The following is a 112,978-nucleotide window of genomic DNA, read 5'->3' as shown; positions in this document are numbered from 1 at the left end:
CGACCTTGCTGGTCGGTGATTTCATTCTGGTGAACAAGTACACCTACGGGATCCGCCTGCCGGTTGCCAACGTGAAGATCATCGAGCTGAACACACCACAGCGCGGCGACGTAATGGTCTTTCGCTATCCGGTGGATCCCTCGCTCGATTACATCAAGCGGGTGGTTGGCGTGCCGGGCGACCGGGTCGCCTACCAGAACAAGCGGTTGACGATCAATGGCCAGCCGGTTGAGGCGCGCAAGGTCGAAGATTACCTGCATCCCGAACGCCTGTATTATTCGAAGCAGTTTGTCGAGAAGCTCGGCCGCGTCGAACACCAGATCCTCAACGACGACGAGGCGCCGCCGTTCATTCCCGGGCCCGAGCAGTTTCGCCAGCGGGAAAATTGCTCCTACAATGGCGCCGGGGTGATTTGCACGGTGCCCGCGGGGCAGTACTTCGTGATGGGCGACAATCGCGACAACAGCCGCGACAGCCGCTTCTGGGGTTTCGTCCCGGAAGAGAACATCGTCGGCAAGGCATTCTTCATCTGGCTGAATTTCAGTGATTTCGGACGGATTGGCTCGTTCAACTGAGGAGCGTTCATGAATCGACAGCGAGGGATCGCGCTTTCGGGCGTCATCGTCTGGGGTATCGTCATCGCCATCGTGGCTATTCTTGCCATTCGCGTTCTCCCTGAAGTAATGGACTACTACAAGATCCGGCAGGCGGTCAAGGCAGTCGCTGCCGAAGGATCGGGCAAGACGGTGAGCGACCTCCGCCAGGCGTTTTCGCGCTATGCCGAGGTCGAGCACATTCAGACGCTGTCCGCGGCCGATTTGGACATCTTCAAGGAGGACAACAAGGTAGTTATTGCGTTTTCTTACGAGAAACGCATCCCGCTGGTGGCCAACGTCAGCCTGCTGATCGATTTCCGCGGTTCTTCGACGGGGAGTGGCTCCGCGCAATGAGCGCGCACCCGATCGAGCGTGCACTTGCCTACACGTTTCGCGATCAGACACTGCTGCAAACGGCTTTGACCCATCGCAGTTGCTCTGCGCAGCATAATGAGCGCCTCGAATTTCTCGGCGATGCGATTCTGAATGCGATCATCGCGCACTGTCTGTTCGAGCGTTTTCCGGCGCTTCCCGAAGGCGACCTGTCGCGGCTGCGCGCACATCTGGTGCGCCAGGACCGACTGCACCAGCACGCCTTGGCGCTTTCACTAGGCGATTTCCTTCGCCTCGGCGAAGGCGAGCAAAGGAGCGGTGGGCATCGTCGGCCGTCGATTCTGGCGGACGCGGTCGAGGCCCTGTTTGGCGCCCTGTGGCTGGATGCCGGCTTTGACGCTGCCGGGGCGATCATCGCTCGCCTGTATGGGGCCATGCTCGCCGAGCTGAACGCCGAGCAGGAGATCAAGGATGCCAAGACGCGCTTGCAGGAGTATCTGCAGGGCAGACATCTGCCCCTGCCGCGCTATACGATGTTGCGTAGCGAGGGTGAGGCGCATGCCCAGCAATTCACCGTGCGCTGCGAGCTTGCCGCAGCCGGCCTGTCGAGCGAGGGAAGCGGCAGCAGCCGGCGCGCCGCCGAGCAGGTTGCAGCCGAGCGCGCCCTGCTGTTGTTGAGCAGCTCGTGAGCGCCATGCGCGCTGGACGGATCGCCATCGTTGGCCGTCCGAATGTCGGCAAATCGACCCTGCTCAACGCGTTGGTGGGCGAGAAACTGAGCATCGTCTCGCGCCGCGCGCAGACGACACGTTACAACATTCTCGGGATCCTCACGCAGAGCGACGCGCAGTATGTTTTCGTCGATACCCCGGGCTTTCAGACGGCGCACGGTGGCCCACTGAATCAGCGGATGAACCGTGGCATCAAACAGGCTGTCGGCGAGGTCGATCTGGCGTTGCTGGTCGTCGAAGCGGGCCGCTACGATCAGCGCGACCACGTTGTGCGGCAGCTTGTGCCGGCCACTTGCCCACTGATTGTCGCGGTCAACAAGATCGATCAGATGGCCGACAAGAACGACCTGCTGCCGTTTCTTGCCCGCCTCGCGGGCCAAGGCGAGTTCGCGGCGATCGTCCCGGTCAGCGCTACGCGCCGGACGCAACTGGACTTTCTCCGGGGCGAGTTGCGCCAGCGCTTGCCCGAAGCCGACCTGCTGTTTGCTGAGGATGAGTTGACCGACAGAAGCGAGCGTTTTCTGGCTGCCGAGTACATCCGGGAGAAGGTCTTCCGATTGATTGGCGACGAACTCCCCTATGCCGTGGCAGTCGAGATCGAGCGCTTCGTCGTTGATGGGGGTTTGCGCCGAATCGCTGCCGCGATCATCGTCGACCGTCCACGCCAGAAGCCGATTCTCATTGGCCGAGCGGGTGAGACGATGAAGAGAATTGCGTCGGAAGCACGCCAGGACATGCAGACAATGTTTGGCGGACCGGTCTTTCTCGAGGTATTCGTCAAGGTCAGGTCGGGCTGGGCGGACGATGAACAGGTGCTGAGCAAGCTTGGCTACGGGTAGCAGGTCGTGCAGCGCGTGAGTTTGGCCGGTCAAAGAGTCGAAAGGTGAATCAGCGGAACAGGGTGGACGGCCAGCCGGCGTTTGTACTGCACGCTTACCCGTACAGTGAAACGAGTCTGATCGCCGACGTTTTTTCGCGCGACTACGGCCGCTTGCCCCTGCTTGCGCGCGGCGCACGGCGACCGCGGTCGGTCCTGCGTGGATTGTTGCTTGCCTTTCAGCCGCTCGAACTGGCCTGGGCCGGCAGCGGCGAGGTGAAGACCTTGATCAAGGCGGAGTGGCAGGGTGGGCAGCCGCTGCTCGCCGGCCGGTCGCTGTTTTGCGCCTACTATCTTAATGAGCTGCTGATGCAGTTGCTGCCGCGCGAGGATGCGCATGTCCGTCTGTTCGCCGTGTACGCCGAAACCCTGCAGCGCTTTGCGATCAGCGCTCAGGAAGGCGACCTGCGGCGCTTCGAGCGCGTGCTTCTGCAGGAACTGGGTTACGGGCCGATGCTGGAGATCGATGTCGAAGGTCTGGCGGTGGACACCGATGCCGATTACGTTTACGAAGTCGAGCGTGGGCCGGTGAGAGTTTCGCCGGCAGACGAACGCGCGCGTTCGCTGCGTGGCCAGACCTTGATCGACCTGGCGCGCGAGGATTTCTCCAATCCGCGTTCGCTGGTTGAAGCGAAGCAACTGATGCGCACGCTGATTGGTCACTACACGGGTGGCCGGAAGCTGGTCAGCCGCGCGATTTACCGGGAGCTACACGAACTATGATCGAACTGGGCGTCAACATTGATCACGTGGCGACGATCCGCCAGGCGCGCGGCACTTACGAGCCGGACCCGGTCTGGGCTGCGGTAGAGGCGCACCTGGGCGGCGCAGATGGAATCACCATACATTTGCGCGAAGACCGCCGTCACATCCAGGACGCCGACGTCGAGAAGCTGCGCGAGCTGGCGCAGATCAAGCTCAATCTGGAGATGGCGGCGACCGACGAAATGCTCGCCATCGCATGTCGACTCAAGCCGCAGATGGCCATGCTGGTGCCGGAGGGGCGGCACGAAGTGACCACCGAAGGCGGCCTGGACATTGTCGCGCAAGAAGGCAAGCTGGCGCAGGCGGTAGCCCGTCTGCGTGAGGCGGGCATCGTGACCAGCGTCTTCATCGACGCCGAGCTGGCACAGGTCGAAGCGGCGGCGCGTATCGGCGCGCGCGTCTGCGAGATCCATACCGGACCCTATGCACACGCGTTCTATACGCAAGGACGGGATTCGGAGAGCCCGGCCGCGCTCGCCGAATTGACCCGAATTCGCCTGGCGGGCGAGCTGGTCAGCCGGCTCGGCATGCGCTTCAATGCCGGTCATGCGCTCAATTACTTCAATGTTCAACCGGTGGCCCAGTTGGTCGGGATTCGCGAGCTGCACATCGGTCACGCGATCGTCAGCCGGGCGGTCTTCGTCGGCCTGCAGGAAGCGGTGCGGGAGATGAAGCGCCTGTTGCGCGAAGCCCAGGCGGTTGCACCCGGAGGCAGCAGATGATCCTCGGTGTGGGGACTGACATCGTTGCCGTCGGGCGGCTTGCCAGGTTCTACGAGCAGCACGGGCAAGGCGCGCTCGACCGCTTGCTGTCGGTGCGCGAGCGTCGCGAGTTTGACCCTGGTGGGCAGGTGGGGCGATTTCTGGCCAAGCGCTTCGCGGCCAAGGAAGCCTTTGGCAAGGCCATGGGTACCGGCCTGCGTGCACCGGCCACGCTGCTTGCGATCAGCGTTGTGCACGACGGGCTCGGCCGGCCGCTTTTCGAATATGCGCCGGAACTGGCCGGGCATTTGGCCGAGCTTGGTCTGCGCGCACACCTTTCGATCAGCGACGAGAAGGAATACGCTATCGCCTTCGTCGTGATGGAGCAACAATGAGCAGCACACCCCTCGGTCCGTTGATGATCGACATTGCGGGAACAGCCTTGAGCGACCTCGATCGAGCGCGCCTTTGCCATCCGCTGGTCGGTGGCATGATCCTCTTCTCGCGTAACTTCGAGTCGCCCGAGCAGCTTGCTCGCCTGACTGGCCAGGTGCATGCGCTGCACCGCCCGCCGTTGCTGATTGCCGTCGATCATGAGGGCGGGCGCGTGCAGCGTTGTCGGGATGGGTTCACCCGTTTGCCACCGATGCGCCGCCTCGGTCAGGAGTGGGACAGCGACCCGACGCAGGCGGTGACAGCGGCGCGCGACCTGGGCTACCTTCTGGCCGCTGAACTGCGTGCCTGCGGGGTAGACCTGTCCTTCACGCCGGTGCTTGACCTCGATTGGGGGCATAGCCGTGTGATCGGCGACCGCGCCTTTCATCGCAGCCCGGCGGCGGTCGTGGACCTGGCCAAGGGGCTGATCGACGGGCTGCATAGTGCCGGCATGGCCGCGTGCGGCAAACACTTTCCGGGGCACGGTTGGGTCGAACCCGATTCGCACGTCGATCTGCCGGTAGACGAACGTCGACTCGAGGACATGGCGCTCGATCTCGAACCGTATCGGCGCGTGCGGCTCGATGCGGTGATGCCGGCGCACGTGATCTATCGCCAGGTGGACGAGCGCCCGGCTGGCTTCTCGCCGCTCTGGTTGCGTTTGCTCCGCGAGGAACTGCGCTTTGCCGGGGCGATCTTCAGTGACGACCTGTCGATGGCCGGGGCGGGTTTTGCCGGTGGCCCGGTCGAACGCTGTGCGGCCGCCTGGCAGGCGGGTTGCGACATGTTGCTGTTGTGCAATTCGCCAACGGCGGTCGACGAGGTGCTGCACCACTGGCAAGCCGAAAGCGATGTGCTGCGCGCGCAACGAATCGAATCGCTCGTGCCGCGCCGCGAGTCGCCCGACTGGTCCAGCCTGCGGCGGGAGCCGGCCTATCTCGCCGGCGTCGCCGCCGCCGAGCGCCTGGCGGTCTGACGGCAGACAGCAGAGGCGCCAGCGGCGAAGCGGCGTATCCGGATGAGCGAATCGTTGGACACGAAGTCCTTGCTGGCAGGGATGAGCGAGCTTCCCGGCGTCTACCGCATGCTCGACTCGCTGGGCCGGGTGCTCTACGTCGGGAAAGCAAAGAACCTGCGCAAGCGGCTCGCCTCGTATTTCCGCGCGACGCAATCGAGTCCGCGCATCGCGCTGATGGTCAGCCAGGTGGCGTCTGTCGAGACTACCGTGACGCGATCGGAAGCCGAGGCGCTGCTGCTTGAGAACAATCTGATCAAGAGCTTGTCGCCGCGCTATAATATCCTGTTCCGGGATGACAAATCTTATCCCTACATCATGCTTACGCATGACCGCTTTGCGCGCCTGGGGTTTTTTCGCGGGGTGACCGACCGCCGGGCAGACTATTTCGGGCCTTTTCCCTCGGCGGTGGCGGTACGCGAAAGCATCAAGCTTCTGCAAAGGATGTTTCGCCTGCGCACCTGTGAGAATGGCGTTTTCAACAACCGCTCCCGGCCTTGTCTGCTCTACCAGATCAAACGTTGCTCAGGACCGTGCGTCGGAGAGATCGAGCAGGCGGCTTACGCGCTGGATGTGCAGATGGCCGCGATGTTCCTTCAGGGGCGGCAGCAGGAGGTGATTCGCGGGCTCAGCGCAGCGATGGATCAAGCGGCTGCCGGGCTGGCCTTCGAGCAGGCGGCGATCTACCGCGACCAGATTCAGTCCTTGCGTCAGGTGCAGGACAGGCAATACGTCGAAACGGCACGCGGTGCGGAGATCGATGTTATCGTCGCGGTCGAGGAGGGCGGTGTGCTCTGCGTCAACCTGGCGATGATACGCGGTGGGCGGCACCTCGGCGATCGACCACAGTTTCCCGCCAATTCGGCCGACTCTCTGCCGTGCGAAGCCTTGCTTGCCTTTCTTTACCAGCATTATTCGGTGCATCCGGTTCCCGCGCGCATACTGGTCAACCTGCCGTTGCCCGATCACGAGGTGAACGACTGGCTGAATGCGATGGCAACGCGCACAACGCGAGTGCTCGAAGCAAGGCTTACCGAGCAGCGCGTCTGGGTGGCGATGGCCGAACAGAATGCCCGTCTGGCAATCGCGGCTCGGCGCAGCGTCTCTGGTCGGCAGGTGGCGCGCCTGCAGGCGCTGGCGGAAGTCTTGCAGATCGATCTGGTCGACCGTAAAGACGCGCGAATCGATTGTTTCGACATCAGTCACACGCAAGGGACGGCAACCGTCGCCGCGTGCGTCGTGTACCGGGAGGGTGAAATGCGCCGCTCGGAGTACCGCCGCTTCAATATCCGTGATATCTCGCCGGGCGACGATTACGCAGCCATGCGGCAGGTTGTTCATCGACGCTATGAGAGGGTCGCCGCGGGAGAAGCCGTCGAGCCGGTGTTGGTGATCATCGACGGTGGCGCCGGCCAGGTTGCGGCAGCGGCAAATGCGCTTGCCGAGCTCGGCCTGTCGCACCTGTTCGTGCTTGGCGTGGCCAAAGGTGAGGCGCGAAAACCAGGCCTGGAGACGCTTGTTTTCACTGACGGCCGACCACCGTTGAGCTTGCCACCGGAGAATCCGGCTTTGCACCTGATCCAGGAGATTCGCGATGAAGCGCATCGTTTTGCCGTCTCCGGACATCGCGCGACGCGCAGCCGGACGGCTCGCAGTTCTCGCCTCGACGAGATTGCCGGGATAGGCCCGGGAAGGCGGAAAGCCCTGATATCGCGCTTCGGTGGTTTGCCGGGCGTTTGTGCCGCCGGGGTCGACCAATTGGCCGCTGTTCCCGGAATCAGCCGGCAACTGGCCGAGAAGATCTACGCCGCGCTGCACTGATGCCGCTGAACATACCGATTCTCCTGACCTGGCTGCGGATCATCCTGATTCCGCTGATGATTGCCCTGTATTACGTGCCCGAGGCCTGGGTGCGCGGATTCGGTCGCGACCTGGCGGCGACGCTGATCTTCGTCGTCGCCGCGGCGACCGATTGGCTTGACGGCTATCTGGCGCGCCGGTGGCAGCAGACATCCGCTTTTGGTGCATTTCTCGATCCGGTGGCCGACAAGCTGATGGTCGCTGCGGCGCTCATCGTGCTCGTCTGGCTGGGTCGACTCGACGCCGTTCTCGCGGTCATCATCATCGGCCGCGAAATCACGATTTCGGCCTTGCGCGAATGGATGGCGCGGATTGGCGCGCATCGCAGTGTTGCCGTATCGATGGTCGGCAAGATCAAGACGACGGCCCAGATGGTCGCCATTCCGCTTCTCCTGTATTACCAGCCGCTTGCCGGGCTGGATGTCTTCCGTCTTGGTACCTGGTTGATCTACGTCGCCGCCGTTCTCACACTTTGGTCGATGGGCTACTACATGCGCATGGCGTGGCCGCACCTGATCGAACAGGACCGCCAGCGCTAGCCCGTCACCTGGGCGGTCACGGCGAGCGACTGAGCGGGGCGCCGGCGAAGACTTCGTCGGCGACGAACTTCAGGTCGGCCTTGGCGGCTCACGGCTCGCTGCGCCGCCGGTTCTTCCAGAAGTGGACAGACAGGTAGAGCAGAAAGATGACAAAGGAAACGAAGCCGGCCGCCTGAAGATACAGCGCGTAGTTGGTCCGATAGCGACCGGTGACCGGATCGTAGATCGAGCAAATGATCCGGACGCGTTCAATGATTTCGTCCAGGGCGTTGCTCTCCTGCGGAAGCGGTGCCCCGGCGATCAGGCGCTTGAGCGGTTCGATCAGGTCTTCGGCGCCGAACTTCTCGCCATAGACCTGGCGTACGATCGTTCCCTGCGCGTCGACCATGGTGACCTGATTGAGGTGGTCGAAACCAGCCGCAGTGGCAACGAAGCTGAAGCCGAAATTACGCGTCAGGTCGCCGACAATGGCCGATGATGGACTGAGAAACTCCCAGTTCGGCAGATGGATGCCGTATTGCCGGGCGAAATCACGTAACGCGCCAGGCGAGTCGAACGGTTGGTTGAAACCGATGCTGATCACGTTGAAGCGGTCGGCGCCAACGACGCTGACCGTGTTCTGGATTGCTTTCTGCAGGTTGCGTGTGGTCGTCGGGCAGACCTGAAAACACGCCGTATAGATGAAGTTGACCAACAAGGGTTTGCCCCGGTAGCGCGTCAGTGCGACTGGCCGTTCCTGCCGATCAAGCAGCGTAAAGTTGCCAACCGACTGACCAATCGCCGCTTGCGAGAGGGCGAAAGCCGCTTTCTCGTCGAGCGTGGTCAGGGCCAAGCCGCCGGTGGCGCCTTGCGGGCGTGCGGTCAGCTTCACCTTTTCCGGGGGGGCCTCGCCCGCTGCTGCGGGCATCGCGCTCAGGACGGCGAGTGAGACAGCGAGCGCCCGGGCGTAGCTGGGGAACATTTTGATGGATCGCCTCGGCCTAGAAGGCAAGTTGCGCGTCGGCGATGGCGGCGAGCAGCACAAGCGTCAGTTGCAGCAAGGACGCATGGAAACAGCTCATCGCGCTCTGCCGGTCAGGCCTGCGCGTCAGTTGCCAGGCTTTCTGAATGAAGACCAGGCCGCCGAGCGCGGCACCGATCAGATAGATCACGCCCAGGCCGAAGGCGAGGGGCAGCATCGACGCGGCAACCAGACACAAGGTGCCGAGGAAGATGGCCTGGGCCGCTTTCTCGTCGCCAACGACGACGGGCAGCATCGGCACACCGGCGTTCGCATAGTCGGCACGGAAGGCGATGGCCAAGCTCCAGAAATGCGGTGGGGTCCAGAGAAAGAGGACGAGCGCCAAAGACAGCGGGACAGCGCCGAGCTGTGGGTCGCTGGCGCTGGCTCCGGCAAGTACGGCCCAACTTCCAGCAAGCCCGCCAAGGACGATGTTCATCCACGTGCGTCGCTTCAACCAAACGGTGTACACAACGGCATAAAAAAAAGCGCCGAGAAACACGAAGAGTGCCGACCAAGCGTTCAGCGCCAGCCACGCGGCGGCGACCGACAGGATCAGCAAGGCGACGATGATCAGCAACCAGACTGGGCCGTGCTGAATCTCGCCGGTGGCAAACGGGCGTTTGCTGGTGCGCGACATCAGGCGGTCGCTGGCGTATTCGTAGTACTGGTTGAAAGCGCCTGCGCTGGCTGAGGAAACGAGGACCGAAAGGGTCAGGACAAGCAACTGCAGCGGGCCCAGTCCGGGGCCGGGGCTGACCGCCAGACCGGTAAGCGCGGTCAGCGTGATGACGACGCCGATGCGCAGTTTGAAAACGCCGAGGATTGCACGTAGGGGGAAGCCGGATGTGCCGGTCGACGTGGGGATGGAGGGCATGGGCTGTACGGGCAAAGCGATCAAGTGAGCAGGATTGATGCCTGTTTTCCGACCTGTCGCCATCCGGTCGGCGTGCGCCCGGATGGCGACAGGTCCCTGCGCCGCAGCGCAGGAACCTTGTCTGGTCAGCTAAGCAGCCAGACTTCCGAGAGGTACTTCCAGTTCACGAAATAATACAGGACGAAGGAAACGAACAACAGCAGCGCGAGGACGACGGTGCCGGGAACCGCGACATGCTCGCTCCCGTGCGCGGCGGCCGAGGCTGCCTGCGTATTCACTGGAATAGGCGTCGGGCGATCGGACACCTTGCCGCCGTCGAGCTTCTTGCCGAAGAGCAGCGAACCGACGACGAGCAGGATCCACAAGCCACCGCCGATCACGGCTATGACGCCGAAGATGCCGGTCAGACCCATCATCAGATAAGCCGCGCCCGGCCATTCGTACTGGAACGGAGCACCCGAGAAAGCCATGTCCCAATGCCGGCGGGAGACGCCGAGCGTTCCGGCACCCATCATCACCAGGCCGAGCACCGACATGCTGATGCCGAACAGGTAGGGCTGGATCTGGCAAAGTTTGGGCAGGATCATTTCGCGCCGGAAGAGCACCGGAACGAGAAGATAGGTGACCGCCATGAACGCCAGCGTCGTACCGGTGACGACCGTCGTGTGGAAGTGGCCGGGAACGTAGAAGGTGTTATGCATCAGCATGTTGATCTGCTCGGTGCCGAGGACGACACCGGAAATCCCACCCAGGAAGCCGAAGCTTACGAGCGAGATGAACATGCCCGAAAACACCGGATTGCCCCACGGCGCCTTGCGCAGCCATTCGAACAGACCGTTTGTGTAGCCCTTGCGGCGCTGCGCTGCCTCGATCGCACCGGGTACGGTGAAGCCGTGGATCATCGACGCCATGACGGCAAAATACATGAAGTACGATGTGTTGAGCACCTTCCATTCGGCGCTCATGCCCGGGTCGGAGAGCAGATGGTGCGCGCTGGCGAGCTGCAGGAAGAGGATGTAGAGCAGGAAGGCGAAACGCGACACCTTCTCCGAAAGCGGCTTGGCGCCAAAGACGACGGCAGCGATCAGGTACCAGACGGCGACGTGCGCGGAGACGTTGATCTGCTGCGACGAGTGGCCCAGGCCCCACCAGACCATACGGTACAACTGGGCGTCGATTTCCTTCAGGATGCCGAGCGACCAGAGCAGCGTGGGCAGCAGGATGCCGGCGCCGGCGAGGATGGTGAAGGTGGCAATGATCGCTGCGGTCAAGGCGCCGAAGGTGACCAGCGGCAGCGAGCCCTGGTAGGTCTTTTCGCGCTTGGCGACGACCAGCGTGCCGAAGAAGACGGCGACGCCGAGCAGCGCTCCGACGGCGACGAGAATGATCCCCAGGTAGAAGTGCCACGCTGCCTGCATCGGGACGTAGGAGGTGAACATGACACTTGATTCACCCTGGAAGACTGCGATGTTGGTCACGATGCCACCAATCGCCATCAACCAGAAGGCGAGCCAGGCCACCTTGGGCGCTGCCAGGCGGCACCTGAGCAGTGTCGACGAGGCAAAGTAGAGGACGGCCATCTCGAAGAAAAGAATCCACAGGATCAACATATCGATCCCATGCGCAGTCAGAATCAGATAGAACTGATCCGCCGGCAGCAGCTTGATCGCTGGCCAGCGCGTGAGAATCACGAGCAGGGCAGTAATCCCGCCGACCAGCAGCCAGAGGACGCCAGCGACGGCGTTCCAGCGCATCAGCTTCTCGGCCTGGTCCTCGAACTGAAGTCCGGAGACGGGACACGTACGGTAGGTGGTTGCCATCTAGTTCTTCTCCCCCTTATTTGACGTAGATACGGCCAAGCATCGAATGGTGGCCAATGCCGCAGTATTCGTTGCAGACGATGGCGTACGTACCTTCCTTGGTCGGCGTCATCTTGACGACATGTTCATAACCGGGGATGACCTGGATGTTGATGTTGACCGGCTGCAACGAGAAACCATGGTTGTAATCCATCGATGACAGATGGATTTTGTAGGTCTTGCCCTTTTCCAGTTCGAGAATCGGATACCATGCCCAGAGGCGGGCGATCAGATAGCCTTCGCCGTTCGCCGGCACCTTGACGACCGGGATCTGCTGCTCGGTCTCGGTGCGTATCGTGTTTTCAGCGATGAATTTCTCGGCTTTCGCGGCGAACATCTCGGGGGTCGTCTTGTACGCCTCGTTGGACAGGTTCTGTTTGCCGTAGATGTGCCAGTAAATCATCATCACGAACATCACCATGCCCCAGACGAAGGCGATCGCGATCCACGCCCATTCGACCTTGTCGATCGGTTGTTTCCACCAGAGCCGTTCGGACGGCGGCAGAATTGCACTCATTTTTGCTTCTCCCTGAAGTTGTCTGGACGCTTACCTGGCGAGAGGGGTGTTCATGATGTCGATGATGCCCCACAGGATGTAGAGCAGCCCCGGTGACGCCACGCCAAGGAAGAGCAGCAGGAAATGGTTGTCCAGAAGTCTCTGCATGAACGGTATGTCGTCATCGTTGTGGTCTGCCATGGGTAGGTCCTCCGTCGCTGAGTAGCGCGCTGCACGCGCCTGATGAATTTGCCGGTCGATCAAGTCGAATTTATTGGCCACTGCGGGCACAATCGACCGAAGGATACCCGCTGCCGGGAGCCGATTGATTTGATTCAGGTCAAGAATCGGGGAAGAGTGTCAGCGCACGCAAACCCAGGCGCCAGCAGCCTTTCCGGCTGCTCCCCGCGACCGCTTGCCGCAGGCTGGGGAGCGTGCGGCGGATCAGCCGGAAGGCATATAATCGCGTCTCGTAACGTTTCCCCACCTCCCCCTTTGAGCGTGACATTGACAATGGATAGAGCAGCGAGGCGCCCGATTGCCATCTGGTTGATGGTCTGCAGCGCCATGATCCTGGCCATTCTGGTCGTCGGCGGCGTCACCCGGTTGACCCATTCCGGTCTGTCGATCGTCGAGTGGCAGCCAATCGTCGGAGTGATACCGCCGCTCGATCAGGCGCAGTGGGAGGAGACGTTCGACAAGTACAGGAGAACGCCGGAGTTCGAGAAAGTGAATCACCAGATGACCTTGGAGGAATTCAAGGGAATCTTCTACTGGGAGTACTGGCACCGCGTCCTCGGCCGCTTGATCGGCCTTGTCTTCCTGCTTCCGTTTCTCTTCTTTTGGTTGCGTCGCAGGATCGAACCCGGGTTGGTTCCGAAGCTGGCCGGGATTTTCGTTCTCGGCGGGCTGCAGGGAGCGATGGGCTGGTACATGGTGCAAAGCGGCCTCGTAGACGACCCGCGAGTCAGCCACTACCGCCTGACCGCGCACCTGTCGTTGGCGTTCCTGCTTTTCTTCGCGATGTTCTGGCTGGCGCTCGGCCTCTTTGCCCGGCGGGCTGACCAGGCGCCCAGCGCAACGCTGCGGGGATTGCAGCGTTTCGGCTTCTGGCTGACGATCCTGGTTGCCTTCATGGTCGTTACCGGGGGCTTCGTGGCCGGAATCCGCGCCGGCAAGGCGTATAACACCTTCCCCCTGATGCAGGGGCACTTCATGCCTCCGGAGAGTTTCCTGCTCGACCCGTGGTACCTCAACTTCTTCAACAACATGGCGCTGGTCCAGTTCAATCACCGGCTGGGCGCATGGCTGCTGGCGTTCCTCGTCCCGTGGTTTTGCTGGAAGCTCAGGTCAGCTTCGGTTTCCCGGGCGGCGGGCGTGGCCGCGGCGCTTCTCTTGCTCGCTGTTGCTGTGCAGATCGGGCTCGGTATCGCGACCCTGTTGCTCAGTGTTCCGGTGGCGCTCGGCGCTGCGCATCAGGGTTGGGCGATGGTGGTCTTCGGACTCTTGCTCTGGGTCAATCACGAACTCCGGGTCGACCGAGCAGCCGGGTACGCCGCCTGACCCGAGAACGACTGGGGTGCTGCGAGGGCGCTGCCTGCCGGCGCGCGTGCGCATCGCCAGCAGCGCTTGCTGGTGAGACTTCTTAGTGAGACTTGTGTTCGCCCGCCGTGCCCGCCGCCAAGTCGCGCACTTCGGCCTTGATTTCAAGGCTTTCCGTGGTGTTTCCCGGGCGTTCGAGATGCAGCGTGAGGGGAATCGAGTCGCCTTTGCGCAGGGGCTGGCGGAGCTTGATGAGCATTACATGATAGCCACTTGGCCCGAGTTCAAGCGTTTTTCCGGCAGCCAGCGGCAACCGCGTGAGGGCGCGCATTTTCATGACGCCGCCATCCATCCTCATTTCATGAATTTCGGTCACTGCCGCCACCGGGCTGCTGGCACCGACAATCGCCGTATCGGTCTGGCTGGTAATGCGCATGAACGCTCCGGTCGCCTGCTGACCAGGCACAGTTCCGCGAACCCAGGCGTCCTTGACTTCCACGCTCGCCGCTTGGGCTGCGCTGGCCGCGAGGCCGACCAGGATGGCTGTGGCCAGTCGGATTGATCTTGTTTTCAAGCCCTGCTCCTTCATGTTCGACGAAATGCGCATGATAGACGCAAACTCTACTACGCTCGTGCGACACGCCGTCGCAGTTTGGCGGCGCGCTTACGGCTTGCGCGACCAGTTGCCCTGCGCGTCCTCAACCCACCAGCCCGAGCGGAACTGCTCGTGCCAGCGGCGGATTTGCGCTTGGCGCGCTGCCGGCTCGGTGGACTGCCCGCCGTGCGCTTCGGCGAGCGCATAGATCAGCGAGTTGCGATCGGGGTTTTCGTTGTCGATCAGCTTTTCAGCGATTTGCCGTTGCGCCAGATTGAGGCGACTGGCATCGCGCAGTTTGATCATTCCATCGTGGCCAAGGCCGATCACGCCGGCGTCGTAGAAGCGGACGAGCCTGGACGTGCGCTGTGCGAGGCTGTGCTTGACGACGATCACCGGCGGTGTGCCGATGTCGAGATTGATCGCTTCGCTTCCCGGCGCAGCCCGCGCCGGCCACGAAAACAAGGAGAGCAAGGCGAGCAGGAGCAAGTGTAGAGGGCGAATTTGCATGGAGATGACTCCGGGGTGAGTGTTTACTTGCCGGCAAGCAGCAGTTTGAGGTCGGCAACGACGTTGTCGATCGTTTCACCGTGGCGGATCAGCAGGCGCAAGCGGCCCTGCCGGTCGAAGGCGTAACTGCCGGTCGAGTGGTCGATGCTGTAGCTGCCCGGTAGCGTGCCCGGATGTTTGGCGTAGAACACCTTGAAGTCCCTGGCGGTGGCTGCGGTTGTCGTGTCGTTACCGTACAGGCCGATGAAACCCGGATGGAAGGCGCTGACGTATTCGGCGAGCAGTGCCGGCGTATCACGTGCCGGATCAAGCGTGGCGAAGACGACCTGCACCTGGTCGGCCTCCTTGCCGAGTTGCAGTAGTACCTCGCGCAAGGCGCTCAGCGTTGTCGGGCAAACATCAGGACACTGTGTATAGCCAAAAAAGAGAACGACGACCTTGCCTTTGAAATCACTGAGCCGGCGTGCCTGACCGAGATGGTCGGTGAGCGCAAAGTCCTTCCCCCAGTCGACACCGGTGATATCGGTGGACTTGAAGGCGGGTGCGTCGCTGCAGCTGGAAAGCAGCAGGCTGAGGCAAAACAACAACACAGTGCGCAGTGTCATGGTGCGGCTCGTCGGTAGGCTCGGTGCATTCTCGGGTTGGTCGCCGGGAGCTGCCTTGATCTACGCTAATCCTTGACCGCAGCGGGTCGCGCGGGCATCGCGTGGCCTGCTCGCGGAGGACTGGACGCCGGCATTACGGCAGACGATGTGCTTGCTGCTGGCCTGGCTCTCTTGGCCGAGACGATGGCCAGGACTTCGTTTGCCAGCAAGGCGCCAAGGACGAGTGCACCGCCGATCAGCGTGCTCGCCGATGGCCGCTCGCCAGCTCCGATCCACGCCCAAGTGACGCCGAAAACGACTTCAAGCAGATTGAGCAGCGAGATCTCGGCGGCCGCCAGAACCCTCGACAGACGAACGACCAGCAGGCACGGAATGGCGAGCTGGAAGACACCAAGGATCGCCAGCAGCAGCAGATCGTGTGACGATGCCGACGACGGCAAGGCGAGCGGCAAAGTACCGACCGATGACAGAACTGCGCCGATCAGGACCGCGGGCAGCATGTCTTGTGGCGCGCTGTCGCCGGTCCTCGCGCCACGCTGGGCAACGAACTGAAGCATCGTGAAGTTCAGCGCGCCCGCCAGCGGGACAGCCAGTGCGACGATGGTTCCGGTCCAGGACATCGCGCTGCTCGCTTCTTGGCCAAACATCCAGCCTATGCCCAGACCGCCGACCGCGATGGCGACCCAGGTGCGCAGTGCCAGGCGGTGGCCGAGAAAGGCGCGCGCGAAGAGCGCGGTGAGCAGCGGACCGACGGCCATCGTGACCAGGACGTTGGCCACGGTGGTCAAGGTGAGGGCGAGCATGAACGCGGTAAACATGACCGCCCAGCAAAATCCCGAGAACCAGACTGGCCAGGGCGAATGCCGGACGCTCTGCCACAGCCCTGGTCCGCGCAGGAGACGCAGGCCGATCGCCAGGGCGGCGGCATTGAAAGCACTGCGCCAGAAGGTCACTTCAAAACTCCCGGTGCCGTCCAGATGCCGGGTGACGACGCCAGCGATGCTCCAGAGGAAGGTGACGAGCACCATCAGCGCGACGGCACGGCTATGTGACATTCGGCGAAGGTCCGTTGCGCATGCGGTGGGGGCTCAGGAAAAAGCGCTATTGTGCGCTGGATTGGGGAGGAAATGAAAGGGACGCCGGATCTCAGGTGCCGGCAAGTACAGTTCGCGGCCTCGGCCGGCGAATGCTTTGGCTGCGGCCAGGCAGCACCTCGGCCGGGCAAGATTTAATGTCAAATAGACTGTTTCACTGTCGCATCCGCGCCTTTATTTGGCTATGATTATTTCTGTCCAATTCTGTGAAACCCGGAACAAATCCATGCGTAAGAACCTGCCGGTGACTGACCTCGAGACGATTCTCCCCGACAACGAATTCATCTATTCCCGCACCGACCTCAAAGGCGTGATTGTCGAGGCGAACGAGGCCTTCGCCAGGGTAAGCGGCTTTCGGCCGGACGAGATGATCGGTCAGCCACACAATATAGTGCGCCATCCCGACATGCCGGAGGATGCTTTCGCCGACCTCTGGCGCGACCTCAAGGCGGGCAGTCCGTGGCGCGGAATCGTCAAGAACCGACGCAAGGATGGCGGCTACTATTGGGTCGTCGCCAACGTCGCACCGGTACGCGAGCACGGCAGGGTGGTTGGCTACCAATCGGTTCGCAGTCGCCCGAGCCGGGAAGAAATTGCCCAGGCGGACGCTGCGTATCGGCGAATGCGCGAGGGAGGCAGCGCGCTCGGCGTCGAACATGGTCGGGTAGTCACGCGGCGTGCGCGACGGCTCGCCGGTCTTTTCTCGTTGCGCGTGCAACTGACCGCCATTGCCCTGGCCGAACTTGCCGCAACGGCGCTCTACTTCTTTGCCAGTCAGCCGGGGGAACGAGCGCTGGTGGCCGATATCCTGGCCGGACTCCTGGCTTTGTACGGGCTGTTCTTCCTGTTCTACTACCAGCCTCGGTTGCACCACAACCTGGCTGAGTTCGCCGCCTGGCTTGACCGTATCCTGACCACCGGCAATCTCAGGCAGCGATGTGAATCGACACGCATGGACCTGCTTGGGTCGGTTATTCATCAGACCGACAAGTTTGTCTGTTCGGTTCAGGCGACGGTTCAGGGAATGGCCGACCTGGCCGCGCACGTGCGCGCGGCGACGAGCGAAGTAAGCCAGAGTGTCGATCAGGTACACGGGGCTGCGCGCAAGCAGAGCGAGGCGACGACGGCCGCTGCGGCGGCGGTCGAAGAGGTGACAGCGTCGATCGGCGAGGTCGCTGAACATGCACGTTCGACGCGCGACGTGGCGCACCAGACGAGTGAGGTGTCGCACGAGGGCGCAGCGCGTTCGGAAGAGGCTTGCGCGGCGATCACTTCTCTTTCGGAAACCGTGAAGGTGTCAGCCGGGCAGGTCGAAACGCTCGGTCAGCGTTCTGCTCAGATCAGCCAGATTGCTGCGGTGATCAAGGAGATTGCCGATCAGACCAACCTGCTTGCCCTGAACGCGGCGATTGAAGCCGCTCGCGCCGGTGAGCAGGGCCGCGGATTCGCGGTGGTTGCCGACGAGGTGCGCAAGTTGGCCGAACGTACCGGCAAGGCGACGCAGGAGATCAGCAGCATGATTACGATCATTCAGAACGAAACACAGCTTGCGGTCGACAGCATGCGCGCGGGCGCCTCGCAGGTGGGCGAAGGCGTCAACCTGGTTCACTCGGCGCAGGCGATCCTGCAGCGGATTCAGGACGAGATGGTCGATACGATGCGGCGCGTCGACGAGATCTCGCACGCTTCGTCCGAACAGCAGGCGGCGATGAATCAGTTGGCGCGGAACGTCGAACAGGTGGCGATGATGACCGAACAGAACGTCTCGGTCGTCTCGCAAAGTGGTCTTCTGGTGCAGAAGCTGAGTGCGATCGTCGACCGGATGGAAAAGGCGGTGAACCAGTTCGCGGTTTGAACAATCGGTGCCGACTTGGCGGGCGTTGCCGGGTGGTTGCTTGCCCCTCGAGTAGACGATCAGCCGAAGGGGACGATCAACTTGTCCCAACCTGAGCCATGTGCATTGCCCTGTTCTCCCTCGTGGCTGAGTGCCGCCGCAATGCGTTGTTCCAGGTCGGACAAGGAGGCACCGAGTCCTTTGAACTTCCTGCGGTCAGGCCCACTACGGCGCTCGTTGCCGCTGCGCCGGTCGGTTTCCCGGCGCCGATCAGCGCCAGCCCGGCGGTCGCCCAGGTCCGGTGACGGAGCTTTCGCAGCCTGGCTCAACTGCAGCAACTCGTCCTTGTCGGTCATCGGTTTCTCCTTGCCTGTCTGCGCACAGGCGGTTTGTTGCGTCACGCCAGTAGGGCAGTCGGTGCGCTCAACCCGACCGGTGGCGACGGTCGTCAGCGCCGCGCAGGGGGTGCCGACGTTGAAACAGGCCGAGCTTTCTCCGCCAGGCTTGCGACAATGTGCATGGCCGGCCTCCCTGCGGCGAGTATCGGCGAATGCACCGTGGCGGGTGGTGGCGTTGCAAGCGCTCGGCCAAGCGCCGCAGCGGCCGAAAAACGAGCCCATTGAGCCGCCGATTCCACCAGCGGACCAAAGATTCGAGACAGTTGACCAAGCGCAGCGCCCAGCGGACAACAACCATCATCGAGGCCCTTCTTAGCAAATACCGGAGTCGACCAGGGGAAGGCACCGGCGTCCCTGGTGTTTGCGGACCGACGCCGCCGAGAAGAACCTGCACGCAGTATCACGCGTTGTCCCCGGCATGCCTCGTGTGCGCAACTCGGTCGGTCAAGAAACAGGATCACTTCAGCCTTGGTTCAATCGCTGTCGACCAGCGCGATCCGCTGCGGCGGCACGCGCGTGGCGCTTGCTGCCGACCGACCCGCCGCCAGCAGGCATCGGATATCATAGGAAGTGTGGCGGTGGCGCTTAAGAACTGTGAACGTGCTTTTACAAGTCGGCTGCCAGCGAATGGTGCCTGACTGCGTGTAAGCACGTTTGGACGCAAGGACGCAAGGACGCAAGGACGCAAGGTCGCCGGGATCGGCCGAAAAAAAATCCCGGCGGGTTGATCAGACCACTGCCGGGACAAGGGGAGGATTCACTAACCAGGGACTACACCTTGCGAGACGACTTCGGGCAACAGGCAGGTCGCTGTCGTTGCCGGTTGGGGCTAAACCCGTTGTCGACAACTTTGTTCAGAAACCATGCCGGAAAACATCGCCTTCACTTCATGAATCGGCGGCCCAGAGAAAAAGTTTAGGGCTGCAGCAGAAAATTTTTCTCCGGGAAAAGGGGCGGCGCATACCCGCGAACGCGGAAGAAAGCGCTGACCGGGGCGCTGCGTAAGGGATCGCGCAGGCACCCCCCCGGCGGATGATTCGCACGTGCTCAGATCCTGAACTGTCCGGCTGCCGTACGCATTGTGCTGGCGAGATCTTCCAGCGATCTGGCTGATCTTGCGGTTTGCTCGGCCGCCCGACTATTCTCTTCGCAGGTGTTGACCATCGTCTCGACGTGTGTGCCGATACCGTGGCTGGCTTCGGTTTGCCGGGCCAGGGCAGAGGAAATCTCGGTCACTACGCCGATCACGCGGTCAGCACCGCCCTTGATCTCGTTGATCGCGCTACCCGCCTGTTGGGCTAGACCGACACTGGTGTCGACGCTGATGACGGTCTCGTTCATCGCTCCGACGGCGAGACGGGCGCTGCCCTGGATGGCGCTGATCATTTGCGTGATCTCTTCGGTAGCCTTGGTCGTCCGTTCAGCCAACTTGCGCACCTCATCCGCGACCACGGCGAAGCCGCGCCCCTGCTCACCTGCGCGTGCGGCCTCGATCGCGGCGTTGAGCGCCAGGAGGTTGGTCTGCTCGGCAACCTCCCTGATCACTTGCACAACGCTTGAAATGCGATCCGAGTGTTTCCCTAGCTCGGTAATGGTATCGGCGGCACTACGCACAGTCTGGGCCATCTTGCTCATCGTCACCGCAGCATCGTGAATGATCTGCCCGCCCTGGCTGGAGATCTGGCCCGACTGGCGCGAGATCTCGTTCGCCTCGCGTCCTTGTTCGGAGATTCGGCTGATGCTCGAGATCACTTCCTCAACCGCCACGGCGATCGCTCCGGCGGCCTCGGCCTGTCTCGCCGAGATCCCGGCAAACTGCTGCGAAGATTGGGTCAGTGCATGCGAGGCACTGGACAACTCGCCAACGTTGTCGAGAATGACGTGCAGTGCGCTCTGCATCGTCTGCATGAGGGCGTTGAACGAGGCGGCGGTTGAGCCGACTTCGTCTGCGCCATCGACCGGAACGCGCCGCGTAAAATCGGATTGCTGCTCGATCTCGCCGATAAGCATCTGCATTTGGCGCAGTGGCCGGGTGATCGAGCCGATGATGAACCAGGCGGCGACCGTGCTCAGCACCAGCCCGGCAGACAACAGGCTGACGACGATAATGGTCGTCGTGCGGCCGGCCGCAGCGTGCTGTTCGAATTCCTGACTCGCTTGCGCCTGCTCAAGCTTCATCAGCTTCGACAAGGACTGTCGCGTCGCGGAAAAGGAGCGTGCGCTGTCGCCTTTGAGCATCGTCATCGCCGCCTCATAGTCGCCTTTCCGTGCCAGCTCAATGGTTGTCTTGCTGTCAGCCAGGTACCTGGTCCAGGCCGCCAGGAACTCATCGGATAGCGCTTTTTCTTCGGCTCCTGCCGCCGCCAGGACCAGTTTCCAGGCCCTCTCAACCTGTTCGCTGGCCTTCTCAGCTTCCTTGAACGGCGCTTCGGCCGCGCTGGAACTTTCGGCGTTCATGCCAACGACGACCTGATGGTGTCGCTGATAGAGCCCGTCGAGTGTCTCGGCGAGATTGATCAGCGTGAGCGTGTTGCTCTCATAGACCGTCTGCAGCCCCTGTGTCGTTCCGGAAATGCCACGTAGACCGATAAAGCCGGTCAGCCCGGAAATGGCCAATACGATGGCGACGAGCAGTGCAAGTCGGGAACGGATGTTGATCTTTCCAAGCATGGTGGGCCTCTGATCGGTTTTGACCGCGCGCCTATTTCTTCCGGTAGAAGTCCACGACCTTCTTCGCAACGCCGGTCGGTTGTCCGATGGTGACCAGACCCATCGGGCGAAGCATCAGCGGCGCCTTGACGACCTTGCTGTCGCCGGGCGAAGCTTGCATGAAGACGTCCGCAGCGGCGCCAAAGCCGCCCGGGTTGCGCGACACCCAGGTGATCACTTCCTTCGGCGAGCGCACTTCGGTGGCGCCTTGCACATACTCAGCGCCATCCATCATCGCCTTCTTGAAGAACTGACCCGGGGCCAGCGACGGCTCGGTAACCACCACCTTGATCGGCAGATCGGGGCCACCAACCTCGCTCCAGTTGGCGATCTTGCCGGTTGCAATTCCCTTGAGTTGCGCCTTGCTGAGCGAGGCGACAGGGTTGCTCTTGTGGACGATGACGACGAGCTCGTCCGAACCGATTTCAGTGAACACGAGATTGGCGGGTACCTTGATTTCGCGTCCCTCCGCTTTCGCTGCCTTCTGCGCCGCGCCAACGGAATCGGCCAGCGTGTCGCCAACGGCAGCGACCGGCACCTTGCCGTCAATCAGGGCGAGGAGGCCGCGACCGGTGCCTACTCCGGAGAACTTGATGTCCACTCCGGTGGCGGCCTTCAACTCCGCTGCTTTCGGTTCGATGACTTCCTTTTGCGGCGTCGTCCCGCCGACCATTTCCAGAGTTTCCGCTTGGGCGACCGGGGCAGAGAACGACGCGGCGATGAGGGCGAGGGCAGCGATGGATAGAGTCGGGCGCATGACCAATCTCCTGAGGCGTTAGAGGTTGAAGGTGAGGGAAACCGAGGTGCATTGACCAATGACGGCAGATCCGAGACCCGACTTTAGTGGTCTGGCCAGTCTGTGGAAAAATCGGCGGCGCGCCGGGATGCCGGGCTGTGGCGCTGACCAGCGCGTGTCGTACGGCGGCTTGTCGGGCGATCCCCGCGCGCTCGCCAAACGGCTTTCACCAAGCGCGAGTTCTGACGGTAGAATGAAGCACTTGGCCAAGGAGCGAGAGCATGCGTTTCAGTGGAACAGAAACTTACGTGACGACGCGCGATCTGACGCTCGCGGTCAACGCGGCAATCACCTTGCAGCGACCGCTGTTGATCAAAGGTGAACCGGGAACCGGCAAGACGATGCTCGCCGAGGAAGTCGCTGCCGCTCTCGGCCTGCCGCTTTTTCAGTGGCATATCAAGTCGACGACCAAGGCGCAACAGGGACTGTACGAATATGACGCGGTTTCGCGCCTGCGTGACTCGCAGCTTGGCGACGCGAAGGTGGCCGACATCGCCAGTTATATCCTCAAAGGTGTGCTGTGGCAGGCCTTCGAGTGCGAAACGCCGGCAGTCGTGCTGATCGACGAAATCGACAAGGCCGACATCGAATTCCCCAACGATCTGCTGCGCGAACTCGATCGCATGGAGTTCTTCGTTTACGAGACACGTCAGAACGTGCGTGCGCGCCACCGGCCGGTCGTTTTCATCACCTCGAACAACGAAAAGGAACTGCCGGACGCCTTCCTGCGCCGCTGCTTCTTCCACTACATCAAGTTTCCGGACAGGGAAACGATGGCACGCATCGTCGAGGTGCATTTTCCCGGCCTGAAGCCGGCGCTGCTGCGTGAGGCACTCGAAGTGTTTTTCGAACTGCGTGAGATTCCCGGTCTGAAGAAGAAGCCGTCAACTTCCGAGCTTCTCGACTGGCTCAAACTGTTGCTGGCCGAAGACATTCCGCCCGAGGTCTTGCGCAGCAAGGATCAGAAGGCGGCGATTCCGCCCCTGCACGGTGCGCTGCTGAAGAACGAACAGGACGTCCATCTGTTTGAGCGCCTGATTTTCATGGCGCGACATAACCGCTGAACCGGGCGGGCGTGCGCAGGCCAGCGGCAGTGCACAGACGAGGACCTGGCAGGCGGTTTCCGGGGATGGCACGCGGCTGGAGCCGGCAATGCTGATCGACTTTTTCCTGCATCTCAAGAGCAGTCGCCTGCCGGTGTCGATCAACGAGTTCCTGGCCCTGCTGCGCGCGCTGCAGGAACACGTCATCGGTCCGAGCATCGACGATTTTTACATCCTGGCGCGGGCGCTGTTGGTCAAGGACGAAACCAACTTCGACAAATTCGATCGCGCGTTTGGTGAGTACTTCAAAGGTGTCGAAGCACTCCCCGGGATGGATGCCCTGATTCCGGAGGACTGGCTGCGCCAGGCGGCGAAGAAGCATCTGACCGACGCCGAAAGGGCCAAGCTCGAGAAACTGGGTTGGGACAAGCTGATGGAGACCTTCCGCCAACGCTTGGCCGAGCAGCGCGGGCGCCATGCCGGTGGCAGCAAGTGGATCGGTACCGGCGGTACGTCGCCCTTCGGGCACGGTGGAACCCATCCGGAAGGAATTCGTCTTGGCGGACGGAGCGAAAATCGCTCGGCGGTGAAGGTCTGGGAGAAGCGCGAGTATCGCAACCTTGACGACAGCGTCGAACTCGGTACGCGCAACATCAAGCTTGCCTTGCGCCGCTTGCGGCGCTTTGCGCGCGAAGGTGCGGCGGAAGAACTCGACCTGGAAGCGACCATCGCTGGAACTGCGCGCAACGCGGGCTGGCTCGACCTCAGATTGCGGCCGGAACGGCATAATGCAGTCAAGGTCTTGCTCCTGCTCGATATCGGTGGCTCCATGGACGATTACGTGCGCGTCTGTGAGGAACTCTTCTCCGCCTGTCGCAGTGAGTTCAAGCACCTCGAGCACTACTACTTCCATAACTGCGTCTATGATTATCTGTGGCGCGACAATCGCCGGCGGCACAGCGAACGTACGTCGACGGTCGAGGTGATGCACACCTACGGCAACGACTACAAGCTGATTCTGGTCGGCGACGCAGCGATGAGCCCGTACGAGCTCGTCCAGCCGAATGGCAGCCTGGAGTTCAACAACGCAGAACCGGGCGCCTTGTGGTTACGTCGGCTGACCGACGCCTGGCCACACGCGATCTGGCTCAACCCGGAGCCTGAGCATTCCTGGCAGTACCGGCAATCGACCTCGTTGATCCACAATCTGCTCGGCGGGCGAATGTTCCCGCTGACGCTGGACGGACTGGAGCGGGGAATGCGCTTGCTCAGCAAAGCCTGAACTCGACGATGTCAAGGAGAACAGATGTCCGCCGATCTTCCTGAACTGACGACGATTGCGCTCAGCCTGCAGGATGGCGTGGCCGAGGTTTGCCTCAATCGGCCCGAACGCTCGAACGCGATGAACGCGCCCATGTGGCAGGAGTTGCGCAGCGCGTTTGCCTGGGCAGACGCAACGCCGCGTGTGCGTGTCGCTATCCTGAGCGGTGCCGGAAGGAACTTTTGTGGCGGTATCGATCTGGCCCTGTTGAGCAGCGTTGGTGAGCTCGTTGCGCACGAGGACGCGGCACGCGGTCGCGAGGCATTGCGCCGACTGATCCTCGACCTGCAGGATTGCCTGTCGGCCATCGAGCGCTGTCGCAAGCCGGTCCTGGCGGCGATTCAGGGGGCCTGCATTGGTGGCGCAATCGATCTCGTGACCTGCTGCGATATGCGCTATGCGGCGGCCGACGCCAGCTTCTCGGTACGTGAGATTGATGTCGGGATGACCGCCGATGTCGGCACACTGCAGCGGCTGCCCAGACTCATTTCCGACGGGCTGGCGCGCGAACTGGCGTACACCGGCCGCGCGGTGGGCGCCCGGGAAGCCCGGCGCAGCGGCCTGGTGAATCGCGTTTACCCGAGCACGGACGCATTGCTTTCCGGCGTCCGCATGATCGCCCTGACGATTGCCGGCAAGTCGCCGCTGGCGATTCGCGGGACCAAGGAGATGCTCAACTATGGACGTGACCACTCGATTGCTGACGGCCTGAACTACGTGGCAACCTGGAATGCCGCCATGTTGCAGTCAGCCGACGTCGAGGAAACGATGCGCGCGAAGCACGAGCAGCGTCCGCCACGCTATCGTGATTGAAGCGACTTCGGTCGAGAATCCTAACGCGACCCTCGAAGCTCCAGGCCAAGCACCCGTCTGCAGGCAAACTGCAGGAGAAGCGGAAACACCAGGAAAGTCAGCGCGGTGGCGATGCCGGCGCCCGTCATGCCGGCGACCGGTACCGCGACGGCATTCAGGAGGATGTTGCATGCGAGCAGACTGAGCATCAGCAAGGAATGCATCCCCGGGCGACCAGCGAGCAGCAGCACATTCCAGAAAGGCGCAAAGCCAGCGCCGACGGTCACGCCCAATAAGAGGACAAGCAACACCCAGCGACCCTGATGCAAGCTTGGGTCGAGCTTCAGGAGGTCAATCGCAAAGGGCGTGGCGAGCGCCGCAGCGAGTCCTGCGGCGGCAGTGAGCAGCCAGCTCGCGCGGCTGGTGCTGCGCCAAAGCTGACCGAGCGCCGCGCCGTTGCGCTCGACGACTGCGCTGACCAGCCGATTATTGATGATTGTTCGCAGCAGAACGCCGATCTGAAAGGCGCCTTCGGCGATCAAGGCAGCGAAGCTGTAAATCCCGACCACCTGATCGTCGGCAAACACGCCAAGGATCAGGACGTCCACGCGAGTGTTCAGTTCGGTCATCGCGTTGCTGGGAAAAGCGCGTACCCCGAAACGCACCAGGCGCGTCGCCCACGGCTGGAGCCGGCCGTCAACCGGCGTCCAAAACGCGGCAGCAATGCGAGTTAACGCAAAGACGAGGACACCCAGCTCGCCGAAGACAAACATCGTCCCCAAACCCGTCTGCGATACGCCGCTCGAGGTGAGCAGGAGCCAGGCGGTCAGCAACCAGATGAGCGGACGGACGGCCTGCGCCAGCGACAGCCAGATCAGGTGGCCAAAAACGTTGAGCAGATTCAGCAACAGCTTGTTCACAGCAAACAAGCCGGTGGCCAAGGCTACCCATCTGACCCCACCCGCCAGCCCCGGGCTGTCGAGCAGTCGTTCAAACAGTGGTGCACCTAGCCAGACGCACGCTCCAGTCAGTGTCGCCGCGGGCAGCATGGCGAGTAAGGCCGCGAGGGCGGCTCGACGCCGCTCGTGAATGTCAGTCAGCGGCAGAAAGTGGAGGACGGCGAGATGAATCCCGACTGCAGCAAGCTGCGAGGCCACGATATAGACCGCAGCGAGTTGATTGAACTGCCCCACTGCGGAGGCGCCGGCTCCATTGGCCAGGATGACGGAAACGAGCAGCGTGGCGGCTGCCGAAATGGCCAATCCACCCAGGTTGACAACGGTCGCAAGCAAGTCCCCTTTGTTGCCGAAGCCGGTCATCTCGGCCTAACCCCGGCCGCGATCGCGAGTTCAGCGTGGTGGCCGCTCGCCAGGATTGCACGTGCCGGTACTTGTCGAGTCTGGTCCGCGGCTGGGCGCGCCGCGGCGGCAGCGCCATACGTCGTTGCAGTCCGCTGCCGTGCTGGGTCGAGCATCTTTCGCGTCAGCGTTGGTCAGCCGGCCCATAGCGTGTCGGCATCTTGTTTATCGTCTTCAGCGCTTCCAGCGCGTCAAGACCAATGGTATCAAAATACCATGCAATCGACTGATCGCGCGGCACATTGTCGACATATATCCGGCTCATCGCAGCCTCGCGCGAAATCAGGCCTTGGCGAATCTGATTGCTGCGGAACGTATCGTTCTCAGAGAATCCGGCAACGCGCAGATAGATGTAATTATAGAAGGCGGCGGTACCATCTCCGATCCGCCAGGTCGACTGTGTATCGGGGGAGGTCTCCCAGTCATATTGCCGCAACAGGACTTCCTCGACTTCCTGCTCATGCCAGGGCAGATAGTCATACATGGAGGTAAAGTCTTTTGGAATGAGGTAATACGAGAAATAGGCAAATGCCGAGTCAAGCAAGGATGAATTGAAGAACGCGAAATTCCGCAGGAACTCCTTCCCGTAGAATGCGCCCAGGCGCAGCTTGTTCACGAACTTCGGGTCATAGTGCCGTTCCTTGTGGTACGACTCATCGATCCCGCAAAATCCCACCTTGAAGTCTGTCCTCTCCAACGGATTCATGCTGAACAAGGTTCTCGCCAGGCCCATCTCTTGTTTGAGCATGTTGGCGTAGTAAAAGAATTGCTTGTCGCCGGCCATGAAGAGAGGAACCGTGCCCAAATGCGGTTTGCGCAGCCATGCCGCGACGTTCTTCCTGATGAACTCGCGCTTCTGTCGGATGTCGGCTGAAATCAGGATGTGTTCTATCCCCAGCGCGCCGCACATACGCGATATGTTCCGGCGCGCCAGGTCAGTCACCATTCCCCAGTCGTAGGTGAATGCGACCGGTTTCGCGCCCATCTCGCGTACGACCACGTGTAGGCCGTAGCAGCTATCGCGTCCTCCGCTGATCGGGAACAGCACATCGGGGGCTCCGTTTCCCCTCTTCGCGTCGGCCAGTTCGCGCTCCAACTGATCTCGCCCCTTGTACGGATAAGGCTTGTGGCCACGGCAGAAATTGCACACGCCGGAGGAGTCAAAGCGGATGAAGGGAAAGGTTTCCGGCAGCACACAGCGTGTGCACCGCTTGAGCGCACGGATCGCGTCCCAGTCGATGTTCAAGGTGCGTGCGATTTCTCCGCACCTGGACGTGTTGATCGACATTGGCGTTGGTCGAGCGGGACAGCTTACTACCGGGTGATCGACCAGCGCTCGCGCGGTTGGTCGGGGTACGCCGGTCGGCAGGGCAGCGTCTGTCCACTTGCCACGAAACGGCTCGTGGCCAGCGAGCCGCAACTCAACAATTTCTCCAGGGTTGACCTGATCGAGCGACTTCCACGTCGCCGAGAAGAAGGGGAGCAAAGCACTGCGAACAACTTCTTCGAGGATAGCCTTTTCGGAGGCAAAGGCGACCAGGTCGCCATCACCACTTTGCCAGATGAACATCGATCCATTCGCCGTAGATAGGACGATGCTGTCGTGTCGGGCCGACATCAGGGCGATTGAGTTCGCTCCATCGAGGTCTCCCATCGATTGCGCAGCGGCGTTCAACAGGTCGCCTGCCTCAAGTCGGCTCGCGACCAGAGCGAGAAAGGCTTCGGTATCCACCTCAAGGCGACGTTCGGTGTTGGGCAAGCTGGCCCAGATCCTGGCTTCGTTGACGATGATTCCATTGTGAACGGCCACCAGTCCGTCGCGCATGACCGGCTGGTTATTGCCAGCCACATGGTCTCCGCCGTTGGTCACCATTCTCGTGTGGCCGATCAAAGCAAACGGAACGTTGCTGCATAGCGCACCGGTGATGCCGTCAACGATGACCGCCGCCTCCGCCAGACCGAGGAAATCACGGCCACGCACGGGTGCTTTCACCACATCAATTCGATCGCCGACCAATAGCGCAGCACCTGAGGCTTCCTTGCCGCGCGATTCCGACAAGGAATAGAACGCCTGAATGAGCTTCCTAGCTCTATCTGGCGAGCAGGAGACTCCGCGTCGTGAGACCAGCCCGAAAATTCCGCACATAGGTTGCTATCGTCCTTGTTTTAACTGCTGCTCGAGCCAACTGTGGCAGGGGCGGTCGCCTTGCGTATGACGACATAGAGAATGTCCCCGGTCGGCACATAGATGGAAATCTTCTTCAGTGGCCACATCTGGAAGGGTCGCAGCAATGCGGTGGGAAACCATTTGGGTGCGATGCGGCCCATCTTGTAAGCGATGAAGGCCAGGTTTGCCCACTTGCCGCGACGGGAGTAGGAAACGACCTGGCAGTTTCCGGCGGCTCTCGCTGCCGCCTTGAACGCATCGAGCGAAAAGAAGCTCAAATGCTCGGGTGGCGTCATGAAAGGCCAATAGACGCCTAGCGCGCGCGCCATCATCGAGTCGGCGGCAGGTGTTGAGAGCAGGATGGCGCCTCCCGGTCTGACATGAGCAAGCAAATCCTGCAGCGCCTGGACCGGATCCCAGATGTGCTCGATGACATCCCAGAGACATATTGCGTCGAACTGCCGATCAGACCACACACTATCCTCAAGGCGCCCGGCCATCAGCCGGTCGGCCAACTCCGGGTTGCGTTCCTGTGCCAACTGGATAGCAAACTCGGAGTAATCGTTACCGTACATCTGAAACGAGTCTTTGGCGTAGGCTACGAAGTCGCCAGTTGAACATCCGGCATCAAGCACCTCGGCGTGCGCGTCCGCGCATTCGGACAGCATCTTCAGACGGCGGCTGTTCTCGCGCGAAAGAGCGACGGGATCGTCCTTGTATTTTGAACTGGTGAAGTAGCTCTGCGAATAGATGGCGTCCAGGGTCTCCGGTGATGGTTCTTCCGCCACCTGGAGAAAACCGCAAGCGCGGCAGCGCCACAACTCCTCGTTGCGCGCTGCGAACTGGAAAACAACCGACGATCCGCAAATGCGGCACTCGGCAGAGCGGTGAGTTTGACTGTCAGCCATCAGAAGTCCAGAACGGTTGCGCGAGAATCGTCGAGTGCGTCTGTTCCAGTGTGCCGACCGAATCCGGTCGCGGGGCTCGGGCAGCGGTGACCACGACCGCCACGCTGGAGATTGCCTCTTTCAAAGAGTCGCTTTCCTGGCGCACGAGGGCGTCGACCTGTGCTGCATTCCGCGCGGGCGGCAGAGGTAAGCGGCAGGACGCTCAGCCAGACTTGGTGCAGCAACGCGCGCGAATCTGCCGCGGCGCTGGCAGTCGCGCCTTCCGCACGATACGCCGGGGCGATCATTGGGAACTCTGAGTGCATCAATTAACCTCGGATGTGTCGACCAGACTAGAGCTTACAGGCAACGATCGGAAGTGTTGGGCTTGCGCGACTCGCGGAAGGCATCTGCCTGCTTGCGGCAGGGCCAGCCAAAGCAGACTAGCGAGGCGCTGTGGTCGGCTGGCAACAGGCAGCCGTTCTCGAGCAGGGCCCAAGTGTAACCCTTACAACCGTTGACCGCCAAGCATTCTAGCGGCTTCCCCGGCGGCCCAGCGAGAACTGTTTAACAGGTAGTACTCGCTTGCCGCTCACCGTCGCTGGGTAATGTGAGGAGCGATCAATCGTCGGCGGACGGTCGGGAAAGCCCGGCGAGCAGGGCGGCGGCGGCCAGCAATGACGGCACACGCGCTGCGCACGCCGGCGTCGGGTGGCTTGCAGCGCGGGCCAGCGTCCCGACCTGGACGGGTGCGCAGGGCCATGTGAAGAGGGCTGCAAGCCCGCTGCGGGTTGCGCCTGACCGGCGGCCGTCCCTGTCTGGATGACTTTTGACTGAGCGCCTAATATAATGCGACGCCAGCGTCATCGTCGCGAGCGATCACTGCATCCAGGTAAGGCGTGTCGGCCGTTTGCGTCGGCCAGCCAGCGGTCTGGCGATCCTGGGTCTGACGCGGACTTTGATCCCCCGGAGGCAAGGCGGCCATGCACTTGGAGTTTTCCGTTGTAATCCCGGCCTTTCGCGAGGAAGGTGCGATCGGCGATGTCGTGCGTGGCCTTGCCGAAGTGCTGCCCAGAACCAGTACGAGTTTCGAGATCCTCGTCATCGACGACGGGTCGGATGACCGCACCGCGGAGCGCGCGCGCGCGGCTGGCGCACGCGTCATCACTCATCCCTACAACAAGGGCTATGGTGCGTCGCTGAAGACCGGGATTCGTGCGGCGAAAGGCCATACCGTCGTCTTCATGGATGCCGACGGCCAGCATCGCTCGGAGGACTTGGCGCGGCTCCTGAGCAATCGGGAGCGCTACGACATGGTCGTTGGCCAGCGCAAGGGGACGGCCGGCTCGCCCCTGTGGCGCAAGCCGGGCAAGCGTGTTCTCACCTGGGTGGTCAATCGGCTTGCTGGCCGCCGCATCCCGGATTTCAACAGTGGTCTGCGGGCGATCGATCGTCGCCTGGCGCTGAGAATTCTGCCGCTGATGCCGGATGGTTTTTCATTCTCGACAACGAGCACGATCGCCTGCATCCGGGGTGGATTTACCGTCGGGTATGTGCCGATCGAGATCCAGCCGCGCGCCAGCGGGGTGAGTTCGGTGACCGTCAGCGACGGCTTCCGGACGCTTCTGCTGATCATTCGGCTGGTCACCATCTTTGCCCCGCTGCGCGTGTTTCTCCCGGTCAGCGGTGCCACGCTGGCGATCGGCCTGTTCTATATTGTGCACGCCTACTCAACCGTCGGCGAGGCAAGCCTGAAAGGCATCCTGATGATTCTCGCCGCACTGCACTTCTTCCTGTTCGGGATTCTCGTCGATCAGGTGAGTGCTTTGCGGCGCGGCGAGGCCATCTCCGATGTTGAGGAGATTGGTGGCGCGGATGGCTAGCGCACATCCAGTGGTCACGAGACCCGGTCATCCGGCTGTCTCGTTCTGGCGAGTTGCACAGACGATCCTCCCGTGGCGATAGCGGAAGCGACATGTTGACGGAAAAGAACCCCAGCTCACGGCTCTGGCGCGTAGTCCTTCTGCTCGTGCTCTGCGTCGCTGGCGCAGCAGGGCTGCAGACGGCAGCTTGGGTCGGTTTTATCGGCAGTGACGACATGGAGTACTACCTTGCCGGGCGCGCGCTGAGCCACTCGTTCTGGAACGTGCCTGATGGTTTTGGCGGCATGCGTACAGCGGTCTCGATGCCGATCGCGCTGTCGCTCAGGATCCTTGGCGATCACGAGTGGGCGCTGATCTTGCCCAGCTGTCTTTACGCGCTGGCGACGGTCACCGTCACTTTTCTCTCTTTGGCTCGCTTCGTTGCACTGCCAGCGGCCGTCATTCCGACGATGCTCTTTGCCTCGCTGCCGGTCATGGCGACTACCTCGACGATGGCAGCCGCGGATATCGCCGAGCTGTTCTGGGGCGTATGCGGATTCTGGCTCGCCGTCGAGTCCTTGCTGTGCGGCGACAGCCGGCGGCAGAGCGGCCTCATGCTGGGCAGTGGCGCGTGCATTGCGTTCGCTTTCGCGTCACGCGAAACGTCGGCGGCGATGATCATCTGGCTGGGAGCGGGCTTCCTGCTGGGTTACGGCCTGCCGCGGACCAAGTACCTGTGGTCCGCGGTAGGATTTCTCGGCGTCGTGCTTCTCGAATGTATGTACTTTGCGGCAAGCGCCGGGGATCCTTTCGCCCGCTTTCGGGCATTGCTCGCGACGCGCTCGCACGTCTCCCGGATGGCGGTTCCCCCCTTCACCTTCGACGATACCGGCAACCTGCGCGTCTACGATCTTATCGATCCCTTCATCATGTTGGTCAGCAAGCACGCGTTCGGCGCGTTTTACTGGCTGTTGCTCGCTTTGCTCGTGCTCGCCTGGTGTTGGCGCAAACGCGATAGCCAGTTGCCTGTGGCGCGAAGGCAGGCTGACCAGTTGATTGTACCGGCGCTTGCCCTCGGCCTGATCTGGGCCGTCTTTGCGGCGTTTGCCTTGGCCAGCATGCGGATACACGCACGCTACTACCTGGCTCCCACGTATTTCTTCCTGGTGGCCACCTCGTTCTGGCTGTATGGCCGTCTGGGCCTGCAACATTGGCGGCGGTTTTCTTTGGCGGCGATCACCATACTGGTGTTCACCAGTCTTCTGGGTACCTGGGTCGACAACCGAAACCCACGGTTTGCGGAGCGCGCGCTGGCCGATGCGGCCATGCGCTACCGCGAGACGATTCACACCGACAAGGCGACCGCCTATGTCGCCGCTGCCTTCTTGCACTGGCGGGGCGGACAGCCCGAGCAGATCGTCTCCACGCCACCGGCCGCCGGCGCCTTGAGTTTCCATGTCCGATCAGGTCTTGGCCGTCCGGCCGCGCTGCGCCGAGAGGGCGCTGATGATCAACGCAGCAATCAGGTGGTGCTGGAGCGCTTCTCGACGCCGCCGCTCCTGGGTGGTGGCCTGGGGGCAGCGATGAGCGGATCGTCGGTCGTTCCACGGGCAGTCAGCAGCAAGCTCACTTCCAGCCGAGGTTCGGCCGAACTGATTCGCGTTGGCCCGAGCGGTGATGGGGCGGCAACGGCGCCGAACTGACGCGTTGAACCGAGCGGGGGAAACTGGCGGGGGGCAGAGCGTGTGTGGCGCGACGATAGCCGCTTTGTCGGCTGGCCGGTCTGAGGAGCGAACTGGAGATTCTGCGCATGAACCTGGAGAAGGTGGTTTTCGGATTTTTCATCGTCTTGGCCGCAACCTTGAACTTCGGCTTTTTCATCGGCGAGATCGACAATCCGATGCATCACCACATTTACGAGCTGTTTGCGGCGATCGTCGTCAACCTTATCGCAACGATTCTGAAATTCGGTGACCGCACACAGATTGGCGCCGTCCATCTCTCGACGAGTCTGGTTGCCGACTTGCAACTCGTTGCCGCAGCCTGCGTCTGGGCAATCGCCGTGCACGTCAGCGGCGACGGGATGACCGCCGAGGTGACGACTAGCGTCGTCTCGCTGAGCGGCGGTGCGCTGTTTGCCAACGTCGTGTCGGTCATCCTGCTGATTGTCGAAACGGTGATGCTGCGCCGCTGAGTGGCGTTGCCATGAACACCAGCGTCTTCTTCCTCGCGCTGCGCCGCATGCGCGCGCCACTGATCGTCCTCGTCGTCATCTATGCGGTGTCGACCTGCGGCCTGACCTTGATCCCCGGAGTCGACGCGCAGGGCAAGCCGGCGCCGCCGATGAGCTTCTTTCATGCGTTTTACTTCGTCAGCTATACGGCAAGCACGATCGGCTTTGGCGAGTTGCCCAACGCATTTTCCGAAGCACAGCGCATGTGGGTCACGGTCTGCATCTTTCTTTCGGTGATCGGTTGGTCGTACTCGATCATTAGCTTGTTGGCCCTGGTGCAGGACAAGGGATTCCAACAGGTGCTGCTGAATGGTCGTTTTGCCCGCCGCGTGCGCCAGCTCGGCGAGCCTTTCTACATCATCTGCGGCTGCGGCGAAACGGGGCTGCTGATTGCGCGCGCGCTCGATCGCGACGGCGTTCGTGTGGTGGCAATCGAACAGAACGAGATGCGCATTCAGGAACTCGAGCTGGAAGAATTCGCTGCCGACTTGCTGGTCCTCTGCGCCGACGCGGCGCAGCCGCAACAGCTCCTGCTGGCAGGGCTGCAGCATCGTAGTTGTCGCGGCGTGCTGGCGGTTACCGACGACGATTCAGCCAACCTCGCCGTGGCGATTGCCAGTCGCCTGATCAATCCGCGTCTGACGATCATCGCGCGCGTGGCCAGTCCGGCGGTCGAAGCCAACATGATGTCGTTCGGAACGCATTACGTGGTCAATCACTTCGAGAAGTTCGCCGACTATCTGGCGCAGGCCATTCACTCGCCGAACTGGTATCGCCTGGTCGACCTGTTGACCGGCTTGCCCGGCCAGGAGATTCCAGAACGGCATGATCCGCCGGTCGGCGAGTGGGTGATCTGCGGCTATGGCCGTTTTGGCCAGGCAGTCGTGCGTAATCTGGTACGCCAGGGGGTCAGCCTGACCGTGATCGATCCCGAGCCAGAGGTGCTCGCCGGCGTTCGTCATGTCGTCGGTCACGGTACCGAGGCTGAACCTTTGCGCCGGGCGGGAATCGACAAGGCCGTGGGGATTGTTGCCGGCAGCAACAACGACACCAAGAATCTGTCGATTGCGATGACCGCAAAGGAAATCAATCGCGATCTCTTCGTCGTTCTGCGCCAGAACAGAGTTGCCAACCAAGTGCTTTTCGACGCCTATGATGCCGATTTTACGATGGTTCCCTCGCGCATCATTGCGCGCGAGTGCCTGGCCCTGATTGTCTCACCGCTGTTGCCTCGCTTTCTGCGCCTGATTCGCGCCTGGCCAGAGGGGCGGGCCGAAGCGCTGGGCAGGGAGATCGAAGCGCTCTGCGGCAACCGTATGCCGCTCGTCTGGAGCATACGTTTGAATGCTGCCGATTCGCCAGCGGTGCACAGGTTCCTGATGATTGAACAGGGAGAGATGCAACTTGATCTCTTGTGCCGTGACCCGGCGAAGCGCGATGATCCGCTGCCGCTGTTACCGCTACTGCTGCTGCGCGAGGGCGCCGATCACGAGCTCCCGGGTCGAGAATGCATGTTGCAGCCAGGCGACCAGTTACTCTTCGCTGGAACGCGCGAGGCGCGTACGGCGCAGAATCTGACCCTGGACAATCGGAACGTACTCGACTACGTGCTCACCGGAAAGGATGCGGAAGGCTGGGTTTGGCGCTGGCTGTGCCGAGCGGCCGCATCCTAGTCTGTTTGCCAGCGCGACTTGTCCCGCTGGCCGCAGGCTGAGGGCTCTTTCGATCTTTCGATTGCACCCTTGCTCACCAGCCCGGTAGGCGGCTATACTCCCACGTTTTTTCCACTTGCTCCACCGTTCGCATGGCGGGGGGCTTCAGCCATAAGGAGTGTGCATGCGTCATTACGAAATCGTTCTGATCGTCCATCCGGACCAGAGTGAACAAGTGCCTGCGATGGTCGACCGCTACAAGACACTGATTGCGGCGCGCGGTGGTCAGATTCACCGCCTTGAGGACTGGGGGCGTCGCCAGCTTGCTTATCCGATTCAGAAGTTGCACAAGGCGCATTACGTGCTGATGAACCTCGAATGCGACGGTGCAACGCTAGGAGAACTCGAACATGGCTTCAAGTTCAACGACGCGATTCTCCGCCATCTGACGATTCGCACGAAGCGTGCAGTCAGCGCGCCGTCGCCAATGATGAAGGACGAGAAGTCAAAGTCGCTGCTTGAGGTGCGTCCAGCGTCCGAGGCAGACAGCGCCGCGCCGCCAACTGCCTGATCATCTAGGCTTTGCTGAACCGCATCGAAGTGGCTGGCGTGCTTGTCGAGCGACAGGCGCCACGCTTTACGCCGGCGGGCGTGCCGGTTGTCGAGGGTGTGCTCAGGCACCAGTCCGAGCAGCTCGAGGCAGGTAGCCCGCGCCGTGTCGATTGTGAGGTTCGGCTGATCGCGTTGGCGGCTGCCGCGCAGTTGCTGCAGGCGGCAAAGCCGGGGGTCGAACTCGTGCTGGGCGGTTTCCTGGCTGCCCGCAGTCGGCACGGCCGGCAGTTGCAGATGCATGTAACCAAGATTGAATTTGTTGAAGGAAAGCAAGATGGCAAGGTTCTTCAAGAAGAAGGATGAAAAGAACGTCAAGAAGCGGGGCAGTGGCCTGTTCAAGCGGCGGCGCTTCTGCCGCTTTACCGCCGAGAAGATGGAGGAGATCGACTACAAGGATGTCGATCTGTTCAAGGAGTACATTGCTGAAAACGCCAAGATCATGCCGGCACGTCTGACCGGCACGAAGGCAGGCTATCAGCGGATGCTGTCGATCGCGATCAAACGGGCGCGTTTTCTGGCGCTCCTGCCGTACACCGACAATCATCAGTAAGCGAGGAGTGGATCGATGCAAATCATTCTGATGGAAAAGGTCGCGCATCTCGGCAACCTCGGTGATCTGGTCAAGGTCAGGGATGGCTACGCGCGCAATTTTCTGATTCCGACTGGCCGGGCAAAGCGGGCGACGCCGGCCGCGCTGCAGGAGTTCGAAACCAAGCGTGCCGAACTCGAGAACGCCGCCGCTGCCAAGCTGGCGGCGGCCCAGGAGCAGGCTGCGCAAATGGCTGACGTGGTGGTGCGGATCGCTCGCAAGGCGGGCGTCGATGGCCGGCTTTTTGGTTCGGTGAGCAACTTCGATATCGCCGATGGTCTGCGCGGGCTGGGTTTCGAGATCGAGAAGTCGGCCGTGCGTATGCCCAAGGGGCCGTTGAAGAACGTCGGTGAGAATCGGATCGAGGTTGCCCTGCATGGCGATGTTCTGGCGACGATCACGGTTGCGGTCGTTGCCGAGCAACCCAAGCTGTAAGCCCGACATCATCATGCTGGAGCGCCCACTCGGCGCACTGCAGACGAAGCCTTGTCCGTTGTCCGGGCAAGGCTTTTTTTCTGCTCAGGGCGGACGCGCAAGGCGAGCGCCGACGTCCGCATCCCGTCGTTCGCTGCATTACTCTTGCCAACTGACTTGAGCGCTTCTTCGGATTCATCCCATTCCGGCAAGCCACCGCTATCGTCGGCGCGTGGTCGGCGTGAACGGAATGCGCCGCCCGATTCTGCCTTGGCCCAGTTGCGCGTACCGCCACATTCAATCGAAGCCGAACAGTCGGTCCTCGGCGGGTTGCTGCTGGAGAACGCTGCTTTCGACAAGATCGCGGACCTGATTGCCGAAAGCGATTTCTACCGCGACGAGCACCGACGGATTTACCGACAGATCCGCAAGCTCCTCGAACGGGCCAAGCCAGCCGATGTCGTGACGGTTGCCGAAAGCCTCGATCTGGCGGGCGAGGGCAGCGATACCGGTGGTCTTGCCTACCTTGGCGAACTGGCAGCCAACACGCCGTCGGCGGCAAACATCCGGCGCTACGCCGAGATTGTGCGCGAGCGGGCGATCCTGCGCCAGTTGGTGACGGCTGGCGATGAGATTGCCGGCAGTGCGCTGAATCCGCTTGGGCGCGATCCAAAGACCTTGCTTGACGAAGCCGAGGCCAAGGTTTTTGCCATTGCCGAAGGCGGTTTGCGCCATCAGAGCGGCTTCGTTCACATCAATCCCTTGCTCACTCAGGTTGTCGAACGCATTCAGGAACTGCATGACCGCGACAATCCTTCCGACATCACCGGTTTGCCGAGCGGTTACCACGATCTTGACGCGAAGACGGCAGGTCTGCAGGCGGGTGACCTGTTGATCGTTGCCGGCCGTCCATCGATGGGCAAGACTTCCTTTGCGCTCAATATCGCCGAACATGTGGCGCTCGAGGTTGGCCTGCCGGTGGCTGTTTTCTCGATGGAAATGGGTGGCACGCAACTCGCGATGCGCATGCTCTCGTCGGTTGGACGGCTCGACGCACACCGCGTGCGCACCGGTCGCCTGAACGATGACGAGTGGTCGCGTCTGTCGTTTGCGCTGGGCAAGATGCACGAAGCGCCGCTGTATATCGATGAGACGCCGGCGCTCAACCCGATCGACCTGCGCGCCCGGACGCGCCGCCTGCACCGTCAGTGCGGCAAGCTCGGGCTGGTCGTCATCGATTATCTGCAGTTGATGTCGGCCACCTCGCAGGGCGAGAACCGGGCCACGGAAATCTCCGAAATTTCACGTTCGCTCAAGGGTTTGGCGAAGGAACTCAATGTTCCGGTGATGGCCCTGTCGCAGCTTAACCGATCGCTCGAACAGCGGCCGAACAAGCGTCCGGTAATGTCTGATCTGCGCGAATCCGGTGCCATCGAGCAGGATGCCGACGTGATCATGTTCATCTACCGGGACGAGGTCTACAACCCGGATACGCCCGACAAGGGGCTTGCCGAGATCATTATTGGCAAGCAGCGCAACGGGCCGATCGGCACCGTGCGGCTGACTTTCCTGGGCGAATACACGCGTTTCGAGAACTTCGCCAGCCGCGCCGCGTACTGACCTGGGTCGAGTGCGGCGGCGTTTTCAGCCGTCGATGCGCGTGGCGTTCACCACGTAGCTCAGGCGGCTGCTGTCGGAGATGTCGAAACGATGGCCGGCAGCTTCAGCCTGCGGTGCGACAAGGAAGGGCAACGCGCGCCCGCTGGTTCCCTGCAATCGCACATCCAGCGCCGCATTGAAACTGATCCAGTTCATTTCCCAGAAGCCAAATAGCAGCTTGCGCAGGACGACGAGCTTCGGGTCGGCGTGCAGCAGACGTTCGTCGTGTATCGCCTTGCGCACATCGGCGGGATCGACCGGAATCCAGCCGTAGCCCGGCGTGTAGAACTCGGCCCGGCAATGTTGTCGGAAGCACAGGTTGCCGCTGGCGCCGAGACCGGCGAACAGGCGCGAGTTATCGATGCGCAGGCCGAAGACCGGTCGCGCCGGAATTCCGATCGATCGGCACAGACCGACGAAGAGGAGCGCGATGTCGGCGCTCTTGCCGCTGAACTGGCCACTGTCGAGCATTGCCTCGACATCGCCGCGGCCGATCCCGCTCGCCGACGGATCGTACACGGTATTGTCGAGAACCCAGTCGTAGATTGCCTTGCCTTGGGCCACGGGATCCTTGATCCGGCCGATGGCGCGCTCGGCCGTCAGGCGAACGAGCCCGTCGGTTGGCACGCGCTGGGTCGATTGCAGACAATGGCGGAGCACCTCGCCGCGCTCAGCGAGGCTGCCACGACGAGTGATGTCGAAATGGCGATCCTGTTTGGCGATCTGGCTGACGATCTGCAGTTGTGGGGCGCCACTGCCCTCTTTCCAGTCGGCGTAGAAGACTTCCATTTCGCTGAGCGGGTCGCGGTAGACGGCGGCACGCTCGAAATTTCCGTGCCAGCTATGGCCAAGCGAACGCTGCCATGGGTTGTCCTTGTACTGTGGCAAAGGTAGCCAGACGCGCAGCTTGCCCTTGACGTTATTCACCGCGATGGTCGAACTCACCTCGTAGGTGCGCCATTGCGGCAGCGGTTCGTCAGGCAGACTGATCGCGTTGCGCTCGATCGGCGGCGGGGTGCTTACCGCGGCTGGCGGCGGACTTGTGCGCTCGACGAGCGGGCGGTAGCTTCGCCGGCTCTCTCTTCTCGCCGCTCCCTTGGCGCTGGCTTTGGTAGAACTCCGGCCGGCCTTGGCGCTTGCTCGGCCGGCCGATCGGCCGGCGTTGCCGCTTGGCTTGGCCGTGCTCGTCGGCTTTCCTGAGGTGGTTGCGCCGGCGCCTTTCTTCTTGTTGGCGGCGAGCAGCGAAGACGGCGCGAACAGGGAAAGAAGCGCCGAAGCGGCAAGAAAAGCTCGTCGTTTCAATCGACTCTCTCCGGTAAGCGTCGGATCCGCGGCGAACGGAACGGGGGCACGGATCTGGGGCCAAAAAAAACGACCAGGCCGTGTGACAAGACACGGCCCGCTATTGGTGCGATTATAGCACCTCGGCTGCGTGGTCGGCGAGGCGGGAGCGCTCGCCGCGTTGCAGGGTGATATGGCCGGCGTGCTTCCACCCCTTGAAGCGGTCGACAACGTAAGTGAGACCCGAACTTCCTTCAGTCAGGTAGGGCGTATCGATCTGGGCGATGTTGCCCAGACAGATGACCTTGGTGCCTGGCCCGGCGCGCGTGATCAGCGTCTTCATCTGCTTGGGCGTCAGGTTTTGCGCTTCGTCGATGATCAGGAATCGGTTGAGAAAAGTGCGCCCGCGCATGAAGTTGAGCGACTTGATCTTGATCCGATGGCGCAGCAGGTCGTGCGTCGCCGCGCGCCCCCAGTCGCCGGCGTCCTGGTCGTTCTTGTTGAGTACTTCGAGGTTATCCTCGAGCGCGCCCATCCATGGGCCCATCTTTTCCTCTTCGGTTCCGGGCAAGAAACCGATGTCTTCGCCTACCGGTACGGTCACCCGAGTCATGATGATTTCGCTGTAGCGCCTGGTTTCAAGCACCTGCGTCAGGCCAGCGGCGAGCGTAAGGAGCGTCTTGCCGGTGCCCGCCTGACCCAGTAGGGTGACGAAGTCGATGTCGGGGTCCATCAACAGGTTGAGGGCGAAGTTCTGTTCGCGGTTGCGTGCAGTGATTCCCCAGACGCTGTTTTTGGTATGCGTATGGTCGATCAGTGTTTCGATCTCGGCGGTCGCCTCGGATGCTGCACGAACGATCGCCTGCAACGGCTTCTCCCCTTCCTGGTAAAGGAACATGTTGACCAGCAGTTGGGCACACAAGGATCCGGTAAAGCGGTAAGACGTTCGGCCATCCTTTTTCCACGACTCGACTTCCTGGGCGGAGCGTTGCCAGAAATCCGCTGCCAGTTCGTGCATGCCGGTGTACAGGAGGTCGGTGTCGGCGAGGACCTTGTCGTTGAAGTAGTCCTGCGCCTGCAGCCCGAGCGCGCGCGCCTTGATGCGCATGTTGATGTCCTTCGAGACGAGGATCACCGGGCGCCGGGGATGTCGGTGCTGCAGATGGATGACGACAGCGAGAATCTGATTGTCTGCCTTGGCGGTCGGCAAACAGGCCGGGAGGCCGTCGCCGATCGCTTCGGTCTGCAGGAAGAGGTGGCCGCTGGCCAGCTTGCGCGAAGGTTCGGCAAGACTGATGCCCTGATCGATGGCGTGGCTCACGCTGGTGACGATTTCCTCCAGCGTGCGTGTCACCTGGCGCGCATTGCGCGCGATTTCGGACAGGCCCTTCTTGTGATTGTCGAGTTCCTCCAGCGTCATGATCGGCAGGAATACGTCGTGCTCGGCGAAGCGGTAGACGCTGGTCGGATCGTGCATCAGGACATTGGTATCGAGCACGAAAAGCTTGACCAGCGGCTTGACTGGCGCGTCGGTCGTCTGGTCTGCAGTGCCGATGACGGGTGGTGGGCGGGGCATGCGGGGCTTTCCAGGCAGGGGTAACGACGGGGAGTCAGAGCCCGAGGACGAAAGACAGTACTTCCTGGGCGTGTCCGGCGACTTTCACGCCGCGCCACTCGCGGCGCAATACGCCGTTGCGGTCAATGACGAAAGTGCTGCGCTCGATCCCACGAACCTGCTTGCCATACATCGATTTCATCCTGATCACCGAAAACTGCTGGCACAGCGACTCTTCGGTATCGGCGAGCAGGGCGAAGGGTAACTCCTGCTTGGCGCGGAAGTTTTCGTGCGACTTCAGGCTGTCGCGCGAGGCGCCGACGATGATCGCTCCGGCGTCGAGGAACTGGGCGTGAAGATCGCGAAACTGCTGCGCTTCGGTTGTACACCCGGGGGTGCTGTCTTTCGGGTAGAAGTAGAGAACAACGATGCTGCCGCGACAGGCAGACAGCGTAAAGGTCTGGCCACCGGTGGCAGGCAGGCTGAAATCAGCGACGATCTGGTCGAGCATGGCGTACTTTCGATAATGAGAGGATGGAATTGTGGTGAGAAACTCGCGCGCAGGTCAAGCCGGTCGATCGACTGGCGGCATGGCTTGATTTTTTTTGATGACTGTACGAAAATACACAAACCAATTACAGGAGTCACGATCATGGCCAGAAGCAGTTCGCTTACCGTAAGACAACAGGAGGTGCTCGACTTCATTCGCAACACCATGGAAGTTCTCGGTGCGCCGCCGACGCGCGCCGAAATCGCCAACGCTTTCGGTTTTGCCTCGCACAATGGGGCAGAGGAGCACCTGCGGGCGCTCGCCAGAAAGGGCGTCATTCTGCTCGAACCGGGTTCTGCGCGCGGCATCCGTCTGGTCGAACAACTCGGCTTGCCACTGATCGGCAGTGTTGCCGCCGGTAGCCCGCTGCTTGCTGTCGAGAACATTCAGCGTCGTTATACGGTCGAGGCCAGCCTGTTCAACCCGCGGGCCGACTTCCTGTTGCGCGTGCGCGGCCTGTCGATGATCAATGCCGGCATTCTCGACGGTGACCTGCTCGCCGTGCACCGCACCAGTGAGGCGCGCAACGGCCAGATTGTCGTTGCCAGGCTCGACGACGAGGTGACGGTGAAGCGTTTTCGCCAGCAAGGAAACGTGCTCGAACTGCTGCCCGAGAACCCCGATTTTGCGCCTATCGTGGTCGATACGAAGGCCAATGCATTAAGCATCGAGGGCATTGTTGTCGGTCTGATCCGGCGCGGCGAGGTAGTCTGAGCGTTTGCCGTGAGCGTTGAACGGGTTTTGTCTACCGTATGTCTGCCTTGCCAAAGCTTGCGCAAATCCTCGATCGTCCCGACGTCTGGCGCGCCAGCAGTCTGGCCAGAGCACCTCTGCCTGGTGTCCCGACGGGTTTTGCCGAGCTCGATGGTGAATTGCCCGGGGGAGGCTGGCCGCGTGCTTGCCTGACCGAACTGCTGCCTGATCGATACGGCGTCGGAGAAATGAGTCTCTTATTGCCGGCCCTGGCGCAACTGTCGAGTAGCGAACTGGCTTGGCTCGTCTGCATCGCTCCACCGCATTCGCTGTATGCGCCGGCGCTCAGCCAGTCCGGCATCGATTTGACGCGTCTATTGGTGGCCAGCAGCTCCGGGCAGGATGCTGCCTGGGCGTGTGAGCGCTCGCTTGCCACCGAGGGCGTCGGTGCGGTCGTCGCCTGGCTGCCCGAAGCGCAGACCGCATCATTGCGCCGCCTGCAGCTTGCTGCCGAGGCCAGTCGCACATTGCTTTTTGTTTTTCGCCCACGCTCTTGCGCTCAGCAGCCTTCGCCAGCACCGCTGCGTCTGATTCTCGAAGGAGAGGGCGAGCAACTGAGCGTTCGCCTGCTCAAGCGCCGCGGTGGCGCGCAGTCAGTCCCTTTGACCCTCGCCATTCGACGTCCGCTGTCTACTGCTCATGCTCTGGCTTGTTCTTTACCTGCCGCGCCTGGCGCGCGAAGTGTTTCCCAGCCTGTGCGCACCGAGTGCCATCGTCAGTCATGAGCGGATCGTTGCGGTTGACGAGGCTGCGGCATCGGCCGGGGTGACTTCCGGTTTACGACTTGCCGAAGCGTGGGCCTTGCTGCCCGGTCTGGTCGTACAGCAACGCGCTGTCGAGCGCGAGCAGGCAGCCTTGCACCGGCTTGCCTGCTGGGCAGGCAGTTTCACTTCGGAAGTCAGCCTCGCGCCACCACAGACCCTGCTGCTCGAAATCGCCGGATCGTTGCGTCTTTTCGGTGGAGCCGAAATGCTTTTCAGGCGCGTTGTCGCCGGTTGCCGGGAGCAGGGTTTCGTTCCTCAGGCTGCATTGGCTCCTACACCTCTGGCCGCGCAATGGCTGGCCTGGGCTGGCGACGACCGGCTCTGCCTCGAGATCGGAGAACTTGGCGCTCGTCTTGCTGGTCTGCCAGTCGAAGTTCTCGCGCTCTCGGCAGAAAAACAGGCGTGTCTGAGCCGTATCGGCGCGCGTACGCTCGGAGATCTGCTGCATTTGCCGCGTGCCGGCCTGGTCCGTCGCCTGGGTGTCGAACTGGGCAACGATCTGGCGCGAGCGTTCGGCATGCTGCCTGATCCAAAATCACGTTTCGTTTTCCCCGAGCACTTTGTCGAGCGACTCGAATTGCCGCTGCCGGTAGACAGCGCGGCAGCCCTCGCTTTTGCCGGGCGGCGGCTGATCATGGCGTTGGCGGGCTGGCTCGCCGCACGTGGTCGCGGCGTTAGCCGATGCGTTTTCGAATTCGAACATGTGGGAGATGGCCGACGCCAGCCGGCTACCCTGTTGGCGCTCGCTTTTTCCGGCGCGACACGCGATGGCGAACGAATGCTCCGTATCTTCAGCGAGCGCTTGCAAGGCTTGGTGCTGGCGGCGCCGGTCACAGTGATTGGCCTGCGCGCTGATGCGTCAGAGAAACTGCCGGGGCATTCGGCGAATCTGTTCGGTGAGCGCAGCGAGCGGACGGCAAACGAATCGGTGACGGCGCTGATCGAGCGTCTGCAGGCACGCCTTGGGGAGGAAAGCGTGCATGCCTTGTCGGCCGTAGCTGAACATCGTCCTGAAAAGGCCTCACAGCGGATTGCGGCAGGTTTGCCGGCAGGTGGAAAAGTGCACTCTCCGCTTTCGGCAAACCCGGTTAGCGCGGGCAGCTTTCCCGGGCCGCGTCCCTTATGGCTATTGAGCAAACCCAGATCTCTGCGCGAGCAGTCCGGCCTGCCGCAGTGCGGCGGCCCTTTGCGTTTACTTGCCGGTCCCGAACGTATTGAAAGCGGCTGGTGGGATGAAGCCGAGCCTGATGCGCTTGGCGATGTACGCCGCGACTACTTCATCGCCATATCCATGCGCGAAGAGTGGCTATGGATCTTTCGTAACCGGGTCGGCTGGTTTCTGCATGGCCTGTTTTCCTGAACACCAACTGATTTCACTGGAATTTTTTCCGGCCTCTTCTTATACTGTGTCAACCAGAGAGTTCGACCGCCTTCCTGTGGAGCCTGATGATGGAAACCCAGCTTGTCGGCATGTTGCCGGACGCCTTGCTGATCGATCTGCCGGAAATTGATGCCCAACACGAGGAGATCTTTTGCCGAATCGAGGCGCTGAAAGCGGCCTGTTTTGGTAGCGGCCCGGCTCCACTCGAAGATTTTCGCAGTCTGCTCGACTATCTCAAGTATCACTTCGCCAGCGAGGAGCGCATCGCGCAGCAAACCGGCATCAACTTCTCAGCGCATGCCCAGGTCCATCGGGAAAACATGCAAGTTCTGCGCAAGGCTTTCTCAGACGTGCTCGATGGCTCGCGCGATGTCCATTCCTTTCTACGCTATGCCGAATACTGGTTTGAGCGGCACATCACCGTGGAAGACAAGCCTTTTGCCGCCAGCGTTCGTGAGGTTCGACTGAACTTCGCGGCGGTCAGCCCACAAGTGGCTCCCAGCTTCTGACCTTGGTCCCGGCGCTTTTCCCGGCGCCCTCGATCGCCGTTTGCACGCACTTCGCGGAGCTTGCCCGAAGAGCCCGTGCGTTCCTCTCAAGGATATGAAATAAAACGGTAAATCTTGTTGTTTGGCCGCTTGACATGGCCTCTGACGATTCTTTTTTGCGTTCTTCCAAGCATTCTGGCAAGCTGCTAACCCGATGCGGATATATGTCACGAAGCAAGGCCTGCCATTCTCCTGCGGTCGTCAGCCGACGGCCTGATTCTTTCCCATACGAGCTCGTACCGACCATGACCATCACCGCCTCAGCCGCCTGGAAGGCTATTGATGCGCACCGGCAATTGCTTTCGCCCGTGCACCTCCGAGAGATGTTTGCCCGCGATCCAGGTCGCGTCAACAAATTCTCGCTCAACTTCGACAACACCCTCCTTTTCGACTTCTCCAAGCAGCGCGTGGATTCGACGACGCTGCAGCTTCTCACTGCTCTGGCGCGCGAGGCCCGGCTCGACGAGTGGACAGCGCGCATGTTCGGCGGCGAAAAGATCAACGCCAGCGAGGACCGCTCGGTGCTGCATGTTGCCTTGCGCCGTTCGCACGGGCCGTTCCCGAGTGCTGCCCTCGACGTGATGCCCGAGGTCCTTGCCACTCGGCGGCGGATGGCGGCTTTTGCCGAGGCCATTCGCTCTGGCCAGATGCTGGGTTTTACCGGTTTGCCGATTCGTCACGTGGTCAATATTGGTATTGGCGGATCGGACCTCGGACCGAAGATGCTGAGCAGTGCACTACGCTCGGTGTCGCATCCTGCCTTGAGCGTCCATTACGTATCGAACCTCGATAGCGCCCAGCTCGCGCCGCTGCTGCAGACGCTCGACCCACGGACGACGCTTTTCCTTCTTGCCAGCAAGACCTTCACGACGCAGGAGACGATGCTCAATGCGCAGACGGCGCGCGACTGGTTGCTCGCCAACCTGGGCGACGCCGCTGCCATCGCTCGCCATTTCGCTGCGTTGACCGCGAAGCCGGAACGCGCCGTCGACTTCGGCCTGCGCGAGGAAGCGATATTTCCTCTCTGGGACTGGGTTGGCGGACGCTTCTCGCTGTGGTCGGCGGTCGGTCTGGCGTTGATGATCGCGATTGGGCCGCAGGCTTTCGGCGACCTGCTCGCCGGTGCCGAGCGTATGGATGAGCACTTCCGGAGCGCGCCCTACGAGCAGAATCTCCCGGTCGTCATGGCGCTGCTGGGCATCTGGAACACCAACTTCCTGGGTGCGGGGAGCAACGCCGTTCTGCCCTACAACGAGTCCCTGAAATACTTCCCGTCGTTCCTGCAGCAGCTCGAGATGGAGAGCAACGGCAAGTCGGTCGGTGTCGATGGCCAGCCAGTTGCGTGTGCGACCAATCCGATCGTCTGGGGCGAACTGGGCAACAACGGCCAGCACGCGTTTTTCCAGCTCCTCCACCAGGGCGGGCGCCTCGTGCCTTGTGATTTCATTGCCGCGGTACGCTCCGATTATCCCTTGCCGGGTCATCAGGAGGCACTGCTCGCCAACTGTTTTGCGCAAAGCGCTGCCCTTGCTTTCGGCAAGACTGCCGCCGAAGCGCGCGCCGAACTGGCGCGCACGATGGCCGGTGAGGCGCTCGAGGCTCTCCTGCCGCACAAGGTCTTTGTCGGCAACCAGCCGTCGTCGACCTTGCTTCTGGCGCGACTCGATGCGGCGACGCTCGGTGCCCTGGTCGCGCTCTACGAACACAAGGTTTTCGTCCAGGGCATCATCTGGGGTCTGAACTCATTCGACCAGTGGGGGGTCGAGCTTGGCAAGGCGGTTGCCAGCAGCATTCTGCCGGCGTTTGCCCAGCCCGCTCTCGCCGACAGCCTTGACGCGTCGACGCAGGCCTTGCTGGCTTTCAGCCGGCAGCACCTGAACTGAGCTTTTCCTAGATCAATCCGGCGCGCCGACAGCGCGCGCCCTGTTTCGACGAGGCATGAAATGACGACGAATGTGATCAGTGTTCCCAGCGCGCCGTTCTCCGGCCAGAAGCCGGGGACATCCGGATTGCGCAAGAAAGTGACCGTGTTTCAGCAGGTCCATTACCTCGAAAACTTTGTCCAGGCGATTTTTGACACCCTATCTGGCCAGCAGGGGAAAACGCTGGTTCTCGGTGGCGACGGTCGCTACCATAACGATGTTGCCATCCAGACCATTTTGCGTATGGCGGCAGCGGCCGGTTTTGGCCGAGTACTCGTCGGTCGCCAGGGAATCCTTTCGACGCCGGCTGCGAGCGCGGTGATTCGTAAATGGCAGGCCTTTGGCGGGATCATTCTCTCGGCAAGTCACAACGAAGGTGGTCCGCACGGCGACTTCGGCATCAAGTACAACTTGAGCAACGGCGGGCCTGCGAACGAGAGCTTTACCGATGCGGTCTATCGACGCACGCAGGAAATCAGGGTCTATCACACGGTCGACGCCGCCGATGTCGATCTCGCACGGCTTGGCGAAGTCTCCATCGGCGATATGGTGGTGAGCGTCATCGATCCGGTTGCCGACTACGCCGAACTGCTCGAGTCGCTGTTCGATTTCGAGCGTATTGCCGGGCTGCTGGCACGGCCTGACTTCCGCATGCGTTTTGACGCGATGCACGCGGTAACCGGACCGTATGCGCACGCGATCCTCGAGCAGCGCCTTGGTGCGCCGCCCGGAACCGTGGTCAACGGCATACCGCTACCTGACTTCGCCGGTGGTCATCCGGACCCGAATCCGGTCTGGGCGGCGGACTTGGTCGCCGCTCTTGCCGATCCCTCCTCAGGCCTTTCCTTTGGCGCAGCTTCGGATGGCGATGGCGACCGCAATATGATTGTCGGGCGCAACTTCGTCGTCAGCCCGAGCGACAGCCTGGCCGTTCTGGCGGCCAACCATGCATTGATCCCCGCCTACGCCAGTGGCCTCGCCGGAGTTGCCCGTTCGATGCCGACAAGTTGCGCGGTGGACCGCGTCGCCCAGGCGCTGGGAATTGCCTGCTTTGAAACACCGACCGGCTGGAAGTACTTTGGCTCCCTCCTCGACGCGGGCAAGGCGACGCTCTGTGGCGAGGAATCTTCCGGTACAGGTTCCGACCACGTGCGCGAGAAGGACGGTCTGTGGGCGGTTCTCTATTGGCTCAATATTCTCGCTGTGCGCAACACACCGGCGGATGTCATCGTGCGCGAGCACTGGCAGCGTTTCGGACGCAATGTCTACTCACGCCACGACTACGAGGGAATCGAGACGGAGAAGGCAGACCGGCTGATCGACGCGCTGCGCGCGCGCCTGCCTGAACTGGCCGGTGCGGTCTATGCGGACCAGCGCATCTCGGCTGCCGACGATTTTTCCTATACCGATCCGGTCGACGGTTCGCGCTCGGATCGCCAGGGGATTCGCATTCTCCTTGAAGGCGGTTCGCGCGTGGTCTTCCGCTTGTCCGGGACCGGCACCGAAGGTGCCACGCTGCGCGTCTACCTCGAACGTTTTGTGGCCGACCCCAGCCAACACGAAATCCCAACGCAGGAAGCGTTGGCGCCACTCATCGCCTTGGCCGATGAGGTGGCGCAGATCAAGGTGATCACCGGAAGGACAGGACCGAATGTGATCAGCTAGGATTTGGCGACACCCGTACGGCGCCGCCAGATTCGACCACCAAAGCTCATAAGGGGATACGAAGATGGTTGACAAGAAGACTTTTCAATTACCGAAGCGGGCAATTGCGCTCGTTCTCGCGGGTGGGCGCGGTAGCCGCCTGCACGAACTGACCGATCGCCGCGCCAAGCCGGCAGTCCATTTCGGTGGCAAGTTCAGGATCATCGATTTCGCGCTGTCGAACTGCGTCAACTCGCAGTTTCGACGCATCGGGGTCGTCACGCAGTACAAGTCGCATAGTCTGTTGCGCCACTTGCAGCGCGGTTGGAACTTCCTGCATGGCGAGGTCAACGAGTTTGTCGATCTGCTGCCCGCCCAGCAGCGCGTCGACGAGGAATCCTGGTACCGCGGCACGGCCGACGCCGTGTACCAGAACATCGACATCCTGGAGACCTACCGTCCGGCGCCCGAGTTCGTCGTTATTCTGGCCGGCGATCATGTCTACAAGATGAACTATGCCCTGATGCTGGTCGACCATGTCGAGAGTGGCGCCGAGTGCACGATTGCCTGCATCGAAGTGCCGCGCAAGGAGGCAACGGGGTTCGGCGTCATGGCCGTGGATGAGAGCGGGCTGATCACCGACTTCGTTGAAAAGCCTGCCGATCCGCCGGGAATGCCGGGCAACCCCGAGATGTCGATGTGCAGCATGGGCGTTTATGTGTTCAATGCCAAGTATCTCTATGCCGAGCTGGCGCGTGACATCGTCGATCAGAACTCCAGCCACGATTTCGGTAAGGACATCATTCCGCGTGCGGTGGCCAACCGTGTTGCGGTCGCCCATCCGTTCTCGCGCAGTTGCGTCGTTGCTCCCGACGAAGAGTTCAAAGGGCACTATTGGCGTGATGTCGGGACGATCGACGCCTATTGGGACGCCAACGTCGACCTGACGGCGACGGTGCCAGCGCTCAATCTGTACGATCGAAACTGGCCCGTGTGGACGTATCAGCAGCAACTACCGCCCGCCAAGTTCGTGCATAACCATCTCGACCGGCGAGGAAATGCCATCGAGTCGTCGGTCTCGAGCGGGTCGATCGTTTCCGGCGAAGTGAATCGCTCGCTGCTCTTCTCGAGTTGTCGCGTCCATTCCTACGCGCGGGTCAATCTGTCGGTTCTCCTTCCCGATACGACGATCGGTAGCCGTGCCCGCCTGACGCGCTGCGTCGTCGACAGCGACTGCGAGATTCCGGCGAACATGGTGATTGGCGAGGACCCGGAAGACGATGCGCGTCGTTTCCGGCGCACTGAAGGGGGGGTGACGCTGGTTACCCGGAAGATGCTCGAGCGTCTGGTCTGATCGGGAAGGAACCGGGAACTTGCGCGTCCTTCATCTGGCTGCTGAAATCTATCCCCTGGTCAAGACCGGCGGTTTGGCGGATGTCGTCGCCGCGCTGCCGGCGGCGTTGGCAGCACGCGGGCTCGATACCCGCGTGCTGGTGCCCGGCATGCCAGGCATCCTGAGCGGAGTCGTCGGACTCAAGCGCGTCGTGCGCATCGGTCCGGCTTTTGGCGCCGCAATCATTACCTTACGCCTGGGGCGGCTGCCCGATAGCGGCGTGCCAGTCTATGTGATCGACGCACCGTTTCTCTATCGGCGTGATGGCAGCCCCTACCTTGGGCCGGACGGTCGCGACTGGAACGACAATCACCGGCGGTTCGCTCTGCTCGGGTGGATTGCCGCGCACCTGGCTTCCGGCGAACTTGACCGCAACTGGCGACCCGATGTCGTGCACGCGCATGACTGGCATGCTGGACTGGCGCCCGCCTACATCGCGCAGAATCCGGCGCTGAACACGGCTACGGTGTTTACGATTCATAACCTTGCCTTCCGCGGCCTGTTCCCGCTGGATCACCACAACGACCTTGGCCTGCTCATTTCCGGGGCCGACCAGAGCGCTCTCGAGTTCCATGGCCAACTCTCGTTCATGAAAGCTGCGCTGGTGCACGCCAAGCGGGTCAATGCGGTCAGTCCGACCTATGCGCAGGAGATCTGCCTGCCGGAGTTCGGCTGGGGACTTGATGGGCTGCTGCGCGATCGCGGGAGCGATCTCTCGGGCATCCTGAACGGAGTCGATTACCTGGTCTGGAATCCGCAAACCGACCCTGCTCTGGCGAAAAACTACGACCACGACGACCTGCGCGGCAAAGATGCGTGCAAAGCGAAGTTGCAGTCCGAACTGGGTTTCGCTCGTCGCGCCAAGGCGCCGCTATTTGCCGTGGTCAGTCGGCTGACCGCGCAGAAGGGGATGGATCTCATTCTCGGCGCCTTGCCGGCCATCCTCGCCGAAGGTGGACAACTCGTCGTCATCGGCAGCGGCGAGGCAGAGATCGAGGCGGCCTATCGCGCTGCCGCTGCCGAGTACCCGGAGAACGTCTCGGTTCATCTGGGGTATGACGATGCGTTCTCGCATCGTATCATGGCGGGCGCCGATGTCCTGCTGGTTCCCTCTCGTTTCGAGCCTTGCGGATTGACCCAACTCTACGCCTTGCGCTACGGTACGCTACCGCTCGTACGGCGTGTCGGCGGACTGGCCGATACGGTGATCGACGCGACGCCCGAGAGCCTGCAGGCGGGAACGGCGAACGGATTCGTTTTTGTCGACGCGAACAGCCGCGCCCTCGCCGCGCGCATTGCTGACGCCTGTGCCCTCTACCGAGATGGCACGGCTTGGCGCTTGGTGCAAAACAGGGGCATGCTGCAGGACTACTCGTGGGCTGATTCTGCCGTGCGCTACGAGGCTTTGTACCGCAGCATCTGAAGTCGACATCACTCGCAGGAGAATGGCTTGTCCTTGGATTCACCCCTGATTCGACCCTTTGCCGGTCTACGGCCACGTCGTTCGGACGCAGCCGCTGTCGCGGCGCCTCCCTACGATGTTCTCTCGAGCGACGAGGCGCGCCAAGCAGCAATTGGCAAGCCTTTGTCGTTCCTGCACGTATCAAAAGCCGAGATCGACCTGCCGCGCGCGGTCGATCACTACGCACCCGAGGTATACGCCAAGTCGGCCGAGAATTTCCAGCGCATGATCCAGCTTGGCGTTCTGCAGCGTGACCAGCGCCCGAGCTACTATGCCTATCGCATGATCATGGACGAGCACGTGCAGACCGGTCTGGTGGCTGCCGCATCGGTTGCTGCCTACGAGAGCAACCGCATCCGGAAGCACGAGTACACCCGTCCCGACAAGGAAGACGACCGCGTTCGCCAGATCGAGGCGCTCAACGCGCAAACCGGGCCGGTTCTTCTCGCCCATACGGACGATGCGCAGGCCGAAGCACTGCTCGCGCAGGCGACGGCTGGCCTGCCAGACACGGATGTGCTGACCGACGCTGGTGTCCGCCACCTGCTTTGGTGCATTGACGACGACCGCACGATCGCGCAATTGAGCCAGGTATACAACCGGATGCCGACGCTTTACATTGCCGATGGTCACCATCGATCAGCGGCTGCGGCGCGCGTCGCGGCCGCACGGCGTCCACCTGCGACGACCGCAGCAACGACCGGGGGCAGCGCCGAGTTCTTTCTCTCGGTGATCTTTCCTGCCCGCCAGATGCGAATCCTGGATTACAACCGGGTTGTGCGTGACCTGAACGGCTACAGCGAGGCGGAATTCCTGGCGGCTGTGGCGCGCTGCTGCAGCGTCCAGCCGTGTACCGAACCCTGCCGCCCGGATCGGCCGACCGTCTGTGGCATGTACCTGAATGGGCGCTGGTATCGACTGGAGTTTCCAGCCGCGTGGCTTGCGTCCGCCGATCCCGTCCATTCGCTCGATGTCTCGTTGCTGGCCGAGAACATACTAGGCCCGGTGCTTGGCATTGGCGATCTGCGTCGCGACACACGCATCGACTTTGTCGGGGGAGGGCGCGGCCTGGCGGAACTGGAGCGACGGGTCGACAGCGCCGAGATGGCCGTTGCCTTCGCCATGTGCCCAACGCCGATGGCGGCGTTGATGCGCGTCGCCGACGCTGGCCAGGTGATGCCGCCGAAGTCGACGTGGTTCGACCCCAAGCTGGCCGATGGTCTGGTGTCGCACGTTCTCGATTGAAGTCTTGCCCTGCAATGGCACCAGCGAAGCTGCGCACGCGATGCGTTTCTGCGCCAGGCCGGATCGCCGGGTCGGTTTGTCGACCGCGGCCGACAGCAAGGGTCGAGTCTCTGCGCTAGCTTAGTCCGTCTTGCTCTTGATCACCGCGATATGGGGTTTGCCATCGGCGACCTCGCCAATGACCACGGCATGATCGAAGCCTTCCTGCAGGAAAACCGCCAGAACCTCGGTGACGACCTCGGGTGCGCAGGCGAGCAGCAAGCCGCCGCTGGTCTGCGGGTCGGTGAGCAGAGCGCGTTCCGTGTCGCTGAAGTTCTTCCTCGGGAGTTCGACGTAGTCGCTGCAGCCTGCCCAGTTGCGGCCCGAGGCGCCGGTCAGGCAACCGGCATCGGCGTATTCGAGAACGTTCGGGAGAAAGTGCAGCGCGCTGTAATCGATCACCGCCGCGACGTTGGACGCTTTACAGATTTCGCTCAGATGGCCGAGCAGACCGAAGCCGGTGACATCGGTCATCGCGTGCACCCCGGCAAGGCAGGCCAGTGCGCGTCCCGGTGTGTTGATCTGGGTCGCTGAACTGACCATGGCCGAGTACGCGGCCGGCGTCAACAGACCCTTCTTCAGGGCGGCGCTATAGACGCCGATACCCAGTCGCTTGCCGAGAATCAGCTTGTCGCCGGGGCGCGCACCCGCGTTCCGTTTGACATTGTCGGGATGGACCAGCCCGATGGCGACCAGACCGTAGATCGGCTCGACTGAATCGATGGTATGTCCGCCGGCAATCGGAATGCGCGCCTGGGCGCAGATCGATTCGCCGCCGTCGAGGATGCGCCTGATCGTTTCGAGCGGCAGCGTATTAACCGGCATGCCGACGATGGCAAGTGCCAGAAGCGGCAGACCACCCATCGCATAGACGTCGGACAGGGCGTTGGCGGCTGCGATGCAACCAAAATCGAACGGATCGTCGACGATGGGCATGAAGAAATCGGTTGTCGCCACCAGCGCCTGCTCGGCGTTGAGTTGATAGACCGCCGCGTCGTCGCTCGTTTCGAGGCCAACCAGAAGTTGTTTGGGAACGATCGCCGGCGAGGTCTTTTTCAGGATCTGTTCGAGTACCGCCGGCGCGATCTTGCAGCCGCAACCGCCGCCGTGGGAAAACTCGGTCAACCTGAGCGGTTGAGGTGCAGCATCAGGTGTTGCGGGAAGCTCGGTGGTCTTTGGCTTTTTTCTCGGCATGGTCTTATCGGTCCGCACCGCCGTCGCGATCTCGGCGTAGGAAAGGTGAGGGGGATTTGCGTGGACGAAACCCGCTCAGTCGGTTTCAAACCCGGCGTCGTCGATGACTGCGGCAAGGCGCTCCAGGCTGACCAACTGCGGGTCATAAACCACGCGGGCGCTGGCATCGGTCAGCGACACTTCGACCTGGCTGACGCCAACAAGAGCGGCCAGGAGCTGCGTAAGGTTCCTGACACAGCCCTGGCAACTCATTCCGCGCACGGTAAGGACAGCTTCTTCCATTGCATCTCGGCTTTCGAGGGTCGTCATCATTGCGCACGACGAGAGGTCACAAAGTCAAGGTCAACGTCAAGGGTCTGCGCTGCTATCGACCACCGGCTGCGCGCCAGGTGATCACCCCGGCTGAGCGCGACTACGATGCCAGCGTCTGAGCAACAGCGAGTTGGCGACAACGGAGACCGAACTCAGCGCCATTGCCGCTCCTGCCAGCACCGGATTCAGGTAGCCGAAGGCTGCCAGCGGCACGCCGAGCACGTTGTACACAAAAGCGCAGAACAGATTCTGCCTGATTTTTCTCGATGTCGCACGCGAAAGCGAGATGGCCTCGATGATTGCTGTCAGATCATTGCGCAGCAAGGTCAGGTCGGCCGCCTCGATCGCTGCGTCCGAACCGGCACCGATGGCAAAACCAACGTCGGCGGCAGCCAGCGCCGGGGCATCGTTCAGACCGTCGCCCACCATGCCGACCATCGTCTGGCCTTCCTTCAGCGTGCGCACCGCGGCCGCTTTCTCGCCAGGAAGAATGCCCGCGCGATAGTCGTCGATTCCCGCTTGCCGGGCAATCGCCGCAGCGGTCGCCAGATGGTCACCGGTCAGCATGACGATGCGAATCCCCATCGCCTGCAAGCGCTCAACGGCGCTGCGCGAGCTCTTGCGCAAGGGGTCGGCAATCGCCAGCAGGGCAAGCGCCTGTCCAGCTTGCCTCGGGCGTGGCTGCTCCGGGGTCAGGCTCTCGGCTTCTGCGCAGAGCACGACCACCGTCTTGCCTTCGTGCTGCAGGGTCTCGATCAGTTCGGCCGGACACGCCGCGCGATCGACAGCCGTCGCGGCACCCAGGCTGAGCCGGCGTCCGGCGACGCAGCCGGTGACGCCCCAACCGGGGATCGCGTGAAACCAGTCGAGCGCTGGCAGGCTCAAGCCCCGCGCCTGCGCCTGGCGCAGGATGGCGCGCGCGAGTGGGTGTTCGGACGCCTGTTCGAGGCTGGCGGCCAGGCGTAGCGCCTCGTCGGCGGTGGCTGCCAGAGCGACCACGTCGGTCAGCGTCGGCTCACCCTGGGTCAGCGTGCCCGTCTTGTCGACGGCGAGGACGCTGATCTGGCCGGCGCGTTCGAGCGCATCGGCGTTCCTTACCAGGATGCCTGCGGCAGCGCCCTGGCCGGTCGCGACGACGATCGCCGTCGGCGTTGCCAGGCCGAGCGCGCACGGACAAGCGATAACCAGCACCGCGACGGCATTGACCAGCGCGGTGCTGAAGACGCCGCTGATCGACCACCAGGCGAGCAGCGTGAGCAAGGCGATCACACAGATGATCGGCACGAAGACCGCCGAAATGCGGTCGGCGAGTTGCTGCACCGCGGCTTTCGACGCTTGCGCCTGGCCAACGAGGCGAATGATTCCGGCGAGTAGCGTTTGTTCGCCGACGCCCGTCGCCCGGCAGCGCAGCATTCCCTGGGCATTGATCGTGGCCGCGAAAACGCGCTCGCCGGCGTGCTTGGCGACCGGCATGCTCTCGCCGGTGAGCATCGCCTCATTGACCGTCGATACGCCATCGACGACTTCGCCGTCAACCGGCAGGCTCTCGCCCGGTCGCACGATGAAGATATCCCCGGGAATCAACAGCGCGGCGTCGATTTCGAACAGTTCTCCGTTGCGTTCGACACGCGCGGTTCTTGGTTGCAGACGAACGAGCTGTTCGATTGCCTCGCTCGTGCGCGCGCGCGCGCGCGCTTCGAGCTGCTTGCCGAGCAGGACGAGCGTGATGACGGCTGCCGAGGCTTCGAAATAGACGTGCAGGTGGGCGAGGCTGGCTAGCGTCACGACGGCACTGAAGAGATAAGCCATCGATGTGCCGAGAGCGACGAGCACATCCATGTTCGCCGCGCCTGAGCGCAGTGCGTTGGCGGCGCCACGATAGAAGCGCCAGCCGATCCAGAACTGCACCGGTGTCGCCAGTGCCAGTTGCAGCCAGCGCGGCAGGAGTTCGTCGTGCATCGACGTCGACGGGTCGAGCATGTGCAGCATCGGCGCAACCAGCGGCAAGGTCAGTCCGATCGCAAAGTAGAGCTGCCGCAGGTCGGCGCGGCGTATTTCGGCCTTCCTTGCCTGTTCTTCGGCGACCGTCGTCGTCACGCGTGGGCGCGCCACGAAGCCCGCGCGGCTGATCGTTGCCAGCAGAAGCTCGAGTCCGGCGAGCTGTGGGACGTAGCGGATATTGGCGCGCTCAGTCGCCAGATTGACGACAGCTTCGACCCCCGGCAAACGGTTGAGCTGCTTCTCGATACGCGCCGAACAAGCAGCGCAGGTCATGCCTTCGATCAGCAGCTCGACCGTCTGGGTTGCATCGCCGAGTTCCCCGGGTGCCATCGTCAGGCGCCGAGCAGACGGCGGGTGGTGGTAAAGAGGCCCCAGACGCCGAAGCAAAGGATGAGCACCGCGCTCAGCCAACGCACCGCCGGCAGCCGGGTGTACGCTTGCAGCCGATTGGCGAGCAGGCCTGCGAGAAGCAGGTTGGGCAGCGTACCGATGCCGAAAGCGAGCATCAAGCCGCTGCCGTGCAGCGCAGAGCCGCTCGTCAGCGCATTGGCCAGCGCCGAATAGACCAGTCCGCAGGGGAGCCAGCCCCAGAGCAGGCCGAGGGGAAACGCCTGTGTGGCGCTGCGCGCGGGCAGAAATCTGCGCCCAATCGGTTGCAGGTGACGCCAGAGGTTCTGTCCGAGCCGCTCGGGCCAGGCCAATGCCGAGCCGACACCCATCAGGTAGAAGGCAAGAGCGACCAGCATCAGATTGGCCAGCAGGGACAGGATGAGACGAATCGGTAGCTGCCCCGACAGGGCGATGCTGGCTTCGCCGAGTGCCCCGGCAAGCGCGCCGGCGACACAATATGAAGACACTCGTCCGGCGTTGTACGCCAGGTGCAGAGTGATCGATGATGGTCCGCCGAAGGACAGCGCGCCGACGATTCCGCCGCACATGCCGGCGCAGTGTGTCCCGCCGAGCAGGCCGATCAGCAGCAGGGCAAGGTAAGTGGTTTGCGGCATCAGCGTGGGCGATGCATCGTCGAACACGAAGAGCAGCGATTCTACTCTCTTCCGTCGGCTCGCCGCCGAAGTCGCCTCAAATCACTTTCGAGTAACGCGTGCGCTGCCGATCGGCGCGCAGATAGCGATCAAACACCATCGAAATGGCGCGCACCAGCATGCGTCCGCGCGGCAGGACGCTGATCCACTTATCGTCGATGCGGACCAGGCCGGCCGCCACGAGTTCCTGCAGATCGTCCAGTTCGGTTGCGAAGTACTTGGCGAAATCGATCAGGTGCGCGATCTCGATCGACTCGATAGACAATTCGAAGTGGCACATCAGCGACTGGATGATCGAGCGACGCAGGAGATCGTCCGCATTCAGCTCGATCCCACGATAGACCGGCAAGCTTGCGCTGTCGAGCAGGTCGTAGTACTCGTCGAGCGTCTTGACGTTCTGGCTGTAGGTCGGACCCACCTTGCTGATCGACGAAATGCCGAAGGCCAGCAGGTCGCAGTCGGAGTGCGTTGAATAGCCCTGAAAGTTGCGGTGCAAACGGCCCTGGCGTTGGGCGATTGCCAGCTCGTCATCGGGTTTGGCGAAGTGGTCCATGCCGATGTAGACGTAGCCGGCTTCAGTCATACGCGCGATGGCCAGCGCGAGAATCTGCAGTCGCGCGTCGGGGCTCGGCATGTCGGCTTCGAGTATCCTTCGCTGCGGCTTGAAGAGGCTGGGCAGGTGCGCATAGTTGTAGATCGACACGCGATCGGGGTCAGCCGCAATGATCCGTTCGAGCGTTCGCCCAAAGCCGTGCAGCGTCTGCTTGGGCAGGCCATAGATGAGGTCGATGCTGATCGACTTGAAACGGTTGGCGCGCGCTGCGTCGATCACGGCGAGCGTTTCCTCCTCGCTTTGCACGCGGTTGACCGCCTGTTGCACGGCCGCGTCGAAGTCCTGCACGCCGATGCTCATTCGGTTGAAGCCGAGCTCTCCGAGCAGTTCGACGGTCGCCCGGTCGACCTTGCGCGGATCAACCTCGATCGAGTACTCGCCGCCCTCGATCAGTTTGAAATGGCGGTGTGTAGCCGCCATCAACTGGCGCATTTCGCCGTGCGAAAGAAACGTTGGCGTGCCGCCGCCCCAGTGCAATTGAGCGACTTCGTGGTCGCCACCTTCGAGGAAGCTGCTCTGCAGGGCAAGCTCCTTGGCCAGATAGCGCAGATACTTGGCCGAGCGCCCATGATCCTTCGTGATGATCTTGTTGCAGGCGCAGTAGTAGCAGATGGTGTTGCAGAACGGGATGTGGAAGTACAATGAGAGCTGGCGGCTGATGCCGCCGATGTTGCGTTTGCCTAGCCAAAGCTTGTACGCGTCTGCGCCGAACGCCTCGACGAAGCGGTCGGCTGTCGGGTACGACGTGTAGCGCGGGCCATTGACGTCGAAGCGACGAATGATCTCGGGATCAAACAGAAGGTTTCCAGCGCTGGAGTTCATGGTCCCATGACACAATTGGCCGGCTGAATTATCCGGCGGTGTCGGTCGAACAGGGTTGACGTGGATCAAACGTGGGGTTGAGTGAGAAGGGGTCGGATGCCTACCAATGTCGCGGCGGCCAGGCTGGTTTTAGAAGGAGTGAAAGCGGCCTGCTCCAACTGCAATTTGCGCGAGCTTTGTTTGCCGATTGGCATCGAACCTGCGGATCTCAGGAAGCTTGACGAGTTGGTGTCCACCCGCCGCCGTATGAAGCGCGGCGACTACCTTTACCGCGCTGGCCAGGGATTCGAATCCATCTACGCAATCCGCAGCGGCTTCTTCAAGACCGATGTGCTGATCGAAGATGGGCGCGACCAGGTCACCGGTTTCCAGATGACGGGCGAGTTGCTCGGCCTGGACGGGATCAGCAGCGAGGTTCACACCTGTAACGCGATTGCGCTGGAAGATAGCGAGGTTTGCGCAATACCGTTTTCGCAGCTTGAGGGGCTGTCGCGCCAGATCCATACCCTGCAGCACCATTTTCACAAGGTGATGAGTCGCGAAATCGTTCGTGACCACGGCGTGATGATGTTGCTTGGGACGATGCGCGCCGAAGAAAGGCTGGCTGCGTTTCTGCTCAACCTGTCGCAAAGGTTCAAGGCGCGCGGCTATTCGCCAGCCGAGTTCAACCTGCGCATGTCGCGCGACGAGATTGGGAGCTACCTGGGCTTGAAGCTGGAGACGGTGAGCCGGGCATTTTCCCGTTTTCAGGAAGAGGGACTGCTCTCCGTTCACCAAAGAAAAGTTCGCATTCTGAACACCGCCGGGCTGCGCCGGTTGATGACCCACCAGCGCAGCGACTAGCGCCCATCGACCCGCGCGCGCTTGGCAGCCTGGCCTGCTCGCGACGCTCTTCTTATACGGTCTCAGGTTAGCCAGACAAGCGCGCCGAGCGCACTGCGAGTGAGTGCGACGGACACGATGTAAGCCAAGGCGACGAGCGCTGCGAGCAGGAAGGCAGCGCGCTGGCGCCTGGTGCGCGCGCGTTTCAGGGCCATCGTGCCGCAGCCGATATAGACCAGGAGGCCGGTCAGCTTGGCAGTCAACCAGTTGCTGGTCCACGGCCATTGTGCGCTGCTGACGACCATCGCGATGGCGCTGGCGAGAAGGATCGTGTCGACGATGTGTGGCACGACGCGCGCTGCCCGTCGCTGCAGCAGCGTTGATTCGCTCAGCATCCACACGCCGCGCAGAAGAAAACCTGCCGCGCTGAGGACTACGCAAGCGACGTGCAGTTGCTTCAGGAACAGGTAGCTCATTGGCCGCGAGGCCTGTCGCCGGGGCAGTCTGGCGTCATCGCTGGGCGGCAGGTGTTCCGCGGGTGGCGTCGATGGCCTGTCGGTGCCGGCGGTAAAAGCGAACTGCGAGCACGAGGTTGCGCAACAGCCAGGCATTGGCTACGACCAGCGCAAGCCCGGCCGGATAGGCAAACCCCGGCGGCCAGACCGCCGCCGCCAAAAGGAGTAGTAGCGAAACGAAATGGGCCAGCGTTTGCCGCTCGATATGGACCAGCGGGATCACCTTGTTCATGTTTGGCGCCAGCACGCGACCGGCACCATGGTTCTGCAGATGGAGCCAGACGAGGAAGGGCGCGATCTTGTACAGCATGCCGACGATTGCCGTCATGAAACCACCGCCGAGAACCAGGACGCCCGACACCAGCGCCCAGCGGTTGTCGTCGCCGAACTGCGCGCTGCTGTTGGCCAGCAGCCAGAGAATAGCGGCAGCCAGCGTGCTCAGCATCGCGACGCGCCAACAATGCTGAGTCGCGTCGAGACGCGGTCGCTTGCTCAGACGCTGGAGGCGCAGCGTCAGACCAGCAAAGGCGCCGGCGGCAGCCAGCAGCAGTCCGGCCGAAAGCAGCGACACGTTTGCCCAGTCATTGAGCTCGACCAGGGTCCACAGCGCGAGCAGCCCGACAACCGTTGGCGGAAAAGCCTGCGCGAAACGCTCGTGGTAGGGCGGCGTCAACTGGAACATGGGGACAACGACGAAAGCGACCGCACTGAGCAGAACAAGGCTCCAGCCAAGCAAGCCCCAGGCGAGATGAACCGCGGTGAGCGACAGGAAAGGCAGTTGGTTCGAGCCTTCACCGGTCAGCGCGTACACCAGCAGCAGGCCGAGGATGGTCGTTACGCCCAGCCCGCTCAAGGCCAGTTTGATCCCGCGGATCGTCGGGCTGGTCGTCGGCACCGCATACAGCGCGTGCGTGGCCGCTGTGAGGAAGATGAGCAAGCCTCCGGCGAGCAAGGTCGCAGCCGCGAGCAGGGCGACCGTGTGCTGCACGAGCAAGCCGCCAGCAAGCAGGCAGGCGCCACACAGCAGGCTCGCGTGTACCAGGCGGGCAACGAGTAGCGGCCGTAGCATATTCGCCCCGGCGACCACCGGCAGGATTTGCAGCAAGGCGCCGAGCATCGCCTGCAGCATGAAGCCGACAGTGATCAAATGGGTGACGGCGAGGACAGCCGGTGTCCAACGCGAAGCGAGTGCCGCTGGCCCGCTCGCCAAGAGCAGCACGCCGGCGAGAACACCGAACACGGGTGCGGTCAGGAAGAAGCGGAAAGGTGCGGCGAAAGGCGGTGCCTGATCAAACGAGAGCAGTGCCTGCATCACTGCGTTCGATGAGTGATCAGAACGGCAACCGAGCCGTCCGGGCGGAACTCCGTCTGCCAGCAGAAGCCGTTGATTTCGAGCGCTCGGTAGAGTGGAAAAGGTTCGCGCGGCAGCAGGACGAGCAAGCTTTTCGTTCTTTCCAGTTGATCGAGCGCTTCCATCGTCCGGACAAAAGGTTCCGGCGGCTCGTAACCGCGGACGTCGAGTACCGCATCGGCATCCGCGCGGCTCATTCCGCTCCCTGCCCCGGCTGCTCGATGGACTGCTTGAGCTGTTGCACAATCGCTTCGAGTTGATCGGCCAACTGCTCGTCGCACATCGGGTAGAGCACGTTCTCCTCCTTGACGTTGTGTTGCTGCATCATGATCAGCAGCGTTTCCGCGTTTCCCGCGTACTCTTCGCCATCGTGCGCGGCCAGGGCAGACTCGGCAGCGGCGAGCAACTGGCGCATTTGCGCGTGTTCGAGGCGCATGACTTGCGTCGGCCCCAGATGGATTCCGGTACGCTGCTCGAAGAGCGGAAAAAGGAACGACTCTTCTGCCGAAAAATGCACCAACATCGCTTCGCGAAAGCGGGCGAAGGCGTCCAGGGCGGTGCCCCAGGCGCTATTGGCGGCTGCCCGCTCGGCGGCGGCGAGCAGATCATCGCAGGAGCGGTGATGCCGCGCCATGACGTCTCTAATCCCTTGCATGAAAAACCTCGTCGAAAGAAGCTGCTGATTGGTGAGCGCGGCAGCGCAAGCTTATCCGGGCCAGCCCAAAGCTGGCCAAGGCATCGTTGGCCTGGGTCGACTGGGCACGCGTCGACAGGCGACCAGCGAACCCGTGCGCGGCGCTTGCGGTGTTCCACTTACCCGGATCGAATGATGCCCGTGAACGCGCCAATGGTCGAGAGGACATTATGCCGCAAGGCTGGCCACCACCGCCAGACGGACCACCGGCGACGGAAGGGTCGCATTGAGCGATAATCCGGGTGCACGCGGATGCCAGCACACCGTCTGTGCAATGCCGGATTCGGGTACGTGTCGGCGAGTTGCCGCCACTGATCGACGCCCTGCCTGTCTGGCACTGGCCTGATTTCAGGAGATATCTCGATGGATGTGATGTTGCCGCGCATGAGTTGCAGGCTTCGACCACGCGGCTGGCCGCTTGTTGCACTGCTGTACTGCGCTGCCGTTCTGTCGGCGTGCACAAGCAATCAGGCAAAAATCTCGATGCTGCAGGCGCCGAAGATTGGCGATGCCGCGCGCTATAAGTCGATTGCCGTCGCTTGCTTCGCCGGCGTACAGGGCGATGTGCTCGCCAACGAGCTGGAAGCCGCTCTGGTCAATGCCCGAGTACAGGACGAGCCCGTCTACCGATTGGTTGCCCGGAGCGGCGAGCTGCGCCACCCTGGTGGCGACTTGCGCAGCTTGGCGCCGGCGGCCAAGTCGCTGAAGGCAGATGCCATCCTCGCCGGCGAAGTTCTTCACGCGCGTTTTCAGGACGACCGGCGCCAGGAGAAGGAATACGTCTGCGGCCAGTCGGGGAATCCGAAGAAGTTTGTTTCGAAATGCATTTCGGGTCATTACGCAATGAAGACCTGCATCGACCGCACGGCAAACCTGCAAGTCCAGGTTCGCCTGGTCGACGCGCAGACGGCCAAGCAGGTGTACGCGGAGAGCATCAGCCGCAGCCGCAAGGACTCGGCTTGCCAGGGCGCTCCGCAGGACGGGACGGCGATGCTTGGCGAATTGCAGGAGGAAGTCGTCGACCAGATCAAGCGCAAGATCGTTCCGCACGACAAGGTGGTGAGCCTGGAGCGGATGGACGCCGGCGACGACCTGCCGGATGGCGGTGCCGGCCAGCGCTTTGCAGGTGCTATCCGGTTTGCTCGCGAAGGTCGCATGGATCGTGCCTGCGCGATGTTCGCCGAGATTCACGAAAGCGACAAACGGTCGGTGGCGCTCAACGACAACCTGGGCGTCTGTGAGGAAGCGGCTGGCGCGTTCTGGCAGGCGGACGAATACTGCCGGATCGCCGATCGTCTGAGTAGCGCGCCAAACAAGCTGCTGACCGCCGCGCTCGAGCGGAACGCCGGCAATCTGAAGAAGGCCGGGAACCTCGCACGCCATCGATCGGAGCTGCTGCCCGGCGGCACCAGTGAGACTGCGGCGGCACGTCCGTTGGCGACGCCGATTCCTGGCAAGAAACCGTCGGGGAACACGTCGGCAAGCGGTAAGCTTGCAGCGACGGCGCTTGCACCAATGGCGCCCAAGGTGAGCGCAGACATGTTGATGCTTGGCCGGCGAACGGCTCTGGTGATCGGCAACGCGTCCTATCGGCAGGGTGCGCTGCTCAATCTGGTCAACGACGCACGTGCGATCGCCGCCGAGTTGCGCCGGTTGCAGTTCCAGGTCATCCAGGTTGAAGATGCGAGCTTCAGCAAGATGGGTCTGGCGATCGAGGAATTCGGTCGCGCCATCAAGGAGGGTGGGGTGGCATTCGTTTTCTACGCTGGGCACGGGATGCAGGTCAAGGGCGAGAATTTCCTGATCCCGGTCGACGCCGACCTGAAGAGCGAAGGCGATGTCCCCTGCAAGACCATCGCTCCTGGGCAGATACTGAGCAAGCTCGAGGACGCCGGATCACGCGTCAATCTCGTCGTTCTCGATGCTTGCCGGGACAACCCGTTTGCCCGTTCATGGCGGTCGACGCGCGGCGGTCTGGCATCGGTCGACGCGCCGGCGGGAACGCTGATGGCTTTTGCGACCGCGCCGGGCAAGACGGCGGCGGATGGTAGCGGTGCCAATGGCCTGTACACCAGTCACTTGCTGAGGGAAATGGGCGTGCCGAATCAGAAGATCGAGGATGCGCTGAAAAACGCGCGCAAGGCGGTCGCCAAAGCGTCCAACAGCGAACAGATTCCCTGGGAGTCGTCGTCCCTGACCGGCGACTTCTACTTCAAAGTGGCCGTTGACCAACGGAATTAGCCGTTCGGGCGCGCCGCAGCCAGGCGCAGGCACTCCCTCTGAAGAAGACAAAGCCATGCCGCATCTCATCCTGTCCAATGCCTCGCTCGCTTTCGGCGACATTCCTCTGCTCGATCACGCTGAGTTCCAGCTTGACGCCGGCGAGCGGGTCGCCTTGATCGGGCGCAATGGAACCGGCAAGTCGTCGCTGCTCGCTGCCTTGGCCGGCAACGGTGGTCTGGATGAGGGCGAGGTCTGGCGGCAACCGGGTTTGCGCCTGGGCTACGTACCGCAGGAGCCGCCGTTCGAAGCCCACCTGACCGTCTTCGAGGCAGTTGTCGCCGGCATGGGCGAACTGTCGGCGCTGCTCGGCGAATACCATGCGGTGTCGCACGCACTGGGTGAGGCGGGGAGCGATCAGGCGGCTCTGCTTGACCGCATGCAGGCCTTGCAGAGTGCGCTCGAAGCGCGCCACGCGTGGTCGTTCGAAGCGCAGGCTGAGAAGGCCATTCAGCGCTTGTCCTTGGACCCCGAGGCACTCGTCGGAACCTTGTCGGGAGGGCAGAAGAAGCGCTTGGCGCTGGCCCAGGCGCTGGCCATTTCGCCGGAGGTGCTGCTCCTCGACGAACCGACCAATCATCTCGATTTTGCTGCCATCGAGTGGCTGGAGGACATGCTGCTGGCTTCCGGCGTGACGCTCCTGTTCATTACCCACGACCGACGTTTCCTCGAGCGGCTGGCGACGCGAATCGTCGAACTCGATCGCGGCGCCCTGGTCTCCTTCCCCGGCAGCTTTACCGAGTATCAGGCACGCAAGCACGCGATGCTGCACGATGAAGCACTGAGCAATGCTCGTTTCGACAAGTTCCTTGCCCAGGAGGAGGTCTGGATCAGGCAGGGAATCAAGGCGCGCCGAACGCGCAACGAGGGACGCGTCCTGCGCCTCGAGCGCTTGCGGCGCGAGCGCGCCGCGCGCCGCGAGCGTCAGGGCAAGGTCGACCTGGCGCTCGACGCCGGCGAGCGCAGTGGGAAGTTGGTAGCGGCGCTCGATGGCGTCAGCAAGTCGTTCGGCGACAGGGTGATCGTGCGCGACTTCTCGTGCCGCCTGCAGCGCGGCGACAAGGTTGGCATCATCGGTCCCAATGGCGCCGGCAAGACGACGCTCTTGCGCCTGATTCTTGGCGAACTGCCGCCCGATCAGGGAGTCGTGCACCTCGGCACGAAGGTCCAGGTCGCCTACTTTGACCAGTTTCGCGCTGCCCTTGACGAGAATGCGGCCTTGGTCGAGGTCATTTCGCCCGGTGGCGACTACGTCGACATTGGCGGCCGGAAGAAGCATGTCATCAGTTACCTGGGCGACTTCCTCTTCCCGCCGCAGCGGGCGCGCGCGCCGGTCAGCTCGCTCTCCGGCGGCGAACGCAATCGTCTGCTGCTCGCCCGCTTGTTTGCCCGGCCGGCAAACGTCCTCGTGCTCGACGAACCGACCAACGACCTGGACATCGACACGCTGGAGTTGTTGGAGGAACTCCTGCAGGATTACAGCGGAACGCTGTTCCTGGTCAGCCATGATCGCGCCTTTCTCGACGATGTGGTGACGCAAACCATTGCGCCACAAGGCGACGGCAGGTGGCGTGAGTACGCTGGCGGCTATCAGGAGTGGGCCGATCACCAGACCGAGCTACGTCGCCAGGAAGCCCAGACTGCCTCGGCGGTCGGCAGGCGCGACGCCGCGCCAAGTGCGGCTGCTGCTGCGGCGAGCCGGCAGAAAGCGGTGCCGGCCGGCAGGCTGTCGTGGAAGGAAGCGCGCGAACTTGCCGAGTTGCCGGGCAAGATAGCGGCGCTTGAAGCCGAGCAGCGAGCGATCGGCGAAAAACTTGCCGACCCGTTGTTTTACCGCTCGCAGGGGTCCGAAGTGCAGCGCCTGTCGGATCGCCTGAACGAAATCGATGACCAACTGCTGGCTTTGCTCGAACGCTGGGAAGCGCTCGAAGCCTAGCCCGGAGGACACAAACACAAATGGAGAGAAGAGATCATGGCCGTCGCGCCCGAAACTGCCATCATGGCGCTTTACTGCGATTTCGAGAACGTGGCGCTTGGCGTACGCGACGCCAAGTACGACAAGTTCGACATCAAGCCCGTCCTCGAGCGGCTGCTGCTCAAAGGCAGTATCGTCGTCAAGAAGGCGTATTGTGATTGGGAGCGGTACAAGGGCTTCAAGTCAACGATGCACGAGGCGAGTTTCGAGCTGATCGAAATCCCGCATCTGCGCCAGTCGGGCAAGAACTCGGCCGACATCCGGCTCGTGGTCGACGCGCTTGACCTGTGCTACACCAAGGCGCACGTCGACACCTTCGTCATCATCAGCGGCGATTCGGACTTCTCGCCGCTGGTTTCCAAGCTGCGCGAGAATGCCAAGTACGTCATCGGCGTCGGCGTCAAGCAATCGACTTCCGACCTGCTGATCGGAAACTGCGATGAGTTCATCTTCTACGACGACCTGGTTCGCGAAAGCCAGCGTGCAGCCCGGCGCGACTCCAAGGAAGCGCAACCTGTCGTCAAGCGCAGCCCGGAAGAGGATGCGCAACGTAAGGCCGAACTCGAAGCACGCCGAAGCAAGGCGATCGAGCTGGCGGTGGCGACGCTTGACGCACTGGTTGCCGAACGCGGCGACAGCAGCAAGATCTGGGCCTCGATGCTCAAGGAAGCGGTCAAACGACGCAAGCCCGATTTCAGCGAGTCGTACTACGGATTTCGTGCCTTCGGCAATCTGCTCGAGGAAGCGCAGGCGCGCGGGTTGCTGGAAATTGGCCGTGACGAAAAGTCCGGAACCTACGTGATCCGCAACAATACAGTGACCGTAGTGGCGGAGGCGCCGACCGGCGAGCCGGCTGGCGAAGCGCTGCCGGCAGTGGGCGTGCCGTCCGCTGACATATCGACCAGCGAAGAGCCGCCGGATGCCGCCGGCGGACTTGCCGAGCGTAGCGAGTCAAGTGCGGCGAGCGAGGGAGAAGGCAAGGCGCGCAGCGCGCGCAAGACTGCCGACAAGGGCGTCAAGCGCGCGCGTGGCGGGCGCGCGAGCAAGGGCGCAACGCCAGCCGATGAGAAGCCGCCGGTTGCTGCTTCTGCCGACGAGACGAGCGCGTACGAACAGCCGCGGCCGAGCGAAGCCGCCGCGCCCGAACCGGGGCCAGCGCCGATGACCAGCATGGCCCCCGTTGATGCTGCATACGCCGCTGCAGAGGCGGTCGGCGGAGCGGCCGGCGAAGGGTCTGCCGACGTAGTGGGTGAAGCACCGCCGGGCGAACAGGCGGCTGGCTCGGCGGAGGTCGGCGCGGCCGAGCGTGCCGAGCCCGTGCGCAAAGCGCCGGCGCGCAGCCGGCGGCCGCGCAAGCCGAAGGTCGTCGAGGGGGGCAGCTAAGGCGATTTCTTGCGAGTCGTCATCCCGGGCAGGCCGGTCGAATCAGGATGTCCCACTTAGCCAGGAGCGGGTTTCTTTGCAGGCGGGACTCGACAGCGTGCATGGCGTCCTTGGCTGCGATGATTCATTTTTCGTAGACGATGCGGTTCGCTTCGACGACGGGATGAACGTTTTTTCAGGTCATGCGCCTGGCCCACTGAGATCCACCGGATTCCATTTGCTGTAGCACGGCGGACGGTCGAGGAGGCGGATGAACTTGTCGATGTGGTCGGCGAACTCGACCAAGCGTTTGAGGAATTGCGTGCGTCGGGCATGGCTCTCCGCTCCGTCATCGGCCTGGCACTGGAGGTGCGTGGCGCGAGCACGCGCTTCGGAGGCTGGACGCTCCCACCACGCGCCGAGACTGTCGACGATCAAATCGCTGGTCTTCGTCGAGCTTGCAAAGGGCAGATGGAGGAACGCACTGTCTTCATTGATGACACCCAATGGAGTGTGTTTCTCCTCGCATCCCATGTCGTCGTCGGCTGCGGCTGTCGCCCCGCGTCTTGTCGCCGCGCGAGTCGTCGCCAATATCCACGGTCACCTTGCAGTCCATGCCCAAGCGCATTTCCGCTTCATTTTGGCAATCGCGATCACGTTTGCGCGCGTCCCGCCGAATCAACTCATCCAGCGTCAGATCCCCTTTGTTTGCATTGCTGCTCGTCTTGCTCGTGTCCTCTGGCATGGTGTTTCTCCGCTGGGGTGACTTCGCGTATCGACAACCCGATTTCATCAGAGGTACGCCACCCGATCAACTCGCGCTCGCGCCTCCATACAACCGAGATCCATCAGAGCTCGGACTGACGAAACGACTTCGCCATGGCCATCTACTCCGAATACGACACGGCGCCCATTTACGCCGCCGCGAAACTCTTTTGTGAGCGCTGCCTCATCGCGGACGGATCTCTGCTCGGCGACGGGCCTCTTTGGACGCCGGAGAATCTGAGGCGCCTGCACGACGCGTTTGTGAAGGATCCGGACGAGGGCGACAGGTCGTTCACGGACAAGTTCAGGGACCAGATCGCCAAGGCGGGGGAGCCCTCCGTCGCGCGCCTCGCCGCCGAGGTGGTCGCTGTCCATTTCCTTTTCCCCTCTAACGTTGGCCGCGACCGGAAGAGCGCCCTCGTCGCCGAGATTCTCGCCTGGGGGGGCTACGCTTCCCGAAGGAAACGTGCTCGAGCCTGCCTTTCTGCGGGGAATCGGCAGTGGCGGTCAGGGCTACAACGCCCGCCGGTTCTTGGAGATTGCTTTCCTGATCGAGTTCGCCCTCGAGTGGAAACAGCGGCCCCTCGCAAGCAGGGTCTCGGCACTGGCCGACCCGTGGGCGTTCATGGCCGCCGTGGACGCGGTCGAGGGGGCCGAGACAAGGCAGCTTCGGCACATGCTTGTTCACCTGACGCACCCCGAATCCTTCGAGCGCATCGCCAGCAGGGAGCACAAGCGTCGCGTTGCCGCAGCGTTCTCGTCCCTGCTCGGAGGCAACGCCCCGGACGACGTCGACCGCTGCCTGCTCGCCGTCAGGCAGGTACTGGAGCAGCTTCTCGGGCGCAAGAACTTCGACTTCTACTGGCCCCCGCTGGTGGATGTCTGGAACGACCAGGGCGACGCTGGCGACGCCGGCATTCCGCTGGACGCCCTCCGGCACAAGCGGCAGATCGTCCTGTACGGTCCGCCGGGAACCGGGAAGACCTATCGCGCCAAGAGCATCGCTGAACGGCTGATTCGCCCCGCGCTGCTCGCCGCAATGGAGCCCCACGACTACTTCGGACGGCAGGCAGAGGTCGCCGACGGTATCCAACGCAGGACCCACCGTCTGCAGTTGCATCCCGCCTACGGCTACGAGGATTTCATCCGCGGGCTGCATATCGACGGGAGAGGCGGGACGGAATACCGCCCCGGCTATCTTCCCAGGCTCGTCGCGGAGATGGGGAGGGACGACCCGTCGATACCCCATGTCCTCATCCTCGACGAGATGAACCGCGCCGACCTGAGCCGCACGCTTGGTGAAGCGTTCTCGCTGCTGGAGGACCGCGGGCAGAACATCGAACTGCCCGGGGCCGGTGCCGACGGGCGGACGACGACCCTCGGCATTCCCGAGAATCTCTACGTCATCGGCACGATGAACCTCATCGATCAGTCCGTGGAGCAGATGGACTTCGCCCTCCGCCGCCGCTTCCTTTGGGTGCGTTGCTCATGCGATCGCGTAGCCCTCGTGTCCGCCTCGAAGGCGCGCTGGGAGCGGGCGGGAGGACGGATCGCGTGGGAGCGCGTGGCGTCCGACTTCGAGCGCCTGGCGATGGCCGCAGAGGCACTCAACCGAGAGATCGCGGACAGTCCTCTTCTGGGGTCTCAATACGAGATCGGGCACGCCTACCTGCTCGACGCCGTCTCCTTCCTGCGCGAGGACATGGGTCCCGCTCCGCGGACCTTCCTTTGGGCGAACGACCGCGCTAAACGCCCGGTGGAGCAGACCTGGGAACTTTCCCTCAGACCCCTCCTTGAGGAATACCTGGCGGGACTGGACGCCCGCAGCCGGAAATCGGAACTCGCCAAGCTTCAGGCCGTTTTCCTTCGCCCGCCGGTGGTGAGCGATTGACGCTCTCGGTCAGGGACTGCTCGCCGTTCGCTCCGGCTCCGTCGGCGGCCGACGCGGCATGGCTGTCGCGGCTCGCCTTGGCCTCCCGGGGAGGGGATTTGGTTCTCCGGCTTGAGCAAGGCCGAGAGGACGAGCCGGTCGTCAGGTGCGACGAGTTCGGCTCTTGGTGGGCAGGCAGGTACGTCGGCAGCCTCACCTTCGAGGGGCGGCGGCTGGACATCCTCCCCAGGTTTGGCGAGGAGACCCTGCGTGTGTGGATCGCCGGGGCCTTCAACCTGGCTCTCGTGGACACGCCAGGCCGTCTTGGCGGCGACGACTCCTTTGTCGCCCGCCTCCTTGCAGCGGTCTGCTCGCGCGCCTTCGTCGCAGCGGCGCGGCACGGCGCTCCCGCGCTTCGCGCCGACGTGAGGGAGGGCGGGCTGACCGTACGCGGACGGATCGACGTTCCTGCGACCGTCAGGCTCAGGGCGTTCCAGGTGCCGGGTGTGGCCTCGGTCAGGCGGGAAAAGTCCCTCGACCACGCCGTTACGGCCGCCATCGTGGCGGCGTGGGCGGAGCTCTCGCAAGCGGTTGGCCACGGCGGTTGGCTGCCGGATCGGCTGGGGGAAATCGTCCCGCACATGGTGGCCGCCGTGGGGGTACGTCCGCGGGTTCCGACGCGGGAGGAGATAGACCGCGTGCGGCTGACGCCCATCACGGCCGGATTCAGGCCGCTGGCCGAACTCTCCGCCAGAATCGCGGCCCGGCGGGGCCTCTCGCCGCGTTCGTCGGACGACGGCGAATGCAAGGGGGTTCTGCTCGACGTGGCAGAACTTTCGGAACTGTACGTCCTTGGCGCCATCCGGCGGGCCTGGCCGGACGCCGACGTTCTGCACGGGGCGAGGGAGGCGGGAGAGTCCCGCCCGCTTCTGCGCAACGCCTCCGGGCATGGGCTCGGAACGATGAAGCCCGACGCCGTGATCCGAGAGGGCGAGCGGGTGCTGCTGGTGGCCGACGCAAAATACAAGACACTCCAACCCGCTGTCCGGGTCGCCGTGCCGCAAAGGGAGGATCTCTACCAAATGGCCGCCTACCTCGGCCGCTGGGGCGCCGCCGGCATCCTGCTCTACCCGGAGGATCCTGCAGCGCCGGGGACGCCCCCGGCGGAAGCGGGAAGCCCGTGGGTGCTGGCGGACGGAACGGCCGTGGCTTTCGCCGCGCTCCCTGCCGGTGTCGATGCCGCCGCGGCCAAACTGCGGGGAATTGTCCGGCTCACCTCCCGATCAAGCTTGAACGGCCGGCTGGCGGCCTGTGGATGAATCAATGAAAAGCGCGCTGTTCGTCGAGTTCGACAACGTCTATGCCGGTCTCAGGCAACTCGACCACGCCTACGCTGACCGTTTCGCCCACCGTCCCGCGCAATGGATGGAGTGATTGATCGGCCCGCTCGGCCTCCCGGAGTATTCGTCGAAGGAGGCACGGCAGCGCGTGCTGGTGCGTCGCTGCTACCTCAACCCCCAGGCGAATCGGTGTTTCCGCCCCTCCTTCAACCTGGCCGGCTTCGAGGTCGTGGACCGCCAGGACGACTTCGTCAGGAACGCCCTCGGATTCGACGACGAGCCCGAGGCGAAGCCAGCCCCGCCACCCGAAACGCCGCAGGCCGAGGGCACGGACGCCTCGTCTTGGGGCGGCTGCGGTGGGTTCAGGTCCTTTCTGGAATCCAGGGGGTTTGCCCCGCTGGGGATTTGCTGGGAGAGAGGTGCCGACCGGAGTTTGAAGCTGCGAGCCGCAGAAAGTGAAAGACCCCGCAGGTTTCCCTCCGGGGTCTTTTTTCGGGCTTGGGAGCCGTCAGGTCTTCAAGCTGTCAACTGAACGTGGACGCGCGTGTCGCGGCTTTCCTCGTCGGTGTGGCTTGCCTTCTCGGCGGTCCTTCTCAGGCGGCTGCCTGCGCCGGAATGTGTCCGGCAGTCCGCACGATTCTGTTCTGCGTATCGACGTAGATCAGTTGCGGCGCATAGCGGCTCAGTTCAAGCTCACTATAGACGGCAAAGCTGGCAATGATCAGCAAGTCACCCGGCGCCGCGCGTCGGGCGGCGGATCCGTTAACCGAGATGACTCCCGATCCGCGTTCGGCGCGAATCGCATAGGTGGTGAAGCGTTCGCCATTGCTGACGTTCCAAACGTCGATCTGCTCGTACTCGCGGATATTCGAGGCATCAAGCAGGTCTTCGTCGATAGCGCATGAACCTTCGTAGTGAAGCTCGGCGTGCGTCGCGGTTACGCGGTGCAGCTTGGACTTCAGCATCGTTCTCTGCATGGAGTCACCGATCTAGTGGGGGAGGGGAAGCGCATTGTAGCGGCTAATAGGCGCATGTCAACGGCCGCTCGGGACGTCGATTTCAACGTTGTCGATCAACCTGGCGGCGCCCAAACGGCTGGCTGCAAGCACGACCAAGGCTTCCTCTTCGTCTGCTTCGGGCGGTTGCAGATCGCTTTGCCGGCGTACGGCGACGTAGTCCGTTCGCCATCCATTGCGCTCGAGTTCGGCAAAGGCGTCTTCCTCCAGCACGCTGTAGTTTCGTGCCCCGGCCGATACGGCGTTCGCGATCGCTGCGAGCTGGCGATGCAGACGCGGCGCTTCGGCGCGCTCGGCTGGCGACAGATAGGCGTTACGCGACGACAGCGCGAGACCGCAAGCATCGCGCACCGTTTCTCCGCCGACGATCTCGATCGGCAGCGCCAGTTGTTGCGTCATGTTGCGCAGGATGAACAGTTGCTGATAGTCCTTCTTGCCGAACAGCGCGACTTGCGGCTGAACAATGTTGAACAGTTTGAGGACGACGGTCGCCACGCCGCGGAAATGGCCCGGCCGAAACTCACCGTCAAGCTGATGCTGGACCTCTGGCGGGTCGACGTAATACTGCTGCGCCGTTGGGTAAAGGTCGGACTCGGCAGGCGCGAAAAGGACATCGACCTGAGCTGCAACAAGCTGCGCGCAGTCGGCCTCGAGCGTACGCGGATAACGATCGAAGTCGTCGCTCGGTCCGAACTGCAAGCGGTTGACAAAGATGCTGGCGACGACCAGATCGCCAAGCTGGCGCGCTTGTTTCATCAGCGCGATGTGCCCGGCGTGCAGATTGCCCATGGTCGGCACGAAGGCAATCCGGCGGTGGCCCTTGAGTGCTTGGCGAAGGTCGGCGATCGACGAATGTATCTGCATGGCGGTGCGTGGCCTTTGTTCTTGATCAAGCGGTCGAGGGGGAATTGTTTCCGGGCGGGTGTCGGCAACGGCATTGCCGGTCAGTTCGGGCGGGCGGTAGGTATGACCTGAGGCCGGCGATCGATGATCGCCGGCGCACGTTCAGTAACAGTGTTCCGGGCCTGGGAAGCTTCCGTCCTTGACGGCCGCGGCGTAGGCCGCGATGGCGTCGCCGATGGAGGGCTGGCCGGCCATGAAATTGCGGACAAAACGGGCCTTGCGACCGCTTGACACGTCGAGCATGTCGTGCAGAACGAGGACCTGGCCCGAGCAGTGGCGGCTGGCGCCGATGCCGATGGTGGGGATGGCGAGGCGATCGGTGGTCTCGGCCGCCAGTGCTTCCGGGATGGCTTCAAGCACAATCAGCGAAGCGCCAGCCTCCTGCTGGGCGAGCGCATCCCTGATCAGGCGTGCGGCACCCGAGTCGTCGCGACCCTGGATGCGGTAGCCGCCGAGCTGGTGGACCGACTGCGGTGTCAAGCCGACGTGCGCGCAGACGGGAATGCCACGCGCGGTAAGGAAGCGTGTCGTTTCAGCCATCTCGACGCCGCCTTCCAGCTTCACCATCTGGGCACCCGCCGCCATCAGGTGAACCGCGTTGCGCATCGCCTGCGCCGGGCTTTCCTGAAAGCTGCCGAAAGGCATGTCGGCAACGAGCAGCGCGCGCTGGCTGCCGCGAGCGACGGCTGCCGTGTGATACGCGATGTCGGACAAGCTTACCGGCAGCGTCGAGTCGTGGCCTTGAACGACCATGCCGAGCGAATCGCCGACGAGCAGGACGTCGATTCCAGCGGCATCGCAGATCCTGGCAAAGCTCGCGTCATAGCAGGTCAGAACAGCGATCTTTTCGCCGCTGGCACGCATCCTGGCAAGCTCGACGAGCGTTACTCGGCGCGTCACGACATGGGTGGACATGGCCTCACTCTCCTCGGTTGAAGTATTCGCGGTGCCCGCGCATGGCCTCGATGCGCGTGACCAACAATTGAAAATCGTCGTCGCGGTCGACGAAGTTGATGTTCTCGGAATTCACCACCATTACCGGTGCAGCGTCATAGTTATGAAAGAAGCGAGTGTAGCTCTCGGCAAGAATCGTCAGGTAAGCATCGCCGATGCTGCGCTCGATCTCCACCCCGCGCTTGCGGACGCGGGCGATCAGCGTTTCCGGTGTAGCCTGCAGATAGATCACCAGGCTTGGCGCGCGCGCTTGCGGCGGTGCCAGCATGTCGTGGACCTTGCGATAGAGGCCGTACTCGTCGTCGCTCAGCGTCAGGCGGGCGAACAAGGCATCCTTTTCGAGCAGATAATCGGCAACGACCGGACGCGTCAGGAGATCGGCTTGCGGCAAGTCACGCAAATGCTCGACCCGCTGGAAAAGGAAGGCAAGCTGCGTTGCCAGTGCGAAGCGCTGCTGGTCCTGGTAGAAACGGTTCAGGAAGGGATTGGCTTCCGGTTGATCGAGCAGTGCCTGGCCGCCCAGGTAGTCGGCAAGACGGCGGGTAAGACTGGTCTTGCCGACGCCGATCGGGCCTTCAACAACAATATGGCGGGCACTGCTCAGGGTATTGCGCGAGGACATAAGAAGGTCGGTGGTCGAGAACGAGTGAAGGGTCGAGTAAAGGCAGGCTTGGCTGGGCATATCAGCCCACTGCTCAAGGTCACTAGCGCACGACCTCTTGCGGCACACGCCTGTTTTGTCATGGGGTCGGTGCGGGGTGCTGTTCAACGACGGCGCGTATACTAGGATACTAGGATACCGAGTGGAAAGGCCGGATAGTCACGTCTGCGCGCGTTTGGCAAAAAAAAGAGCGGGGGCAGACGCCGTGCGTCCTCATGCCGGTGAAGCAATGGCAAGTATCGGCAGAATCAGCAGGCGCAGCTCGAGCGCCGCGCGGCACTCGCCGTCAGCGCGGCTGCTCCGTCACAAGCTGGTACAGACGAGTTTTCATCTGGTGCGTTATTCAACCACAACTTGATGGAGACGATTGATGAAAGCCTGCGCTGTGCCCTTGCTTGTTGCCGTACTCATGTTGACCGGCTGTATCGTCGTTCCCGCTGAGCCCGCGTACGTCGGCCCGCCGCGTGTCCATGTGCGACCTCCAGCCGTTTACGTCGTTCCCGGCGGCGGATACTACAGCCATCGGCGCGACCACGACCCGTATTGGGGGCGCGGTTACCGCCGCGACTATTGAGCGGTTGGTGCTTCGGCTGTCAGCGGGTGAGCCTTTCAATCCGCTGGCGGCTGACTGCCGGCAGCCAGGCGGCGGCGTAGCCGCGCCCCGGGATGCGACAGTCTGGTGCGATCTCGAGCAGCGGAGCGATGACGAAGGCGCGCAGGTGCATGCGCGGGTGCGGCAGACTCAGACGCTGTGTGACCAGCGTGCGGTCGTCGTAGAGGAGCAGGTCGAGGTCGAGCGTGCGGGGAGAGTTGCGATACGTCCGCTGGCGGCCAAACTGCCGTTCGATGGCAAACAGCGCTTCAAGCAGGTCGGCCGGGGAAAGCTCGGTTTCCAGCGCGGCGACGGCGTTGATGAAATCGGGTTGGCCGCGAATTCCGACTGGCGCCGTGCGATAGAGCGACGACAGGCGGAGCAGCCGGAAACCAGCTTGCCGGGCGAGCGCTGCGCCCGCCGTCTCGACCTGCAGCACCGGGTTTGCCAGGTTGGCACCAAGGGCGACATAGGCCAAGTGTTGCGTCCCCTTATCGCGCATCGAAGGGTGCGTGTGCGTTTCCGTCTGAGTTTGCTCAGCAAGCTCGGCCTTCATCCAGCCGCTCCTGGTTGCCACAGGATGGTGGCCAGGTCGGCTTGTGCCAATCGCTGGGCGGAGCGGCTGGCCGAGCGCCCGGCAGCGCAGCGGCCGATCATCAATCAGTCTTTTCGACCCCTGATGCCCGCACCGAGCGTCGCCGCCGGCGACGTTTCCTGGTCGTTTCGCCTGTCTGTCCGAGCACCATCGAAGCACGGCTTTCATCGTCGGCGTGGAGAAAATCGGTCCACCAGTTGCCAATCTCACTTTCTACTTCGCCCGCCAGCGTGCGCAAGAGGAGGAAATCATAGCCTGCCTTGAAGCGCGGCTGCTGCAGTATGCCGTATGCGCGTTTCCCTGAGCGCTGTTGAAAACGCGGCTGCAGGGTCCAGATGTCCTTCATGTCGCCAGCAATACGCCGGGTGATGGCGAGTTTCTCGCCTTGCACTTCGATCACTTCGTCCATTGCCTGAAAAAACAGGACGTGGTTGCTGGGTGACTCGGCATCCTTCTGCAGAGCGGCCCACTTGGCGAGCACCTCGTGCCAGAGCAGGCTTGCAAAGAGGAAGCCGGGCGAAACAGGCTTTCCTTCGCGGACACGCTGATCGGTCGTCTCCAGAGCCAGTATGACGAAGCGCTCACCGACCGGATGCTCGAGGATCACATCGAGCAACGGCAGCAAACCACGGTGCAGCCCTTCTTCGCGCAGTTGACTGACGCAGCGCACGGCATGGCCCGAGGTCAGCAGTTTGAGCATTTCGTCGAACAGGCGTGAGGGCGGCACGTTGCCGATCAGGTCAGCCATTTCGCGAATTGGTCGGCGTGCTGCGGGATCGATCGAAAGGCCGAGCTTGGCCGCCAGTCGGACGGCGCGCAGCATGCGCACCGGATCTTCACGGTAGCGTGTGCGCGGATCGCCGATCATGCGCAGCGTCTTTTGCTGCAGGTCGGCGACGCCATGGTGATAATCGACGATGTTCTCGCAGGCCGGATCGTAGTACAGCGCGTTGACCGTAAAATCACGCCGGGCGGCGTCCTCCGATTGGCTGCCGAAGACGTTGTCGCGCAACACGCGCCCTTGCTCGTCGACTTGTCCATGGCTCCCCGCGTCGTCGCCGTGATGGCCGCGAAACGTCGTGACCTCGATCGTTTCGGCCCCGATCCCGACATGCACGATCTGAAAACGGCGGCCAATGATGCGCGCGCGACGAAAGCTCTGACGAACCTGTTCGGGTGTGGCGTTGGTGGCGACGTCGAAGTCCTTCGGCGTCAGGCCGGCCAGCAGGTCGCGTACCGCGCCGCCGACAACGTAAGCCTGGTAGCCGCTTTCTTGCAGGGTTTCGATCGTGCGCCGGCACGCCCGACTGATCTGATCGCGTTGCAGACCATGCTGCTCGACCGGAATGATTGCCGGCTCAACAGCGTCGGTCGGGGTGCTGCGTCCGAGGACGCGAGAAATGAACTTGCGGATCATTGCGGGCGGTGCGTCTTCCTGCCTGAAGGCTGAGAGCGGCCGATCATAGCTGATATTGTGCCTTTCATCAGTGCTGGAACAAACGATCGTTCAAGCGAGAAGGCTCGTCACGGGCCAGCCCAGAGCTTCGGCATGCGCGCGCAGCGTGGCATCGGGGTCGACCGCCACCGGCTTGCTGACCTTGGAGAGCAAGGGAAGGTCATTCTGCGAGTCGCTGTAGAACCATGTCTGCGCGAAACTTCCCCACCATAGGCCGTGCGCTTCGAGCCAGGCTTCGACGCGCACGATCTTGCCTTCGCGGAAAGACGGGATTCCGCGCACACGTCCAGTGAATTCACCCTGCTCGTGCGCCGGTATCGTGGCAATCAGGTGAGGAATATCGAGGTCGCGCGATACGGGCGCGGTGACGAAGCTGTTGGTCGCGGTGACCAGCGCACAGAGATCGCCGCGTTCACGATGGCGGACAACAAGGGTGCGTGCCTTTGCATTGATCAGCGGCCGGATACGCAACTCGAAGAATTCGTCGCGCCAGGCGTCGAGGACACGCCGCGGATGACGGGCCAGGGGGCGCAACTGGAAATCGAGGAAAGCGTCGATATCCAGCGTGCCCGCCTTGTACTGCTCGTAGAACTCGAGATTGCGCGCTTCGTAGAGCTCGCGCTCGAGTACGCCTTTGGCGATCAGGAACTGCGCCCACTCGAAGTCGCTATCACCGCTGATCAGTGTATTGTCGAGGTCAAAGAGGGCAAGATCCATGGTCGTCAGGCTTTTTCCGGTCAGGCGCAACTGCTTGCAGAAGTGTGCAGCACTTCACGCAGCAGGGGCAGCGTGATCGGTCGCTTGTGTTCGAGCGCGTAATGCTCAATGGCGGTCAGCAAGGCGGTCAGGCTCTGCATGTCGCGTGGAGCGCGCGAGAAGAGGTAGCGCAAGGCAGGTGGTGGCAACACCAGACCGCGCCGCCGGGCGTGTTCAGCCAGCGCCGTGAGCTGTTCGGCCTCGGGTAAGGGCAGCAAGCGGTAGAGCAAGCCGCTCGCCAAGCGCGTCCGCAAGTCCTCGCGCAAGTGCAACTGAGCCGGCGCAACGTTCGCCGCCGCGAGCAGCCGCCCGCCGGTGGCACGCCGCCGGTTGATCTGGTTGAACAGTGCCAGTTGTCCGCGTTCACTGAGTGCTTCGACATTATCGACCGCGAGGCAAGGCGCAGCACCGACGATCGAGCTTAGATCCGGATCCTGGCGCGCGTCGCTGCAGGATTCTGGGCTGCTGCCCCGCAGGAGGTGTGTCTTGCCGACCCCGGAGTCTCCCCACAGGAGAAACACGGTTTCCCGACTGCCGGGCATCAACCACGCGGCTAGCGCGGTTAGCGCTTCGCCATTACTGCCGACGACGAAGTCCTCGAGCGCCGGGTGTCCTTGGGGCAGCAGATCAAGAATTAACTGGCGCATCGTCGAAGGAGTCGTTCAGGGGTGGGTGCTCACCGGTCTGACCGCACGTCGGCAGGCGTTTTCGGATAACATTCGACGTTGGGTGACCAAATAACGCATTCTACCATGCCGGATTGACCCGCTTGGCGCGGGGCAGACAACACGATGACAGACAGACCTCTCTCCTATCGCGACGCCGGGGTCGATATCGACGCTGGCGACGAACTTGTCGAGCGAATCAAGCCATTGGCCAGAAAGACTATGCGCGACGGCGTGCTGGCTGGAATTGGTGGTTTTGGTGCGCTGTTCGAAGTGCCGCGCAGGTACCGCGAGCCCGTACTCGTCGCCGGTACCGATGGCGTCGGCACGAAGCTGAAGCTGGCTTTCGAACTGGCGCAGCACGACCGAATCGGCATCGATCTCGTCGCCATGAGCGTCAACGACATTCTGGTCCAGGGGGCTGAGCCGCTCTTTTTCCTCGATTATTTTGCGTGCGGCAGGCTGCAGGTGGCGACGGCGGCGGATGTGGTCAAAGGGATTGCCTGGGGCTGCGAGATGGCTGGCTGTGCGCTGATCGGCGGCGAGACGGCCGAGATGCCGGGCATGTATCCGGAGGGAGAATACGATCTGGCAGGATTTGCCGTGGGTGTCGTTGAGAAGTCGGCGATCATCGACGGCTCGACGATCGCCGCCGGAGATGTCGTTCTCGGGTTGCCGTCGTCCGGTGCGCATTCGAATGGCTATTCGCTGATCCGCAAGGTCATTGCCCGCTCGCAGGTCGATCTGGGACAGGCATTCGATGGCGACCGGACGCTGGCCGAAGCGATCATGGCGCCAACCCGCATTTACGTCAGACCCCTGCTGGCAGTCATGCAGGCGCTACGCATCAAGGGGATGGCGCACATCACCGGGGGCGGCTTGACCGGCAACGTGCCGCGCATCCTGCCGGCCGGCGTCAAAGCCGAACTGGTTCAGAACGCCTGGCCGCGACAGAAGCTTTTCGACTGGCTGAAGTCGGAAGGACAGGTCGCGGAAAGCGAAATGCACCGTGTTTTCAACTGCGGAATCGGCATGGTCGTGGTCGTTGCCCGTGAGGACGCGCGACAGGCCGTGCGCATTCTGCGCGATGCCGGCGAGCCGGCCCTGGTCATCGGTGGCATCAAGCCGCGTCGCGAGGGCGAGGCGGCGACGATCATCGTCTGACGGTTGCCGGCGACGACCTTGGCCTGCGACAACTTCGCTGCACACGCAACGGTGCCGGCGGTTCGCTGCCGTTGCTTTGTTCGTCATTCGTGGTCGCCCGGTTTCGCCGCGCTCTTTGCTGTCTTCCTCTCCTGCGTCTGAGCTTCAGCGGCTGCGATGGACGGGCGGCGTTTCAGACCTTGATGTTGATTCGGCCGCTGGCGGATGATCGTCGGCGGCTGCTGTTGGTTCGCGTGTCAAGCAGAACGGGACGGCTTTCCAAGCGACGTTCGCCCTTCCGACGTTCGACGACCGGCGCTGTATTGGTTTCCTCACTGACCACCAAGACGTTGACCGGCCGTCCCGCGTGCGCCGGGCGTGGCGCTGTCGGCGGCGGTCGGCCCTGCAGCGATGGCGACAGATCGTTGGCCAAGCTGGCAAGGTTGGCCACGGGTTCAGTCTTTCTCTCCTCGTCTACAACTCGGCCAAGGTTCGTGGCGGGCGGTATCGCTTCTGCTGGAATCTTCATTCTTATCCTCCAGTTCGACCCAGGGCATGGTGCGGCTGGTGCTCGCTCCGGTACAAGACTGGGGCGCTTCGTCACTGTACCACGCTCTGGCGCTGATCGCCCAAGGTCGGCAGTGCTGTTCGGCGCACGGCTGTATCAAGGATCTGTTGAGATCGGGACAGCGAAGCGCGCGAGTGAGGCAGTGGGCGGCGGCGAGCCGGGCAAACCACCTTTCGGCCGGGTACGCTGGTGCATGCCGCGCGGAGGGCCGACGATCACGCTATACTGGCGGGAATGACAGATAACGAGAGGTCATCCTGGTGAACGTTCTTCCCCCGGTAGCGGTCTGCCCGTCGATCAACGAGACGAGCAGCGATGACGGCGGGTCGGGGCAGAGCTGCGGCCGGCGCCGGCCGGCACCGCGCGAGGAAGTGCCAGACGGGCTCAACGAGGAGCAGCGAGCGGCGGTCACCTTCGGCCTTGGCCGGTCGCCAGGCGGCCCTGATGAAGACACGCGCGACGCGCCACTGCTGGTCATTGCCGGCGCCGGTTCCGGCAAGACGAGCACGCTGGCGCATCGCGTTGCGCGCATCATCGCTGATGGCGCCGATCCTCATCGCCTGATGCTGTTGAGCTTTTCGCGACGCGCGGCAGGCGAAATGACTCGTCGCGTCGAACGTATCCTGGATCGGGGTCCGGGCGCTGTCGTCGGCGCCGCGCAGCTCCCTTGGGCAGGGACCTTCCACAGCGTCGGCGCTCGGCTGCTGCGCGAGTACGCCCCGGCGATCGGTCTTGATCCGGCGTTTACGATTCACGACCGGGAGGACTCGGCCGACCTGCTGAACCTCTCCCGCCACCGGCTCGGCCTGTCGACCACTGAAAAGCGTTTCCCGCTGAAAACGACCTGCTTGGCGATCTATTCCGCCGTGCTCAACCGGCAGGCGTCACTGAGCGAGACCCTGCTCAGCGCTTTCCCATGGTGTGCGGGATGGGAAAGCGAGCTCAAGCGCCTGTTTCTTGCCTACGTCGAAGCCAAACAGGCGCAGCAGGTGCTCGATTTCGACGACCTGCTGCTCTATTGGGCACAGATGCTCGAGCAGGCCGAACTGGCACAGGAAATCGGCGGGCGTTTCAGCCACATTCTGGTCGACGAATACCAGGACACCAATCGCTTGCAGGCCAGAATCTTGCTGGCGCTGAAGCCGGATGGTCGCGGTCTGACCGTCGTTGGCGACGACGCGCAGTCGATCTATTCGTTTCGCGGTGCCAGCGTGCGCAACATCCTCGATTTTCCGCAGCAATTCGATCCGCCGGCACGACGGGTGACGCTGGAAAGGAACTACCGATCGACGCAAACCATCCTGCGCGCCGCGAACGCGGTCATCGCGCGTGCCGCGGAGCGCTTCAGCAAGAACTTGTGGAGCGCGCGCGAGTCGTCGGAAAAACCTCGTCTGGTCGCACTCCACGACGATAGCGAGCAGGCGATCTACGTCGCCGAGCAAGTTCTGGCTCGGCGTGAGGAGGGGGTCAGGCTGCGCGCGCAGGCGATCCTCTTTCGCACCGCCCAGCACAGCGCACGCCTCGAAATCGAACTGACGCGCCGCGGCATACCGTTCGTCAAGTTTGGTGGGCTCAAGTTTCTCGAAGCGGCGCACGTCAAGGACGTGCTGGCAATCCTGCGTTGGGCGCAAAATCCGCGCGATCAGGTCGCCGGTTTTCGTGCTGTTCAACTGGTCGCCGGCGTCGGTCCGAAAACCGCTGGTCGGGTGATGGCCAATCTTGCCCAGGCAGCGCCCGGTTGTGCCCTGCTCGGCGAACAGCCGGTGGGCGAGAGGGCGGCGGCCGGCTGGCGCGAGTTCGTCGCGCTCGTCGAGGCGCTCGCTGCCGCCGCGGCGCAGTGGCCGGCAGCGCTCGAGAGCGCTTGCAGCTGGTACGGTGAACAACTCGAACGACTACACGACGACGCCGAGGTTCGCCGCGCCGACCTCGAGCAGCTCGTCCGGATTGCGCTCACCTATCCGAGTGTCGAGCGCTTCCTGACCGAACTGACGCTTGATCCGCCCGAGGCGACCAGCGGCGAAGCCGGTCGGCCCCTGCTCGACGAGGACTATCTTATTCTGTCGACGATACATTCGGCAAAGGGGCAGGAATGGACCGCAGTCACGTTGCTCAACGCGGTCGACGGTTGCATTCCGTCGGACATGGCGACGGGCTCGGCCGACGAAATCGAAGAGGAGCGCCGCCTGCTGTATGTGGCGATGACGCGGGCCAAGGATCACCTCGACTTGCTCGTGCCGCAGCGCTTCTACGTTGCGCATCAGGCGCGTCTGAACGACCGGCACGTTTACGCCAGCCGGACACGCTTCATTCCGAACGCCTTGCTCGAACACTTCGAGCAGGTCACCTGGCCGTCTGGGCGGGTCGACGGTAAGACACGGGAATCTCCCGCGGCCCGGCAGGAGGCACTCGATCTCGCCGCGCGTATGCGCGCCATGTGGCAATGATCGACCGCTCGCGAGTGCCGACGTGATGTCGGGCGGCATCGTGCGGACGCGACGGCACGCCGACTTCGCTACTCGTTCCCATGGCACGCAGCGTTCGCCGCAGCGAAGCCGACACGCTTGAGGCGATCACCAGCTTGGCGCTCGCGCCTTCGCTCTGTCAGCAAGCATCAGCACCCACCAGCGACCGGCTCCTCGCCCATGCCGGCGCGTGCAGAGCTCGTGCGGGCAGGTTCGGCCGAGCGGGAGGCGTTTCCATTGGATGAGTTTTTCTCATCCGTCACATGAGTTTTTGTCGTTTGTCGAAGCTCGTCCAAAAGGCTAGATTTGTTGCGGGCTTCGTGTGGTGTGTGACCCTAGAGTCAGGCGAAGCGGAGCGGTGTTGCTGCCGGGCAGGCAGTGGGGTAATCCAAGGAGCAATAAGATGGAAGCGGGAATTCCGGTGCTTGGTGCAAGCATAACGATTCTTTTCATGCTGGCCTGCTTTGCCTCGCCAGGGGTTGGTCTGGCCGTCGAATGGCTGGCGCGTCACCGGAAGCAGGAGGCCAAGGTCTGAACGAAAGGGATTACCCCGGCGCAGCGATGCGTGCATCGACGGCACATCGCCGTTCGGGCGGCGGGATTCGTATCCAGCGCCAAGGCGTGCTTCGTCTCAACCGCGCTCAGCACGCGCCGCGAGATAGATTCCAAAGAGCAGCAAGATGAAACCAGCTCCTTGCAACGGGGCGAAACCTTCGTCGAAGAGGAGCCAGGCCAGGAGGGCGCTGCCAACCGGTTCGCCCAGCGTAACGACGGCGACGAAGGTTGGCGAGACATGCTTGAGCGACCAGTTGTAGGCGGTGTGGCCAAGTAGTTGCGGGCCGACGGCCATGCCGAGAGCGACCAGGTAGGCGGCGCCGGTGTAGCCGGCGAGGGCTGTGTCGCTGGCCAGACACGCGATGACGAGGAAGAGCGCTGCGCAGCCGTAGGCCAGCCAGACGTACGCGGCAAGTGGCAAATTGGCGCGCAGGCGGCGGCCGATCAGCAGGTACGCGGAAAAGCACCAACTCCCGACGAGAGCCAGGAAATTGCCAAGCAAGGGCTGGCTGCCGGCGGCGCTGGTCCGGCTGTCGCTCCAGAAGATGAGTACGCTGCCGGTCAACGAGATGACGATTCCGACGAGCATCAGGCGGCCCGGCCGTTCGCCGAAAAGGACGAACGAAGCAATACCGATCCACAGCAGGTTGGTCGTGACCAGGGCGGTGCTGCTGGCGACCGACGTGTACGCGAGCGAACTGATCCAGGTCGCGAAGTGCAGTGCGAGAAAGAAGCCGGCAGCGGTCGCGAGCAGCAACTGACGTCGGCTCAGCGCACCCAGCACGCGGCCCGACTGGTAAAGTGCGATCGGCGTTACGATGAGCGCGGCAAACGCCAGCCGCAGAGTGGCAATGGCGAGCGACGGCAGGCCATTGGCCTGGGCATAGCGCGCGAGAATGGCACCAAAGGAAATCGCCAGCAGGCCGATGCCGAGAACCAGGAAAGGCAGCCAGCGCGGCACTTGGCGGTCAGCGGTTTCCGGTGGGGCTTTGGCGCGGCTGGTATCAGTTTGCGACATCCGCTTCAACCGTCCGCTTCGCTTCGCTTGATCGCAAGCGCCGCCCTGAAGCTAAGCTGTTGGTGCCAGCAGATCGCCGATGCAGCGTCAGTGCGGGCGGCGCAACCAGGCGAGCACCTCGTCGGCATTACGGTCGGGCGGGAAGACCGGATAGAAGACCTTCGCAATCTGCCCGTCGCGCACGATCAGCGTCAGCCGCTTGTACAGCTCCATCCCGGCGACGGTGAAGGTCGGCAGTTGCAGGTGGCGCTTCAGTTGCAGCGTGTCGTCGCTGAGCAGTTGAAAGGGCAGATGCAGGCGCTCGCGCGCCTCGCGCTGATCGGCGCCGGTCTGCGCACTGAGGCCGTAGACGCCGGTTTCCAGGTGAGCCAGTTCGGCGAAGTGGTCGCGAAAGCTGCACGACTGCGGGGTGCAGCCGCGCGCGCCAGGGATGCCGTCCCAGCCCTCGGGCAGGGCGACCCCGGGTCGGCCGGTCATCGGGTAGACGTAGATCACCCAGCGCCCGCGCAGCGCGGCAAGTCTGACAGTCGCGCCGTCGGTCGCCGGCAGCGAAAGCTCGGGCAGCGCGCTGCCGGGTAGATGGTCGGCCGCCCCGTCGTCTTGCGGCACCGGCAGCTTGGCCGGCAAGGGGAAGTCGCTGATGCTCATCCTCAGGCGTGTCCCCCGCTCAGATAGGCCGCGTGCACTTCGGGGTTGGCGAGCAGTTCGCGGCCGCTACCGGAGAGGACGATACGGCCGTGCTGCAGGACGTAGCTGCGGTCGGCGACGCGCAATGCGTGATGCGCGTTCTGTTCGACAAGCAGGATGGTCATCCCGTGCTCGCGGTTGAGCTCGCGTATCGTCTGGAAGATTTTCTTGATGTAGAGCGGCGCCAGGCCGAGCGAAGGCTCGTCGAGAAGGAGCAGTTGCGGCCGGCTCATCAGCCCGCGGGCGATCGCCAGCATCTGCTGTTCGCCGCCGGAGAGCGTTCCGGCGCGTTGCTCGCAGCGTTCGTGCAGGATGGGGAAGAGCGTGTACATGCGTTCGAGGTCGACCGCGAAATTTGCTTTGTCAGCGAGTACCGCGCCCATCTGCAGATTCTCCAGCACGCTCATCCGGGGGAAGATGCGCCGCCCTTCGGGGACGAGCGAAATGCCGCGGCGGGCGATGTCGTGCGTTGCCAGACGCGTGATGTCTTCGCCGTCGAAGACGATGCGGCCGGCCGAAGCGCGCGGCTGGCCGCAGAGCGTCATCATCAGGGTCGACTTGCCCGCGCCGTTGGCGCCGATCAGCGTGACGATTTCGCCCACCTGCACCTCGAGGTCTACGCCGTGCAGCGCATGGATCGCGCCGTAGTGCGCATGTACGCCAGAGAGTCTGAGCATCATCGTGCGTTCTCCACCGTTTGCGTGTTTGCCGGCGGGTGAGCGCCCGGCGCCTCTTCGCCGTCTTCCTCGCCGAGATAGGCTTTGATCACGTTCGCGTCGCGCTGCACTTCGGCCGGCGAGCCTTCGGCGATCTTGCGGCCGTAGTTGAGCACGCAGACATGGTCGGAGACGTTCATCACGACGCTCATGTCGTGTTCGATGAGCAGGATGGCGATTCCTTCGTCGCCCGCCAGGTGTTTGAGCAGTTCGTTCAGTTCAGCCGATTCGCGCGGGTTGAGCCCGGCTGCCGGTTCGTCGAGGCAGAGGAGAAGCGGGTCGACGCAGAGCGCGCGAGCAATTTCGATGCGTCGCTGCATGCCGTAGGGCAGCGCTCCGGCCGCACTGTCGGCGTGCGCGATGAGTTTCAGACGTTCGAGCCAGCCGACCGCCTTGGCGATCGCTGCAGTCTCGGCGCGCCGGTAGCCGGGCAGACCAAAGAGACCCGCCAGCGAGAAGCGCGAGGCGTGCTGCAGCGCGTTGTGCTGCGCTACGATCAGGTTTTCGAGCACCGTCATCTGCGGGAAGAGCCGGATGTTCTGGAAGGTGCGGACGACCTGCGCACGGCGTGCGACCTGATGGCTGGCCATTTTTTCCAGGCGCAGGAGCCCGCGTTGTGGATGATTCAGCCGGATGCTGCCGAGTGTCGGCTTGTAAAAGCCGGTCAGGCAGTTGAAGAAGGTCGTCTTGCCGGCGCCGTTGGGGCCGATGACGCCGGTGATGCGGCGTGCGGCGACGTCGAGCGACAGGTCGTCGATCGCCAGCAGGCCGCCGAAGCGCATGCTCAGGCGGTCGACGCGGAGAAGGGGTTGCGCACCGTCGACCGGATTCGCCGCGCGCGCGACGGGCGTTGCGTTGGCGGCCGCGTTCATCGCCCGGCCTCTGCGCTGCGGTAAGCCAGCGTCGGTTCGCGTCGGGCCAGGATTCCGCCCGGCTTCCAGATCATGATCAGGATCATCGCGGCACCGAAGAGGAGCATGCGGTATTCCGCGAAATCGCGCCCAAGCTCGGGCAGCAGGACGAGGACGAGCGAGGCGAGGACGACGCCGAGCTGGCTGCCCATGCCGCCGAGGACGACGATCGCCAGGATGATCGCCGACTCGTTGAAAGTGAACGACTCGGGTGAGATGAAGCCTTGCCGGGCGGCGAAGAAGACGCCGGCGAAGCCACCCAGCATGGCGCCGAGCGCGAAGGCCGAGAGCTTGACGTTACGCGCGTTGATGCCCATCGCCTTGCAGGCGATTTCGTCTTCACGCATGGCCTCCCAGGCACGCCCGATGGGCAGCTTGCGCAGGCGCGAGACGAACAGGTTGGTGAGCAGCGCGAGCGCCAGAATCAGGTAATAGAGAAAGATGATGCGCTGGTGCGGCGAGTATTCGAGACCGAAGAACGAGGCGAACGTCGGCTCGTCGCCCGGCGGCTTGAACGGCAGGCCGAAGAACGACGGACGGGGAATCGACGTGATGCCGTTCGGACCGCCCGACATTTCGGTCCAGTTGACCAGGATGACGCGGATGATTTCGCCGAAGCCCAGCGTGACGATCGCCAGATAGTCGCCGCGCAGGCGCAGCGTCGGCCAGCCGAGCACGATGCCGAAGGTCGCCGCCATCGCCCCGGCCACCGGCAGTGCCTGCCAGAAACCCCATCCGAACTGCGTCGCGAGCAGTCCGTAAGTGTAGGCGCCGACCGCGTAAAAGGCGACGTAACCGAGGTCGAGCAGGCCGGCGAGGCCGACGACGACGTTCAGCCCCCAGCCGAGCATGACGTAGATGAGCACCGTCGTTGCCGTGTCGACGACATAGCGATTGTCGGCGAAGACGATCGGCAGAACGAGTGCGACGAGGAGAGCCAGCCAGCCTGCCCGGCGCAGCAGCAGACTGGTTGCCGGCTGCTGCTCGGCGCTCGCGGCACTCGCTGCGCGCGCTGCGGACTGGCGCTGCGCGCGCCAGTAGTCGATGCCCCAACGCAGCAGCAGGCGGCCGGCGAAACAGACGCCGACGAAGGCGAACAAGGCTGGCCAGCGCGTCGCGATGCGTAGTGCGCCGCCTTGATCGACGGTGGTCAGGCCGATCATCGGGACGCCGAGGAGGAGCGCGATGAAGGCGGTGGCGGCGGCGTCACGCAGCCGTTCGGCGAAGGAGACCGGTTGCTGGGCGAAGACCAGGGCGCTCATCAGACCTTCTCCACTTCCGGCCGGCCGAGCAGGCCCGAGGGACGAAACATGAGGACCAGGATCAGGATGCTGAAGGTGGCCACGTCCTTGTATTCGGCCGACAGGTAGGCCGCCCAGAAGGCTTCGATCAGGCCGATCAGCAAGCCGCCGAGCATCGCGCCGGGCAGTGAGCCGATGCCGCCGAGAACCGCCGCGGTAAAGGCCTTGATTCCGGCAACGAAGCCGATGAAGAAATCGACCACGCCGTAATAGACGGTCACCATGACGCCAGCGACCGCCGCCAGCGCCGCGCCGAGCATGAAAGTAAGCGAGATCGTGCGGTCGACGTTGATGCCGAGCAGGGCGGTCATCGTCCGGTCCTGTTCGCACGAACGCTGCTGGCGGCCGAACGAGGTGCGCGTGATCAGCCAGGTGAAGGCGGCCATCAGGGTGACGGTGACGACGATGATCAGTACCTGCGAATACGCCAGATGAACGGTGAAGCCGTCGACGGTGAGCAGATCGACGCCGCCGACGAGGACCGGTGCGATCGGTTTGACGCGCGCCCCCTGGGTGAGCTGAACCATGTTCTGCAGGAAGATCGACATACCGATGGCCGAGATCAGCGGTGCCAGCCGGGTCGAGCCGCGCAGCGGTCGGTAGGCGGTCCGCTCGACCGTCCAGCCATAGACCGAGGTAAACAGGACGGCGACGAGCAGCACGACGAGCAGGGAAAGTGGCACCGAACTGATGCCGAAGGTCGCGAGCAGGGTAAACACGCTAATCGCAATGAACGCGCTGACCATGTAGATGTCGCCGTGCGCGAAGTTGATCATGCCGATGATGCCGTAGACCATCGTGTAGCCGATCGCGATCAGGCCATAGACAGCACCCAGCGTCAGCCCATTGATCAGTTGCTGCAGTGCGAGAGCCATTTTTCCTCCTCCTCGTGTCCTTCCTGTTCCGTTCACCGTCGTACGCCCATCGCGCCGCCGGCTGTCGCGCCAGCGTTGCTGCCGGCGTCGTCGGCTTATTCTTCGTTCTGGTCGAGCGCCATCAGGCCGGCATTGCCACCGGCGGCAGTCGTATCGACCGAGCGCGTACGCTCGGTCGCAAAGCGGTAAAGGTAGTGTGGTCCGCCGGCCTTCGGCCCGGTACCCGAGAGGCCTTGCCCACCGAAAGGCTGTACGCCGACGACGGCGCCGATCATGTTCCGGTTGACGTAGACGTTGCCCACCGGCAGGCGGCTGGCGATGCGCTCTATCGTTTCGTCGATCCGGCTGTGCACACCCAGCGTCAGGCCGTAGCCGGTGGCGGCGATGGCGGCGCAGACTTGATCAAGTTCTTCGCCGCGCCAGCGGATGACGTGCAGGATAGGGCCGAAGATCTCGCGCTCGAGCCGCGTCAGGCTATCGATTTCGTAGGCGCGCGGGGCGAAAAAGGTGCCGTGACGGGTTGCTTCGTCGTCCAGCGCGCAGGTGTGGATGGGCAGCGCGAAACTATCCAGGCGCCGGGTATGGGCGACGAGCAGTTCGCGCGCCGCCTGGTCGATCACCGGGCCGACATCGGTCGCCAGATCGGTCGGATTGCCGACGCGCAGTTCCTGCATCGCGCCAGCGAGCATGGCGATGACCCGGTCGGCGATGTCGGCCTGGACGAAAAGCACGCGCAGCGCCGAACAGCGCTGTCCGGCCGAGTTGAACGCCGAAGCGACGGCGTCGCGCACGACCTGCTCGGGCAGCGCCGACGAATCGGCGATCATCGCGTTCTGGCCGCCCGTTTCGGCGATCAGCGGCACCAGCGGGCCGTCCTTGGCGGCCAGCGCGCGGGAAATCAGGCGCGCCACTTCGGTCGAGCCGGTGAACGCGACGCCGGCGCACGCCGGATGTTCGACCAGGGCAGCCCCGATGCGTCCGTCGCCGGGCAGGAAAGCCAGGACTTCAGTCGGGACGCCGCCGGCGTGCAGCAGCTCGATCGCCAGAGCAGCGACCAGCGGCGTCTGCTCGGCCGGTTTGGCGAGCACGCAGTTGCCGGCGACCAGCGCTGCCGCGACCTGGCCGACGAAAATGGCGAGCGGGAAGTTCCATGGGCTGATGCAGACGAAGACGCCACGTCCGTGCAGTGACAGGCTGTTGCGTTCGCCGGTCGGGCCGGGCAGGACTATCGGCTGGGCCAGCCTGGCGCGCGCCTCGCCCGCGTAGTAACGACAAAAATCAATCGCTTCACGCACTTCGGAGAGGGCATCGGCGGGCGTTCGACCGCCTTCGCGAACGATCAGCGCGATAAGTTCCGGCAAGCGGCCCTGCAGCCGGTCGGCCGCGCCGTCGAGTGCTGCCGCACGCTTTTCGGCTGGCGTGTTACTCCACCCGGGAAACGCTGCAATGGCCGTTTCGTAGGCGCGTGCAACGTCGGCGAGGGTTGCTTCGCTGACCTGCCCGACCGTGTCGCGCCGATCCGCCGGCGACGGCACGGGTCGGCTGGCGTGCCTGGTGGTGTGCCCGCCGATCAACGGCTCGGCGATGTACAGGATGCGCCGGCTGCGTTCGATGGCACTCACCAGGTCTTGCAGAGTCGCTTTGTCGTTCATGTCGAGTCCTTCACTGTTCGCCCGTTCGGCGCCGAAAAGCGCACGCGGCAAGGGAATCCGCGTCTGTCGTTTGACCGCGAGGGCGGCCGCCTTGCCGACCGGGTCGGCGATCAGCGCAGCGATCGGCAATTCGGCATCGGCAATCCGGTTGACGAAAGAGGAGTTGGCGCCGTTCTCAAGCAGCCGACGCACCAGGTAAGCGAGGAGATCCTCATGGCTGCCCACCGGCGCGTACACCCGGCAGGCATGACCCGCGCGGTCTTCACCGACGACCTGATCGTAGAGTTCCTCGCCCATCCCGTGCAGGCGCTGATACTCCCATTCGTCGCTGCCGCCGGCGCTGATTGCGATCTCGGCTACCGCGGCCAGCGTGTGCGCGTTGTGCGTGGCAAAGGCGGGATAGAAGGCGCGCGGATCGGCAAACAGCCGGCGGGCACACGCCAGATACGAGACGTCGCTCGCCACCTTGCGCGTGAACACCGGGTAGTCGGCGAGGCCGCGCTCCTGCGCCAGCTTGATCTCGGCGTCCCAGTAGGCGCCTTTGCACAAGCGCACGATCAGGCGTCGATCGGCGCGCCGCGCCAGATCGGCCAGCCAGTCGATGAGCGGCAGCGCACGCTTCTGATAGGCCTGTACGGCGAGCCCGAGACCGTCCCAGCCGGCCAGTTCGCTGTCCATGGCGAGTGCTTCGATCAGGTCGAGCGACAGCTCCAGGCGGTCGCTCTCCTCGGCGTCGATCGTGCAACCGATATTGCGCGCCTTGGCGCGCAGCGCGAGCGCCTTGATGGCGGGCAAGAGTTCGCGGTGCACGCGCTCTTCCTGCGCGACTTCGTAGCGCGGATGCAGCGCCGAGAGCTTGATCGAGATCGACGGTGCGGCGAACACCGAGCGGCCGCCCGCCGCCCGACCAATGGCGGCGATCGCCTTGCTGTACGATTCGAAGTAGCGTAGCGCGTCGGCGCTGGTCCGTGCCGACTCGCCCAACATGTCGTAGGAGTGCCGGTAACCGGACTTTTCGGCGCTGCGCGCACGCTCGATTGCTTCGTCGATATTGCGTCCCATGACGAATTGGCGGCCAAGGATGCGCATCGCGGTGGTTACCGCCTGGCGGATCACCGGCTCGCCAGCGCGCGCCACCAGGCGCTTGAGCGTTCCGCTCAGGTTGGTGTCGTCGTTGCCCAGCTTGACGATGCGTCCGGTGAGCATCAAGGCCCAGGTGCCGGCATTGACGAAGGTGCTGTGCGAAGCACCGAGCCGCCTCTCCCACTCGGTGCTGCCGATCTTGTCGCGAATCAAGCGGTCGACGGTTTCCGCGTCCGGAATGCGCAACAGCGCCTCGGCCAGGCACATGAGGACGACGCCTTCGCGCGACGAAAGGTCGTAGGTGGCGAGAAAGGCGTCGATACCGCCCGTCTGCAGTCGGCTTTCGCGTACCGTCTGGACGAGCGGGGTGGCGCGGTGCGTGATGCCGTCCTCTTCGGAAGGCGAGAAACGGGCCAGCGCGATGAGTTCATCGACGACGGTGGCTTCGTCGCCGCGATGGTATTCGCGCAAACGCCGGCGCAGCGCGTGGGGGTCAGCGGGGTTCATCGCGGGCTCCAGTCGGCAAGGCGGCCGGGAAAGGCCGCGCGAAGGTTGGTGGGAGCGGTGTTGGCAGCGTGCGTGGCAGGCTGCCAACACCGCTTTCGGATCAGCGAGGCAGCGCCGGTCGGCCTGCCGCGCCGTCCGCTCCGGCGGCTTATTTCTTCACGTAATCGTACTGGCCGCCCTTCCATTGATAGACCATGAAGCCGGGCAATTTGTTATCGCCCTTGGCATCAAAGCTCAGTTTGCCGATGACCGTATCGAAACTGCCATTGCGAATCGTCTTCTCGAGATCAGCGTACTTGGTGCTCTTGGCCTTGTCAGCCGCTTGCGCGAAGAGCTGCATGGCGGCGTAGGCGTACATGACGTAGCCCTCGGGTTCGACCTTGGCGTCGCGGAACTTCTTGACCACGGCGGCGGCTGCGGGGTTCTTGCGCGGGTCCGGGGCGAACGTAAACATGACGTTATCGACTGCCGGGCCGGCCGCGCTGACCAGTTCCGAGTTGGTCATCGTGTCGCCGCCCATCACCGTCAACTTCAGACCAGCCTGCTGTGCCTGGCGCAGGATCAGCGCTACTTCAGTGTGGTAACCACCAAAGGCCATGACTTCGACTCCGGCCGACTTGAGCTTGCTGACCAGCCCGGAATAGTCCTTCTCGCCGGCGGTAATCGCTTCGCGCAGGGCCGGTTTGGCACCCTTGGCCTCCATCGCCTTGGCAATCTCGTCGGCCAGTCCCTTGCCATAGGCGCTCTTGTCATCGACGACGGCGATCTTCTTGCCCTTGAAAGTCTCGGCCAGATAAGTGCCGGCGACCAGACCCTGCTGGTCGTCGCGGCCCATGATCCGGAAGATGTTCTTCAGGCCGCGCTCGGTGACCTGCGGATTGGTCGACACCGTGGCCATCGGAATTTGCGCCTCGTTATAGACGTCGGACGCGGGAATCGTCGAACTCGAACACCAGTGGCCATGCATGAAGACGATCTTCTTGTTGACCATCGTATTGGCGACGGAAACGGCCTGCTTCGGGTCACACGCGTCGTCACCGACCTCCAGCTTGAGTTTCTGGCCAAGGACGCCACCTTTGGCATTGATCTCGGCAATCGCCAGCTCGGCGCCTTTGCGGATCTGATCGCCGGCCGAGGCATACTGTCCGGTCATCGGTCCGGCGATCGCGACCAGATGGTCGGCCCAGGCCGGGCTGCCGGCGAGGGCGAATAGACCAATGCTGGCGGCCAGGATGTGCTTGTTCATGCGTTTCCTCCTTTTATTGGGGTGGTTATTCAGGTCGTCGTCCGCTGACGAGGCTGCGCGCAGGCGCGGGCCGCTTCGTTCGTTCCGACGCGGTGAGACAAGGCAGGGCAGGTCGCGCCGTGCCGGCGCTCGAAAATCGAGGTGGGGTGGTACCTGGGCGCCCGCTGAGCACGATCGGCTTTCTTAAGTAAGTTCGACTAGGGAAACACAGGGTTCTGCCCCAACCAACAGAGCAGTGCACTGACCGGCCGCTCGCCTGGTCTTGCCTTACGCCGCCCGAGTGGGGTGATCATCAAGTCATCGCGGACGATCTGCTGATAGTCCGACTCGACGCCGCATGATTCCGGATCGCGACCCTAACGCCGGCTGCAGGCGATTGCAAGCTGCAGTGCACCAATGCCTGACCCGCGATCGCCGTGATTTCGCTGTCAGGACGTTTTCCGTTGTCTTGCCGGCCAGGAAGCGTCGATCAAGGAATTGCATGCGTGCGTGCGCTGAGCGCCGCGGGTGGGTCGCCAGTTGTTGGTACTGGCTCAACTGCCTGCGGAGCATGGTCGACCAGCAGGCATCGACCACTGCTGGCAGACAGGATACACTTGCCTGGTCAACACCCTCGGCGAGACTCTGATGCGACCCCTTTTGTACACTCCGCTGCTCTCGCTGCTCGTCGCCGGCTGCTCCGTCGTTGCGGTTGCCGATGCTGCGGTGACCGTGGTCGCGACAACCGTCAAGGTGGGAGCAAAGGTCGTCGAAACGACGGTCGATGTTGCGGCTGCGGGCGTCAAGGCGGTGGCAGGAACGTCGGAAGACAAGGATAAAGACAAGGGCAAGGAGAAAGACTGATGCGTGCACGGTTCGGCCGACGACTCGCGAGCGGGCGATGGAACGACGCTCGAGCGAAGCCGGCCAGCGCGTCTACGCGGGTGAGCCGCGCCGCGGAGTAGGGCTCTGCCGGTTACAAATGCTTACCATCAGGGTCGAGCCGGAAGTCATCGGGGAGTGCTGGGAGTCGTTATTCTGCTCATGAAAACGACCACGACCTCCCTCTGCCTGGCGCTGAGTCTCGCACTCGGCTTCTCCACTCCGGCTCTGGCCGACCGGTACGCGTACCGCGACGACTTCGGGCGGCAACGCGGCTACGATGCGAACGCGGAACGCCACCATCACCGGTGGCGGCACGAGCGCAATGACCGCTGGGTGGCCCCTTTGGCGATCCTTGCGCTGACCGGGATCGCGGTCGGGATCGCCGCCTCGACTCAGGGTCCGCCGCCACGCCCGGTCTATGTCGAGCCGCCACCACCACCACCACCGGTGTATGCGCCGGCGTACGGCGCGGTCTATGCTCCGGCACCGGTTTACGTTGCGCCGCCGCGGCCACCGCGCTATGCGCCGCCGGTGGTAGTGTATCCGCCTCCGCCGGGAACCTACCGCGTCTACTGAGCCGGCACGCTGGTCTCGTTCGACTCGGCAGCAGGTGGTGCGCCGGGCAGGCGATAGCAGTAGAGCTGCGTCTGGCGGCCGTCGGCGACCGCGACGACGTTCGTCGCCGCTACCCCGGGGACAGGGAAACTGTTGCTGATCAGCAGGCTGGCTGGCCGCATTTCGCGCTGTGCCTTCTCCCAGAGGGCGGCCATCGGTGCTGGCGAAAGGAAAGCGTAGACGACATCGAAGTCGTCCAGTCGCGTCTGCCAGAAATTGCCCCAGAGCCAATGGCAGTTGGCCAGGCCGCGCGTGCGCAGGCGGCCGATCAGCCAGCTGGCCGGCGCGTTCTCGACGCCGGTGAAGTGGGCTGTCGGGCGCGTGCGCGCGAGCTGCCGAACGACGCTGCCGATTCCGGCGCCCAGGTCGACGAAGCGCAAAGCGCCGATGTCCTGCGTCAGCTCGTCGAGCACGGCAGCGGTCTGCGCGTTCGACAGGTAGAGCGGTACCTGCCCGCTCAGCGCCCCGCGATAGACCAGCAACAGGCCGATGAAAAGCAACAGAAACCAGCCCGGGTCGATGTCCAGGCGGGCAACGCTCCAAGCGAGCGGCGCAAAGGCCAGATGGATCAGCCACCACCACCACGGCTGACGGGTCAGTACCGCGAGCAATCCGGCGACACCACCCATCGCGTACGCGGTCGCTGGCCACGGTAGCGCTTCGCCGCGGATGCCGTAGTACGGCCAGGCGAGCGAAAGGACGGCAAACGCAGCGGCCGCCTGCAAGGCAAGCTGACGCAGATGTGGGCTGGTCGCAGGCGGGTCGTTGGCAGCAGGCTCACCGGGCGCATCACCGTGCGTCGGCGGCGGCGTCTCGTCAGCTTGCGGCATTGGCAAGGAGGATCTGGCGTAGCGTTGCTCGTCGCTCGCGCGTCTGCTCGGCGGCCTTGGCCTTGACGTGCGCAAAGCCGCGAATCTTTTCGGGCAGGCTGGCCAGCTCGATCGCCGCGTTGAGCGTCGGTTCGTCGCCCGGCGTCAACTTTTGCACGATGAGTTCGATGTCGGCCTCGTACTCGGCCAGCAACTGCCGCTCCAGACGGCGTTCGGCGCTGCGTGCGAAGGGGTCGAAGAACGTTCCACGCAGGAACTTGAGGTGCCGTAGCAGGGCAAAGGCACGCAGCATCCACGGACCGTAGGCGCGCTTTTCAATCCTGCCGGTGACGCGGTCGGGGCGGGCGAAGAGCGGCGGGGCAAGATGAAAGTGCAGGCTGAAGTCGCCTTCAAATTCGGCGCGCAACTGCTCGTGGAAAGCTGCGTCGCTATGCAGGCGCGCTACTTCGTATTCGTCCTTGTACGCCAGCAGCTGGTAGTAGTTGCGCGCGACCGCCTCGGCGAGCGTGCTCGACTGACGACCAGCGGCCGCCTCCACCTGTCGCACCCGGCTGAGCAGCGCGCTGTAGCGCTCGGCGTAACGCACATTCTGGTAGGCAACGAGCGCTTCGCGCCGCCGCCGGACAATCTCCGCCAGCGTGTCCAACGGACCTTGTCCGTCCGCTGTTTGCATCGCCTCGGGCTCGCTCAGGCGGCGTACGCGGTCGCCATCGTGTGCCGCCCAGCGGCCCCAGACGAAGGCTTCACGGTTGCGCTCGGTGGCCGTGCCGTTGAGTTCGATCGCCTTTTCAAGTGCGGCCAGCGAGACCGGCACCAGGCCGCGCTGCCAGGCCACTCCGAGCATGAACAGATTGGTGTAGATCGTGTTGCCGAGCAGGCGGCGAGCCAGGTCGGCCGCGTCCAGGAAGAGTGTCTGGCCCGGGCCGCAGGTATCGTCGAGCAGTGCGCGCAACTGCGCCTGCGGAAACTGCCAGTCGGGGTTGCGCGTGAAGTCGGCGGTGGGTGTTTCGGCGACGTTGACGACCGCGCGCGTCTTGCCGGCGACGACTTTCGACAGCGCTTCGGGGCTGGCCGCGACGACCAGATCGCCACCGATCAGGGCGTCCGCCTCGCCGGTGGCAATGCGCGCAGCGTGCAGGTCTTCCGGCCGGTCGGCGATGCGCAGGTGGGCGAAGACGGCGCCGAACTTCTGCGCCAGGCCGGTCATGTCGAGAACGGAAACGCCCTTTCCATCGAGGTGGGCGGCCATGCCGAGGACGGCGCCGAGGGTGACGATGCCGGTGCCACCAACGCCGGTGAGCAGGATGTTGAACGGCTTTTTCGTGTCGGGCAGCGGCGGTGCGGGCAGTTCGCCGAGATCGCCCTGGCCAGAGTCGATTGCCTTTCCGGCACGCAGTCGGCCGCCTTCGACGGTCACCAGACTGGGACAGAAGCCGTTCAGGCACGAGAAATCCTTGTTGCACGACGACTGATCGATCGCCCGCTTGCGACCAAACTCGGTATCGAGCGGAACCACCGACAGGCAGTTCGATTGCACGCTGCAGTCGCCGCAGCCTTCGCACACCGCCGGATTGATGAAGACGCGGCGCGGCGGGTCAGCGAGCTTGCCGCGCTTGCGGCGGCGGCGCTTCTCGGTGGCGCAGGTCTGCGCGTAGATCAGCGCCGAAACGCCGGCATGGCGGCGCAACTCGCGCTGCACGGCGTCAAGCTCGCGGCGATGATGAACCGGCGTGTGCGGCGCCAGATCATTCAGCTCGGCGTAGTACTCGGGTTCGTCGGTAACGATGACGATCTTCCCGACGCCTTCGGCCGCCAGTTGGCGGGTCAATTGCCCCACGCTCAGGCTGCCGTCGACCGGCTGGCCACCGGTCATCGCGACCGCATCGTTGTAGAGGATCTTGTAGGTGATCGAAACGCCGGCAGCGACCGCCTGGCGAATCGCCAGCAGACCGGAGTGGAAATAGGTGCCGTCGCCGAGGTTGGCGAAGACGTGCTTTTCGTTCGAGAACGGCGCCTGTCCGACCCAGGTAACGCCTTCGCCGCCCATGTGCGTGAAGGTCGCCGTGTTGCGGTCCATCCAGGTGACCATGTAGTGACAGCCGATGCCGGCGACGGCGCGGGAGCCGGCGGGGACGTGCGTCGAGGTATTGTGCGGACAGCCCGAGCAGAAATAGGGTATCCGTTGAATCGGTAGACCACTGCTGCCGGTCATCGGCCCGCTGGCCGGGCTCAGCGCCCTTTGCTTGGCTTCGATCAGCGCCATCCTGGCTGCGATCGTCGGCGAGGTGAAGAAGCGGCCGATACGCGCGGCGAGCGCGCGCGCCACCTGGGCCACCGACAACTCGCCGGCCGCCGGCAGCAGCCAGTCGCCGTGCGTCAGGTGGCCGCTGCCGGTCGGCAGCAGCGACCACTCGCCCTTGTCGTCGAACTTGCCGACGACGCGCGGGCGAACATCTTCGCGCCAGTTGTAGAGTTCCTCCTTGAGCTGATACTCGAGCAGTTGCCGCTTTTCCTCGACGACGAGGATCTCTTCCAGGCCTTCGGCAAAGCGGCGCACGCCGTCGGCTTCGAGCGGCCAGACCATGCCGATCTTGTAGACGCGCAGACCGATCTGCGCCGCCAGTTCCTCGTCGATGCCCAGTTCGTCGAGCGCCTGGCGAACGTCGAGATACGCTTTGCCGGCGGTGATGATTCCCAGACGCGCCGGGCTTGCCGGGTCGTTGCTATCGATGACGATCCGATTCAGCCGGTTGGCGCGGCAATAGGCCAGCGCGGCGTAGAGCTTGCTGTTGATCAGGCGCGCTTCCTGCTGCAAGGGCGGGTCCGGCCAACGGATGTTCAACCCGTTCGGATCATTCGCCGGCATGGCGAAATCATCCGGCAGGCGGATCGCCGGCGAGAGCGGATCGATGCTCACCGAAGCCGACGTTTCGACGGTGTCGGCGAGCGCCTTCATCACCACCCAGCAGCCCGAGTAGCGGCTCATCGCCCAGCCGTGCAGGCCGTAGTCGAGATACTCCTGCAGGTTGGCCGGGTAGAGCACCGGCATCATCACCGCCTTGAATACATGCTCGGTCTGGTGCGGCAGCGTCGAGGACTTGGCGGCGTGGTCGTCGCCGGCGATCACCAGAACGCCGCCGAGCTTGGCCGTTCCGGCCGCGTTGGCGTGCCGGAAGACGTCGCCGCAACGATCGACGCCCGGTCCCTTGCCGTACCACATGGCGAAGACGCCGTCGTATCTGGCGCCGGGGAAGAGTTTGATCTGCTGCGTTCCCCAGACCGCGGTCGCCGCCAAATCCTCATTGACGGCGGGCTGGAAGACGATGTTGGCCGCTTCAAGATGTTGCTGGGCGCGCCAGAAGGCCTGGTCTACCGACCCCAGCGGGCTGCCGCGGTAGCCCGAAACGAAGCCTGCCGTATTCAATCCGGCGGCGAGGTCGCGCTGGCGCTGCAACATCGGCAGGCGGACAAGCGCCTGCGTGCCGGTCAGGAAAACGCGGCCCGAGGTGGCCGTATAGCGGTCGTCAAGCGTGATCGAATGATCGGTCATGACATCTCCTCCTCTAGCGCGGCAGGCGGTCGGCGGATCGCAGGTGCTTGCGCAACTGCATTCACCTGCGGCAACGATCAAGCGCCCGATATCCCGGCGTCGGCCGGTAAACAATCATGATCGCTACCTGGTGCAGCCCTCGGATAGCCCCGCTGGCGAACTCGCGGCGACGGCCTTGCGGTTCGTCGGCGCCGCCGCGTAGGGCCGGTGCGCACCAGCCAACAGCGGCAGCGGCCGCTTGGCGATGGCTGGACAGGGGCGCCGGCCACTCGTCTGGATGGCACACCGCAGGTAGTCTATACGCCACTTCCCGAAATGCAAGCGGGATGAAGCATGCGCGCGCTCGGCTCAGGCCGGCGGGGTCGCGCGCATGGCCGGTAGGGCGCAAAGCGCGGCGCTCTACGCTTGGCTCGGCAGAAAGGCGGCGAGAAGGCGGTTGAGAAAACGCCGCCCGCGATCGGTAGGCGCGATGTGCCACCCGTTGCGCTCGAGTAGCTCGGCCCTTTCGGCGTGCTGCAGGGCGGCTGCGATCTGCGTCAGCGGCTGACCGGTGCGTGCTTCGAACAACTGCGCCTCGAAGCCGCCGAGCAGACGCAGCGCGTTCATCATGAATTCGACCGGCAGATCGGCGGGCGAAATGGCGTGTTCCTCTTGTACCGACTTGCCCGCGGCGACCCGTGCGAGGTAGGTCTGCGGCTGCTTCCAGCGCATCTGTCGAAGGATGCGCTCAGGCAGCGTGAGTTTGCTGTGCGCACCGGCGCCGATGCCCAGATAGTCACCGAAGTGCCAGTAGTTCAGATTGTGCCGGCACTCTTTGCCGCGGCGCGCGAAGGCCGAGGTTTCGTAGTGGACGTAGGCGGCGGCCAGCTCGCCTTCAATCGCATCCTGCATGTCGGCACAAGCGTCGGCCTCGGGCAGTTCCGGCGGGCGGGCAGCGAAAGCAGTATTGGGTTCGATCGTCAGTTGATAGCACGACAGATGCGGCGGCGCATAGGCGAGCGCCGTGCGCAGATCGGCCATCGCCTGGTCGAGCGTTTGCCCGGGCAGTCCGTACATCAGGTCGAGATTGAAGTTGTCGAAGTGCAGGGCGGCGGTTTCGATGGCCCGTCTTGCCTGTTCGCCGTTGTGGATGCGTCCGAGGGCAAGCAGTTGTTCGTCGGCGAAACTCTGAATGCCGAGCGATAGCCGATTGACGCCGGCGGCGCGATAGGCCGCGAACTTCGCCGCGTCAACGGTTCCCGGGTTGGCTTCCAGCGTGATTTCGGCGTTCGGCAGCAGCCTCAGGCGGCTGCGCAGTCCGCCGAGCAGTGTCTCGACGGCGGCTGCCGAGAGCAGGCTGGGCGTTCCGCCACCGAAGAAGATGCTGTCGACGCGACGGCCCCAGATCAGCGGCAGGGCCTGCTCGAGGTCGGTCAGCAAAGCAGCGACGTAATCCTGTTCAGGAAGCGCCGAGCCGCCCGAGCCGGCCGGCCAGGCGTGCGAGTTGAAATCGCAGTAAGGGCATTTCTGCAGGCACCAGGGAAAGTGAACGTAGAGCGCGAGCGGGACTGGCGCCAGGTGTCGCGATCCGCTGACCTGGTCGGGCGACGCGGAGTGTGCCTGGAGGTGGAGTGGAATGACGGGACGCGTCGGGCGCCCTGTCATCGGCGCACGCTGCGCAGACGCTCGACCAGGCGGGCAAGAGCCTGGCCGCGGTGCGAGCGCCGGTTCTTCTCGGCCGCGTCGAGTTCGGCTGCGGTCTTGCCGAGTTCGGGCAGGAAAAAGACCGGATCGTAACCGAAGCCGTCGTCGCCGCGCGGCGCGGCGAGAATCTCGCCCGGCCATTCGCCTTCGGCGATGATCGGCTGTGGGTCGTCGGCGTGCCGCACGAAAACGATCAGTGCGACGAAGCGGGCGCTGCGTGGCGTGCCGGCGGGCAGCGCGGCAAGATCGCTGAGCAATCGGGCATTGTTGCGTTCGTCAGTCCGCGGTTCGCCGGCGTAACGCGCCGACTGCACGCCAGGCGCACCGCCGAGCGCGTCTACGCAGAGACCGGAGTCGTCGGCGAGCGCCGGCAAGCCGCTCAGGCGTGCCGCCTGGCGGGCTTTGGCGAGCGCATTCTCGACGAAGGTGCAGTGCGGTTCCGCGGCTTCCGGAATGTCAAGCTCGCCTTGCCGGACGAGCGTCCAGCCCAGCGGTGCCAGAATGGCATCAAGTTCACGCAGCTTCCTGGAGTTGTTCGAAGCAAGGACGAGTTTCATTGCGCAAGTGCCCGACGTTGGTGGTCGAAAAGCTCGTTGATTCCGCTGGCCGCGAGATCGAGCAACTGATTCAACTGTTGACGCGAGAAGGGGTCTCCTTCGGCCGTCCCCTGGACCTCGACGATGCCCTGGCGGCCCGTCATGACGACGTTCATGTCGGTTTCGCAAGCGCTGTCCTCGGCGTAGTCGAGGTCGAGCACCGGCCGGCCATCGTAGATGCCAACCGAAACGGCGGCAACCTGGTCGCGGATTGGATTTTCGCTCAGCTTGCCGAGGCTGAGCAGGTGTCGACACGCGTCGTCGAGCGCCAGCCAAGCGCCGGTGATCGACGCGCAGCGTGTTCCGCCGTCGGCTTGCAGGACATCGCAGTCGAGCGTGATCTGGCGTTCGCCGAGCGCTTTCAGGTCGATCACCGCGCGTAGTGCACGCCCGATCAGGCGCTGAATCTCCTGCGTGCGGCCACTCTGCTTGCCTTTGGTCGCCTCGCGTCCGGATCGCGTGTGCGTCGCGCGCGGCAGCATGCCGTATTCGGCGGTTACCCAGCCCTGCCCCTTGCCACGCAGGAAGGCAGGTAGCACGTCCTCAACACTGGCAGTGCACAGTACCCGGGTGTCGCCGACCTCGATCAGCACCGAACCTTCGGCGTGGCAGGTAAATCGGCGCGTGATGCGAACCGGGCGGAGCTGCGAGGGCTGACGTTGACTGGGGCGCACGCTGTCTTTCTACCGGGAGAATTTCTGGATCGCGGTTCTGATTTCTTCGATCGCGTTTTCGATTTCGTCGTCGGTCAGTTCGCTTTTCTGGTTCGGCGCTCGTCCGAATTCGCTCAGACGCGTCGTCACCGTGTCGCGCGGCATGGTTTTTGTCGACACGATGCTGCTGCCGCCGCTGCTTTCATCGATGTAGGTGTCTTCCCAGCGGACGGCGATGATCGAAAGATTGTCCGCATGCAGTCCGCTGCGCGTTTCGGCCTGGTTGAGCAGGACCGGAATGCTGCGCATCAGGTTCGCCGTATGCAGCGAGCGGGCAAGCAGATCACCCGACAAGCCGCTCCATACGCCGTCGGTGCACAGCACGATGATATCGCCGGCTTCCAGCGTCGTCTTGCGCGAAAACTCGATTTCCGGCGATTGCTGGCCACCCAGGCAACCGAAAATCTTGTTCCGGTCGACGTGCCCGGCCATCTGTTCCTCGCTGATCAGGCCCTGATCGACCAGAATCTGGACCCGCGAGTGGTCCTTGGTGCGCGTCAGCACGCGCCCAGCACGTATCAGGTAGAGGCGCGAGTCGCCGGAGTGGGCCCAGTAGGCGACATTGCTCTGCACGATGCAGGCGATGCAGGTCGTGCGCGGCGAGTCCTTTAGTTGATGTCGCCCGGCAAAGTCGAGGATGGCGCGATGCGCGTTGAGCATACCTTTCTGCAGGAAAAGGAAAGGGTCGCGCAGGCGCGGCTTCGACTCGCGCTGAAATGCCTCGGTCAGCGTCTGGACGGCAATCTGCGCCGCAACTTCGCCGAAATAGTGGCCCCCCATGCCGTCGGCGACGACCATCAGCAAGGCGTCGCGTGAATAGCAGTGTGCCAGCCGGTCCTCGTTGTTGTTGCGCTTGCCGGTACGCGTTTCCTGATAGATGGTGAATTTCATTCGCTCTTCATTTTTCTCAGTTTACCTACGACCTGGGTCAGCCATGTCTCCTTTGGCTGCGGCTGCGGCAGGACGACCGGTTCGGTGAGCGCTTTCTGCAGGGCAAAGGCGCTTTGCGGGCGGTAGCGATGGTTGAGGCACAGACACCAATCGATCGTTTCCAGCAGTTGGTCGGAGTACTGACCCTCCCAGCGTACCATGGCGGGCGCCAGACGGTCCTTCTCCAGGCGGCTGTCGGCGGGTTGCGGCGTGCCGCCAGCGATACAGGCGTACATTGAAGCGCCGACGCTGTAGATGTCGCTCCACGGGCCGAGCAGATCTCGATGACTGTAGTGCTCTGGCGAGGCGAATCCCGGGGTATACATTGGCTTCAGCATCGGTGTGTCGCACGCCAGCGTCTGACGCGCTGCACCGAAATCGATGAGCACCGGCACGTGGTTGTTGCGCATGTAGATGTTTGCCGGTTTGAGGTCCAGATGCAGCAGGCGACGCGAGTGCACCTCGCGCAAGCCATTGAGCATCTTGGTAAACACGTTGCGGATGAAGTTCTCGGTAACGCTCGCCCGGTTTTTTTGAATGATCTCCTGCAGCGTTCGTCCGTGTTCGTACTCCATCACCATGTAGACCGTCTCATTGGCCCGAAAGAAATTCAGCACGCGCACGACGTTCGGGTGCGACAGGCCGGCGAGAGCCCGCCCTTCCTCGAAAAAGCACTTCATTCCGTAGCGGAAGGCGGGCAGGTGATCCTCGGCGATGATCGGCGAGGTGCGTCCTTCGCCGCGCAGCGCCAGCGTGTTTGGCAGATACTCTTTGATGGCCACGCGCTTGCCACGTGAATCCGTGGCAAGATAGACGATCGAAAAGCCACCCAGCGACAGTTGTTGCTCAATGCTGTATTCGTCGAGCTTGAAACCGGCTGGAAGAGGGTGGTTCGCTTGTTGCACCATTGGCGTCAAAGCTATCATTGACCTTTTTCAGGCATTGTCCGGTTTTTCGGGGGCGGCTGTAAAGCTGCTTGTCATTGCCAACCTTGCAAGAGTCAGGAATCCCGATGATTTACAGTATGACCGGCTATGCCGCGAAGACCCGCGCTGTACAGGGCGGCGTCATTCATGTCGAGCTGAAAAGCGTCAACTCACGGTACCTCGATTGCCTCTTCCGTGTCTGTGACGAACTGCGCTTGGTCGAGCCGGCGCTGCGCGAGCTGGTCGGCGCCCGCTTGACGCGCGGCAAGCTTGAATGCCGCGTGAGTTTTGCCAGCGGAGCGGGCGGCGGAGCGTCGGCGACACTCAACGCTGATGTGCTCGATCGTTTGCGATCCTACGAGCAGCGCGTGCGCAACGTCCTGCCGCTGGCCACACCGCTGAGCGTCGCTGACGTCTTACGCTGGCCAGGGGTTTTCGGCGACGACACCCTTGATCTGGCAGCGATTGCTCCCGTCTGTCTGGCGCTCGCCGCCGATACACTGGACGAACTCAACGCCTGTCGGGCGCGCGAAGGCGAGAAGATGGCCGAGGCGCTGAGCCAGCGCGTCGGGCGCATGCGCACCTTGTTGCGCGAAGTGGAACCGCGCATTCCCGAGGCCCAGGCCGCTTTCGCCGAACGGCTCAGGCAGCGTCTGCTGGAGGTTGTCGAGGCGGCCGATGGCGAGCGCATGCGCCAGGAAGTGGCTTTCTTTGCCGCGCGGATCGATGTCGCCGAGGAACTGACTCGACTGGCCGCCCACCTCGACGAGGTCGAGCGCGTCCTGGCGGCTGGCGGGGCAAGCGGCAAGCGGCTCGATTTCCTGATGCAGGAGCTGAACCGTGAAGCGAATACGCTGGCGTCCAAGTCGCTGGTTGCGGAGGTTTCGCAAACGGCCATCGAGTTCAAGCTGCTGATCGAGCAGATGCGCGAGCAGGTGCAGAACCTGGAGTGATCCAGCAAGCAGGTAGCAAGTCTTCGGGTAGCGTCGCAGCGCGGCAAACGAAGCCGCTTGCCAAGCGGCTATTTTTATCCATATCAATCCCATTTGTATTCTTCAAGCCCCGAAATACGGTATGCTCGATCGCCAGGGCACGGGCGCTTGGGGTCCGGGTGCTCGTCCACCGCCTGCCAGCGCGGCGAGATCCATCCGGGCCGCAGACGCTCGCTTGGTCAGACCTGATCGCCGGGGCACAGAGCGTGGCATGAAAGCCGGTGTGAACGCCCGAACTTGCCTGGTGGGAAGGGTTGATCAGCGATCGAGCCGCCGGCCGCAGGCCAGTTCGGCGGGACGAAAATGAAGGAGCACGACGCATGAGCAGGCAATTCGCATCAGTCGCCGACACCGAGGTCAAAAAAACCCGCTTCACGCAGCTATCGGCGCACTGCTGGGCCTATACCGCTGAAGGTGATCCCAACACCGGTGTCGTCATCGGCGAAAAGGCAGTCCTGATCTGCGATGCGCTGGCGACGCCCGTCATGGCACAGAAGCTGATCGCCGAAATCAGAAAGGTGAGCGAGCTGCCGATCAAGTACGTCGTCCTCTCGCACTACCACGCCGTGCGTGTGCTGGGTGCGAGCGGCTACCAGGCGGCCGGCATGCAGGAAATCATCGCCAGCCGCGGCACCTACGAAATGATCGTCGAACGCGGTGCGCAGGACATGCAGTCCGAGTACGAGCGGTTTCCGCGCCTGTTCCAGAATTTTGCCTCGATCCCCGGTCTGACCTGGCCGACGCTGGTCTTCGAGCAAGCGGTTACGCTCTGGATGGGCCAGGATCTGGAAGTGAAGATCATGCATATCGGCCCCGGCCATACCCGCGGCGACACCGTCGTCTGGATTCCGTCCGAGAGAGTCCTCTTCTCCGGCGACCTGGTCGAGGCCGAGGCAGCCTGCTACACCGGCGACGCACAGCTTGCCGAGTGGCCGGCGACGCTCGACGCGCTGGCTGCGCTGGGCGCCGACAAGCTGGTACCCGGGCGCGGGCCGGCGCTGCTTGGCGCCGAGCGCGTCGCCGAAGGCCTGGCGTACACGCGCGACTTCGTGTGTACGCTGCTCACGGCGGCCAAGGAGGCGGTGGCGCAGGGGATGAGCCTGAAGCAGGCGATGGCCCACACGCGCCTGGCGATGGACGCGAAGTTCGGCCACGTCTTCATTTACGAACACTGCCTGCCGTTCGACGTCAGCCGCGCGTTCGACGAGGCGAGCGGAATCAAGCATCCGCGCATCTGGACGGCCGAACGCGACAAGGCGATGTGGCACGCGCTGCAGGACAGCTAGGCGGTGGCGCTGGTGACGAGCAGCGGAAGACGACAGATGGCGGGCACCTACACCTACCCCAGGTACGCATACCTTACCCCACCCGAACGGCACGACGGCGCGGCGCGCCGCCATCCGGTAGTGGTCGTCGGCGCCGGGCCGGTTGGCCTGGCAGCGGCGATCGATCTGGCGCAAGCGGGCGTAGCGGTCGTTCTGCTCGACGACGACGATACTGTTTCATTCGGCTCGCGCGGCGTCTGCTACGCCAAACGTACGCTTGAAATCCTCGACCGCCTGGCGGTCGGTGCCGACTGTGTGGCCAAGGGAGTGAGCTGGAACGTCGGTCGGACGTTCTTTCGCGAGCACGAGGTCTACCACTTCAACCTGCTGCCGCAGCCTGATCACCAGCGCCCGGGCATGATCAACCTGCAGCAGTACTACCTCGAGGAATACCTGATCAAGCGGGCCAGGCAGTTGCCCACGCTCGACCTGCGCTTTCGCAACAAGGTCGTCGCCCTGCAGCCCGGCGACGACGGCGTGCGGCTGCAGGTGTCGACGCCGGATGGCTTGTATACGCTGGCTGCCGACTGGTTGATCGCCGCCGACGGCGCGCGCTCGACGATCCGCCAGTTGATGAACCTGGAAATGGAAGGCCAGGTCTTCCTCGATCGTTTCCTGATCGCCGATGTCGTGATGAAGGCCGACTTCCCGCGCGAACGCTGGTTCTGGTTCGACCCGCCGTTTCACCGCGGCCAGTCGGTGCTGCTGCACCGGCAGGCCGACAATGTCTACCGCATCGACTTCCAGCTCGGCTGGCAGGCTGACCCGGAAGAGGAAAAGAAGCCGGAGAAGGTGACTGCGCGAATCAGAGCGATGCTCGGCGACGAGCGCGAATTCGCGCTGGAGTGGGTGAGCGTCTACACCTTCCAGTGCCGCCGGATGAAGCAGTTTCGCCACGGCCGAGTGCTTTTCGTCGGCGACGCGGCGCATCAGGTCTCGCCGTTTGGCGCCCGCGGCGCCAACTCGGGAATCCAGGACACCGACAACCTGTGCTGGAAGCTCAGGCTGGTGCTCGACGGCCAGGCGCCGGACAGCCTGCTCGACACGTACTCGGACGAGCGCGTCTTGGCCGCCGACGAGAACATTCTCAACTCGACGCGCTCGACCGATTTCATCACACCCAAATCGCCGGTCTCGCTGACCTTCCGCAACGCCACGCTGGCGCTCGCCCGCGAGCACGCGTTCGCCCGCGCGCTGGTCAATTCGGGTCGCCTCTCGGTGCCCGCGTTCCTCACCGAATCACGCCTGAACACGGCGGACAGCGCCGACTTCGCCGGCGCCATGGTGCCCGGCGCCGCGCTGGACGACGCGCCGCTGCGCGTAAACGGCGCCGACGGCTGGCTGCTCGACCACACCGGCGGGCACTTCCAGGCGCTCCTTTACGTGCTCGATGCGAGCGCACTCGACGCCGCGCAAACGGCAGAGTGCAAGCAACTGGGTGAAGCCACTCCGCCGCTCGAAGTCGTTGTCGTTTCGCCCAAGAACGGAATCGCGGCCGGCGGCCTGCGCGTTTTCGCGGACTGCGCCGGGCGCTACGCCGAACGCTACGACGCGCGCGACGGCACGGTCTACCTGATCCGCCCCGACCAGCATGTCGCCGGCCGCTGGCGCAGCTTCGACGCCAACCGCCTGCGCACCGCGCTGGCGCGCGCCAGCGGCCATTTCTGAAGCGCCAGGGAGGCCGCATGCCGCTCAAGCTTGAAGCCAATTTTTTCGAGCCCGGTCAGCGCTACTGGCGCGCCTACACGCCGGGCGACGACTTCTACGAAGCACTGATCGAGACGCATCGCGGGCTGAGCGACGAGCAGAGCGCGCTGCTCAACGCCAAACTGATCCTGCTCCTGGCCAACCACATCGGCGACATTTCCGTCCTGCGCGAGGCGATGGCGATCGCCCGTCAGGACGTATGAGGAGAACGAAATGAGCCTGATCCGCAAGATCCACCACGTCGCCTACCGCTGCCGGGATGCCAAGGAGACGGTCGAGTGGTACGGCAAGTATCTCGACATGCGCTTCGTCCTCGCCATTGCCGAAAACAAGGTACCCTCGACCGGAGAGCCCGATCCCTACATGCACGTCTTCCTCGACGCCGGGCAGGGCAACATCCTGGCCTTCTTCGAGCTGCCGAGCAAACCGGCGATGCGGCGCGACCCGAACACGCCAGCGTGGACGCAACACCTCGCGTTCGAGGTCGACTCGGTCGACGTCCTGCTCCAGGTCAAGGCGCGACTCGAAGCCGACGGCATCGCGGTCGTCGGCCCGACCGACCACACGATCTTCAAGTCGATCTACTTCTTCGACCCGTCCGGCCACCGCCTGGAGCTGGCGGCCAACACGGGCACGCCGCGCATGGCGCAACTTCTCGACGAGGTGAAATGGGACATGCTCAACGAATGGGCAAGAACGCGTCGCGCACCCGAGCACGCGCGCTGGATGCACGACGGCAGCTACGCTGGAGAATAGGTCGCGATGAAACTTGCCTCGCTCAAGGGCTACGGCCGTGACGGCATGCTCGTCCTGGTCAATCGCGCGCTCACCCACTATCTCCCCTTGCCGGGGATCGCGCCTACCTTGCAGCAGGCGCTTGAAGACTGGGACGAACTCGAACCCGAAATGCGTTTCCTCGAAGAAGCGCTCAACTTTGGCGCCTGCTACAACCCGGCTCGCTTCGACCCGACGGCCTGCCACTCGCCGCTGCCGCGCGCCTACCAGTGGGCCGATGGATCGGCCTACGTCAATCACGTCGAACTCGTCCGGCGCGCGCGCGGCGCCGAGTTGCCGCCCGAGTTCTGGACCGACCCGCTGATCTACCAGGGAGGTTCCGATTCCTTCGTCGGCCCGCACGACCCCATCCTGGCGGCCGACGAGAACTGGGGAATCGACTTCGAAGGCGAAGTGGCGGTGATCACCGGCGACCTGAGGATGGGTGCGACCGAGGCCGAAGCGGCCAAGGCGATCCGCCTGCTGCTCCTGGTCAACGACGTCTCCTTGCGCAACCTGATTCCCGGCGAGCTGGCCAAAGGCTTTGGCTTCTTCCAGTCGAAACCCGCCTCGGCGTTCAGCCCGGTGGCGATCACCCCCGACGAACTCGGCGCCGACTGGCGTGACGGCCGGGTCCACCGGCCGCTCACCGTGCACCTGAACAACGCACTGTTCGGCCATCCGGATGCCGGCACCGACATGGTCTTCAGCTTTCCGCAACTGGTCGCCCATGCAGCGAAAACCCGCGAGCTGGAAGCCGGCTCGATCATCGGCGGCGGCACCGTGTCGAACCGGCAGAACGGCCTGTACGGATCGTCAATCGCCAACGGCGGCGTCGGCTACTGCTGCCTGGCCGAGTTGCGGACTTACGAAGCGATCGAGACCGGCAAGCCGCAAACGCCCTTCCTCCGCTTCGGCGACACGGTGAAGATCGAGATGTTCGGGCGCGACGGCAACAGCCTGTTCGGCGCGATCGAACAGCGCGTCGAGAAGTACCCCGGATAGCCTGCCCGGTGCCTGAGGGTCGCCTCAGCTCACCGTCCACGCGGCTCGCCGCGCTGGTCACCACGTTGGTCGCCCTTGGCCCGCTATCGACCGACCTCTACCTGCCGTCGCTACCGACACTGGCCAGCGTCTTCGCCAGCGACACGGCGCGCGTACAGCTCACGCTGTCAGCCTTCCTTGCCGGTTTCGCCGTTGCCCAGCTCGCCTACGGCGCACTCTCCGACCGTTTCGGCCGCCGCCCCCTGATGCTCGCCGGACTGCTCATCTACTTTCTCGCCAGCATCGCCTGCCTCTGCGCCGGGTCGATCGAACAGCTCATCGCCGCCCGCTTCGTCCAGGCGCTCGGCGCCTGCGCCGGACCCGTCCTCGGCCGCGCCATCGTGCGCGATGCGTGGGGGCCACTTGAGTCCGCGCGCGTGCTTGCCTACGTCCTCGGCGCAATGGCGCTGGCGCCGCTCGTCGGCCCGACAATCGGCGGTCTGCTCACCGTCGCCCTCGGCTGGCAGGCAAGCTTCGTCGTCCTGGCACTGATCTCCGCCCTGCAAGCGGCGGCCGTCTGGCGCTGGCTGGGCGAAACCAACTGCCGGCTGGACCCGACGGCGACGCGCCCGAGCCGCATTTTCGGCAACTTCAGCCGACTGCTCGGTGATCGCGCCTATCTGCGCTACCTGCTCGCCCTCGCTTTTTCCTACAGCGGGCTGTTCGCCTTCATTTCCGGCTCGTCGTTCGTGCTGATCGCGCGCTTTGCCCTGTCTCCGACCACCTACGGCCTCTGTTTCAGCAGTGCGGTAGCGGGCTACATCGGCGGCACCCAGCTCGCCGGGCGCCTGGTTCGCCGACTCGGCGCCGACCGCCTGATCGCGCTCGGTGGTGCCCTCGGCGCGACCGCCGGACTCTCCATGCTCAGCCTCGAACTGGCCGGCCTGCACACGCTCACCGCGCTCCTCGCACCGATGTTCGCCGTCGCCGCGTCGGTCGGCCTGGTGATGCCGATGGCCAGCGCCCGCGCCCTGGCGCCCTACCCCCAGATGGCCGGCGCCGCCGCAGCGCTGATGGGTTTCGCGCAAATGACGACCGCCGCGCTGGTCGGCATCGTCGTCGGCCATGGGATCAATACAAGCCCAGCCGTCCTGCCGCTCGCCGTCGCCGTGTGCGCCACGCTGGTGCCCTTGTGCCATTTCGCTCTCCGTCGCCCCGTATAGCCTTTCCTCCGCGCGGGCACGGCATACGCGGCCGCTTGGCACCGCTGACGCTCGACCGGCCAGCATCCGTCGCCATAATGAGAGCACCAACATCACAATCGGCAGCCGCCAGCCCTGCCAACTCCGGCGAGAAAGCGCGCTACGGCCACTCGCTCTTCGTGATTGCCTTGTGAGGAGACCAGAGAGCACGCCTCGCCCGATTCTCCGCTTTGCAGCGGGAACTCAGCACTCCGCTGCAAAGCAGTCGAATAGCGCGACCACCTCGCGCGTTCATTTCTCGCGGATGGGCCGCCAATAGCGTATGGCATCAGAGCAAATCAGACACCGTGCCCAGTCCGCGCACGTCCCCTCCGTCGGCAGGCGACAGCGTGTGGCGCCTGAAACGAATGTGGTTGCGCAAGACCATTCACGTAGCTTTCGTGACGGCCGTGCCATCGCATCGGCGCAGCGTCAACGCTGACGCAATTCCCGGCAAATTTAGTCTGCGCGTACATCGCACATATCCTTGTTTTGTCAAGCTAAAGCCTGAGCAGATTATTCGTTCGCCATACGATTGACGCAAAGCTCTGCGTCAATTAGGATTGCTACTTCACGTTGAACTAAAGCGCTGCGCGCTGGTGTAGTCACCCCAGCGCCCTTGCTCTCTCCTCCGTCGCTCCCGGCGTTGGTTCTCGCTCTTACCCCGACCGCTT

The 112,978-nt window shown here is 63.3% G+C and carries 105 protein-coding genes (1 of these 105 cut by a window edge); 52 read left to right on the top strand and 53 right to left on the bottom strand.

All coding sequences use genetic code 11. The annotated features are described in order from the left end of the window. The 10 genes in view from lepB to pgsA are tightly spaced (at most 44 nt apart) and all read left to right on the top strand, a layout consistent with a single transcriptional unit that may run on beyond the window. Positions 1-575: the 3' portion of a signal peptidase I gene (gene lepB, locus Q1L59_RS06140; RefSeq protein ID WP_300329513.1), read on the top strand. 214 nt of this gene lie to the left of the window's left edge; 575 of the gene's 789 nt are visible here — the last part of the coding sequence; the start codon falls outside the window, past its left edge; its stop codon occupies positions 573-575. A 9-nt stretch (positions 576-584) separates the two neighbouring features. Next, a complete protein-coding gene (locus Q1L59_RS06135) occupies positions 585-950 on the top strand; it encodes a DUF4845 domain-containing protein (RefSeq protein WP_300329511.1) in 366 nt (121 codons plus the stop codon). Then, positions 947-1,618, top strand: a complete 672-nt coding sequence (gene rnc, locus Q1L59_RS06130) for a ribonuclease III (RefSeq protein WP_300329508.1) — start codon at positions 947-949, stop codon at positions 1,616-1,618. Before Q1L59_RS06135 ends, rnc begins: the two co-directional genes overlap by 4 nt. A gap of 5 nt (positions 1,619-1,623) precedes the next feature. Further along, a complete protein-coding gene (gene era / locus Q1L59_RS06125; RefSeq protein ID WP_300329890.1) occupies positions 1,624-2,499 on the top strand; it encodes a GTPase Era in 876 nt (291 codons plus the stop codon). Positions 2,500-2,543: 44 nt separating this feature from the next. Continuing rightward, positions 2,544-3,260 carry a DNA repair protein RecO gene (gene recO / locus Q1L59_RS06120; protein ID WP_300329506.1) on the top strand — a complete coding sequence of 239 codons (717 nt, stop codon included), beginning with the start codon at positions 2,544-2,546 and terminating at the stop codon, positions 3,258-3,260. After that, the gene (locus Q1L59_RS06115; RefSeq protein ID WP_300329503.1) at positions 3,257-4,024 is read left to right on the top strand and encodes a pyridoxine 5'-phosphate synthase; all 768 of its coding nucleotides are present in this window, start codon (positions 3,257-3,259) and stop codon (positions 4,022-4,024) included. The genes recO and Q1L59_RS06115 overlap by 4 nt, the downstream gene beginning before the upstream one ends. Then, entirely contained in the window at positions 4,021-4,398 is a 378-nt protein-coding gene (acpS, locus tag Q1L59_RS06110) for a holo-ACP synthase (protein ID WP_300329501.1), read from the top strand. The genes Q1L59_RS06115 and acpS overlap by 4 nt, the downstream gene beginning before the upstream one ends. Next, positions 4,395-5,414 carry a beta-N-acetylhexosaminidase gene (gene nagZ, locus Q1L59_RS06105; protein WP_300329500.1) on the top strand — a complete coding sequence of 340 codons (1,020 nt, stop codon included), beginning with the start codon at positions 4,395-4,397 and terminating at the stop codon, positions 5,412-5,414. Before acpS ends, nagZ begins: the two co-directional genes overlap by 4 nt. 42 nt (positions 5,415-5,456) lie before the next feature. Beyond that, complete coding sequence (gene uvrC / locus Q1L59_RS06100; RefSeq protein ID WP_300329498.1) at positions 5,457-7,274, top strand: excinuclease ABC subunit UvrC; 1,818 nt, start codon at positions 5,457-5,459, stop codon at positions 7,272-7,274. Beyond that, entirely contained in the window at positions 7,274-7,852 is a 579-nt protein-coding gene (gene pgsA, locus Q1L59_RS06095) for a CDP-diacylglycerol--glycerol-3-phosphate 3-phosphatidyltransferase (RefSeq protein ID WP_300329496.1), read from the top strand. The genes uvrC and pgsA overlap by 1 nt, the downstream gene beginning before the upstream one ends. Positions 7,853-7,940: 88 nt before the next feature. Here the strand turns inward: pgsA and Q1L59_RS06090 are convergent, their stop codons facing one another. From Q1L59_RS06090 to Q1L59_RS06070, 5 genes are all read right to left on the bottom strand, one after another. Then, positions 7,941-8,813, bottom strand: a complete 873-nt coding sequence (locus Q1L59_RS06090; protein ID WP_300329493.1) for an SCO family protein — start codon at positions 8,811-8,813, stop codon at positions 7,941-7,943. 19 nt (positions 8,814-8,832) lie between these two features. Beyond that, the gene (cyoE, locus tag Q1L59_RS06085; RefSeq protein WP_300329492.1) at positions 8,833-9,729 is read right to left on the bottom strand and encodes a heme o synthase; all 897 of its coding nucleotides are present in this window, start codon (positions 9,727-9,729) and stop codon (positions 8,833-8,835) included. Between the two features lie 125 nt (positions 9,730-9,854). Then, entirely contained in the window at positions 9,855-11,549 is a 1,695-nt protein-coding gene (locus tag Q1L59_RS06080; protein ID WP_300329489.1) for a cbb3-type cytochrome c oxidase subunit I, read from the bottom strand. A gap of 16 nt (positions 11,550-11,565) precedes the next feature. Next, complete coding sequence (locus Q1L59_RS06075) at positions 11,566-12,105, bottom strand: cytochrome C oxidase subunit II (RefSeq protein ID WP_300329486.1); 540 nt, start codon at positions 12,103-12,105, stop codon at positions 11,566-11,568. 30 nt (positions 12,106-12,135) lie between these two features. Next, positions 12,136-12,285, bottom strand: a complete 150-nt coding sequence (locus Q1L59_RS06070; protein ID WP_300329483.1) for a hypothetical protein — start codon at positions 12,283-12,285, stop codon at positions 12,136-12,138. Positions 12,286-12,597: 312 nt separating this feature from the next. Between Q1L59_RS06070 and Q1L59_RS06065 the strand changes: the two genes are divergently transcribed. Next, complete coding sequence (locus Q1L59_RS06065) at positions 12,598-13,647, top strand: COX15/CtaA family protein (protein ID WP_300329480.1); 1,050 nt, start codon at positions 12,598-12,600, stop codon at positions 13,645-13,647. Between the two features lie 82 nt (positions 13,648-13,729). Here Q1L59_RS06065 and Q1L59_RS06060 read toward each other — a convergent pair whose 3' ends face one another. From Q1L59_RS06060 to Q1L59_RS06045, 4 genes are all read right to left on the bottom strand, one after another. Next, a complete protein-coding gene (locus Q1L59_RS06060) occupies positions 13,730-14,215 on the bottom strand; it encodes a copper chaperone PCu(A)C (RefSeq protein ID WP_300329477.1) in 486 nt (161 codons plus the stop codon). A 75-nt stretch (positions 14,216-14,290) separates the two neighbouring features. Then, the gene (locus tag Q1L59_RS06055) at positions 14,291-14,731 is read right to left on the bottom strand and encodes a DUF1318 domain-containing protein (RefSeq protein WP_300329474.1); all 441 of its coding nucleotides are present in this window, start codon (positions 14,729-14,731) and stop codon (positions 14,291-14,293) included. 23 nt (positions 14,732-14,754) lie between these two features. Further along, entirely contained in the window at positions 14,755-15,336 is a 582-nt protein-coding gene (locus Q1L59_RS06050; protein ID WP_300329471.1) for an SCO family protein, read from the bottom strand. 65 nt (positions 15,337-15,401) lie between these two features. After that, on the bottom strand, positions 15,402-16,391 hold the full coding sequence (locus Q1L59_RS06045) for a DMT family transporter (protein ID WP_300329468.1): 990 nt from the start codon (positions 16,389-16,391) through the stop codon (positions 15,402-15,404). A 265-nt stretch (positions 16,392-16,656) separates the two neighbouring features. Here Q1L59_RS06045 and Q1L59_RS06040 point away from each other — a divergent pair, with 265 nt between their 5' ends. Next, positions 16,657-18,285: a PAS domain-containing methyl-accepting chemotaxis protein gene (locus tag Q1L59_RS06040; RefSeq protein WP_300329465.1), complete on the top strand. Its 1,629-nt coding sequence runs from the start codon at positions 16,657-16,659 to the stop codon at positions 18,283-18,285. 59 nt (positions 18,286-18,344) lie between these two features. Here the strand turns inward: Q1L59_RS06040 and Q1L59_RS06035 are convergent, their stop codons facing one another. The 3 genes from Q1L59_RS06035 to Q1L59_RS06025 all read right to left on the bottom strand — a co-directional run bounded on the left by Q1L59_RS06035 (position 18,345) and on the right by Q1L59_RS06025 (position 22,128). Then, positions 18,345-18,620: a hypothetical protein gene (locus Q1L59_RS06035; RefSeq protein ID WP_300329462.1), complete on the bottom strand. Its 276-nt coding sequence runs from the start codon at positions 18,618-18,620 to the stop codon at positions 18,345-18,347. Positions 18,621-19,709: 1,089 nt separating this feature from the next. Beyond that, positions 19,710-21,332, bottom strand: coding sequence for a methyl-accepting chemotaxis protein (locus tag Q1L59_RS06030; RefSeq protein WP_300329459.1), 1,623 nt, complete (start codon positions 21,330-21,332; stop codon positions 19,710-19,712). Between the two features lie 31 nt (positions 21,333-21,363). Further along, a complete protein-coding gene (locus Q1L59_RS06025) occupies positions 21,364-22,128 on the bottom strand; it encodes a substrate-binding domain-containing protein (protein ID WP_300329455.1) in 765 nt (254 codons plus the stop codon). A gap of 260 nt (positions 22,129-22,388) precedes the next feature. Here Q1L59_RS06025 and Q1L59_RS06020 point away from each other — a divergent pair, with 260 nt between their 5' ends. The 3 genes from Q1L59_RS06020 (at position 22,389) to Q1L59_RS06010 (ending at position 25,344) form a co-directional block, all read left to right on the top strand. Next, complete coding sequence (locus tag Q1L59_RS06020; protein WP_300329452.1) at positions 22,389-23,231, top strand: MoxR family ATPase; 843 nt, start codon at positions 22,389-22,391, stop codon at positions 23,229-23,231. Positions 23,232-23,319: 88 nt separating this feature from the next. Then, the gene (locus tag Q1L59_RS06015) at positions 23,320-24,492 is read left to right on the top strand and encodes a VWA domain-containing protein (RefSeq protein ID WP_300329449.1); all 1,173 of its coding nucleotides are present in this window, start codon (positions 23,320-23,322) and stop codon (positions 24,490-24,492) included. Positions 24,493-24,516: 24 nt separating this feature from the next. After that, a complete protein-coding gene (locus tag Q1L59_RS06010) occupies positions 24,517-25,344 on the top strand; it encodes a crotonase/enoyl-CoA hydratase family protein (protein ID WP_300329447.1) in 828 nt (275 codons plus the stop codon). A gap of 20 nt (positions 25,345-25,364) precedes the next feature. Here Q1L59_RS06010 and Q1L59_RS06005 read toward each other — a convergent pair whose 3' ends face one another. The 3 genes from Q1L59_RS06005 to Q1L59_RS05995 all read right to left on the bottom strand — a co-directional run bounded on the left by Q1L59_RS06005 (position 25,365) and on the right by Q1L59_RS05995 (position 29,756). After that, on the bottom strand, positions 25,365-26,615 hold the full coding sequence (locus tag Q1L59_RS06005) for an oligosaccharide flippase family protein (RefSeq protein ID WP_300329444.1): 1,251 nt from the start codon (positions 26,613-26,615) through the stop codon (positions 25,365-25,367). A 190-nt stretch (positions 26,616-26,805) separates the two neighbouring features. Further along, a complete protein-coding gene (locus Q1L59_RS06000) occupies positions 26,806-28,740 on the bottom strand; it encodes a hypothetical protein (protein ID WP_300329441.1) in 1,935 nt (644 codons plus the stop codon). 107 nt (positions 28,741-28,847) lie between these two features. Continuing rightward, positions 28,848-29,756 (bottom strand): class I SAM-dependent methyltransferase, encoded by a 909-nt coding sequence (locus Q1L59_RS05995; RefSeq protein WP_300329438.1) that lies wholly within the window; start codon positions 29,754-29,756, stop codon positions 28,848-28,850. 962 nt (positions 29,757-30,718) lie between these two features. On the opposite strand from Q1L59_RS05995, the gene Q1L59_RS05990 reads away from it, so the two are divergent. The 9 genes from Q1L59_RS05990 (at position 30,719) to dnaB (ending at position 38,717) form a co-directional block, all read left to right on the top strand. Then, positions 30,719-31,618 carry a glycosyltransferase family 2 protein gene (locus Q1L59_RS05990; protein WP_300329435.1) on the top strand — a complete coding sequence of 300 codons (900 nt, stop codon included), beginning with the start codon at positions 30,719-30,721 and terminating at the stop codon, positions 31,616-31,618. A 92-nt stretch (positions 31,619-31,710) separates the two neighbouring features. Continuing rightward, positions 31,711-33,300, top strand: coding sequence for a glycosyltransferase family 39 protein (locus Q1L59_RS05985; protein ID WP_300329432.1), 1,590 nt, complete (start codon positions 31,711-31,713; stop codon positions 33,298-33,300). Positions 33,301-33,407: 107 nt separating this feature from the next. Beyond that, positions 33,408-33,791 (top strand): DUF6394 family protein, encoded by a 384-nt coding sequence (locus tag Q1L59_RS05980; protein ID WP_300329429.1) that lies wholly within the window; start codon positions 33,408-33,410, stop codon positions 33,789-33,791. A gap of 11 nt (positions 33,792-33,802) precedes the next feature. Beyond that, on the top strand, positions 33,803-35,503 hold the full coding sequence (locus Q1L59_RS05975; protein WP_300329426.1) for a potassium channel protein: 1,701 nt from the start codon (positions 33,803-33,805) through the stop codon (positions 35,501-35,503). A gap of 163 nt (positions 35,504-35,666) precedes the next feature. After that, positions 35,667-36,053, top strand: coding sequence for a 30S ribosomal protein S6 (gene rpsF / locus Q1L59_RS05970; RefSeq protein ID WP_300329424.1), 387 nt, complete (start codon positions 35,667-35,669; stop codon positions 36,051-36,053). Between the two features lie 11 nt (positions 36,054-36,064). After that, on the top strand, positions 36,065-36,397 hold the full coding sequence (gene priB / locus Q1L59_RS05965) for a primosomal replication protein N (RefSeq protein WP_300329422.1): 333 nt from the start codon (positions 36,065-36,067) through the stop codon (positions 36,395-36,397). Continuing rightward, the gene (gene rpsR, locus Q1L59_RS05960; protein WP_300329420.1) at positions 36,369-36,644 is read left to right on the top strand and encodes a 30S ribosomal protein S18; all 276 of its coding nucleotides are present in this window, start codon (positions 36,369-36,371) and stop codon (positions 36,642-36,644) included. Before priB ends, rpsR begins: the two co-directional genes overlap by 29 nt. A 15-nt stretch (positions 36,645-36,659) precedes the next feature. Then, entirely contained in the window at positions 36,660-37,118 is a 459-nt protein-coding gene (gene rplI / locus Q1L59_RS05955; protein ID WP_300329419.1) for a 50S ribosomal protein L9, read from the top strand. A 249-nt stretch (positions 37,119-37,367) separates the two neighbouring features. Continuing rightward, positions 37,368-38,717: a replicative DNA helicase gene (gene dnaB, locus Q1L59_RS05950; protein ID WP_300329417.1), complete on the top strand. Its 1,350-nt coding sequence runs from the start codon at positions 37,368-37,370 to the stop codon at positions 38,715-38,717. Between the two features lie 24 nt (positions 38,718-38,741). On the opposite strand, the gene Q1L59_RS05945 is transcribed toward dnaB, so the two are convergent. The 3 genes from Q1L59_RS05945 to Q1L59_RS05935 form a co-directional block, all read right to left on the bottom strand. Next, on the bottom strand, positions 38,742-40,058 hold the full coding sequence (locus Q1L59_RS05945) for a transglutaminase-like domain-containing protein (RefSeq protein ID WP_300329415.1): 1,317 nt from the start codon (positions 40,056-40,058) through the stop codon (positions 38,742-38,744). A 112-nt stretch (positions 40,059-40,170) separates the two neighbouring features. Continuing rightward, entirely contained in the window at positions 40,171-41,613 is a 1,443-nt protein-coding gene (locus Q1L59_RS05940) for a PhoH family protein (RefSeq protein WP_300329413.1), read from the bottom strand. A gap of 34 nt (positions 41,614-41,647) precedes the next feature. After that, positions 41,648-42,103, bottom strand: coding sequence for a peroxiredoxin (locus tag Q1L59_RS05935; RefSeq protein ID WP_300329411.1), 456 nt, complete (start codon positions 42,101-42,103; stop codon positions 41,648-41,650). A gap of 138 nt (positions 42,104-42,241) precedes the next feature. On the opposite strand from Q1L59_RS05935, the gene lexA reads away from it, so the two are divergent. From lexA to Q1L59_RS05890, 9 genes are all read left to right on the top strand, one after another. Beyond that, on the top strand, positions 42,242-42,856 hold the full coding sequence (lexA, locus tag Q1L59_RS05930) for a transcriptional repressor LexA (RefSeq protein WP_300329887.1): 615 nt from the start codon (positions 42,242-42,244) through the stop codon (positions 42,854-42,856). 38 nt (positions 42,857-42,894) lie between these two features. Beyond that, positions 42,895-43,620, top strand: a complete 726-nt coding sequence (gene imuA / locus Q1L59_RS05925) for a translesion DNA synthesis-associated protein ImuA (protein ID WP_300329409.1) — start codon at positions 42,895-42,897, stop codon at positions 43,618-43,620. Further along, positions 43,535-45,019: a DNA polymerase Y family protein gene (locus Q1L59_RS05920; protein WP_300329408.1), complete on the top strand. Its 1,485-nt coding sequence runs from the start codon at positions 43,535-43,537 to the stop codon at positions 45,017-45,019. The genes imuA and Q1L59_RS05920 overlap by 86 nt, the downstream gene beginning before the upstream one ends. Before the next feature lie 89 nt (positions 45,020-45,108). Then, on the top strand, positions 45,109-45,549 hold the full coding sequence (locus tag Q1L59_RS05915) for a hemerythrin family protein (protein WP_300329406.1): 441 nt from the start codon (positions 45,109-45,111) through the stop codon (positions 45,547-45,549). Between the two features lie 284 nt (positions 45,550-45,833). Beyond that, the gene (pgi, locus tag Q1L59_RS05910; protein ID WP_300329404.1) at positions 45,834-47,471 is read left to right on the top strand and encodes a glucose-6-phosphate isomerase; all 1,638 of its coding nucleotides are present in this window, start codon (positions 45,834-45,836) and stop codon (positions 47,469-47,471) included. Between the two features lie 60 nt (positions 47,472-47,531). Further along, entirely contained in the window at positions 47,532-49,175 is a 1,644-nt protein-coding gene (locus Q1L59_RS05905) for an alpha-D-glucose phosphate-specific phosphoglucomutase (protein ID WP_300329402.1), read from the top strand. Positions 49,176-49,239: 64 nt separating this feature from the next. Then, a complete protein-coding gene (gene glgC, locus Q1L59_RS05900; RefSeq protein ID WP_300329400.1) occupies positions 49,240-50,508 on the top strand; it encodes a glucose-1-phosphate adenylyltransferase in 1,269 nt (422 codons plus the stop codon). Positions 50,509-50,527: 19 nt separating this feature from the next. Continuing rightward, positions 50,528-51,970 (top strand): glycogen synthase GlgA, encoded by a 1,443-nt coding sequence (gene glgA, locus Q1L59_RS05895; RefSeq protein WP_300329398.1) that lies wholly within the window; start codon positions 50,528-50,530, stop codon positions 51,968-51,970. A gap of 33 nt (positions 51,971-52,003) precedes the next feature. Next, positions 52,004-53,254 carry a DUF1015 family protein gene (locus tag Q1L59_RS05890; RefSeq protein WP_300329884.1) on the top strand — a complete coding sequence of 417 codons (1,251 nt, stop codon included), beginning with the start codon at positions 52,004-52,006 and terminating at the stop codon, positions 53,252-53,254. A 120-nt stretch (positions 53,255-53,374) separates the two neighbouring features. Here the strand turns inward: Q1L59_RS05890 and selD are convergent, their stop codons facing one another. The 5 genes from selD to hemN form a co-directional block, all read right to left on the bottom strand. Further along, on the bottom strand, positions 53,375-54,487 hold the full coding sequence (selD, locus tag Q1L59_RS05885) for a selenide, water dikinase SelD (protein ID WP_300329396.1): 1,113 nt from the start codon (positions 54,485-54,487) through the stop codon (positions 53,375-53,377). 75 nt (positions 54,488-54,562) lie between these two features. Beyond that, on the bottom strand, positions 54,563-54,769 hold the full coding sequence (locus Q1L59_RS05880; protein ID WP_300329394.1) for a heavy-metal-associated domain-containing protein: 207 nt from the start codon (positions 54,767-54,769) through the stop codon (positions 54,563-54,565). A gap of 111 nt (positions 54,770-54,880) precedes the next feature. After that, positions 54,881-57,130 (bottom strand): heavy metal translocating P-type ATPase, encoded by a 2,250-nt coding sequence (locus tag Q1L59_RS05875; RefSeq protein ID WP_300329392.1) that lies wholly within the window; start codon positions 57,128-57,130, stop codon positions 54,881-54,883. A gap of 2 nt (positions 57,131-57,132) precedes the next feature. After that, on the bottom strand, positions 57,133-57,804 hold the full coding sequence (locus Q1L59_RS05870) for a sulfite exporter TauE/SafE family protein (protein WP_300329882.1): 672 nt from the start codon (positions 57,802-57,804) through the stop codon (positions 57,133-57,135). A 76-nt stretch (positions 57,805-57,880) separates the two neighbouring features. Further along, positions 57,881-59,278: an oxygen-independent coproporphyrinogen III oxidase gene (gene hemN, locus Q1L59_RS05865; protein WP_300329390.1), complete on the bottom strand. Its 1,398-nt coding sequence runs from the start codon at positions 59,276-59,278 to the stop codon at positions 57,881-57,883. A gap of 96 nt (positions 59,279-59,374) precedes the next feature. Between hemN and fnr the strand changes: the two genes are divergently transcribed. Beyond that, positions 59,375-60,121: a fumarate/nitrate reduction transcriptional regulator Fnr gene (gene fnr / locus Q1L59_RS05860; protein ID WP_300329388.1), complete on the top strand. Its 747-nt coding sequence runs from the start codon at positions 59,375-59,377 to the stop codon at positions 60,119-60,121. A 62-nt stretch (positions 60,122-60,183) separates the two neighbouring features. Here the strand turns inward: fnr and Q1L59_RS05855 are convergent, their stop codons facing one another. The 4 genes from Q1L59_RS05855 to Q1L59_RS05840 are packed head-to-tail and all read right to left on the bottom strand — an operon-like array spanning position 60,184 to position 62,621. Further along, positions 60,184-60,576, bottom strand: a complete 393-nt coding sequence (locus tag Q1L59_RS05855) for a SirB2 family protein (RefSeq protein WP_300329385.1) — start codon at positions 60,574-60,576, stop codon at positions 60,184-60,186. A gap of 34 nt (positions 60,577-60,610) precedes the next feature. After that, complete coding sequence (locus tag Q1L59_RS05850) at positions 60,611-61,927, bottom strand: hypothetical protein (protein WP_300329382.1); 1,317 nt, start codon at positions 61,925-61,927, stop codon at positions 60,611-60,613. After that, the gene (locus tag Q1L59_RS05845; protein WP_300329380.1) at positions 61,927-62,163 is read right to left on the bottom strand and encodes a DUF2249 domain-containing protein; all 237 of its coding nucleotides are present in this window, start codon (positions 62,161-62,163) and stop codon (positions 61,927-61,929) included. The genes Q1L59_RS05850 and Q1L59_RS05845 overlap by 1 nt, the downstream gene beginning before the upstream one ends. Continuing rightward, positions 62,160-62,621, bottom strand: coding sequence for a hemerythrin domain-containing protein (locus tag Q1L59_RS05840; RefSeq protein WP_300329377.1), 462 nt, complete (start codon positions 62,619-62,621; stop codon positions 62,160-62,162). Before Q1L59_RS05840 ends, Q1L59_RS05845 begins: the two co-directional genes overlap by 4 nt. A 522-nt stretch (positions 62,622-63,143) precedes the next feature. Between Q1L59_RS05840 and Q1L59_RS05835 the strand changes: the two genes are divergently transcribed. Genes Q1L59_RS05835 through Q1L59_RS05825 form a run of 3 tightly spaced genes read left to right on the top strand, consistent with a single transcriptional unit; the run spans position 63,144 to position 68,298 of the window. Then, positions 63,144-64,901 (top strand): caspase family protein, encoded by a 1,758-nt coding sequence (locus Q1L59_RS05835; protein WP_300329375.1) that lies wholly within the window; start codon positions 63,144-63,146, stop codon positions 64,899-64,901. A 55-nt stretch (positions 64,902-64,956) separates the two neighbouring features. Continuing rightward, entirely contained in the window at positions 64,957-66,876 is a 1,920-nt protein-coding gene (locus Q1L59_RS05830; protein WP_300329372.1) for an ATP-binding cassette domain-containing protein, read from the top strand. 36 nt (positions 66,877-66,912) lie between these two features. After that, positions 66,913-68,298: an NYN domain-containing protein gene (locus Q1L59_RS05825; protein ID WP_300329370.1), complete on the top strand. Its 1,386-nt coding sequence runs from the start codon at positions 66,913-66,915 to the stop codon at positions 68,296-68,298. A gap of 180 nt (positions 68,299-68,478) precedes the next feature. Here the strand turns inward: Q1L59_RS05825 and Q1L59_RS05820 are convergent, their stop codons facing one another. Both Q1L59_RS05820 and Q1L59_RS05815 read right to left on the bottom strand, forming a co-directional pair. Further along, complete coding sequence (locus Q1L59_RS05820; protein ID WP_300329367.1) at positions 68,479-68,784, bottom strand: hypothetical protein; 306 nt, start codon at positions 68,782-68,784, stop codon at positions 68,479-68,481. After that, positions 68,768-69,022, bottom strand: a complete 255-nt coding sequence (locus Q1L59_RS05815) for a hypothetical protein (protein ID WP_300329364.1) — start codon at positions 69,020-69,022, stop codon at positions 68,768-68,770. Before Q1L59_RS05815 ends, Q1L59_RS05820 begins: the two co-directional genes overlap by 17 nt. Positions 69,023-69,508: 486 nt before the next feature. On the opposite strand from Q1L59_RS05815, the gene Q1L59_RS05810 reads away from it, so the two are divergent. Next, positions 69,509-70,933, top strand: a complete 1,425-nt coding sequence (locus Q1L59_RS05810; protein WP_300329361.1) for an AAA family ATPase — start codon at positions 69,509-69,511, stop codon at positions 70,931-70,933. Next, positions 70,930-72,231, top strand: coding sequence for a hypothetical protein (locus tag Q1L59_RS05805; RefSeq protein ID WP_300329358.1), 1,302 nt, complete (start codon positions 70,930-70,932; stop codon positions 72,229-72,231). The genes Q1L59_RS05810 and Q1L59_RS05805 overlap by 4 nt, the downstream gene beginning before the upstream one ends. A 614-nt stretch (positions 72,232-72,845) precedes the next feature. Here the strand turns inward: Q1L59_RS05805 and panD are convergent. The 4 genes from panD to Q1L59_RS05780 all read right to left on the bottom strand — a co-directional run bounded on the left by panD (position 72,846) and on the right by Q1L59_RS05780 (position 75,747). After that, positions 72,846-73,229 (bottom strand): aspartate 1-decarboxylase, encoded by a 384-nt coding sequence (gene panD, locus Q1L59_RS05795; protein WP_300329355.1) that lies wholly within the window; start codon positions 73,227-73,229, stop codon positions 72,846-72,848. 57 nt (positions 73,230-73,286) lie between these two features. Next, positions 73,287-74,132 (bottom strand): pantoate--beta-alanine ligase, encoded by an 846-nt coding sequence (gene panC / locus Q1L59_RS05790; RefSeq protein WP_300329352.1) that lies wholly within the window; start codon positions 74,130-74,132, stop codon positions 73,287-73,289. A gap of 141 nt (positions 74,133-74,273) precedes the next feature. Further along, positions 74,274-75,086, bottom strand: coding sequence for a 3-methyl-2-oxobutanoate hydroxymethyltransferase (gene panB, locus Q1L59_RS05785; protein ID WP_300329349.1), 813 nt, complete (start codon positions 75,084-75,086; stop codon positions 74,274-74,276). A gap of 4 nt (positions 75,087-75,090) precedes the next feature. Beyond that, a complete protein-coding gene (locus tag Q1L59_RS05780; protein WP_300329879.1) occupies positions 75,091-75,747 on the bottom strand; it encodes a deoxynucleoside kinase in 657 nt (218 codons plus the stop codon). Positions 75,748-76,156: 409 nt separating this feature from the next. Here Q1L59_RS05780 and Q1L59_RS05775 point away from each other — a divergent pair, with 409 nt between their 5' ends. Continuing rightward, positions 76,157-76,360, top strand: coding sequence for a hypothetical protein (locus tag Q1L59_RS05775; RefSeq protein WP_300329346.1), 204 nt, complete (start codon positions 76,157-76,159; stop codon positions 76,358-76,360). Between the two features lie 19 nt (positions 76,361-76,379). On the opposite strand, the gene folK is transcribed toward Q1L59_RS05775, so the two are convergent. The 4 genes from folK to Q1L59_RS05755 form a co-directional block, all read right to left on the bottom strand. Further along, positions 76,380-76,880, bottom strand: coding sequence for a 2-amino-4-hydroxy-6-hydroxymethyldihydropteridine diphosphokinase (gene folK, locus Q1L59_RS05770; protein WP_300329877.1), 501 nt, complete (start codon positions 76,878-76,880; stop codon positions 76,380-76,382). Positions 76,881-77,034: 154 nt separating this feature from the next. Beyond that, positions 77,035-78,390, bottom strand: a complete 1,356-nt coding sequence (gene pcnB, locus Q1L59_RS05765) for a polynucleotide adenylyltransferase PcnB (RefSeq protein WP_300329343.1) — start codon at positions 78,388-78,390, stop codon at positions 77,035-77,037. A gap of 90 nt (positions 78,391-78,480) precedes the next feature. Beyond that, positions 78,481-79,146, bottom strand: a complete 666-nt coding sequence (locus Q1L59_RS05760) for an HAD family hydrolase (RefSeq protein ID WP_300329340.1) — start codon at positions 79,144-79,146, stop codon at positions 78,481-78,483. Positions 79,147-79,166: 20 nt separating this feature from the next. Then, complete coding sequence (locus Q1L59_RS05755; RefSeq protein ID WP_300329338.1) at positions 79,167-79,832, bottom strand: DnaA/Hda family protein; 666 nt, start codon at positions 79,830-79,832, stop codon at positions 79,167-79,169. Positions 79,833-79,976: 144 nt separating this feature from the next. On the opposite strand from Q1L59_RS05755, the gene purM reads away from it, so the two are divergent. Then, positions 79,977-81,014, top strand: coding sequence for a phosphoribosylformylglycinamidine cyclo-ligase (gene purM, locus Q1L59_RS05750; RefSeq protein ID WP_300329336.1), 1,038 nt, complete (start codon positions 79,977-79,979; stop codon positions 81,012-81,014). Between the two features lie 172 nt (positions 81,015-81,186). Here the strand turns inward: purM and Q1L59_RS05745 are convergent, their stop codons facing one another. Then, positions 81,187-81,522: a hypothetical protein gene (locus Q1L59_RS05745; protein WP_300329332.1), complete on the bottom strand. Its 336-nt coding sequence runs from the start codon at positions 81,520-81,522 to the stop codon at positions 81,187-81,189. A gap of 410 nt (positions 81,523-81,932) precedes the next feature. Here Q1L59_RS05745 and Q1L59_RS05740 point away from each other — a divergent pair, with 410 nt between their 5' ends. Continuing rightward, the gene (locus Q1L59_RS05740; RefSeq protein WP_300329874.1) at positions 81,933-84,005 is read left to right on the top strand and encodes an ATP-dependent helicase; all 2,073 of its coding nucleotides are present in this window, start codon (positions 81,933-81,935) and stop codon (positions 84,003-84,005) included. A 421-nt stretch (positions 84,006-84,426) separates the two neighbouring features. Then, positions 84,427-84,558, top strand: a complete 132-nt coding sequence (locus Q1L59_RS05735) for a hypothetical protein (protein ID WP_300329329.1) — start codon at positions 84,427-84,429, stop codon at positions 84,556-84,558. 96 nt (positions 84,559-84,654) lie between these two features. Here Q1L59_RS05735 and Q1L59_RS05730 read toward each other — a convergent pair whose 3' ends face one another. The 8 genes from Q1L59_RS05730 to Q1L59_RS05695 all read right to left on the bottom strand — a co-directional run bounded on the left by Q1L59_RS05730 (position 84,655) and on the right by Q1L59_RS05695 (position 94,574). After that, complete coding sequence (locus Q1L59_RS05730; protein WP_300329326.1) at positions 84,655-85,596, bottom strand: DMT family transporter; 942 nt, start codon at positions 85,594-85,596, stop codon at positions 84,655-84,657. A gap of 87 nt (positions 85,597-85,683) precedes the next feature. Then, a complete protein-coding gene (locus tag Q1L59_RS05725) occupies positions 85,684-86,244 on the bottom strand; it encodes a peroxiredoxin (protein ID WP_300329323.1) in 561 nt (186 codons plus the stop codon). Between the two features lie 2 nt (positions 86,245-86,246). Further along, the gene (locus Q1L59_RS05720) at positions 86,247-86,960 is read right to left on the bottom strand and encodes an ABC transporter ATP-binding protein (RefSeq protein ID WP_300329871.1); all 714 of its coding nucleotides are present in this window, start codon (positions 86,958-86,960) and stop codon (positions 86,247-86,249) included. Beyond that, positions 86,960-87,781 carry an ATP-binding cassette domain-containing protein gene (locus tag Q1L59_RS05715; RefSeq protein WP_300329868.1) on the bottom strand — a complete coding sequence of 274 codons (822 nt, stop codon included), beginning with the start codon at positions 87,779-87,781 and terminating at the stop codon, positions 86,960-86,962. The genes Q1L59_RS05720 and Q1L59_RS05715 overlap by 1 nt, the downstream gene beginning before the upstream one ends. 86 nt (positions 87,782-87,867) lie before the next feature. After that, positions 87,868-89,172: a high-affinity branched-chain amino acid ABC transporter permease LivM gene (livM, locus tag Q1L59_RS05710; RefSeq protein WP_300329320.1), complete on the bottom strand. Its 1,305-nt coding sequence runs from the start codon at positions 89,170-89,172 to the stop codon at positions 87,868-87,870. Next, positions 89,172-90,086, bottom strand: coding sequence for a branched-chain amino acid ABC transporter permease LivH (locus Q1L59_RS05705; protein WP_300329317.1), 915 nt, complete (start codon positions 90,084-90,086; stop codon positions 89,172-89,174). Before Q1L59_RS05705 ends, livM begins: the two co-directional genes overlap by 1 nt. A gap of 95 nt (positions 90,087-90,181) precedes the next feature. After that, a complete protein-coding gene (putA, locus tag Q1L59_RS05700; protein WP_300329314.1) occupies positions 90,182-93,328 on the bottom strand; it encodes a bifunctional proline dehydrogenase/L-glutamate gamma-semialdehyde dehydrogenase PutA in 3,147 nt (1,048 codons plus the stop codon). Positions 93,329-93,476: 148 nt separating this feature from the next. Next, positions 93,477-94,574, bottom strand: a complete 1,098-nt coding sequence (locus tag Q1L59_RS05695; protein WP_300329311.1) for a branched-chain amino acid ABC transporter substrate-binding protein — start codon at positions 94,572-94,574, stop codon at positions 93,477-93,479. Positions 94,575-95,201: 627 nt separating this feature from the next. On the opposite strand from Q1L59_RS05695, the gene Q1L59_RS05690 reads away from it, so the two are divergent. Together Q1L59_RS05690 and Q1L59_RS05685 are read left to right on the top strand one after the other, a co-directional pair. Beyond that, complete coding sequence (locus Q1L59_RS05690; protein WP_300329309.1) at positions 95,202-95,417, top strand: hypothetical protein; 216 nt, start codon at positions 95,202-95,204, stop codon at positions 95,415-95,417. A gap of 180 nt (positions 95,418-95,597) precedes the next feature. After that, positions 95,598-96,014 carry a hypothetical protein gene (locus Q1L59_RS05685; RefSeq protein WP_300329306.1) on the top strand — a complete coding sequence of 139 codons (417 nt, stop codon included), beginning with the start codon at positions 95,598-95,600 and terminating at the stop codon, positions 96,012-96,014. Here Q1L59_RS05685 and Q1L59_RS05680 read toward each other — a convergent pair. The 7 genes from Q1L59_RS05680 to Q1L59_RS05650 all read right to left on the bottom strand — a co-directional run bounded on the left by Q1L59_RS05680 (position 96,008) and on the right by Q1L59_RS05650 (position 105,263). Then, positions 96,008-96,883: a class I SAM-dependent methyltransferase gene (locus tag Q1L59_RS05680; RefSeq protein ID WP_300329303.1), complete on the bottom strand. Its 876-nt coding sequence runs from the start codon at positions 96,881-96,883 to the stop codon at positions 96,008-96,010. The genes Q1L59_RS05685 and Q1L59_RS05680 overlap by 7 nt on opposite strands. After that, positions 96,870-100,433 carry an indolepyruvate ferredoxin oxidoreductase family protein gene (locus Q1L59_RS05675; RefSeq protein ID WP_300329300.1) on the bottom strand — a complete coding sequence of 1,188 codons (3,564 nt, stop codon included), beginning with the start codon at positions 100,431-100,433 and terminating at the stop codon, positions 96,870-96,872. The genes Q1L59_RS05680 and Q1L59_RS05675 overlap by 14 nt, the downstream gene beginning before the upstream one ends. 399 nt (positions 100,434-100,832) lie before the next feature. Further along, a complete protein-coding gene (hemW, locus tag Q1L59_RS05670) occupies positions 100,833-102,077 on the bottom strand; it encodes a radical SAM family heme chaperone HemW (RefSeq protein ID WP_300329297.1) in 1,245 nt (414 codons plus the stop codon). Next, entirely contained in the window at positions 102,074-102,673 is a 600-nt protein-coding gene (rdgB, locus tag Q1L59_RS05665) for an RdgB/HAM1 family non-canonical purine NTP pyrophosphatase (protein ID WP_300329294.1), read from the bottom strand. Before rdgB ends, hemW begins: the two co-directional genes overlap by 4 nt. Beyond that, positions 102,670-103,386 (bottom strand): ribonuclease PH, encoded by a 717-nt coding sequence (rph, locus tag Q1L59_RS05660; protein WP_300329291.1) that lies wholly within the window; start codon positions 103,384-103,386, stop codon positions 102,670-102,672. The genes rdgB and rph overlap by 4 nt, the downstream gene beginning before the upstream one ends. Positions 103,387-103,395: 9 nt before the next feature. Then, positions 103,396-104,316: a PP2C family serine/threonine-protein phosphatase gene (locus Q1L59_RS05655; protein WP_300329288.1), complete on the bottom strand. Its 921-nt coding sequence runs from the start codon at positions 104,314-104,316 to the stop codon at positions 103,396-103,398. Then, complete coding sequence (locus Q1L59_RS05650) at positions 104,313-105,263, bottom strand: serine/threonine-protein kinase (RefSeq protein ID WP_300329866.1); 951 nt, start codon at positions 105,261-105,263, stop codon at positions 104,313-104,315. The genes Q1L59_RS05655 and Q1L59_RS05650 overlap by 4 nt, the downstream gene beginning before the upstream one ends. Positions 105,264-105,367: 104 nt before the next feature. On the opposite strand from Q1L59_RS05650, the gene Q1L59_RS05645 reads away from it, so the two are divergent. From Q1L59_RS05645 to Q1L59_RS05615, 7 genes are all read left to right on the top strand, one after another. Beyond that, entirely contained in the window at positions 105,368-106,234 is an 867-nt protein-coding gene (locus Q1L59_RS05645; protein WP_300329285.1) for a YicC/YloC family endoribonuclease, read from the top strand. Positions 106,235-106,593: 359 nt separating this feature from the next. After that, positions 106,594-107,559 carry an MBL fold metallo-hydrolase gene (locus tag Q1L59_RS05640; protein WP_300329283.1) on the top strand — a complete coding sequence of 322 codons (966 nt, stop codon included), beginning with the start codon at positions 106,594-106,596 and terminating at the stop codon, positions 107,557-107,559. A 36-nt stretch (positions 107,560-107,595) separates the two neighbouring features. Then, positions 107,596-109,266: an FAD-dependent oxidoreductase gene (locus Q1L59_RS05635; RefSeq protein WP_300329280.1), complete on the top strand. Its 1,671-nt coding sequence runs from the start codon at positions 107,596-107,598 to the stop codon at positions 109,264-109,266. Between the two features lie 17 nt (positions 109,267-109,283). Continuing rightward, on the top strand, positions 109,284-109,508 hold the full coding sequence (locus Q1L59_RS05630; RefSeq protein ID WP_300329278.1) for a DUF2783 domain-containing protein: 225 nt from the start codon (positions 109,284-109,286) through the stop codon (positions 109,506-109,508). 10 nt (positions 109,509-109,518) lie between these two features. Then, entirely contained in the window at positions 109,519-110,061 is a 543-nt protein-coding gene (locus Q1L59_RS05625) for a VOC family protein (protein WP_300329275.1), read from the top strand. Positions 110,062-110,067: 6 nt separating this feature from the next. After that, on the top strand, positions 110,068-111,084 hold the full coding sequence (locus Q1L59_RS05620) for a fumarylacetoacetate hydrolase family protein (RefSeq protein ID WP_300329272.1): 1,017 nt from the start codon (positions 110,068-110,070) through the stop codon (positions 111,082-111,084). An 8-nt stretch (positions 111,085-111,092) separates the two neighbouring features. Beyond that, the gene (locus Q1L59_RS05615; protein ID WP_300329269.1) at positions 111,093-112,286 is read left to right on the top strand and encodes a multidrug effflux MFS transporter; all 1,194 of its coding nucleotides are present in this window, start codon (positions 111,093-111,095) and stop codon (positions 112,284-112,286) included. Positions 112,287-112,978: the final 692 nt, after the last annotated feature.

Origin of the sequence: Accumulibacter sp., from assembly GCF_029255125.1 — a bacterium.
Classification (GTDB): domain Bacteria; phylum Pseudomonadota; class Gammaproteobacteria; order Burkholderiales; family Rhodocyclaceae; genus Accumulibacter.
This window is presented reverse-complemented; position numbering and strand designations above follow the sequence as displayed.

What these genes read in the sequence shown, in the direction of transcription:
- panD (WP_300329355.1), bottom strand. Translation starts at nt 73,229, where the DNA reads ATGCAGAGAACGATGCTGAAGTCCAAGCTGCACCGCGTAACCGCGACG.
- panB (WP_300329349.1), bottom strand. Translation starts at nt 75,086, where the DNA reads ATGTCCACCCATGTCGTGACGCGCCGAGTAACGCTCGTCGAGCTTGCC.
- Q1L59_RS05675 (WP_300329300.1), bottom strand. Translation starts at nt 100,433, where the DNA reads ATGACCGATCATTCGATCACGCTTGACGACCGCTATACGGCCACCTCG.
- Q1L59_RS05995 (WP_300329438.1), bottom strand. Translation starts at nt 29,756, where the DNA reads ATGGCTGACAGTCAAACTCACCGCTCTGCCGAGTGCCGCATTTGCGGA.
- Q1L59_RS05685 (WP_300329306.1), top strand. Translation starts at nt 95,598, where the DNA reads ATGAAAACGACCACGACCTCCCTCTGCCTGGCGCTGAGTCTCGCACTC.
- Q1L59_RS05880 (WP_300329394.1), bottom strand. Translation starts at nt 54,769, where the DNA reads ATGGAAGAAGCTGTCCTTACCGTGCGCGGAATGAGTTGCCAGGGCTGT.
- Q1L59_RS05840 (WP_300329377.1), bottom strand. Translation starts at nt 62,621, where the DNA reads ATGCAAGGGATTAGAGACGTCATGGCGCGGCATCACCGCTCCTGCGAT.
- Q1L59_RS06090 (WP_300329493.1), bottom strand. Translation starts at nt 8,813, where the DNA reads ATGTTCCCCAGCTACGCCCGGGCGCTCGCTGTCTCACTCGCCGTCCTG.
- Q1L59_RS05695 (WP_300329311.1), bottom strand. Translation starts at nt 94,574, where the DNA reads ATGAACAAGCACATCCTGGCCGCCAGCATTGGTCTATTCGCCCTCGCC.
- Q1L59_RS06025 (WP_300329455.1), bottom strand. Translation starts at nt 22,128, where the DNA reads ATGCGCCCGACTCTATCCATCGCTGCCCTCGCCCTCATCGCCGCGTCG.
- Q1L59_RS06010 (WP_300329447.1), top strand. Translation starts at nt 24,517, where the DNA reads ATGTCCGCCGATCTTCCTGAACTGACGACGATTGCGCTCAGCCTGCAG.
- Q1L59_RS05625 (WP_300329275.1), top strand. Translation starts at nt 109,519, where the DNA reads ATGAGCCTGATCCGCAAGATCCACCACGTCGCCTACCGCTGCCGGGAT.
- imuA (WP_300329409.1), top strand. Translation starts at nt 42,895, where the DNA reads ATGTCTGCCTTGCCAAAGCTTGCGCAAATCCTCGATCGTCCCGACGTC.
- Q1L59_RS05645 (WP_300329285.1), top strand. Translation starts at nt 105,368, where the DNA reads ATGATTTACAGTATGACCGGCTATGCCGCGAAGACCCGCGCTGTACAG.
- hemW (WP_300329297.1), bottom strand. Translation starts at nt 102,077, where the DNA reads ATGACAGGGCGCCCGACGCGTCCCGTCATTCCACTCCACCTCCAGGCA.
- purM (WP_300329336.1), top strand. Translation starts at nt 79,977, where the DNA reads ATGACAGACAGACCTCTCTCCTATCGCGACGCCGGGGTCGATATCGAC.
- Q1L59_RS06070 (WP_300329483.1), bottom strand. Translation starts at nt 12,285, where the DNA reads ATGGCAGACCACAACGATGACGACATACCGTTCATGCAGAGACTTCTG.
- Q1L59_RS05875 (WP_300329392.1), bottom strand. Translation starts at nt 57,130, where the DNA reads ATGGCACCCGGGGAACTCGGCGATGCAACCCAGACGGTCGAGCTGCTG.
- Q1L59_RS05850 (WP_300329382.1), bottom strand. Translation starts at nt 61,927, where the DNA reads ATGCAGGCACTGCTCTCGTTTGATCAGGCACCGCCTTTCGCCGCACCT.
- selD (WP_300329396.1), bottom strand. Translation starts at nt 54,487, where the DNA reads ATGCCGAGAAAAAAGCCAAAGACCACCGAGCTTCCCGCAACACCTGAT.
- Q1L59_RS05985 (WP_300329432.1), top strand. Translation starts at nt 31,711, where the DNA reads ATGTTGACGGAAAAGAACCCCAGCTCACGGCTCTGGCGCGTAGTCCTT.
- nagZ (WP_300329500.1), top strand. Translation starts at nt 4,395, where the DNA reads ATGAGCAGCACACCCCTCGGTCCGTTGATGATCGACATTGCGGGAACA.
- cyoE (WP_300329492.1), bottom strand. Translation starts at nt 9,729, where the DNA reads ATGCCCTCCATCCCCACGTCGACCGGCACATCCGGCTTCCCCCTACGT.
- Q1L59_RS05825 (WP_300329370.1), top strand. Translation starts at nt 66,913, where the DNA reads ATGGCCGTCGCGCCCGAAACTGCCATCATGGCGCTTTACTGCGATTTC.
- Q1L59_RS05635 (WP_300329280.1), top strand. Translation starts at nt 107,596, where the DNA reads ATGGCGGGCACCTACACCTACCCCAGGTACGCATACCTTACCCCACCC.
- Q1L59_RS06030 (WP_300329459.1), bottom strand. Translation starts at nt 21,332, where the DNA reads ATGCTTGGAAAGATCAACATCCGTTCCCGACTTGCACTGCTCGTCGCC.
- Q1L59_RS05655 (WP_300329288.1), bottom strand. Translation starts at nt 104,316, where the DNA reads ATGAAATTCACCATCTATCAGGAAACGCGTACCGGCAAGCGCAACAAC.
- Q1L59_RS06035 (WP_300329462.1), bottom strand. Translation starts at nt 18,620, where the DNA reads ATGACCGACAAGGACGAGTTGCTGCAGTTGAGCCAGGCTGCGAAAGCT.
- Q1L59_RS05935 (WP_300329411.1), bottom strand. Translation starts at nt 42,103, where the DNA reads ATGCTCGACCAGATCGTCGCTGATTTCAGCCTGCCTGCCACCGGTGGC.
- Q1L59_RS06075 (WP_300329486.1), bottom strand. Translation starts at nt 12,105, where the DNA reads ATGAGTGCAATTCTGCCGCCGTCCGAACGGCTCTGGTGGAAACAACCG.
- Q1L59_RS05755 (WP_300329338.1), bottom strand. Translation starts at nt 79,832, where the DNA reads ATGCGCCAGTTAATTCTTGATCTGCTGCCCCAAGGACACCCGGCGCTC.
- acpS (WP_300329501.1), top strand. Translation starts at nt 4,021, where the DNA reads ATGATCCTCGGTGTGGGGACTGACATCGTTGCCGTCGGGCGGCTTGCC.
- Q1L59_RS05780 (WP_300329879.1), bottom strand. Translation starts at nt 75,747, where the DNA reads ATGTCCTCGCGCAATACCCTGAGCAGTGCCCGCCATATTGTTGTTGAA.
- Q1L59_RS05730 (WP_300329326.1), bottom strand. Translation starts at nt 85,596, where the DNA reads ATGTCGCAAACTGATACCAGCCGCGCCAAAGCCCCACCGGAAACCGCT.
- Q1L59_RS06080 (WP_300329489.1), bottom strand. Translation starts at nt 11,549, where the DNA reads ATGGCAACCACCTACCGTACGTGTCCCGTCTCCGGACTTCAGTTCGAG.
- Q1L59_RS05940 (WP_300329413.1), bottom strand. Translation starts at nt 41,613, where the DNA reads ATGCCCCGCCCACCACCCGTCATCGGCACTGCAGACCAGACGACCGAC.
- Q1L59_RS05620 (WP_300329272.1), top strand. Translation starts at nt 110,068, where the DNA reads ATGAAACTTGCCTCGCTCAAGGGCTACGGCCGTGACGGCATGCTCGTC.
- pgi (WP_300329404.1), top strand. Translation starts at nt 45,834, where the DNA reads ATGACCATCACCGCCTCAGCCGCCTGGAAGGCTATTGATGCGCACCGG.
- Q1L59_RS06020 (WP_300329452.1), top strand. Translation starts at nt 22,389, where the DNA reads ATGCGTTTCAGTGGAACAGAAACTTACGTGACGACGCGCGATCTGACG.
- Q1L59_RS05715 (WP_300329868.1), bottom strand. Translation starts at nt 87,781, where the DNA reads ATGCGCTTCGGCGGCCTGCTGGCGATCGACGACCTGTCGCTCGACGTC.
- Q1L59_RS06055 (WP_300329474.1), bottom strand. Translation starts at nt 14,731, where the DNA reads ATGCAAATTCGCCCTCTACACTTGCTCCTGCTCGCCTTGCTCTCCTTG.
- Q1L59_RS05760 (WP_300329340.1), bottom strand. Translation starts at nt 79,146, where the DNA reads ATGGATCTTGCCCTCTTTGACCTCGACAATACACTGATCAGCGGTGAT.
- panC (WP_300329352.1), bottom strand. Translation starts at nt 74,132, where the DNA reads ATGCAGATACATTCGTCGATCGCCGACCTTCGCCAAGCACTCAAGGGC.
- era (WP_300329890.1), top strand. Translation starts at nt 1,624, where the DNA reads ATGCGCGCTGGACGGATCGCCATCGTTGGCCGTCCGAATGTCGGCAAA.
- Q1L59_RS05815 (WP_300329364.1), bottom strand. Translation starts at nt 69,022, where the DNA reads ATGCCAGAGGACACGAGCAAGACGAGCAGCAATGCAAACAAAGGGGAT.
- Q1L59_RS05870 (WP_300329882.1), bottom strand. Translation starts at nt 57,804, where the DNA reads ATGCCGCAAACCACTTACCTTGCCCTGCTGCTGATCGGCCTGCTCGGC.
- Q1L59_RS05705 (WP_300329317.1), bottom strand. Translation starts at nt 90,086, where the DNA reads ATGGCTCTCGCACTGCAGCAACTGATCAATGGGCTGACGCTGGGTGCT.
- uvrC (WP_300329498.1), top strand. Translation starts at nt 5,457, where the DNA reads ATGAGCGAATCGTTGGACACGAAGTCCTTGCTGGCAGGGATGAGCGAG.
- Q1L59_RS06060 (WP_300329477.1), bottom strand. Translation starts at nt 14,215, where the DNA reads ATGAAGGAGCAGGGCTTGAAAACAAGATCAATCCGACTGGCCACAGCC.
- Q1L59_RS05905 (WP_300329402.1), top strand. Translation starts at nt 47,532, where the DNA reads ATGACGACGAATGTGATCAGTGTTCCCAGCGCGCCGTTCTCCGGCCAG.
- glgC (WP_300329400.1), top strand. Translation starts at nt 49,240, where the DNA reads ATGGTTGACAAGAAGACTTTTCAATTACCGAAGCGGGCAATTGCGCTC.
- Q1L59_RS05920 (WP_300329408.1), top strand. Translation starts at nt 43,535, where the DNA reads ATGCTCTGGCTTGTTCTTTACCTGCCGCGCCTGGCGCGCGAAGTGTTT.
- Q1L59_RS06015 (WP_300329449.1), top strand. Translation starts at nt 23,320, where the DNA reads ATGCTGATCGACTTTTTCCTGCATCTCAAGAGCAGTCGCCTGCCGGTG.
- Q1L59_RS05855 (WP_300329385.1), bottom strand. Translation starts at nt 60,576, where the DNA reads ATGAGCTACCTGTTCCTGAAGCAACTGCACGTCGCTTGCGTAGTCCTC.
- Q1L59_RS05980 (WP_300329429.1), top strand. Translation starts at nt 33,408, where the DNA reads ATGAACCTGGAGAAGGTGGTTTTCGGATTTTTCATCGTCTTGGCCGCA.
- Q1L59_RS05640 (WP_300329283.1), top strand. Translation starts at nt 106,594, where the DNA reads ATGAGCAGGCAATTCGCATCAGTCGCCGACACCGAGGTCAAAAAAACC.
- Q1L59_RS06115 (WP_300329503.1), top strand. Translation starts at nt 3,257, where the DNA reads ATGATCGAACTGGGCGTCAACATTGATCACGTGGCGACGATCCGCCAG.
- pgsA (WP_300329496.1), top strand. Translation starts at nt 7,274, where the DNA reads ATGCCGCTGAACATACCGATTCTCCTGACCTGGCTGCGGATCATCCTG.
- rplI (WP_300329419.1), top strand. Translation starts at nt 36,660, where the DNA reads ATGCAAATCATTCTGATGGAAAAGGTCGCGCATCTCGGCAACCTCGGT.
- Q1L59_RS05775 (WP_300329346.1), top strand. Translation starts at nt 76,157, where the DNA reads ATGAAAGCCTGCGCTGTGCCCTTGCTTGTTGCCGTACTCATGTTGACC.
- Q1L59_RS05845 (WP_300329380.1), bottom strand. Translation starts at nt 62,163, where the DNA reads ATGAGCCGCGCGGATGCCGATGCGGTACTCGACGTCCGCGGTTACGAG.
- rpsR (WP_300329420.1), top strand. Translation starts at nt 36,369, where the DNA reads ATGGCAAGGTTCTTCAAGAAGAAGGATGAAAAGAACGTCAAGAAGCGG.
- Q1L59_RS06050 (WP_300329471.1), bottom strand. Translation starts at nt 15,336, where the DNA reads ATGACACTGCGCACTGTGTTGTTGTTTTGCCTCAGCCTGCTGCTTTCC.
- Q1L59_RS05975 (WP_300329426.1), top strand. Translation starts at nt 33,803, where the DNA reads ATGAACACCAGCGTCTTCTTCCTCGCGCTGCGCCGCATGCGCGCGCCA.
- Q1L59_RS06045 (WP_300329468.1), bottom strand. Translation starts at nt 16,391, where the DNA reads ATGTCACATAGCCGTGCCGTCGCGCTGATGGTGCTCGTCACCTTCCTC.
- Q1L59_RS05830 (WP_300329372.1), top strand. Translation starts at nt 64,957, where the DNA reads ATGCCGCATCTCATCCTGTCCAATGCCTCGCTCGCTTTCGGCGACATT.
- Q1L59_RS05990 (WP_300329435.1), top strand. Translation starts at nt 30,719, where the DNA reads ATGCACTTGGAGTTTTCCGTTGTAATCCCGGCCTTTCGCGAGGAAGGT.
- folK (WP_300329877.1), bottom strand. Translation starts at nt 76,880, where the DNA reads ATGCGCGATAAGGGGACGCAACACTTGGCCTATGTCGCCCTTGGTGCC.
- Q1L59_RS05725 (WP_300329323.1), bottom strand. Translation starts at nt 86,244, where the DNA reads ATGAGCATCAGCGACTTCCCCTTGCCGGCCAAGCTGCCGGTGCCGCAA.
- Q1L59_RS06040 (WP_300329465.1), top strand. Translation starts at nt 16,657, where the DNA reads ATGCGTAAGAACCTGCCGGTGACTGACCTCGAGACGATTCTCCCCGAC.
- Q1L59_RS06065 (WP_300329480.1), top strand. Translation starts at nt 12,598, where the DNA reads ATGGATAGAGCAGCGAGGCGCCCGATTGCCATCTGGTTGATGGTCTGC.
- Q1L59_RS05720 (WP_300329871.1), bottom strand. Translation starts at nt 86,960, where the DNA reads ATGCTCAGACTCTCTGGCGTACATGCGCACTACGGCGCGATCCATGCG.
- livM (WP_300329320.1), bottom strand. Translation starts at nt 89,172, where the DNA reads ATGAGCGCCCTGGTCTTCGCCCAGCAACCGGTCTCCTTCGCCGAACGG.
- hemN (WP_300329390.1), bottom strand. Translation starts at nt 59,278, where the DNA reads ATGAACTCCAGCGCTGGAAACCTTCTGTTTGATCCCGAGATCATTCGT.
- rdgB (WP_300329294.1), bottom strand. Translation starts at nt 102,673, where the DNA reads ATGAAACTCGTCCTTGCTTCGAACAACTCCAGGAAGCTGCGTGAACTT.
- fnr (WP_300329388.1), top strand. Translation starts at nt 59,375, where the DNA reads ATGCCTACCAATGTCGCGGCGGCCAGGCTGGTTTTAGAAGGAGTGAAA.
- Q1L59_RS06135 (WP_300329511.1), top strand. Translation starts at nt 585, where the DNA reads ATGAATCGACAGCGAGGGATCGCGCTTTCGGGCGTCATCGTCTGGGGT.
- Q1L59_RS05745 (WP_300329332.1), bottom strand. Translation starts at nt 81,522, where the DNA reads ATGAAGATTCCAGCAGAAGCGATACCGCCCGCCACGAACCTTGGCCGA.
- Q1L59_RS05650 (WP_300329866.1), bottom strand. Translation starts at nt 105,263, where the DNA reads ATGGTGCAACAAGCGAACCACCCTCTTCCAGCCGGTTTCAAGCTCGAC.
- Q1L59_RS05835 (WP_300329375.1), top strand. Translation starts at nt 63,144, where the DNA reads ATGCTGCAGGCGCCGAAGATTGGCGATGCCGCGCGCTATAAGTCGATT.
- Q1L59_RS05915 (WP_300329406.1), top strand. Translation starts at nt 45,109, where the DNA reads ATGGAAACCCAGCTTGTCGGCATGTTGCCGGACGCCTTGCTGATCGAT.
- Q1L59_RS05690 (WP_300329309.1), top strand. Translation starts at nt 95,202, where the DNA reads ATGCGACCCCTTTTGTACACTCCGCTGCTCTCGCTGCTCGTCGCCGGC.
- Q1L59_RS05735 (WP_300329329.1), top strand. Translation starts at nt 84,427, where the DNA reads ATGGAAGCGGGAATTCCGGTGCTTGGTGCAAGCATAACGATTCTTTTC.
- Q1L59_RS05630 (WP_300329278.1), top strand. Translation starts at nt 109,284, where the DNA reads ATGCCGCTCAAGCTTGAAGCCAATTTTTTCGAGCCCGGTCAGCGCTAC.
- pcnB (WP_300329343.1), bottom strand. Translation starts at nt 78,390, where the DNA reads ATGATCCGCAAGTTCATTTCTCGCGTCCTCGGACGCAGCACCCCGACC.
- putA (WP_300329314.1), bottom strand. Translation starts at nt 93,328, where the DNA reads ATGAACCCCGCTGACCCCCACGCGCTGCGCCGGCGTTTGCGCGAATAC.
- Q1L59_RS05680 (WP_300329303.1), bottom strand. Translation starts at nt 96,883, where the DNA reads ATGCCGCAAGCTGACGAGACGCCGCCGCCGACGCACGGTGATGCGCCC.
- rpsF (WP_300329424.1), top strand. Translation starts at nt 35,667, where the DNA reads ATGCGTCATTACGAAATCGTTCTGATCGTCCATCCGGACCAGAGTGAA.
- rnc (WP_300329508.1), top strand. Translation starts at nt 947, where the DNA reads ATGAGCGCGCACCCGATCGAGCGTGCACTTGCCTACACGTTTCGCGAT.